Here is a 99,206-nt window from a genome sequence, read left to right on the forward strand (position 1 = left end):
CCCGCCCCCGTGATCATGGCCGTGCTGCGGCACAAGAGCCTGGCCACGTCGCAGAAGTACATCAAGGCCGTGGACACCAGGCGTCAGCAAGCGTGGATGGCTCGCGCCCACGAGGTCGCCGAGATGCCGAACGCCCAGGTCGTCGAGTTCCCCGCTCATCGCGAGAGGGGGGACGCGCCGAAGCAGGCTGTGGCCAGCTAGCTGGTGTTGGGCGGCCCCTCGCACGCCGTTGCCGGATCGTCCTCCGGGAGATCGGTCAGCGCGTTCAGGAGCTTGAACATCCCTGATGTCGGGGGCTGCCCAGCCCGCCAGCTGATCAGCATGTGGCCGTCGCGGTCGACCACCTTGATCGGCTGTGCCTGGTCCGCAGGGCCGAATTCCCACTTAATCCGGTCGACCACTGGGGGCCACTCTCCCTTCCCTCGGCGCGCGGCTGAGACCCCCTCGACCGAATGGCGCACGATTCTGCCGGTATTCGTCCTACGTTAGGTGCACTAAACAAGCAGTATCACATGTTTGTCGATACTCAGCGTGTGTTTTAGGGACACTCTCCGAGCGTGCGGATGACCGCCCTAGCTGCTCGTTTGTCACGACGGGACAACGCCCGGTAGTCCGTCAGTAATTCCTGCTCGTCCCGATCGGCTTCAGTCTCCAGGTCGATTCCGTCGTCGGCGGCCATCGCCTGTACGACGTCGTTGACCTCGACTTTGAGTACCTTCGCGATGGCCCGGATCATCTCCCATTTCGGCAACCGGTCGGGGCGCTCAGGTCGGAACAGATAGTTGAGCTGATGGAGAGCGATCCCCGCCTCTTCCGCAAGCTGCTCGCGAGACGCCCCTGGCCGAGCCTTGGTGAACAGTGCTTCGAGGTGTTCGGCGGGCATCACGAAATCCTTCGACTAGCGGTGGCGGCGCGGCCTATCGTCCCGCGATTCGGGACTAGGGCCGGTAGGCCGATCGGGTGGAACGGATCTTGTCAAGTTTATGTCCGGTTTGCTGCCGGACCCCCCGCCGTAACACCCGGTTGGCTCAGTTGTCGTCTCACGATGCCACCAAGATGGGCGCACGTCGTCTCACATTCGCTAGAAAAGTTGGATTTTTCGCAAACGGAGTGGCAACGTCGAAGACGCTCCGCTCGGCGCGAACGAACCTCGTATCTCACAGCGCACGCGCGGTCTACCTGCTTTTACGTGCCAGGGCGGAGCTATGGGACAGCGAAGGAAGGTGGTGGCAGTGCAGATCCCAGCTGACGAGGAAGCGTATCCGCTTGACGAAGTTTTACAACGGCTCAACATCACGAAGCCGACCTTCTATCGCTACAGGCGGCGTGGCTGGATTGCGACGTTCCAGCACGGCGGCAGGACCTACGTCAAGGAGTCCTGGATCAGGGACTACTTCGCCCGGCGGGCCGAGGAAGGCGCGAAGGCCCGCTCCAAGGCCGAGCGCGCCGAACGCTCGCGTAAAAGCGCCTGACGAGATCACCTGAACGTGGGGTGGCGCGGTCCTCCACCTCGACGGAGACGGCGCCGCCTTACTTCGACCGGCCGATCGAGGGAGGCGGGATGGGAGCCAGACTGATGTTCGACGTTCCGACAGGCAGGCACGCGCGGCTCAACCAGGTCGACCGCGGCGTGGTGGCGCTACGTCGCGCGGCATCGGCACTGCGTGCCGCGCCGAAACGCATGGCCGCGCTGGTAGCGGCCACGACCAGCCTGGGTTTCGCCCTTGGCTTCATGATCGCGGGAGTGCTGCTGTGACCGAAACCCAGGCCGACCAGGCCACGACCGATGCCGCTCAGGAGTCCGGCGAGGAGACCTTCGCGGCCATGATCGAGAACCCGGACGTGGACACGCCAGTGTTCAACGAGACGGTGTACGACCTGCGTGGTCAGCTGCCCTCCTTGGCCGCTCACGTCCCGCCGGCTGCGCCGGAAGAGGCCAGCGATCAGACCGCAGACGACAGCGGCGACGGTGATCAGGGCTGAGCGCGGCGCGCAACCGAACCCACGATTGCCCCGGCGGCTGCGGCCGACAGGTCCGGTCCGAGTTCTTCGCGTGCCGGGGCTGCTGGCTGCGGCTTCCGGAATCGCAACGCGAGGCCATCGTTACCTCAAACAAGCGCAACACCACCGCTCACTCGGTCGCGATGTACAACGCGCACGAGTGGTACCGGACCCATCCCCTCGGCGTTCGGGTCGGTGGTCAGTGATTGTCCAGGCCGAAGACGTACTACCACTTCACGTGTGATCACGGCGCCCAAGGCATCGCGCGGACCGGTCTCCTGTTGCCGCACAAGCATCCGCTGCTCAGTAAGAAGCTGGTCTGGCTGACCGACCTTGCCGTACCGGATCGCTGGAGCCTCGGACTCACGTCGAACTGGATCGCCTGTGATCGAACGCTGAATCGAGCGTCCGTCCAATCGACGGCCACGATCGTGCCGTGGCGGGGGTGGGCACTCCTGTACGACGTGCCCGAGCTGCTACTTGAGGTGCTGGAGGACAACTCACGCCCCGATCGCTGGTGGGTCTCGGAGACACCGCTCCGGATCAGCGACCTTTCTCCGACGGCCCAGCCTGGCGACCAACGGAGGGCGTCATGACCGCCGGGTTCCTGGACGTCCCGGTCATCCTCCCCGCCGATGCGCCCCACGAGGACTGGCTGTTCGCACGTACCTTCGGGCTCGGCGGGTCCGACGTGGCCGCTGCTTGCGGACTCAGCCCGTGGAAGACCCCGTTCCAGCTCTGGCTGGAGAAGACCAGACGGATCGAAGTCGAGTTCGACGAGGCGGCCACCGAACGGATGCACTGGGGCACGGTGCTCGAACCGGTCCTGATGCGGGAATGGGACGAGCGGCATCCCGAGTACGTGCTGACCGGCGGCGCGGGTGTCTACGCCGACCGCACGCACGCCTGGATGCTCGCGAACGTCGACGGCCTGGCGTGGGAGTTCTCCGGCGAGCTGGCCGGGATCGTCGAGGCGAAGACCGGTGGGCACCGCTCGGCGGCCGAGTGGGCCGACGATGGCGTGCCGATCCATTACGTGTGCCAGGTCCAGTGGTACATGCACCTGCTCGGCGCTCCCCGGACGTTCCTCGTCGCGCTGCTGGACACGAACACCTATCTCGAACGGATCGTCGAGCGAGACGACGATCTGATCGGGGACCTGATCGACGGCGCGATCGAGTTCTGGAGTCACGTTCAGCGCGACGAGCCGCCACCTGCCGACCCTTCGGAGAACACTCGGCGGGCGTTGTCGCGCTGGCCGTCTACTCCCGGAGAGACGGTCGACCTCGATCCGTTGTGGCACAAGCACCTCGCGCGCCGCCATGAGCTGAGCGAGCAGATCAAGCTGCTTGAGTCGGAGCGCACGGCCATCGACAACCGGCTGCGCGCCGAGATGGGCGAGGCCGAGGTCGCGCAGCTCGACGGCGCCAAGGTCGCCACTCACAAGGCTCCGGCAAAGCCGTCGCGGACCGTCGACTACGCGGCCTTCGCCGCCGAGGAACCCGACCTGTACAGCGCCTTCGTCACCGAGCGGCCACCGAGCCGCCGACTGACCTACCCCACGACAGCCAGGAGGGATCAGCAGTAGGTACCGCGAACACCAACGCCAAGGCCGCACTCGCCCAACGCAAGACCACGGTCGCGCAGGGAGGCGGCGGCGACATCCGGACCTTGATCGAGCGGCAGAAGCCGGAGATCGCCCGCGCCTTGCACGGCACCGCTTTGAATCCGGAGCGGTTCACGCGGGTCGCGTTGACCGTGATCAAGCAGAACAACGACCTGATGCGGTGTCGCCCCGAATCGCTCCTCGGCGCGCTCATGACCTCCGCGCAGCTCGGGCTCGAACCCGGCCCGCTCGGCGAGGCGTACTTGGTTCCTTACGGGGACCAGGTGACGTTCATCCCCGGTTACCGGGGACTGATCAAGCTCGCCTGGAACTCCGGCCAGTTGCGCAACATCTCCGCGCGTGTCGTGCACGAGGCCGACGAGTTCGAGTACTCCTACGGCCTGCACCCGGACCTCGTCCACCGTCCCGCGCGCGGCGACCGCGGGGGCATCACCGATGTCTACGCCGCCGCGACGCTCGTCGAGGGCGGCGCGGAGTTCGAGGTCCTGGACGTCGGCGCCGTCGAAGCCATCCGAGGCCGCTCCCGCGCGAGCAAACGGGGGCCGTGGGTCACCGACTGGGAGGCGATGGCCCGTAAGACGGCCGTTCGCCAGCTCGCCAAGTGGCTGCCGATGGCCACGGTCATGAACCGCGCGATCGCGGCCGAAGGCACGGTCCGGACCGACCTGGACGCCGACGCGCTCGACGACCTCACCGCCGACATGGACGGGGAGGTGATCGACCCCGAGCCCGCCGACGAACCCGGCCAGCTGGAGCCACCGCCCGACGAAGCCTCGACCGAGGAGCCGACCACCCCATGAAGCGCGCCACCGACACCATCCGGCTGATCACCACCGCCTTGCTTTGCATCAGCGCAGGAATCAGCCTCGCCCAGAACGTCCGGCAGCTCGTCCGCGAGGAAGCCGCCGCAGCGCAGGAAGAGGAACGCCCGTGACCGACACCGACACCCAGACCGAGCAGAAGGCCGAGCCGCGCGACTTCGCCGCGTTCCTGATGGAACACCGCCGGGGTAAGAGCCACACGGAGCTGTCCGAGGCGCTGCGCGATCTCGTTGTGGCTGTGGAGGAAACCCGTAAGGCCGGGACGCTCACGTACACGCTGAAGATCAAGCCGCAGGAGCGCACGCCCGGCGCGGTCATGGTTGCCGACCAGATCAAGTGCAGCCTGCCGGAACACGAGCGCTCCGAGTCGATCTTCTTCGCCACCGAGACCGGCGAACTCATCCGCAACGACCCGCGCCAGACCGCGCTGTTCACCGACTAGGAGACCTCGTGCCGAACACCAACGACCAGACCGCCGCCGTGGTCGCCGACATCCAGCGCCGCGCAGACGAGGCCACCCCGCCACAGCCGTTCGAGCTGGCGCCCGAGAAGTCCGTGGTCGTCCGCACGCTGCGCAACGACGAGCGCGTGGACACGACCGACCTCGAAAGCCTGCTCGACCAACCTCGGCGTCCGCGAGGCACCGCGCTGCTCACCGATCCGAGCGACTTCGCCGCCTACGTCGCCCGTCTGGCAACGACGTCGACGACCGTGTGGGCCGACCAGGACAACCTGAAGGTCACCGCCACCTTCAACGACCACGCCAACGGATTCAGCGCCGGATGGCGCGACCACCAAGCCGTGCTCAAGCTCAAGCACGACGAAGACTGGAAGGCATGGCTCCGGCGAGACGGCACGCTGATGGACCAGGAGGACTTCGCCGAGCACCTGGAAGACCGCGCGCACACCATCGTCAACCCGGACACCGCGACGATGCTGGAGATCGCGTTGACCTTCCAGACGCGGCGCAACGCCTCGTTCTCCCGTGGAGCGCGGCTGAACTCCGGCGATGTCCAGCTCGCGTGGAGCGAGGAGACCACCGCCAAGGCCGGAGCGAGCGGGCGGCTGGAGGTGCCCGCGGAATTCACCATCGCGGTCGCCCCGTTCTTCGGCCTGCCCGCGACCGAGGTCACCGCCCGGCTGCGCTGGCGCATCCGAGAAGGACAGCTCGGTATCGGCTACCGGCTCGACCGTCCGGATCTCGTCCACCGCAAGGCGTTCGCCGACGTTCGCCAGATGCTCGCCGACACGCTGGACGCTCCGGTTCTGCTGGGCTCCGCTCCCCACATCGAACCTGTCTACTGACCACCCACCAACGGGGAAAGGCCCGCTGTGCCCCGCATCCGCACGATCAAGCCGAGCTTCTTTCGGTCCGAGGACGTGGCGGCGCTGCCATTGCGTGCGCGCCTGACATGGATCGGTCTCTGGACGCATTGTGACGACCAGGGCCGCACCAAGGACAACGCGAGGCTGATCAAGGGCGACATCTGGCCACTGGACGACGTGTCGCTCGCCGACATCGAAGAGGACCTGGAAACGCTGGCCGCCCACGAGCGCATTGTGCGCTACACCGTGGGCGGTCGGCGCTACCTGGCGATCGTGAATTGGCACGACCACCAGAGCATCCAGAAGCCCACGCCTTCGAAGCTGCCACCCGTCGAAGAGGGCACACCGTTGCCTGTCCGGTCCTCGGCCATGAGGGCTACTGGAGACCTACCGGAGGAAACAGCCGGTTATCCCCAAACCGCAGGTACAGAGCCTCCACCACCACTACAGGAGGACTCCGGTAGCCCTACCACGGGGAAAGGAAAGGAAGGGAAGGGAAAGGAAGGGAGGGCGCGCGGGCGCGAGGCGGGCGGCGACGTCCCGCCGTCGCGATGCTCGGCGCACCGTCTCGACGAGAACCCGCCGCCGTGCCGAGCTTGCGCCGAAGCACGCGAGGCCCGGAAGCGCTGGGACACCGCCACCGCCGCACGCATCGCCGCCCGGCGCACCGACGACCAGCGGGCACGCGCCGCCGATCGAGCGCGAGCCATCGCGGCCTGTGGCATGTGCGACGACAACGGCTACGTCGAGACCGTCTTGTGCAACCACGACCCCGGCGCACGGGAACGCGCCGCACGCGGCATGGACCTCGTCCGCGCCGCGATGAAGTCCCGCACCGACACGACGACAGCCAAGGGTGATCACCTGTAGAAAGCACCACCCGAACCCGAGCACAGATCGGGCGGGCCAACCGCGACAAGGGCATCCGCGCCGAACGCGACGTCGCCCGGTTCCTTCGGCAGCACGGCTGGCCGGCTGCGGAGCGCAAGGTTGACAACGGCTGGCGCAGCGGCGACCGGACCAGCGCCGACCTCGGCGATGTCCGGGGAACTCCGCGCCTGGTCTGGCAGGTCAAGGCCCGCGCCGACCTGTCCACACTCGACGTCGCCGTGATCCTCGGCCAAACCACCGAGCAGGCCGTGGCCGCCGGAGCCGACTACGGCGTGCTGGTGCAGCGCCGCGATGGCAAGAGCGATCCCGGCGACTGGTGGGCGTGGCTGCCCGCCGGAGACCTCGCCGCGCTCATCGAGACAGCCCGCGACCCTGAGATCGTGCGGGCCGCCGATCCCCGTCACACGATGCCGGTCCGGCTGGAGCTGGCCGACCTGCTGCCGCTGCTGCACGCGGCCGGATACGGGGAACCGCAATGACCCACCGGCGGCCTCCGACGTCCTGGCCCGAACTCGTCTTCATCGCGATGTGCCTGCTGTGCCTCGTCGTCTTCGCGGTGCTCTGGGTGGTGCTCGGATAGTGGCCGAACGTACCTGTGTCACCGGCTGCGGACGCCCCACCCACGACATGCTGTGCGGCGGCTGCCTCGCCGAACTGCTCGGCGCTCTCCGCGAACTCGTCTCACGCGACGGCGAACGAGGTCTGATCGCCGAGCTGGGCATCACCCTGTCCCGGCAGCACACGATGGCCGCCAGCAGCGACGCCACCGCCGCCTCGGCCAGCATGCCGATGCCCTTCCACGAAGGAGCCAGCGAAATCAGCTGGGTCCTCGCCTCCACGATCTCGACCTGGGCGCGCGAGGTGCACGAGTGCAACCCGCACCTGCTCCCGCCGACCGGGTCCACCGCGGGCACGGTCCGATGGCTACTCGGACTGCCCGGACTGCTCGCACTGCACCCGGCCGCCGACGAGCTGCACGACGAGATCACTCACGTCGTCGCTCGGGTCCGCCGGGTCATCGACCGCCCACCCGACCGGATCTACGCCGGACCGTGTGACGCGCTGGTCGACGGCGAGAGGTGCCCCGATCACCTCTACGCGCGCCCCGGCCAGCGCCGGGTGCAGTGCGGCAGCTGCTCCACCGAACACGACGTCGAAGAGCGACGGACCTGGATGATCCAGTACGCAGTCGACCTCCGGGTCACCGCGCCCGTCGCGTTGGGCTGGGCGCGGCTACTCCTGGGGAAGACCATCCCGCGCGGCACCTGGGACTCCTGGGTGAGCCGAGGTCGGATCGTCCCGCACGGCACCAACGCGCGGGGCCGCCCGGTGTTCAGGTTCGGCGACGTCCGCGACCTCGCGCTCTCCCACGCCAGTAAGCCACGCCACACCGCGTGATCTTGCCTTGCCAACGCCCTGACCTGCGTGCAAGATCGGTGACATCACCGTCCGGAAATGTGGCTACAGCCCCGGACAACCATCCCGTAAGTCCCGTTCAACAGGCTCTCCAACCGCTGAAGCAGGGCCGGGATCTCGCCATACCGGATCTCCAGGTGAGGTCCATAGGTGATCACCGGGAGATGCACGTTCGCGCGACCCGAGTCGAGCGTGATCGCGCACGGGCCGACCGGACGATGCGAGCCCTCCCGGTACGTCCTCGTGGTCATGATCAGCTTCAACGAGACCACGAGACCGGGCAGCGCCTCCTCAGGGCAGGAGAAGCCGGTCGTCGGGAATGTGCTCAGGTCGGCGGCCTCGCCCCGATGCAGGTAGAAGCTCTCGCGACGGACCTCGACATGCCACGCGCCCGCCTCCGGCGGCATATCCAGGATCGCGCCCATCAGCCTCGCGCCTCGGATTCCACAGTCATGACGGCAAGCGTCTTGCCCTGGTTGTCCAGCAGCTCGACCCGGTACGGTCCGCCGGCTGCGGCGCCGATGTCCTCGCCACGGAGCTTGTCCGGCAGCTCGTAGTCAGGCGCGACAGGCTTACGGTGGCTTTCCGCCCAACGGTCGGCGGTCTCGTCGTAGGCATGGATCACGAGGGCCGTAGGGAAGCCGAACCTTTCGCCCGCCGCGTACCGACGCACGGTGCTCTCCGACAGCACGATCGTGCTACCCGACCAGGCCGCAGGCAGGTGCCCGTCTTGCACGAGCTGATGGACACGCGAGCGGCTGTGACCCAGGATCTCGGCGGCTTCGGGTACCGAAACCAGCCGGGGTATCGATGGGTCTCGTATCATCCGGGTGTCTCCCTGCCTTGTTGACGCCTTGCAGGAAGACACGATAGCCCCGGCCGCCACGCGACCGGGGCTGTCGCCTGTCACAGGATGTTCACCTCACTCACTCGTGGAAGTAGGGGTTCTTTCCCGCGCGCCCCCGGCCTGCCCGGATGTTCAGACAGTTCTGGCAGTCGATGGCATCGGACGTCTGCTCGGTCCATCCGTCCTGCGAACGTGCAGAGCACAGAGGGTTGACGGACCCGCTGCGGTAAGCAGCGTGCGTCCGCGCGCCCAGATGCGAAGCGATCCGGACGTTCGGCCCGGTCGGGTCGAGCCGCCTAACGCCGACCACCCGCTGCGTGGACGTCGACATGCCGTCCTCGAAAATCCCACGGTTGACCACGCCCAGAGCGGTGTCCTGAGCCTTCGCCGGATCGTCCACGGTCACGTGCACCGTGTGGCGAATTTCCTCGATCACGAGGACTTCGTACTTCACAACTTCTCCTACAGGGGAATGCGGATGGCCTCTTCGGCGGCGGAATTGAGCAGGTACGCGGGCAAGGTCTCCCTTCCCTCGGACAGCGCCCGGTAGATCCGGTGCCACCCGTCGATCGGGAACAAGCCGAAGTCCTCGCCGGATGGACTCCTCAGCGGCGCGATGATGAGTGGATCGCTGAGATCGGTCTTCGTCATCGCGTACTCGATGTCCACCTTGACCTCGATCAACTTGATCCGGCCTTCGGCTGCGGGCTTGAGCGTCAGGAACTGCTCCATCCCGGCCAGCGATGCGTGCTCGTGGAACGTCGCCACTGACTCGTGGACTTCCAACAGCTCCTGCGCGCGGTTGATGCACCACCGCCAGGCCGCGAAGTGGAACACCTGGCAGCCGCTGTGGACTGGCGAGTGCTTCACGGCAGATCACCCCAGCCGAACATCTCGCGCGTGGCCTGGTCGCACACGTACGGCATCGGCATGCCCTCGTGCATGTGGACCAGCGTCGGCTCGCCCCAGTGACCTTCGGACCACCGGAAGTAGCTGCCGTGCCACACCAGGCCGGGCGCAGCCGGGTGCGTCGGCTCCCGGACGTCGGTCACGTGGAAGTAGTTGCTGGATATACCGATCTGGACGATGTCGCCCACGTTCACCGACACGATCGCGAGCGTCTTATCCATCGGTGCCCGCCTCCTCGGCGAGCGGAAGGAGCGGTCCGCGGATGTTCTCGCGCAACGCTTCGTACATCGCGGTCGTGACGATCAGCATCGCCACGTCCACCGGGACACCGTGAATGTCCGCAGACTTCCTTACCGCGCGCTTGACCAGCCTTTCCCAGCGCCCGGCCTCGATCAGCATTGCGCACATCCCGCACGCCGACCAGTCGCCTCGGCTGAGGTGATCCGGCATGTGCGGCACGATGAAATCGTTCGTGGGCAACACCGCGACAGGCTTGTCACTGAAACAGAAGTCGCAGTGCCCGCGCCAGCCGTCGGGCGCTTCGATCGGTGCCGGTTCGTGGTCGGCAGTGAAATGAGCCGGGTGGACGTACCGGTCACCGGACGCGTCCGAGAACGTGTCCAGCGCGCGGCTGCATGTGCCGCAGATGATGGACTTCACGACCATCCCTCCTCATCTGCGATCTCGAACAGGAGTGCCAAGCGATCGCCCCGCCCGCTGTTGTGGTCGTCGACGAGATCCCCAACCGGAGTGTTCGCCAGTTCCACGACTTCGGGGTCCGAGTAGTCCACTCGGGACGCAGGATTTACCCGACGTACCGGTTCAGTCATGTCGTTCCTCTTCCTTGATCGCGGCGGAGAACGCCGCCGCGAGGGCCTGCAAGACGGGCTCCGCTTCGCGCCACTGCTCAGCAGTGCCCGCGTACTGGAGAAAGCCGCCGGAGAAGATCCGGACGAGATGGGTACGGCCGTCCGCGAAGACGACCGTCCCCTCAACCCGCACCGGGCGGCGGCACTTGCCGCTGGTCATTCGCCGACCTCCCACCAGTTCGCGTAGTGCGCGCCGTCGAAAGCCATGTGCAGGGCGGACAAACGATCGTCGAAGTCCTCGCGAGTCGCGATCGTGCCGCGCTCGAACTCCTCGAATACCTCCGCTGGCGGCTCGTACGCGCAGGTGCTGCACATGACCGGAACCGGAACCGGGTGGCGGGAGGCCGCCCGTTCGGCGGCCTCCCAAGTGCTGTGCTCCTCAGTCCAACCGCAGTAGCAAAATGCGGTCACCAAACGGCCGTCGGCCTCGACCTGCCGATAGCAACTCACTTGTCATCGCTCCGCGGAACGATGATGTGTCCTCGAATTTCCGCATCGACAGTGAGGACAACTGCCGCAATTCCGATGTAGTAGTCCTTGCGCTCTCGCGTGAGGTGCTCCCAACCGATTACGCCACCTCGCCCGTTCGCACAGTCGTTGCTGCCGTAGTAGGCAGCGCGGCCCACCTTGTCGGCCTCCTCCAAGGACAACTGCTCAATCGTCGTCGGCGACGACCAGTACGGCCTCGCCGGAAATGCCCGCTTGGGGTGCATGTTCCGGCCCATCCTGAGCTTCACTCGGGTGTCTCCCTTGCTGGAGTCCTGCCTTGTTGACCAACTCAGAATGCAAGTCTGCTTGGACTATCGTCCACCGTGTGTGATCTACTTCACATCTGGTGGACACTGGTCCAGCCTCAAGGGACATTTGTGGTGTCAACAAGGCAGCAACCCCAGGGAGACACCCAGTGGCACATGAGCTTGAACAGTTCGCCGATGGCAGTACCGCATTCGCTGCCGCCCGTGAGCCGGGCTGGCACCGGCTCGGCATCGTGGCCCCCGGTCCGATGACCGCACAGGAAGTGCTGGACCTCGCCCAGTTGTCCAACTGGAATATCCGGAAGTCGCTCGGCCTCACCGCAGTGGTGCCCGGTGAGAAGTGCCAGGAGTGCAACCGAAAGATCGGTGCCAAGCACACCTTGAAGTGCCCCGTTCCGCAGGAGCCGGACCGTGGTTCCGATGATCTGGTGGTGTCCGAAGAGGACACCGCACAGCTTCTCCCCGTGGATGGGTGGGTGAGCACCTACCGGACTACTCCCGTCACCGGGGAGCTACAGAACCTCGGCATCGTGTCCGGTGAATACCCGATCATTCAGCCGGAAGAGTTCGCCGAGTTCATGCAGACCATTGTGGACACCTCCGGTGCAGTTTTCGACACCGGAGGATCGCTCCGCAATGGTCGGGACATCTTCCTTACCATGCAACTTCCGCAGGCCGTGACCATCGGTGGTGTCGATGAGATCGGCCTGTTCATGGCCGGTTTCAACAACTACTCCGGACAGGGAAAGCTCAAGTGTGTCACCACCCCGGTCCGGGTGGTGTGTGCCAACACTGAAAGGGCTGCACTCCGGAACTTCCGCAGTGAGTACACCTTCCGGCACAGCAAGGGGCTACAGGGCCGGATCGCCGAAGCCCGTGAAGCCCTCAAGATCAATTTCGAGTGGACAGAGGTGTTCAAGGCCGAAGCCGAAAGCATGATCAACACCAAGATGTCGGCTGACACCTTCGGTGACCTGATCAAGGCCGTGTGGCCGGAAAAGTTCTCGAAGCCCCTGGATGACTGGAAAAAGCCCGAGCATGACCACTGGGACTCGCTCAATGGTCTGTTCAAGAATGCCGACACCCAGGAGAACATCCGGGGCACCGTGTGGGCCGGTTACAACTCCATCACCGAGTACCTGGACTGGGAGATCCCGATCCCCGGAGTCGGCACTGATGCCGCCGAACTGGCCAGGGCTGACCGTGCTTTCCTCGGTCAGTACAACAAGCTCAAGCACACCGCTTTTTCCAAGTCCCTCGACATCGTGGCCGCCAAGTGACCCACCGTGCCGCTCAGTGCCCCTCTGCCGAACAGGCAGGGGGGCACTGCCCTATCCCGGAACCTCTTGCCGCTGGTGTATTTCCGGCCGCTGAGTGCCCCGTACAGGGGTGTATCTCCGTCCCGCCGGTGTCCCCACCCCTGGTGTATTTCCGTTGCCCTGTAGGGCAGACAGGGGGCAAGGCATGCCGTACCGTGCCCCCGCACCGTGCGCCGTGCCCGGTTGTGGTGAGCCTGCCCCCGGTGGGGGCCGCTGTGCCGATCATGCACAGCAGGCCGCTACCCGCCGTCGGCTCGACCCTGCACAGCAGGGGTACCGCACAGCAGGACACCGGGCATTCCGTACCGCAGTGCTCACCCGTGACCCCGTGTGCAGGTGTGCCGATGGGTGCCCGCAGCATGAGGGCCGACCGTGTGGACAGCCGTCCACAGTGGCCGATCACTGGCCAGTCACCCGCCGATCGCTGGTCCGGCAAGGGCTCGACCCCAACCGGCCCGAGCATGGCCGGGGCTTGTGCCAGGCATGCCACAACCGGCACACCTCCCGGCACCCCGCCACCCGTGGAGGAGCTTGGTAGGCAGGAGCACGCCGGACGAGGCCGGGGCACCTGGTCCATGCCGGCACTTCCCGGCCGCGCCCGTCGACGACCCCAGGGGGTTACCCCTCCCCCCAGGGGCAAAAGCCGATCGTCAGCCAGGCCCGTCCGTGTGCCGACACATTTCCGACACCCGCCGTGCACGTCGACCGGGAGGTGGTAGCCGGTGGCCATCAACCCGACCGCCGACCAGACCGCCCCGGTGCTCATCGACGGGGTGACCCCGTCGGCCGAGATCCGGGAGGAGCTGGCCCGCAAGGGCATTCCCGTGCTGCTGGCGTTCAGCCGGGGGAAGGACTCGCTCGCCGCTTGGCTCGCCCTTCGGGACGCGGGCGTGGAGATCCGTCCGTTTCACCTGTACCTCGTGCCGGGTCTGGAGTTCGTGGACGAGTCTTTGGCGGACTACGAGAAGTTCTTCGGAACCACGATCCCGCAGCTTCCACACCCGAGCCTTTTCCGGTGGCTGAACAACCTCACGTTCCAAGTCCCGGAACGGCGATTGATCATCGAAGCCGCGCAGCTCCCCGAGCCGGACTACGTCGAGATCTCGCGGGTGCTGTGCAGCGAGTACTACGACCTCGACCCGGACATCACCTTCACCGCCGACGGCATCCGTGCCGCGGACTCGCCGAACCGTCGCACGGCGATGAAGGGCCACGGCCCCCTCCGGCCGCACGTGATGAAGGTGAGCCCGGTATGGGATTGGCGCATCCGGCACGTCCGGGCCGCGCTGGCTGACAACCGATGTCCACTGCCGGTCGACTACGAATTGTTCAACCGAACCTTCGACGGCCTGGACCTCCGGTTCCTGGCGCCGATCAAGGAGCGCTTTCCTCGGGACTACGAGCGCATCTTGGAGTGGTTCCCGCTGGCAGACCTGGAGCTGTTCCGTGCCGGACTCTAACGACGACCTGATGGCCCAGCTCGCCGGAGCAGCCGCCCCGATGGGCGGATCGAATGCTGATCTCCTGGCGCAGCTCAACGCGGACCCGGAGCCGGACCCACTGGCCGATGTCGAGTACACCGGCGATGTACCGGAGGACTCCCGTAGGGAGCTGACAGCCCTACAGCAAGGGTTCAGGGACCGCGCGAAGCGCGAAGCCGAAAGGTTCCGTCTCGCCACGGACTCCGAGTACTGGATCGCCGTGTGCTTCAAGACCCGAGAGGACAAAGAGAAGTTCCTCCGGAACGCGAAGCTGCTTCCCATCGGCGACAAGTACATGGACGGCTATGCCGTAGCCAAGGTGCTCGGCGTACCGATGGAAGACGACTAGAGGAAGGAGGAGAGCACACATGCGTCGTTCGCTCGTCAACGTCAGCGGAGCCATGATCCGTGGCGCGGCCCGTCGCCTCGGCATTCGCGCGGCGGGCGCGGCCGGTGGCCGCAGCTCCGGCACCTAGCCGCTAATGTTGGTGGTGAGGCCCACGTGCCCGCAGTGGACCTCACCACCGGCTATCCACGGACCATGTCGGCACCCATTTCCCTACGAATCTCTTCAATTAGAGCATTCCCAGCATTATGCATCGCGTCCGCCAAGGGTTTGGCTACTTCTTTGTATTGGGTATACCCCCTCCTAAGAGAGGCGATAAGTCTCTCGCCACTTGCTTCAAACTCGGTCAGAGCTCCCAGTACGTCATCACCGCCCAGGACGTAAAGAGGAGAATCTATCTCATCCAGACGGTTGAACAACTGCTCCAGTTCGTCGCACTTTATGGGTTCGCGGTAGACCTGATCATTCAGGTAGACCTCTGGCCGAGTATTTGGAATCGCGTGATCCACGCGGTTGATTATCGCGATGATCTCAAGGTAGATCGGCAATCGATGTTCATAGTGGAGCTTTTCTCGCTCTAGCCGCAAATCGTGCTCAAGCTCCGCCCGTTGACGGCGCCCGGCGTGGGCAGTCGTGAAAAGTGTAGTCAATGTTGCGCCAAGCATGGCGAGGACGCCACCTACTGACGTCGCTGCTAACTGGCTCCACCACGGCGAAGTTGACATACGGCTAATCCTAGGAAAGAAGGTGACCAGTGGGAGCACGTGGAGCCAAGCCGAAGCCGACCGCTCTCAAGGTGCTCCACGGCGACCGCCCCGACCGGATCAACCACGCTGAGCCGATCCCGCCCGAGAATGAGGTCACCGCGCCCGAGGAGCTGTCCGACGACGCCCGCGCCGTGTGGGACCGGCTCGCGCCCGGCTTGATCGCCGTCGGCGTGCTCACTGCGTGGGACGTCGACGCTTTCGTCATCGTGTGCGAGGCGCTGGCCCGGTACCGGCAGGCAACGAAGCTCGTGAACGGCTCTGCGCTGCTGGTGCAGGGGCCGAACGGCTTCGTGAAGAACCCCGCGCTGATTGTGCAGCGCGAGGCCGAGACGACGTTCGCGCAGTACGGCGCGAGGTTCGGGCTCACCCCGTCCGATCGTTCGCAGCTGAAGGTTGACGCCCCCGGTGCCGCCAAGGGGCCGAGCGCCGAGCGCCTCCTCTCGTAAGCCCCGGCTGCCGGAGTGCGGCTTCACCCTTGATGGGCGGACCTGCCGCAAGCGCGGCGATCACTTCTGCCGACCGCGCGCCGCGCATGCCGTCGCGTTCTGCTCCGAGCTGTGTGTCCACACGAAGGACAAGTGGGCTCGCCGGCCGTTTGAACTCGCGCCGTGGCAGCGCAAGGACATCATCGAGCCGCTGTTCGGCGAGGTCACGTGGGACCCCGATTGGGAGTCCTACGTCCGCCGGTACCAGATCGGCTGGATCGAGCTGGCGCGGAAGAACGGCAAGAGCGAACTGCTGGCGTTCATCGCGCTCTACCTCCTCGTCGGCGACGGCGTGGAGGGCGCGGAGATCTACGGCTGCGCGATGGACCGGGGCCAGGCCGCGAAAGTGTTCGATGTCGCGGCGCGCATGGTGAAGCTCTCCCCGGTCCTGTCGTCACGCCTGGTTGTGAAGGACCACATCAAGCGGATCATCGACGAACGCACCGGCAGCTACTACGAAGTCGTCGCGGCCGACGCGGCAGGAAACCTCGGACACAACCCGCACGGCGTCGTCTTCGACGAGGTGCTGACCCAGCGGGACGCCCGGCTGTGGGACGCCATGCGGACCGGTATGGGCACCCGCGCGCAGCCCATGATGATCGCCGCCACCACGGCCGGAGATGACCCGGCCAGCTTCGCCCGCTCCGAGCACGACGAGTGCGTCCGCATCCAGGACGACCCGGACCGCGCCCGGCACCGCTTCGCCTACGTCCGCAACGTCCCCGAAGACGCCGACCCCTGGGACGAAAAGAACTGGCCGCTGGCCAACCCCGCGTTGGGCGACTTCCTCTCGATCCGCTCGCTACGGCAGGAAGCTGCCGAGGCGAAGAACGACCCGAGCAAGGAAAACGCCTTCCGGCAGTACCGGCTCAATCAGTGGGTCCAGCAGGCTCACCGCTGGATGCCGATGCACCTGTACCGGCAGTGTGCCGGGACCGTCGCCCCGGCCCCGGACTGGTTGCGCGCCGAGCTGGCGGGCCGCCGGGCCTACGGCGGTCTCGACCTCGCGGCCAAGCTCGACATGACGGCGTGGTCGCTGCTCGTTCCTGACGGTCTCGACGGCAAGCCGTCGATGCTCTGGCGGTTCTGGCTGCCCGAATCCGCGGTGACGTTCCTCGATAGCCGGACCAACGGCCGCGTCTCCCAGTGGGCCGACGGCGGATGGATCACCGTCACGCCCGGCGACGTCATCGACTACGACGTCATCTACGCCGACATCGCCGCCGACTGCACCACGTTCAAGATCATGGCGGCCGGATACGACGAGTGGTCCGGCGAACCGGTCCGGCAGGCGATCCAGAAGAAGACCCGCCTCGACCTCGCGCCGATCCCGCAGACCTACCGGGGGCTCACGTTCGGCATGACCGAGCTGATGGCGCTCACGAAGTCGCGCGGCTGGAGCCATCACGCGAACCCCGTTTCGGCGTGGTGCTTCGACGCGGTCGAGGTCCGCCACCCGCCCGGAGACGCGGACCAAATTCGGCCGGACAAGCCCGACCGCCAGGCGGTTGGGAAACGCATCGACGCTGTGCCGACCGCCGCGATGGCGATCACCAGGTGGCGCGAGCTGGCGCAGAAGCACAATCGCTCGGGCCGGATGGTGGTCCGTTAGGACGGCAGGTCATCCAACGGGTCCTTGCCATTCTTTAGGTCATCGAACTGCTCAAGCGTCTTGTAGGCGAACGGCCTACGCCAAGAAAGAGGTGGCCTATGCCACGCAGCTCGGGCATACCTCACTTGCTCATTCGCCTGGGATGCTATTTCCGGCGGCGAACTCCGAGGGGTCCTATTTTCTAGGATCCCCAGTCCGCGTCGAAGGAACTCGGTCGTCACGTTCCAGCGCAGGAACTCAACATGGTAAGCGACGCCTAGCGAGCTATCTATAGTCGCACGGAGTGTCGAGGTCACCTTTTCTAAATCATCCTCGCTGTCGACTTCGCGAGCTAGAAGTATGGTCAAAAGCATATGTCGCTGAAAATCTCGGCGATTTCGAAAGCTCTCGACAATCCGATCCTTCCTAGCCTCCAGGCGCGGCTTGGCTGCGTACTCGATCAGCAGAGTGACAACGGCTGCGGTGATGGCACTGATCACCGCAGCCTGAACGGGCAAGGGCAACGACATTCCTCATATCTATCACGCTGGGGGTGGCAACCCTGGCGATCGGTGACGCACCGTCCCTGGTAGATCAGCAGTGGATCAATCGCCTCGTGCGCTGGCACAACAACGAGCTGCCGGAGCTGCGAAAGCTGCTCGACTACTACGAGGGCGCTCAGAAGCTCTCGTACATGCACCCCGAGCTGGTGGATACGCTCGATGAGCGGGTGCGCCAGGTGGTCATCAACTGGCCGCGTCTGGTCGTCGATGCGCTGGAGGAGCGGATCGACCTCCAGGGCTTCCGGCTCGGCGGGCAACCCGCCAACGACATCGAGCTGGACCACGTCGCCCAGTACAACGACCTGGACGCCGGGTATCAGCAGGCGCACGTCACCGCGATGGTGATGAAGCGGGCGTACGCGATCGTCGGCAGTAATCCCCGCGCCGCTGACGCGAAATACCCGCTGGTGACGATCGAGTCGCCGCTGGAAGTGCACGTCGAACTCGATCCGGCCACGCGCCGGGTGGTCGCCGCGATCAAGCGGTGGCACGACAAGCTTCCCGACGACCAGGTCCGCTACTACCTCACGCTTTACCTGCCGGACTACACCGTGACGTTCGTTGTCTCGCCGGAGCGCGGCGGATACGTCGAGGTCTCCCGTGACGACCACGGCCTCGGTGAGGTCCTGGTGGTGCCGATCGTGAACCGGCCGCAGCTGTGGGCGCCGCTGGGAACGTCCGAGCTGGCCGACGTGATCCCGTTGTCGGACGCGGCCTGCAAGGTCGCCACGGACATGATGATCAGCGCGGAATTTCACGCGATGCCGCGCCGCTGGGCGCTCGGGTTCGACGAGGACGACTTCACCGATAAGGACGGCAAGAAGGTCTCGGTCTGGCAAACCATCGCGGGCAAGATCTGGTCCACGTCGAAGACCAAGAAAGACGACGGTGCGGAAGTCGGTCAGTTTGCCGAAGCGGATCTCACCAACTTCCACAACACCCTCCGGGCGCTGGCGACCCAGGTGTCCACAGTGTCCGGGATGGCGCTCCACAACCTCGGCTACTCCAGCGACAACCCGGCCAGCGCCGATGGAATCCGTGCGGCTGAGGCCCGCCACGTCAAGCGCGCCGAGCGCCGCATTAAGGGCTTCGAAACCGCATGGGAACGGATCATGCGGCTCGTCCTGCTGGTGCGCGACGGCTCCGTGCCCGATTCCGCGCGGTGGATGGAAACGGTGTGGGCGGACGCGGCGACGCCGACGTTCGCGCAGAAGTCCGACGCCGTGGTGAAGCTCTACCAGGCCGACAAGCTGGTGCCGCGCCGGATGGCCCGCCGAACGCTGAACTTCACCCAGGCCCAGATCCTCGACATGGAACGCGAAGACCGCGAGGACGTCACCCGAGCCATGTACGACCCGGCCAGCGAGTACGGGGTCAAGCCGACGCCCGAGCCCCAGCCGGCAACCTCTGCCCGCGCTCCGGTTCCCGCGGGGGCCGGACCGCGATGACTACGGCCTTCGCTCCGACGCTGGGGATCGATCACCTCGACTCCACGCAAGCGATCGTCCGGCGAGAGGTCGAGCAGGTGCAGCGCGCGTGGCGCGGCCTGGACCCGGAGGGCCTGCGGCCCACCTTCGCCGCCAAGGTTGCCCCGGTGCTGGTCTCCGCGATCAGCACCGGGCAGATCAACGCTGCCGCACTGGCTGCCCCCTACGTCTCCGACGTCCTGGCCGACGAACCTACTGTCGCGCAACCGCCCGCTGTCATCCCGGCGGCGTTCGCCGGGGTGACGACGACCGGGCTGCCGCTGGCATCCCTGGCGGACCTGTTGTTCGTCCGGCTGCTCGCCGACATCGGCGCTGGCATGTCCACCGCCGACGCCCTGCTGAGCGGGCTGCGGCGGGCGCTGACCTATACGGCCACGGAGATCACCGACGCCGGGCGCACCGCGACCCACGTCCAGCTGATCGCCGACACCCGCGCGGCCGGATATGAACGCGTCGTCCGGCTCCCTGCGTGCGACCGCTGCATCATCCTGGCGGGACGGCTTTACCGGTACTCCCAAGGTTTCCGGCGGCATCCGCGGTGCGACTGCACGATGACTCCGGTGACCCGCGAACAGTGGCGCGAAGAGAATCTCGCCAACCATCCGCGTGCGCTGTTCGACGCGATGACTGAGCACGACCAGAACTCGAGATTCGGTGCCGGGAACGCCGCCGCCATTAGAGCCGGAGCTGATCTGTCCCAGGTCGTCAACGCACGCCGGGCCGCGATGCCCATAGCCGGGCGCTGGACCACCACCCAGGGCATCAGTTCGCGCGGACTCGCCGGAATCCGCATGGGCCAGCTACGCACGCAGCCCGGCCACCGCTACCGCATGTCCCAGTTCGCCCGTCCGACGGCGGGCCAGCTGATCGGCGACTTCTCCGGCGCGTCGCGCCCGGAGCTGATCGCAGCGCTACGCCGCTACGGCTATCTGCTGTGAGCCCGCGCCGCCAGGCGCACACCACCCCACCCATCCGGACAGGCGCACGCCACCGTCCGGAACTCCCGCACGGGAAGGAACACCCCCATGTCCGAGAACACCACCGACGCGCCCGCCGACGGCGGGAACACCGACACCACACAGCAGGAGAGCACCGAGCAGCAGCCGGAGCGGCCCGCCAGCGAGACCACGTCCGAGCAGGACGAGAAGGACTACCAGAAGCTCTACGAGCAGTCGGTAGCCCAGTCCCGCAAGTGGGAGTCCCGCGCCAAGGAGAACAGCGCCAAGGCGAAGAAGTGGGACGAGGCCGAGGAAGCCAACCGCACGGAGGCCGAGAAGCACGCGGCCCGAGCCGAGCAGGCCGAAGCCCGCGCCAAGGCCGCTCTGACCGCCGCCGTCAACGCGGAGATCCGGGCTGCCGCGCACGGCTGGGCCACGCCCGGCGACGCACCGCGCTACCTCGACGAGAAGGACCGCTACGTCGGCGACGACGGCGAGATCAACGTCAAGGCCATCGCCGCCGACGTCGCGGCCGTGCTCAAGGACCGCCCGCACCTCGCGGCGGCAACTGGTCGCCGCGGCCCGAGCCCCGATGCGGGCCAGGGCGCGCGAGGCGGCGTCTCGGTCGCTGACCAGATCAGCGAGGCCGAGCGCAAGGGCGACACCCGCGAGGCACTGCGGCTCAAGACTCAGCAGTTGCTCACGCAGAAGGCCCCGCGCTGACCTGTGGTCGTGGTGTTCGGCGTCGTAGCCGAACAGGAGACAACACATGCCCGGCATCACCGGCATGCTCAATACGTTCAACAGTCCCAACTACGTGGGCGAGCTGTTTGGGATCACGCCGACGGACACGCCGCTGCTGTCCTCGATTGGCGGCCTGACCGGCGGGCAGTCCACCGACTCCACGATCTTCACATGGCAGTCCTACGACCTGCGCGCCGCTGACGCCACCAGGCAGCGGTTGGAAGGGGCGGACGCTCCGGCGCCCGAAGCCCGGACGCGGACGAACAGCTTCAACGTCGTCGAGATCCACCAGGAAGCCCTGTCCATCAGCTACACCCGCGAGGCCGCAACCGGCCAGTTCGCCACGACCGGATCGGCCGTCCCCACTGCGGCGTCCGTGCCGGGCACCAACCCCGTCGGCGACGAGCTGGTGTGGCAGACCCAGCGGCACCTGGAGCAGATCGCCCGCGACATCGAGCTGAGCTTCATCACCGGAACGTTCGCTCAGCCGACGGACAACACTCAGCCCCGCAAGTCGCGCGGGCTGCTCCAGGCGATCCAGACCAACGTCATCACCAACGCCACGGCGAAGCCGCTGACGAAGGACATGGTGATCGACCTGCTTCAGACCACGTGGCAGAACGGCGGAATCACGGTCTCGGAAACCGCCACGCTGATCTGCAACGCCTTCCAGAAGCGGCAGCTCACCAAGGCGTTCATCGAGGATCGCGACTATCGCGAACAGACCCGCAACGTCGGCGGCGTCTCGCTCCAGACGATCGAGACCGACTTCGGGCGGCTCAACATCATGCTCAACCGCTACATGCCCGCCGACACGGTCGTGGTCGCGAGCCTGGACGAGCTTGCCCCGGTGTTCCTGCGCATCCCCGGCCGAGGGTTCCTGTTCACCGAGCCGCTGGCCAAGACCGGCGCCTCCGACCGGTTCCAGATCTACGGCGAAGTCGGCTTGCGCTACGGCAACGAACGCTCCCACGGCAAGATCACCGGCCTTACCACGGCCCCCGTGGCGGCGTGATCTGCATGGGCGGAACACCGAGCAAGGGCACCCCGGCCGACAAGCGGATCTCCGGGCGCGGCCAGAAACCCGGCCCGAAGAAGGGCAGCCACAACACCAAGAAGAAGGGCACGTCGTGAAGTTCACCTGTGAGCAGCACCCAGGGCTGATCGTGCACGACCTCGGCGTGACGTTCGTCGACGGCGAAGCCGAAGTCGACGTCAAGACCGCCGCAGCGCTGCGTACGCTCCCGGCCGAACTCGGCGTGCGCGAGGTAGGCAAGTCCGAGGGCCGACGGACGCAGCCGGAGTAGCCGGTGGTCGAACTGTTCACCGCCGCGACGCTGGCCGCGTTGTCCGGCCGCCCGGTCTCGTCCGAGACCGCCGCAGCGATCCATGCGTGGGTCCTGGCGGAGATCTCGTCCGAGATCGGGCCAATCTCGGACGCCCCGCCGGCTGGAGTCACGGCTGTGGCGCTGGAGCTGGGCAAGGCGGCCGTGCCGACACCCGGCGGCGCGACGTCGACCACCATCGGCCCGTACTCCGCGACCTACACGGCCAGCAGGACCTCCGGCGACGGGCTCACCCACGACCAGCGGGCGCGGCTGCGCAAGGCCGCCGGACGTGGGAAGGCGTTCAGCATCGGCACCGTCGTGCCCGTTCCACGGTTCGGCCCATGACGCCCGAGGGGCTGATCGGACAGCGGCTCACGATCTCCCGTCCGGCAGGAACCAACCGCTACGGCGACCCGCTGCCCGCCACTGAACACCCGCTCGACGACTGCGTGCTGGCTCCCGGCGGATCGAGCGAGACGACCGACCGTGCCGACCAGGTGGCCACTCAGATGACCGTCTACACAGGACTGCGCGCCGACGTGGCGGCAACCGACCGCGTGACGCTGCCCGACGGTACCCGGTGGCAGGTCGTCGGCACGCCCGAGCGTTATCCGAGCCCGTTCACAGCGGACCACGGGGTGTGCGTGATGAAGCTGGAAAGGATGACCGGCTGATGGCCGACGTCGAGTTCGTGCCCGACCACCGCGGCCTCGCGCAGCTATTGCGCGGAGCCGAGATGCACGACCTGATCATGGATCGAGCCCGAGGTGGCGCACAGTTCGCCGAAGCCATCGCACCGCGCCGGACCGGCGAGTATGCGGCCGGAATCCACGCCGAAGACGGAGGACTCGGCGGACGTCGGCGGGATCGGCCGGTCGGGCTTATCGTCGCGACCGCGCCGCACTCTGCGGCAGTGGAATGGGGCAACGACCACCAGAACCACCCGCACCACGTTCTCGCCCGGACGATCGACATCGTGGAGGCGGGCTGACGTGGGCATGGTGATGCCACCGTTCCCCGACGCCGAAACCGTGCTCCTGGCCCTGCTCGAACCGGTCGCTCCGACGGTGACCGCGACTCCGGCCGACCTGGCCCCACCACTGATTCGAGTGCAACGAGTCGGTGGCTCAGACGACGGCATCACCGACCACCCGCGTATGGAGATCGCCTGCTACGGCAAAGACCGCGCGCAGGCGTGGCAGCTCGCCGAGCAGGCCCGCCAACTCGTTCTCGGCAGCGTCCGAACCCGCATCGATGGCGTGCTCATCGACAACGCGCGCACAGATAACCCGCCCACGCAGGTTCCCTACGCGACCACCGAAGATATTCGACGAGTCGTGAGCTACTTCCGACTGGCATGGCGTCGGGCGGGCAGGCAACGTTAGTCGGAATCCTCTGATGGGTACCGAGGCGTGGCCGGAGCGGAGAGTGCGTCCGACTTATTGCCCAGCAGCACACTTGCTACGTACCGCGCAGTAGGAAGAGCTGGCTCGTCGGCCCCCACGGCGAACTCCATCTTTGATCCATGCTCAATACGAGCGGGCAACCCCTCCGGCTCTACTTTCAGCACGTAAACCGGGGGGTCCCCGCCGCGAACTGTGCGAACCAGATTGACACGGACAATGTCAACAGGTGAGCGGCCACGATTGTAAACGTCCACGAAGAAGAGCGTCCGCCGCGTTCCTACCTCGCTGGGGTGGCTCTTTGTGGTCCATCCCGTCGCAACACGAAGTTCCACCAAGAGCAATGGGCCAGATCGGCGGAAGGAATGGACGTTCCAGGCAAGCGACCCGATGGCCACGATTAGCGAAAGCCCGGAAACCGCGAGAGCCCACCATGCGACGCCCATTGAAGTCCTTTCCTGTCGACCCTGAGCAGGGTAACGCCCCAGCGTCAGCAGAGGAGAAGGTTCACTGATTGACCGCACCCACGACTACTACCTACGACCAGCTCAAGAAGAAGCAGAGCGACCTGATTCGTAAGGCGCTTGAAGGCTCCATCTTCATCGCTGACCACACGGCGGACCTGCCGACGGCGCTCACCTCCGGCGCAGACGGGAAGCTGCTCGCCCTGCCACCCGGATACGAAGACGTCGGCTGGGTCGACAAGGGCGACGGAGCGACCTGGAGCCGATCGGTCGACACCTCGGAGGTCGACTCCTGGGGCGCGGTCGAACCGACCCGGACCGACATCACGAAGCAGACCGACGGCTTGAAGTTCATCGCGCAGGAGACCAAACGCCGGACCCTGGAGCTGTACGAGGGCCTGAACCTCTCCGGCGTCACCCCGGACGCGACCACGGGCGAAGTGCGCTTCGATCGCCCGGCTCGCCCGAGCACGCGGTACTTCCGTGCCTTCGGGCTGTTCGTCGACGGCGTTGGCGCTGACGCGATCTACGTTGCGAAGCTCGCGCCCAAGGCCACGGTTACCGATACCGGCGACCAGAAGTGGTCTGACGGTGATGACCCGGTCGGCTACGACGTCACGCTGACCGCGAAGTACGACGACGACGCCAAGACCGCGATGCGTTTCTTCTTCGGCGGTCCCGGCTGGAAGGCACTGCTGGCGGACATGGGCTTCACCGCGGCCCCGCCCTCTGGCGGCTGACCGGCCCTCAGACGTGGCGCGGCGTTCACGGTCGGGGTGGCCGTGGCGCCGCGTCACCCCTTCGCACCCAGCAACCGAGGAGGCCCGCTATGCCGACCCTGCGCGCACCCGACGGCAGGCCCTACCAGACCAGCGACGACGCCGAGGTCACCAACCTGACGGTCGGCCACGGCTACACCCTCGATCCCGAGGACACCGACGACGCGGAGCAACCCCGCGCCCGGCCTCGTTCCCGGCGCACCACCCCGCCGGCAGTTCCCGAGCACGCCGAGTCCGACACCCCGACCGTTGCAGGAGAGATCACGCTCTGAGCAAGACCTACAAGTTCAACCGCTATGTAGCCGAAGCGAAGGCCGCGCCTTTCGTGCTGGAGCTGGACGACGACCAGCAGATCAGCATCACCGCGCCGGACGCCGACACCGTGATGGACATCGAGGAATCCGGTAGCTCGCGGCGCACGCTGGAGCTGCTGACCGGCGAACACGCCGAGCAGATCTACGAGCTGGTGCGCCACCAGCCCGCCAGCGTGCTCAACGGCCTGGTCGCCGACCTGGTGGACCACTTCGGCCTGTCGGCGGCCCCGCCGGGGGGTTCACGGGCCTCGTCGCGCTGATCGAGGACTACGGCGAGGCAATCGAGTACGACCTTCAAGCCGAACTCGGCCTGGATCTCCTCACCTTCTTCCGGGCCGGACGCCCGTGGCCCCAACTACTGCGGCTGGTCGAGCGACTGCCCGACCACAGCCACTACAAGGTCGCGATCCACGACGACGACGAACTGGCGCGGCGCATGCGCGAGATCGACGACGCCACCGGGCACCAACCGTCGACCCGCCGAACGGTCGACGCGCACATCTGGACGCCCGAACGCGCGATCCTCACCGACGTCGCGGACATCCTGCTGACCATCCGCTCGTCACTGGAGGCGCAGCGCACCGGCAAGCGGCAGACGACCACGCCGATGCCCCGGCCCCGGCTCGCACGGGATCGCATCGAGGCGGCGGCCAGCCAACAACGTCACCGGGACCGCGTTCGGATGATGCTCGGCAGGGGGTGATTCCCCCGTGGCGTACTCCGCTGGAACCGCCTACGTCCAGATCCTCCCGACACTGCGCGGGTTCGGCACCTCAGCGGAGACGCAGATCAGCTCCGCGCTCAGCGGGGTCGGCGGCCAGGCCGGGCAGCAGGTGGGACGGCAGCTCGGCGGCGGTGTGGACACCGGGCTGTCGGGCACGCTTCGCCGGCTGCGGAGCCGCTTCGACGAGCTGCGCGACTCCGGCTCGGATTCGATGTCGGCGCTCGCTCGCGGCACGGTGCCCGTGCTCGATCAGCTGGCGAAGGTCAGTCCGGTTCTCGGACGGGTTCGCGACGGCTTCACCTCGGGACAGGTCGCGGCGTCGGCGTTCTCCGGCGCGGCGGGCACCGTCGGCGGACGCCTCCGGACGATCTCGGACGCGACTGGACGCGTCGGTGCGGGCTTCGGCTCGATGGCCACGCTCAGCGAGTCCGCGCTGAGCCGGACCGGAGCGGCGATCAACCGTGGCCTGCTCGCACCCGTCCGAGGCGCGAGCACGATCCTCGCCGGATACGGCCTCACGGCCGGGACCGTGTTCACCGGGGCTGGCGTCGCCGCGATGGCGATGGGCGTGAAGTTCGCGGCCAGCCAGGAACAAGCCGAGATGGCGTTCACGACCATGCTCGGTAGCGCCCAGAAGGCGCACGCATTCGTTGCGCAGCTCCAGGACTTCGCGGCGCGAACGCCCTTCGATCTGCCGAGCGTCACCACGGGCGCTCAGCGGCTCATGGCGTTCGGGTTCGCCGCCGAGGATGTGCTGCCGACCTTGACCGCGATCGGCGACGCCGTGGCGGGCATGGGCGGATCAGCCGAGCAGATCAACCAAGTCGTGCTCGCGATCGGGCAGATGTCGGCCAAGGGCAAGGTCCAGGGCGACGAGATCTTGCAGCTCACCGAGGCCGGTATCCCGGCGCTGCGCATCCTCGCGAACTCCTACGGCACCACGACCGCCGCGATGCAGGAGATGATCTCCGACGGGCTGGTGCCCAGCTCCGAGGCGATCCCCAAGCTGATGGCGGGCATCGAGCAGGGGACGCGCGGCGCGGCCGGGCAGACCCAGGCGTTCGCCGGGATGATGGCGAATCAGGCCACGACCCTGACCGGGATCTGGTCGAACTTCACCGACAACGCCAACCGCGCGCTCGGGCAGCTCGTCAGCCCCGCCCTGCCGCTGATCAAGACCGCGCTCGGCCAGCTGACCACCGGGCTCGGTGCGCTGCCGGACCTGATCGCCCGCTTCCAGAATGCGGCCCGTCCGGTCGGCGCGGTCGTGGGCGCGACGTTCCGCGACATCTCCGCGTTCGTGACCGGCTCACTGGTCCCGTCGCTGCGCACCCTGGGGGCGGCGGTCCAGCCGGTCGCGGTGATCGTCGGTGGCGCACTGCTCGCCGCGCTGCGGGCGGCGGGCTCGCTGCTGCGGGAAGTGGTCGGGCCAGCGCTGGTCACGATGTCCGGGTGGCTGCGCCCGTTGATGCCGCTGATCGTCGGTGTCGCGGCGGCTTTCCTTGCCTGGTACGCCGTCGCCGCAGCCGTCGGCGCGGTCACCAAGGCGATCGAGCTGGTGCGCGGCGCGATCCTCGCCGTCCGGATCGCCTGGACGTTACTGAGCCTCGCGTTCACCGCCTCGCCGATCGGGCTGATCATCGCGCTCGTCGCGGGCCTGGTCGCCGGGATCATCTACGCCTGGAACAACTTCGAGGGCTTCCGCGCTGTCGTGCTGGCAGTCTGGTCCGCCATCCAGACCGCCGCACAGTGGGCCTACGAGAACGTCTTGCGCCCCGCGTTCGACGGCATCGTGACCGGAGCCCGCGCGGTCGGCGAATTCTTCACCTGGCTGTGGCAGGTTGCCATCGGCCCCGCGCTGCAAGCGATCGCCGGGACCGCGTTGTGGTTGTGGCAGAACGTTTTGTCGCCGGTCTTCTCGTTCATCGGCCTCGCCGCGCGGGTCCTCGCAGCGATCGTGATCACGATCCTGGTCACGCCCTTCGTGCTCGCCTTCCGCGCCCTGGCCGCCGTCGCGCAGTGGCTCTGGAGCACGGTCCTGCAACCGATCTTCGGCTTTATCGGCGACCTCGCGACGTGGCTCTACGCCGTCGTGATCAAGCCCGCCATCGACGGGATCGTGGCGTACTTCCGACTGTGGGCCGCGATCGGGATCTGGTTGTGGCAGAACGTCCTTCAGCCAACGCTCGGCGCCATCGGAGACTTCTTCGGCTGGCTGTGGCGCATCGCGATCAAGCCTGCCATTGACGGGATCGTCACGGCGATCCAGTGGCTCGGCTCGGCGGCGACGTGGCTGTGGACCAACGCCGTGCAGCCTGCCCTGAACGGCATCGGCACGGTGATCACGTGGCTGTGGCGGAACGTGGCGCTGCCGACCTTCGGGCTGCTGCGCGACGGGCTGAGCGCGCTCGGCTCCGCCTTCACGTGGGTGTACCAGAACGTGATCAAGCCAGCCTGGGACGCGCTGGGAACGGCGCTGCGCTGGGTGTACGACCATGCGATCTCGCCAGCCTTCGAGGCCACCAAGTCTGCGGTTCGCTCGGTCGGGCAAGCCTTCTCGTCTGCGGTCGACTGGATCAAGAACGTCTGGGACGGCATCAAGAAGATCGCCGCCGTACCAGCGAACTTCGTGATCAACGAGGTCTACAACCACGGCATCCGAGCAGTGTGGAACTGGGTCGCGGACTTCCTCGGCCTGGGCAAGCTGGCCGAAGCGAAGCCGATTGCCTTTGCTGGCGGCGGAATCCTGCCCGGCTACGCGCCCGGACGCGACATCGTCCCGGCGCTGCTCTCGCCCGGCGAGTCCGTGCTGACGCCGGAAGCCACGCGCATGGTCGGTGCTCGAAATGTGCTGGCGCTTAACGCCGCAGCATCGGGCCGTCCTGCGACCGTGGTGGGCGCTGGTGTTCCGCGGTTCGCGGGCGGCGGGGTTGTCGGCTCGCTGCTGTCCTTTGTGGAGGGCATTGGTGAGAACGTCGTCGACTTGTTCACCGACCCCGTGGCGTGGATCAAGGGGCACATCGGCTTCGGCGACTCCCCGTGGATCTCGATGCTCGCGAAGGCACCGGGCGAGCTGATCGGCAAGGCGGTCGACTGGCTGTGGGAGAAGATCAACCCGTTCTCCTCCGGCGGCGGCGTCGGCACCTCCGGCGGCGATCTCGACGGCTGGATCAAGGCGGCGATGGGATTCACCGCCGTACCGGCGAACTGGTACGGCCCGCTGCGCACACTGATCATGCGCGAGTCCGGCGGCAACCCGAGGGCGCACAACAACTGGGACAGCAACGCCCGACGCGGCGACCCGAGCCGAGGTCTCATGCAGACGATCGGCGCGACGTTCAACGCCTACCGGGACAAGCGCCTCTCGGCGGACATCTTCGACCCGATCGCGAACATCGTCGCCGGGATCAACTACATCAAGGCCCGGTACGGCTCGATCTTCAACGTGCAGCAGGCGGTCGGATCGACCCCGCGCGGCTACGACACCGGCGGCTGGCTCCCGCCCGGTATGTCCACTGTGTACAACGGCACCGGCAAGCCCGAAGCGGTGTTTACGGCCGAGCAGTTCGACCTGATCAGCCGCGCGGCCGACCGGCAGGACCAGCCGCACATCACCGTCTACGCCCGCACCGATGCCGACCCGGAACACATCGCGCACTCGGTGGACCGCCACCTCGCGCTCGGAGCCAGGTTGTAGGAGGTGGCGATGCCTGAAGGCGCGCACGTCTGGACGCTCGACTGGCTCACGATGCACCCCGACGGGGACGTGCGGGACTCGGCGGGCGTGCAGTGGATTTTGACGCAGGAGAAGGGGTTTTGGGGCTCACCGGGCACCAACGCGCAGTTCTCCTCCCGGCTCGCGCGCCACGGCGCCTACCGATCGCCGGGCTGGAAGAAGCAGCGCACCATCTCCCTGACCGGCCGTGCCTACGCCGACGACTACACCGTGCTGCGGCAGGCCGAGGCGAACCTGCTGGGCCTGCTGTCGGACCCAAGGTCACCGCGGACACTGACGTGCCTGTCCGAACTCGGCGCGCTGACGTGCGAAGTGTTCCTCGACGACGAAATCCTGTGCACACCACTGAAGGTTGTAAGCGAGCCAGGTTTCGAGTTCAGCCTCCAAGTCGTCGCGCCCGACCCGGCGAAGTACTCCGTCGAACAGCAGACGATGTCCTCAGGGCTGGCCCGCGATGCCCTTGACGGACTCGACTTCAGCCAGGCCGTTCAGCCCGACTCGAACCAGGGGCTGTTCTTCGGCATGGGCGCCGATGACGACGGTCTGAGCTTCGGCTCCTCGAACGCCACGGGGTTCATGCTCCTCACCAACCGGGGCAGCGCGCCAACCACACCCGTCTACACCTTGTACGGGCCGCTCACCAGGCCGATGCTCACGGCCGGGCCGTCGGCGATGCGGTACAACGGCACGCTCGCGGCAGGGGAGTTCGTAGTCATCGATCCCAACGCCCCCAGCGTCCTGCTCGGCGGCACGGCCGTGCGCCGCCAGCTGCTCAACCCGGCTCAGTTCGGCGGCTTCGCCATCCCGCCGGCCAGCCGAACCGGCGGCCCCGGCGTCCTGTCCGTCGGCCTCACCCACGGCGGACCAGCCACTGACACCGGCTACGTCACGGCGGTCTTCCGCTCCGCATGGTTCTGACCTCCTTCCCTTTGCACGAGAGGAAATCCAGCATGGGCGTGTACTCCGACGAACCCGACCCCCCGGTCTACTACCAGGCGGTCGAAGCATCCGACTGCGTGCGGTACACCGACGTGAGCCAGAGCCGATGGTTCATGGACAGGATCAATTACGCATTCGGCGGCCAAGCGTCCACCAACGTGCGACTCGCCGACGACGGCACGACGATCAGGTGGTTCGGCTACTACTGGCTGCGCCTGGGCGACTGGCTCTACAAGGGAAACACCGCGATCACCGACGAGGTGCTGCGCGCGTCCGGACTACGGCCGATCATGACGCAGTGGCCCGCGCCGCCGCCCCCAGCGGAGCCGGAGGCGTAGCCGATGGTTTCCCTTGGCGCGTCGGCGGTCTCGGCCGTCGACCCGTGGGCGGTCCAATCACGGATCGGGCTCACCGACGCCCGGCTCGCGCTCGCGTCCATGCTCATGCCGCGCCCGAACCTGAGCGTCATCGACTACCGCAGCGGCGTCATGGCCTCCGGCGACACCGCCGGAGTCGGCGGCAGCTCGCACATGGCGATGCGAGTCAAGCCCGCCAGCTCGGGCCTCGCGGTCACGGTCGAGATGGGCAACGCCGTCATCAACACCCCATCGATGGGCGCCTACATGTGCGCCCTCGACGCGGTGAAGTCGCTGACCCTCGCGGCGGCCAGCTCGACCACCAACCGCGTCGACCTGGTGATCGCCAGGGTGTACGACGACCTGAACCCGGCGATCGCGTCCGCGTCAGGTCAAAGGAAGTTCGCCATCGAGGTCTGGCAGGGCGACCCCGCGACGGGCACGCCGAGCGTTCCGGTTCCGACGCCGACCGAGGGATGGACCCCGCTCGCAGCCGTCACCGTGGCCAAGGGAGCGACCGCGCTCACCGCGGCCGACATCCGGGACCTACGCGGCCCCGGCCTCACCGCTCGCGGCGGCCTTCGCGCGCTGTATGGCGAGGACGCGAAGCCGACGTCTCCAGTCTTCAAGGAGGCAGGGGCCTATCCCGGCGAGCAAAGGTGGGTCCAGGCTCCGGGTTTCCAGCACCAGGCGTGGTACGGCGCGGGGTCTGACGCGTCGAACTCCGGTTGGCGTGGGGTCTTCAACTGCGTCCGCTACTACGCCGCCGCGCCACCAGGCGAGCAGATCTGGACCTCTGGATTCGGTGCAGCACGGGAAATCTGCCGCGTGAACATCAGCGATCCGGGTGTCCCATATTTCGTCTATCCAACCGGACGAGCCCTCCTCACGCTCTCCACGAACTCCGCAGCCGACCTGAGGATCAACGTCGGCTCGCTGAACGGGCCGGACGTCAACTGGACCCGCTTCCACTCCTACGGCGCGAGCGTCGACAAGGTGTTCGTGCCCAACGTTTCGCCTATGCACTACGGACCTCTGACGGGCGCACAAACGCTCGTGCTCAGTTGCGGAATGCGCGACAGCGGAAGCCAATACTCCGGCTTCGGATTCCGGGGCAACGACATCAACCAGAACGTGCTCAGCGCACTGGTGTTCCCCTCGACCGTTCAACCACCGGCGGTCTGATGGCCAACGAGTGGCGCGTCATGGTCGCGGAGACGACGACCGGCGTGCTGCTGGCCGACGTCACGCCCCGCGATCTTCCATCGTTCTCACGCAAGCTCACCGACCGGGGCCAGTGGACGGTCAACGTCGTACCGGACGATGCGGCGAACGCGTCCTTGGACTTCCACGCGCTCACCGACGCCGGGCGGTTCACCTGGCTGATCCTGTGCGGCTCGGTGGTAGCGCAGGCCGGACCGACGTTCAGCTACTCCTACGACGAGGGCACACGCACGCTGTCGGTCTCCGGCACCGGGATTGCCGGCCTGTTCGACCGGCGGGTCCTGCGGAACTCAGGCCCGTACACGACGATCGTGAACCCCAGCGAAGACGTGACGATCTCGAACCGGAGCCTGCGGGGGATCGCGCGGGAGGTCGTCGCCGTGAACCTCGCGCAGGCCGGGTACCAGCTGCCGATCGATCTGCCCGCACCGGAGACCGGCACTCATACGCGGACGTACTACGGCTACGACCTCGCGATGGTCTGGAGCCGCTTGCAAGACCTCTCCGGCGTGATCGACGGACCGGAGCTGGACTTCTGGCCCTACCTCGTGCCGGGCGAGAACCGGCTCCGCTGGCAGATGCTCATCGGAACCCCGCTGCTGGGCGACCAGCAGTCAGCGGCGGTCTGGGACTACACAGGCGCGCTCTCGGCCATCGACGTCGATGTCAACGGTGCGGCGTCACCCGCCTCCCGCGTGTGGGTCAAAGGCTCCGGCAGCGAACGGAGCATGCTCACCGGCTACGCCGAGGACCCGACGCTCATCGGCCTGGGGTTCCCGCCGACCGACTACGTCGACGGCGACCACACCTCGGTCACCGAGCCGGGCACCTTGCAGGGCTACGCCGCCGCGGACCTCGCGGCGTTCCGCACGCCGACCGAGACATGGAAGTGCTCCGTTCGGATCGACGGCGCGACCGGCGCGGGCATCGAGGTCTCGCCAGCCCTCGGCGGCTGGAGCCTCGGCGACGCCCCGACCTTCGGTGTGAGCGGCCATCCCTGGATACCCGACGGCCAGTACCGGCGGCGAATCCTCGGATTCAGCAGTAAGGACGAAGCCTCGGTGCAACTCGATCTCCAGCCGACACCGGCGGCCCTGTGATGCCCCAGCCACCCGGCAGCGGCACACTGGCCGACCAGATCCGCACGCTGGAAAGCCGGATCGACGAACTGAGCCGCACGAAGCCGACGCCCTCGGCCTGCGTGGTCCGACTCGGCGGCGACGCGAGCCTGCCCGCCGGAATCGACACGTTCGCCCAGACCGGATGGGTCGCCGCCTACGACCCGCTGTCCCAGTTCGTCGGCGGCTCGACCGGCAACCCCTCCTACATCCTCGTGGCCCGAGCCGGGTACTACCGCGTCCACTTCCACAGCGCGGTCACTGGCCCGAACGCGGTCGCCGGGGCAAAGGTCACGCCAAACCACGCGGGCAGCGTCGCTAACTCCCTGGCGACCGACAGCGGACAGATTCCCCAGCAGGGCTCCGACGGGGCCGTCCTCGACGCGCTGCGCTCGCGGGTCTACCTCAACGTCGGCGACAAGATCTACTGGTCGAACTGGTGCGCCGCCACCGCGACGCTGAAGACATCGCTGTTCGGCGTCCCAACCGAAATCGTGCTCCAGTACGTGAGTTCCCAGTGACGACAGGGGGACGCTGACGTGCTACCCCGGCCGCTGGTCACCGCGCTCACCATACTGATCAGCATCGCCTGGACGGGCAACGTCGTCGTCGGCTTCGTCTCGCCCGATCGACACGACCCGACCATCAACGCGATCTTCGCGATTGTCGTCGGGTCCATCTACGCCCTCGGCCACCGCAACACCGCCAAGACCAAGCGTGCCCGCCAACGGCTGGCCGAGCTGATCGCCGGAGACACCCAGGAACCCGCGCCTGACGAACAGGACAGCCCCGATGAGTGAGCTGTGGGCATACCTCACGGAATCCGCCGGATGGGCCGTGCTCGGGTTCGTCGTCGGATACCTCATCGGCCGTGCCGCCCGCGACGCCCACCGCGTCGCCACCGCCATCACCACGGAGGACACCGTGACCGAACAGCATCCGCCCACGCCTCGCCGGCGTGTGCCGACCGGGCAGTTCGTCCTCGGCGTCGTCGTGGTCCTGCTCGGTGTCCTCACCGTTGTGCAGGGCATCGCGACCAACAACGCCACGCGCCGGATCACTGAGTGCCAGACGGCGTACTCCAACGGGTTCGCTGATGCTCTCGACGCCAGGGCCAGCGCGTCGACCGACGCTCAGAACGCGCTCGACGAGCTGATGAAGACGCTCAGCCGCTACCTCGCCGACTCACCGGTCCCACCGGACAAGGTTCGCGCCGCCATCGGTGACTACCTCGCCAAGCGGGTGAAGGCCGAGACCGAGCGGCAGCAGCACCCCTATCCGCCACCCCCGCGTGACCTGTGCAAGTGAAGGAGAGGAACGGATGACCGAACCAGGATCGCCCGCCGACGAGCCGACGGCCGCCACCGCGGCCGAGGAATCGCACGAGGACATCACGAAGTTCGTCGGCGACGAAGCCGATGCCCCGGAAGACACCGGACGACCAGCAGACAAGGACGGTGACGCCTGATTGGCGTGGCGCCTCGCCAACGCGCTCGTAGATCTGCGCAACGAAGTGAACACCCGCTGGCCGAATCGCGATCGAGCCAGCGACGGCACGATCGGCGACGCCGCGCACGCGAGCCGATCCAGCGACCACAACCCCTGGGTCAAGGACGCGGCGGGCGTCGGCGTCGTCCGCGCGGTCGACATCGACGTGGACGGCATCGACTCCGGCTGGCTCGCCGAGTACCTGCGCCAGCGCGGCCGCAACGGCGACAGTCGGCTGACCGGCGGCGGGTACGTGATCCTCAACCGCCGGATCACGAACAACGACTTCTCCGGCTGGCACGCCTACACCGGTAGCAACCCGCACACCAGCCACGTCCACGTGTCGTTCTCCCGAACGCGTTACGACGACCGCGGGTCGTGGGGAATCGCTGGAGGCGGGCCGGGACCGACACCGCCGTCCGGCCGACCGACGCTGAAGGCGGGCTCGATCGGCCAGGCAGTGACGGAACTCCAGGCGTTCCTCAACCGGGTCTACCCCGCGTACTCGAAGCTCGTTGTCGACGGAGTGTTCGGTGCGAAGACCACGGCCGTGGTGAAGGAGTTCCAGCGCCGGACCGGCCTCGCGGTCGACGGGATCGTGGGCGCACAGACCTGGGCGAAGCTGGGGTTCCGCTGATGGCCACCTCCACACCTCGGCCACGGCCGATTCTCGATTCGATCCGCAGCGGAGCATGGAAGACCATTGTCGGCACGCTCGTGGCGGCGGCCGTGTCCTTCGGTCTGCTCAACGGCCAGCAGGCGACGCTGCTCGACAACATCGTCGCCGCGCTTGCCACGCTGATCACCCTGGTGACCTCGTTCGTCGCGCAGCTGCACGTCCTCGGTCGATCGGAGCCGAAGGTGACGCCCGTGGCGGACCCTCGCGACAACACTGGCAGCCCGCTCGTACCAGCGCTGGTCCCGCCAGACCCAGAACCGTAGGTCTCGGCCTTTCCACGGCTGGGCTCCAGCCGGCCAGGCCATCCCACGCCAAGGCCCCCGCCTGTCCGAACCGGACGGGCGGGGGCCTCTTTGTCGTGTCAACTGGCATTCGCGAGCGGCGAAGGCAGGAAGTGGACGGTCACCTCCTTGCCGATCAGGGAGTCCAGCACATCGCGTGCCGCCCTTGTCGACAGCACCAGCAGCATGACGGTGTCACCGTTCTGCACTCGTTCAAGCAGTGCGCGCCATCCTGGCGTGAGCTTGCCGCCCTGGCCGACGTCGGTGATCACGTGCGTGCAGCCGTACCAGCGCAGCCACCACCCCAACTCTTCCAGCACGCCAGCGGGGGTCTTCGGCGGAACCTTCGCGTAGCCATAGGTCGTCATTCCAACCCCACGGAGGCCGGGCCTACCGGCAAGCCTTTTCCTTCGCGATATTGCTGGTAGGCGTCGAACACCTCCTGCGGCACTCGTCCGCCCATCTCGAACCCGTTCTTCTCGCCCCAAGCGCGAGCCATGTCGCGGTAACGCTTCTTCGCTGCCTCGATCTTCACCGGCCCGTTCCGGATACTCCGAAACCAGCGCGGGTCGAACGACTCGACCTTCGGTGCCGGAGCGGACGCCGCCGGAACCGACCGGGCACCGCGCTTGGCTCGCGTCCGGCCCACGATCTTCTGCTTCCCGAGCCGACGAGCGGAGTCGAGGTACGGCTGGATGGCTGCCCGAAGCTCCTCGGCGTGCTCGCTAGTGAGGTCGCTTCGCAGCGCTTCGCCGTCGAAGCCCCACAGGATCGTCTCGTCTGCGGCCTGAGTGCGGTCGAGGTCATCGACGATCAGGGTTTGCGTGATCTCTGCCATCGGAAGTTCCCCCTACGCGGCACGAGCGGCCAGTGACTTACCTGTTCCGCGACTTGCGATTTTTCGCACCTGTTGACGCTCCGACTGAGCCTCTCGCGCTAGCTGCGCCAGGAACCGGCGTACCACCGTCCGCGGAATGGCGAGACCTTGCCGGAGGTAGCCGTCCACGTACGCGTACTCCCTGAGGCCGACACGCTCAAGTGTGACCCGATCAAAGAAGTCCACGGCGTCCGAATGACAGCGTGAACACTGCAAACGTTCAGTCAGGCAACCGACATGCGAGCCCTCTTGCTGCAAGATGTACCCGTCGTGGGTGGGGTCCCAGTTGTGCCCGCGAGCGCGGCACTTCAGGACCTGTTTCGGCACGCTTCTCAGGTAGTCGAGAACTTCACGATCGAGCCCTTTCAGGTAGCTGGCAGTCATACCCAGCGCGCCTCCCCTTGCGAAAGATTGTCACCTACTAGCACGACAGTGCACCTTGGCGTAGGAGTAAGGCAACTGCATCGAGACAAAACATCCCACCTATTGCGCACTGTTCACCCATATGCACCAAGGCCCCGGAACCGTTCAGACGGTTCCGGGGCCTTGGGGTGGTTGAGTGTCGAAGCAGCGTTCGCTAGGCGTAGGCCAACTCGTCGAATTCTCGCGCCTGCACACCTGAATGGAACGCTGCAAGCTCGGTCTCAGTGAACACCAGTTCGGCTGCGCCCCTAACCGCCCCCGTCTTCCTGAAGACGTAGTCACCGTCTGGCCGGCGAACCACAGTCACGATCCGCTCGCCACTCAGCCCGGCACGAATCTCGGCCTGATAGTGATCGAACTCCGCGGCCGTGAAGATGAGCCTGGTGTCATCGGGGGCGCCGAAGGTCTTCTTGTCGTCGCGTAGCTCGACCCGGTCGCCCTGACGGGCTACTCGCACGCAGTCCTTGTCCGGATTGCTGGCGGTGGCCTTACGGAAGTCGGCTTCGCGAAATGGCAGCGAGGTGGGGGTGTTCATCGTGGATCTCTCCTAGTTGGGGTGTGGCGGGGAAGCCTTAGATCGACTCGCGAAGTCATCGGCAATGTCCTGCAAGAACTCCCTGGTCTCCTCGAACTTCAGTGCCGCGTTCGACAGCCGAGCCCACGCAGCCTCGTAGGCGCGCAGGGCTTTCCGGTCGTCGAGATAGCGGATCTCAGCTTCACCCTCGACGTAGGCCAGTTCGAGCGGCCCGGCCGCGCCCGGCGAAGGGACGCGGATGAGCGCGAACGGTGCCGAGATTGGCGACCGTCGTCCGGCTGGCTGCTCGAACGGCATCACCTGAGGGTGCACGTGCGGCCGATTGGACTGCTCGATCAGGTACTCGATCTGCTCACGCATCACATCCGTGCCACCCCATACTCGGCGCACGCAGGATTCGGATAGAACGAACTGAAGTACGGGCGGCTCGTCCTTGTCGAGGATGTCTTGCCTCGCCAGCCGTGCAGCGATGCGGTCTTCCAGCGTGATGTCGTTGAACTCTGGCTCGTCGGCGTGCATCGCACGGACGTACCGCTCGGCCTGCAAGAGACCTGGGACGACCTCAAGTTCGACGGCACGTAGCTGATCAGCGTGCTTCTCCAGGTCGACGCGGAGCCGGATGTCCTCGGAGTAGGCACGGTTGTGGCCGGTCGTCCAGAACCCTCGCTTGTGGCTGTCGCGGCGTAGCTCGCGAAGCGCCTCCTTGTAACCCTCGTCCGTGAAACCGAGCTTGTCCGCGAGCAGAACAAGGTCGCCGGGAGAGATGTTGCTGCCGCCTTGAATCAAGCTGTTCATCCGGGCGGGACTGGTCTCTATCAGGCGCGCAGCCTCAGCTTGCGAGACGTTCGCCGTCTCGATCATGTGGGCGATCTCGCGCCCGAGCAGCATCTTGCGAGCCGTACGAACTGTGGCTGACATCGACATGGCCTCTCCATGGAGCTTGAAGAGCGACGTTCGCGGATAGGCCGGTCCCTCCCTTCAGGGGAGAGGGTATCGCCCAACGCCACTCGAATGGACGGGTGCTCAAGGCTTGAATTTCAAGCTTACGTAGTTCAAGATACGAAACCACGAGTTCAGAACACTCTAACTGGAATCGGTCACCCAGCCTACGTGAGAGGTCGTCATGCCCGTATCCGCGATCACAGCCCCCACGTCTCCCACCAGGCGGGAGGTGTCGTGCACTGACGGACTACGACGGGCGAGGCACGTGAGCACCTACCTCGGCAGTGGTTACGTCGTCCTGCTTGCTCCGCCCGCCGAAGCGGCGTTGCTGATCCCCGCCGCTGCTCGCGAGCTAGCCAAGAACCTCGTCGCACAAGCCGACGAGGCCGAAGCCAGCCAGAAGACGCCGGGAAGCGCGGTCCGTCTTCAGCACCCGTAGGCCCGCTCAACCTTCCCGCGTCCCCCGGCGTGAGGGTTGAGCTTCCGGAGTCGGGCGGCGCGGCGTCGAGCCTGGCGCGGATTCAGCAGGGAGTCCAAGGATCCGCCCGCCGCCCGCACTCACTAATGAGGTGAATTCGATGCCCGCGCAGAAGCACCAACTGTTGGTCGCTTGGTTCCGTTGCCGCCAAGACGGGCTCGAACACGCCGTCGAAGATGGAGTGGCCGGACGTGCCATGCGGGACAAAATCGGCGAATTCGAAGCTCTTTGCGGACACCGCGTTCTTCCGACGTCGATCACCGTTGGACCAGGCGCAAAATGCCTTCACTGTCGCGTCTTCCTTCGTGCGCGCACAGAACTCACCGACTTCAACACACGAATGAAGGGGCCACGATTGGGTCGGCGGCGCCGACACTTCCTTCGCTGGATCCCTTTCTCGCGATCCCCTCGGGTTCAGCCCTCCCCGCCGGTTGAACCCGAGGCCTGTCGTGACGGCCCCGGCGTGTCCCCTCGCCGCCGCCGGGGTCGTCACCCTCCAAGAGCGGCGGATGAATGAACTCCCCGACGGTGCGGAATGGGCATGGCCGGGCAAGCTTCATCCTGAAGTGCTCCACCGCGTTACAAGTCCTCGTACCGAATGGCTTCGCTCTCATGGTCGATATATCACGTTGGCGGCATGCGGGATAGTGTGCGCCTTGCGCGCGCCACCTCCAAATGCGAAATACTGCGAAAAATGTTGGCCGCCAGAAAAATCGGTCACTCCGCAGTCATTGCCAAAACGGATTCCTCGGCGAGTTCCATCCCCCAAATCGCCACGCCGCACCCACAACAGCGGCTGGTTCGGCGACTGAAGTACCAGATGGACATCTATACGCGTCCAACCTGGTGTCGTCGTGAACTTTGGGAACCTCAACGAAAGGAGGCATACCCGCACTCTCGGTCAGCGGATCGACCCTACGCGCGACCCGAGAGGTGGTACCGGAGGCGGAAGGCTCCTACTTCAATTGGTATTTCCACGACAAGAGGAGAAAGCTAATGGAACAGATCAATGACCCCTTGGTTCTCGCGGTCGAGCAACTGTCCGTCGTGCGCGGACGTATGGACGCCGTCCACTCCGACGGCGCGCAGGACGCTGGCGGCGACGGTCATGGCAGCAGCGGCGGCGACGGTCTGAACATCCCCGAATCCTCCTGAGTCAGGACGAATATGGATCATCACCTTGTCCAATCGCTTGAAAAAGCGCTGGGCTGGGTTGACGCGAGCGAACTCGGCAACGGGTTCGCTCGCGGCACCCTGCCTGATCACGAACTGTGCTCGCGGCTGCTGACGCCGACTCGGCTTCTAGACGTTGTGATGCGGCGAAGCCTCGAACCACCGCAGTTTCGCGTGTTCGCACGCGGCAACGAGCTGCATCCCGATGCGTACCTCAACCGGCAAGTTACCCGTCGCGGGCAATCGCTTCCGATGGTCAACATGGATCGTCTCGGCCAGCTCTTGGCCTCGGGCTGTACGACTGTCCTGGATGCCTTGGACGCCGCCGATCCCACGATGGAGGTCGCTTGCCGCGCGTTGCAGTGGTGGTCGAAGGAAGTCGTTCAGGTCAATACCTACCTCACCACGGCAACTGCCCCAGGGTTTTCTCTTCACTGGGATGACCATGACGTCATAGTCGTTCAGCTGGCGGGCGAAAAGTCCTGGGAGGTCAGGGGGCTATCGCGCGTTGCACCGATGTACCGCGACGCTGCCCCGAACACTGAGCCGAGCAAGGAGGTCGTCTGGGCTGGAACCATGCGGACTGGGGACGTCATGCACATCCCGCGTGGCTATTGGCATCAAGCAACCCGCGGCGACCAGCAAGCCGAGGGCTACAGCCTGCACGTCACGTTCGGGTTCGTTAAACGGACTGGCGTCGACTGGTTGAGCTGGGTCGCCGATCGGAGCCGCGAGCGAGAACCATTCCGCCATGATCTCGATCGCTGGAGCGGCGACCGCGGGTTGGCCGAGGAGCAGCGTCGGTTGGCCACCGAGGTTCTACGGTTAGTCGCCGACTATCCCGTAGCCGACTACCTGGCTGCACGTGAGCGGGAGCGAACACCTCCAAGGCAGGTGGCGACAGGCGGAGTATTCGGGCCACCCAAGGCAGTCGTATGTGTCGCGAGCTTCCCTCCGCACGTCGCCCAGCGCGACGACGTCATCGAGGTCTACGCGTGCGAGAAGCGATTCGCCTTTGCTGCCAAGGCCGGGCCAGCGTTGGCCATGCTTCTATCTGGCCATCCAGTCGAACTCGCGGAGGTGAACAGAGCTACCGGTATCGACGCGGAAGCGCTGGCCGCCACCCTGATCAAGGAGGGCGTGTGTGCCGAGTTGACAGAGGCGTTGTCCTCGGGCTGCACCGGTCTGGTCCCAGCCGTGCGCTCATAGAACAAGCAGTCGCTCTGGGCGTACACGGCATCGACACCGCATACAACTACCGGGGCTTCACGTCTCATCGCACCCTGGCGCGGGTAGGCGCTGGCTTGCTCGAAGAATTCACCATCTCCACAAAGGTGGGCTACTTTCCGCTGGACGGATCCAAATGTCATGCGGAGCATTCGCTCGATCCCCTTCGTCTGTGGGAGGCCGTGGAGCGGTCGGCGGATGAGCTGTGCCGTGTTCCGGACCTGGTGTTCCTTCACAATCCTGAGGTCACCTTGGCTCAACTCGGCTTCGACAGCGGCCGGGACCGGTTGCTGGCGGGATGTGCAGTCCTGGACGAAGCAGTCGCATCCGGGATGTGCGGAGCGTGGGGAATCGCCACCTGGGATCCACGACCGGTTCTCGCGGCAATCGAACACAGCGTGCCCGGCATCCAGCCGGGCGCGCTGCTCGTCCGGGCGGGGCTGTCCGTGGGCGCTCCGATCCTGACGGCTGCCGAGTCGCTGAGCCAACTTTTGGAGATTCCACCTCAACGGCGCTGGGGGATGAGTCCCTTCGGCGGAACTACGGCTGACCCGGCCTGGAACAGGGTCGACCTGAATGCTTTCCTGGCCGCCGAGGAGGAAGTTTCCACAGCGCAAGCGGCGTTTCGCCTCGCATACGAACTGCCTGATGTCGCGCGAGTTGCGGTGGGCACGAGCAGTTCGACGCACCTCCGGGATCTGTGCGCAGCAGTCGAGTTGGGCGTAGACCCGGAGGCGACTCGACGCTACCGGGACCTGATCGGATTGGCGGCCTAATCCCGAAGGCTGGCTACGAGCTTGCGCGCATGGCCTTCGACCTGTTTCCGCAGTGCATCAGGTATCGAGTCGTTCAAGATCTTCGCTACTGAGAACAGCGCCATCAACAGACCTGACCGGCCGGTCAGGTCTGTTTGGCGTTCCAGCCAAACCTTGTCCGCGAGCGCTGGGACGGTGAGCGAGGCGGCCCACAAGTTGGCGGCGTCGAGCCCTCGGGGAGCAAGCCCGTGATCTTCCCAGTCGAGGATCCAGAACTCAGGCGCAGTGAGGTTTGACCAGTTGAGATCCGCATGGGCAGGAACCCATGCGTCAGATGGCAAGGACGTGTCAACTTCACCGGGGAAGGCGCGCTCGATCTCCCGCGCGAGCAGGGCTTGCGTCATCGCCTCGGTATCCGGAGTGGCAACACGAGTCGTGTGCTGCTGCGCCAGCGCGTCCAGCGACTCGTTGAACGCGGACCACCAGCTGCCCGACAACGACAGATCGTCTTGCAGGGGGCCGCGCTGGATGGGGGTCGCCGTCACAAGCTCGACTTCGTCCGCACGCCAGATCGTGTCATCGTCCTGGTCGTGCCAGCTCACCGAGCCACGCCACGCCGGCTTCGCGACTCCGCTCAGCAAACCGGCGGCCTCGGTGCCGTTCGCCGTCTGTCCTTGTGCGGCGGCCTTGGCCAGAGGACGGGCCTCGACCCGCACCCAAGTCTCTCGGTCGCTCCGTGCGCCGACGGTCCTGCGCTTCCTCACTGCGGTCTCGCGGTCGAGCCGAACCCCCAGCAATCCCTCGACGTGCTCAAGGACGCCATCCACGGGCTGTTTCCTCAGATCCCTGCGGGGGTTCGCTGTTGCTCTCGGAGACGCAGCCGTCATACCCGAAGCGTAGCGGTGATCACAGCGCGCCGATGGACCACTACCTCGGTACGTTGACGTTGGAACCCCCGACGCCACCCTCCCCCTCGTAGCGTCGGGGGTTCCTCTATCCGTGGGCAGAACATGGGCACAGAGCCGATCCGCCCTGGTCGTCTAGTGACACATTATTACAACCTGGTGAGACAACCTGTATACTGATTGAGCAGGTCAAGAGCATGTACACAGCAAAACACCAGGTCAGCACGTGGCGAATCCTTACAAGGAGGCCTTCACGGACTTCCGCCTGCCCTCACCGAGATCTGTGATCGTTTCGTTACCGATTCAGGCGCACGATCCCGCCGTTTTCGCCCTCAAGAGAAGTGAGCGGAAAACAGGGATCCGCAGGGCCTGACATCGATGTCACGGCACCCAAGTCCCGGGGTGGGGGGAGAACGGTCATGCTCGCGGAGTCGCGGGGCCTGTCGATGGAGGCCGAGCAGCTGTACCGGGCCTTGCTCGACGGACGCCCGACGAAGCCGGGTGCCGCGTTGACCGAGCTGGAAGGATTCGGCCTGGTCCGGGCTGGTGCGGGCGGGGTCGAGGTGTGCCCGCCGCGTGCCGCGTTGTCGGCGTTCGCCGCGCAGCACGAGGCCGCCGCCGTCCGCGCGCGGGAAGCGGCCGAAGTACTCGGCGCCGCGTACTCGCTGCGGACCGGACGGGACGCGGATTTCGTCGAGGTGCTGCGTAGCCGCGACGAGGTGATCGCCACGTTCGAGGCGATGCAGACCCAGGCCGCCGTGGACATCGTGGCGCTGGACCCGGGTTCGTACATGAGCCCGAAGCCGGAAGTGAGCGAAGTCCAGCCGGGCTCGATGGCGCGCGGCATCGCGTACCGCGTCGTCTACGACTCGTCGTTGCTCCAGGACGACGACGGCTTCAACCAGGTGCAGTCGAGTATCGCCCTCGGTGAGCAGGCCAGGGTGTTCCCCAGGCTGCCGCTGAAGCTGGTGATCGCCGACAGCAAGCGAGCCCTGATCGCCGTGCCGAACTCCGACGCCGGGGACGTGCTGGCGTTGCTGATCCACCCGTCGATGCTGCTGAGCGCGCTGATGGAGTTGTTCGAGTCGTTCTGGCGGATGGCGGTGCCGGTCCGCGCCGGCGGACCCGGCGACGCGGCGGCGGCCCAGGAGCCGACGCTCGCGACCCGCCGGCTCCTCGCCCTGCTCAGTGGCGGTCTGACCGACGAGGCGATCGCCCGCGAACTCGGGATCAGCGAACGCACGGTACTCCGGCGGATCAGCCGTCTGCAGCAACTCCTGGGCGCGCAGACCCGGTTTCAGCTGGGCGCGCAGGCGTCGCGTCAGGGCTGGCTCTGAGCCGGCACGTCCGAAGTGGACTCGTCCGGTGGCCGGGTGCCGAGCAAGTGGTGTGCCCGCAGGGCCATCTGGATCTCCAGACGTTCGGCCGGATCCGCGAGGCGATCGCCGAACAGGTCGCTCAGCTGACTGACGCGGTAGCGCACGGTCTGCGGGTGGATGCCGAGATCCTGTGCGATGTCCAGCGTGCTGCCCTTGTGCTCCAGCCAGCTCAGCAGCGTTTCGCCGAGCCGGACCTGTTGTTTCACCGTCAGGTCGGCGAACGGCGCGAGCGCCTTGTTCGACACCTCGTCGAGCAGGAACCGGTCGAGCAGCAGCCAATGCGTGGACAGATGGTCCGAAGTCCGGAGCACCGCGCGGTCTTCGATCACCCCGCGGCCCGCCAGGTCGAGTGTGCGCCGGGCCCAGCGCAGTGAGGTCGCCGCGTCGGCCGGGTGGACCCGTGGCCCGATCGCGGCGCGCCAGCCCGGCAGCCTGCCGTCGAGGTCGCGCAGATCGCGGCGGGGATTCGGCGTGAGCAGGCAGGGTTCGGTGCCTTCGAGATCGAGCAGGACGTCGTCGGGGACACGCGGTGCCGGGATCTGGTGCTGTTCGTCGCGCGGATCCAGTGCGACGACGCAGATCCACTCCGGCATCTCCCACTGCGCGGCCTTCGCCATCGTCGCGATGGTCGCGGGAGACGACGGGGGAGTGGCGAGCAGCAGTTCGAGCAGCCGGCGTCGCCGCCGTTCCAGGGTGCCGGTCGCGGACGCCTGCGACAGCGTGTAGCCCTCCACCGAATGGGACGAGATCTCGTCCACGTAAGCGAAAATGGCTTCCGCGCCGATGCAGAGGACGGCCGGGGAAAGGCGGTGGGCCTGTCCGAGCTTCGCCACGTAACGCAGGGCCGCCCGGCCACCCGCGCGGTAGGCCGCCTGCAGGGTGTTCAGGCTTCCGCCGTCGCGATGCACCCGCTTGCCGACCTCGACGAACAGCTTCACCCAATTGTCCGGTGGCGCCTTGAGATCCCCGATGCTGTCGAGGCAGCTGAGCACCGCCTGCTCGATCGCCAGCACGATGATCTTGCCGAACTCGCCGTCCAGCGGTTTGGCGTATTCGGGGACGGCCTCCTGGATCTCCTCCAGGATCCGCCGCGCGATCGGATCCGCGTGCGGCCGGAATCTGCGCGCCACCTCGGCGGGCAGGGAGCACCAGAGCCGCTGCGCCTGGCCCGCCGCTCTGGGCCGGCCGACCAGGTCGTGTTCCGAGTTCGTGGCCGTTCGAGTCATGGCTGTACCCCTTGCCGCACACCGTCGGACGCGCACGACATGTACTCACATCGAGACGGAAGTTGGCAACCGTCCCACTCGCGTTCGAGTGAGGTCCTGTCGCGGCGTTATCAACGACGACTTCGGAAGTTGTCACTTCGGCACGAGTTCCGTGCGGAGGCTTTTGTGACGGAGGCCGTCTTTCGGTGAGTATCGAAAGACGCGAATTCCGGCGCGTCATGACAAAGCGGGGAGTGGGCGTTGATCGAACGGAGCGAACCCGGTTAACCTCGGCCGCCGGAAACGCGGACACCGTTTCCGGAAGGAGTTCGCGGAAATGGTCCAGCGGACGACATCGGCGGTTCCGACGCTGGTCATGGTCGCGCTCGGGGCGTTCGTCACCACCCTCGACAACACGATCGTCGCGGCGGGCGCGCCGTCGATCGCCCGCGATCTCGCCCTCGACCTGCCCGCCCTGCAATGGGTGAGCATCGGGTACATGCTGCCGTTCGCCGGGTTGCTCCCGGTGGCGGGAACGCTGGTGGACCGGTGGGGGCAGGTCGCGACCCTGCGGGCCGGGCTGCTCGCGTTCGGCGCCGGCGCGGCCGCCGGGGGGCTGGCCGCGTCGGCGTGGCTCGTCATCTCCGCCCGCGTGGTGCAGGGCGCCGCGGCCGCTTTCCTGGTTCCCGCCCTGCTCAGCCTGCTGCGGACCAACCTCGACGCGCGAAGACGGGCTTTCGGCGCGACGGTGTGGACGGCCTGCCTCGCGGTCGCGCTGGCACTGGGCCCGACGCTGGGCGGGGTGCTGAGCGAATACCTGGGCTGGGGCTGGATCTTCTTCGTCAATCTCCCGTTCGTGGCCGCGATGCTGGCCTTGCTGCCGAAGGTCACCACGGCAGGTCGTGATCCGACGGCGGGGCGGCCCGCGGTGGTCTCGATGCTGGTGGTGACCGCCGCGATGGTCCTGGTCACCGCCGCCGTGGTCGAACTGGGCGAGGGCGGCCTGCAGGCACCCGCGGTGCTGGGCGCGCTGGGAACCGGCTTCGGGATCTGGTTCGTGTTCAGGGAAAGACACGCGCGCGAGCGGCTGGTGCCCCCGGATCTGACCGGACAGCGGGTCTTCACCGGCGCGCTCACCGTGCAGTTGCTGTGGGGACTGGGGGTCTCGGGGATCTTCTTCTTCACTCCGTTGCTGCACCAGGAATCCCTCGGTCTCAGCCCGGTGCTGGCCGGATTGCCGCTGGTCGTGGTGGCCGTCGCCGTCGTCGTCGCGACCCCGCTGGTGCCGTGGGCGGTCCCGCGCTTCGGTCCACATCGGACGGTCGCGGCGGGGCTGGCCGCGGTGGCCGCCGGACTGCTGGCGGTCGCCGTGGTCAACCACGTCCCGGAGGTACTGCCGAGAATCCCCGGGCTCGTGTTGATCGGGGCCGGATCGGCCTTGACGACGCCGCTGACCTCGCACGCGCTGGAAATCGTGGCGGAGCGGCACGCGGGGACCGCGTCCGGCCTGCTCACCGCGTCCCGCGAACTGTCGAGCGCGCTGGGCGTCGCGCTGATCGGGACCGTGCTGGCGGTGGTGCGCACGGCGAACCTCGGTCAAGGCGATGCGTCCGCTTTGGCCTCCGGCTACACGGCGGGATTGCTGACGGCGGCGGGGTTGGAACTCCTCGGCGCGTTCCTCGCGCTCAGGTTGCTGAGCACCCGGGCGGGCGAAAGTCCGTCCCGAGGTGACAACCACGGAGACCCGTTTCTCTCGCCCCGGTGAGCATGTCCGCACCGGCGTCAGCGTTTCGTCCTCCTTTCATTGACACTCTTCCCGGCTGATCCATACAGTTCCGGCAGAAAAGAACGGCCTTCCGGAATTGAATCCGATTGTGGCAACGGTGCCATTCCGGTCGAATTCACCTGCTCCCGCTCACGTCATCAACGAGGGGCTATGGAAACCATTTCCGAAACGGTCGTCACCGCCTCCGGGCCGGAGGCCGCCGGCGACGGCGAGTCGTTCGCGACCCTGCTCGAATACTGGGCCCGGCGGCTCGGCGACGAGATCGCCGTGACCTATCTCGACCACCGCACCGGTACGGACGGCCGCGCGATCACGCTGTCGTGGCGCGAACTCGACGACCGGGCCGGCGCTGTCGCCGCGCGCCTGGCCGACTTCGCCGGTCCGGGTGAGCGCGCCGCGATCCTGGCGCCGCAGTCCGCCGACTACGTCGTCGCGTTCCTCGGCGCGATCCGGGCCGGGCTGGTCGCCGTGCCGTTGTTCGCCCCGGACCTCCCCGGGCACGCGGGCAGGCTGGCCGCCGTGCTCGCCGACTGCGCGCCGAGAGTCGTGCTCACGACCGCCGACGGGATCGACGGCGTCACCGGTTTCCTCTCCACGACGGATATCGAGCGGCCCGCCGTGCTCGCCGTCGACACCCCATCTCCGGTCGCGGCCGGTGAGCGTTCCTGGCCGCGACCGGAACCGGACGGGCTGGCGTACCTGCAGTACACGTCCGGTTCGACGCGGACCCCGGCAGGCGTCATGCTGACGCACCGCAACGCGCTCACCAACGCCCGCCAGGCCTGCGACTCCTACGGCGTCGAAACCGGGACGACGTCCACGGTCAGCTGGTTGCCGCTGTTCCACGACATGGGCCTGATCCTCGGTATCGGCGCGCCGATGGTCGCCGGAGCGTCCTCGGTCCTGATGGACCCGCTCGCGTTCCTCGCACGTCCGTCACGATGGCTGCGCGCGCTTTCGGCCAGCCCGGGCGCGATCAGCGCGGCACCCAACTTCGCCTACGCCTACAGCGCTTCCCGCGTGACCGAGGACGAGAAGAGCTACCTCGAACTGAGCCGGGTCGTTTCGCTGATCAACGGAAGCGAGCCGGTGCTGCCCGCGACCATCGCGAAGTTCCACGGCACCTTCGCCGAATGCGGGCTGCGTCCCGAAGTCCACCGGTCGTCCTACGGTCTGGCCGAGGCCACGGTGCTCGTCTCGGTCACCGACGCGGCCAAGCCGCCGCGAGAGGTCACGTTCGACCGCGACCGGCTCGCCGCCGGGGTCGCGATCCCCGCCGGTCCCGGTGCCGCGGCGACCACGCTCGTCTCCTGTGGACGTCCGGCGGGCCAGCGGGTCCGCATCGCCGATCCGGCCACCGGCGCGCTCACCGAACCGGGCAAGGTGGGCGAGATCCGGGTCAGCGGCCCGAACATCGGCGTCGGCTACTGGGGGCGGCCCGACGCCTCGTCCACCGTCTTCGGGCTGCCGCCGATCGATCCGGAGTCCGGTGAGGGCTGGCTGGCGACCGGCGACCTCGGCGTGCTCTACGACGGCGAACTGTTCATGACCGGCCGGATCAAGGACCTCGTCATCGTCGACGGCCGCAACCACTACCCACAGGACATCGAACAGACCGTGGAGGGGCATCCGGCGGTCCGGCCGCATTCGGCGGCCGCTTTCGCGATCGCGCACGAAGACGGCGAGGCGGCGGTCGTGGTGCTGGAACAGGCCAAGGGGATCGAGGCCGACGTCGTCACGGCCACGGCCGAGATCCGGGTCGCGGTGTCGTCCGCGCACGGTCTGCGCCTGCACGACGTCGTCTTCCTCGCGCCGGGCGAAGTACCACGTACGTCCAGCGGCAAGATCAGCCGCGCGCTCTGCCGGAAGTCCTATTCGGACGGTGCGCTGACGGTTCGGCGGCTCGGGTGAGCGCGGCGATCCGTGCCTGGCTGATCGCCCGGGTGGCGGAGCGGACCGGATTGCCCGCCGGCCACGTGGATCCGGACCGTCCGCTGCACGAAAGCGGGCTGTCCTCGCGGGAGTCGATGGCCTTGGCCGCGGACCTGGGCCGGTACCTCGGACGGCCGCTGCCGCCGACCCTGGTGTGGCAGTACCCGACGATCACCGCCCTCGCCGGACGACTGTCCACAGAGGAGCAGGAATTCGTCGCGAGCGTGGAAGCCCGCGAAGAGGAGCCGATCGCGATCGTCGGCGTCGGATGCCGCCTGCCGGGTGGGAACGAGTCCCCGGAGCGGTTCTGGCGGTTCCTGGACGGCGGCGGCGACGGTATCCGCGGCGTCCCGGAAGACCGTTGGGAGACCTTCGCCGCCGAGCGCGACCTCGACTGGCTGCCCGGGCGCGGCGGGTTCCTCGGCGACATCGCCGGCTTCGACGCCGAGTTCTTCGGCATCGTGCCGGGAGAGGCCGAGACGATGGACCCCCAGCAGCGGATGCTGCTCGAAGTCACGTGGGCGGCGCTCGAACACGCCGGCCTCCCGCCGTCCACCCTGCGGGGCAGCCGGACCGGCGTGTTCGTCGGCCTCTCGGCGGGGGAGTACGGCCATCTGACGATGACCGATCCCACGGCGGTCGACGTCTGGTCCGCGACCGGGGCCGCCACCAGCATCGCCGCCAACCGGCTTTCGTACCTGTTCGACCTGCGCGGCCCCAGTCTCACCCTGGACACCGCCTGTTCGTCGTCGCTGGTGGCGGTGCACCAGGCGGTACAGAGCCTGCGCCGCGGCGAATGCGGGACGGCGCTCGCCGCCGGGGTCAACCTGCTGCTGTCGCCCGCCGTCACCGCCACCTTCCAACGCGCCGGTGTGCTCGCCGTCGACGGCCACTGCAAACCGTTCGACGCCGGTGCCGACGGGATTGCGCGCGGCGAGGGCTGCGGCGTCGTCGTGTTGAAGCCGTTGAAGGCCGCCCGCCGTGCCGGTGACCGCGTGCTCGCCGTGATCCGCGGCAGCTCGGTGAACTCCGACGGCCGGTCCAACGGTCTCGTCGCCCCCAGCCCCGACGCGCAGGTCGCGCTGTTGCGTGACGCCTACGCGGCGGCGGGTGTCGAACCGTCCTCTGTGGACTACGTCGAGGCGCACGGGACCGGGACGGCGCTGGGTGACCCGATCGAGGCCGGCGCGCTCGGTGAGGTGCTCGGAGAGGGGCGGGAGCCCGGTCGTCCACTGCTGATCGGTTCGGTCAAGAGCAATCTGGGCCATCTCGAAGGAGCGGCCGGGGTCGCCGGGCTGATCAAGGTCGTCCTGGCGATGGTGCACCGGCGCCTGCCCCCGAGCCTGCACTACCGCGAACCCAGTCCCCACATCGATTTCCCCGGTCTGGGCCTGCGGGTCGTCGACACCGGGACGGACTGGCCGCGCTACTCCGGTGTCGCGCGTGCCGGGATCTCCGCGTTCGGATTCGGCGGCACCAACGCCCACGTGGTGCTCGAAGAGTGGCCCGCGGCGTCGTTTCCCGCCCGGGGAAAGGACGTCGGAGGACCGCAGGTGTTCGCGCTGTCGGCGCGCTCGTCCGAAGTGCTCCGCACCCGGGCCGCCGACCTGGCCGACTGGCTCGAAGACCCGGCTCACAGTGTGGTGCCGTTGGACGTCGTCGCCGCGACGCTGGCGCGCGGCCGGGATCACCTGCCGGTCCGCGGCGCGGTGGTCGCCGAGGACCGGGACCGCGCCGCCACCGCGCTACGCGAGCTCGCCGCCGGACGCGTCGGCGGCGACGTCGTCGCCGGTGAGACCGGGCCCGCACCCGAGGTCGTGTTCGTCTTCTCCGGCTACGGCTCCCAATGGCCCGGGATGGGCCGCCTGCTGCTGCGCACCGAATCCGCGTTCCGCGCCGAGGTCGAGGCGCTCGACCCGGTGTTCCGCGCCGAAGCCGGCTTCTCGCTGCTCGAGGTCTTCTCCGGCGAGCGCGACCTGCCGGATCTCGGGACGACGCAACTCGCGCTGTTCGGTATGCAACTCGCTCTCGCCGGGTTGTGGCGGGCGCACGGCGTCGTTCCGGCGGCGGTGCTCGGCCATTCGATGGGTGAGGTCGCGGCCGCCGTCGTCGCCGGGGCGCTCGATGTCGCCGGCGGCCTGCGGGTGATGGCGACTCGGGCCCGGCTGCTCGCGGAGGTCGACGCGACCGGTGACGGCGCGATGGCCGTGGTCGAACTCTCCCCGGCCGAACTGGCGGATCTGGAAGCGGAATTCCCGGGGATCACCGTCGCGGTCTACGCGTCGCCGGTGCAGTGCACGGTCAGCGGCGGCGCGGACCAGGTCGAAGCGCTGGTCTCGCACGTCGAAAGCCTCGGCAGGCTGGCCAGGCGGCTGCCTGTCCGGGGTGCCGGGCACTCCGAAGCCGTCGACGCCGTCCTCGGCCGGTTCCGTGCCGACCTCGACGGCCTTTCCCCGAAGACCGCCGAAATTCCTTGCTACAGCAGCGTTCTCGACGATCCACAGCGGACACCGGCGTTCGATGTCGACTACTGGGCGGCCAATCTGCGCCGTCCGGTGCGGTTCAGCCAGGCGCTGACCGCGGCACAGGCGGACGGGTACGGCGTGTTCGTCGAGATCTCGCCCCATCCGGTGGCGCTGGCCGCCATCGAGCAGAGCACCCGGGCGCTCGCGCTGCCGTCGGCGAGCCGCAAGATCGACGAGCGGACCGCGTTCCTCGCCACACTCGCCCGGCTGCACATCCTCGGGCTGCCCGGAGTGCTCGACGCGCGCGGCCCCCGGCCGGTACCGGTCGAACTGCCCGGCCCGCGCTGGCGGCACGAACGGTTCTGGCCGCGACGCCAGGCACCCCGGTCCGGGGGCACGCATCCGTTGCTGGGTGTGCACATCGAGCAGCCGACCGGCGGAGGGCACCTCTGGCGGGCGGACGTCGGGACCGCGGGACTGCCGTGGCTGGCCGATCACGCGGCGATGGGCGTCCCGCTGTTCCCCGCCGCCGGGTGCCTCGAACTGGCGCTCGCGGCGGCCAAGGCGGTTCTGCGGCCCGGCGGCGGGCAGCTGCGCGTCGGCGGCCTCGAACTGCACCGCGTACTCCCGCTCGCCGCGCACACCGAGGTCACCACCAGCCTGAGCACCGGTTCTGCGCAAGGACAGGTGGACGTCTACGCCCGCTCCGCCCACGGCGGCTGGATCCGGCACGCCACCGCTCGCGTCCGCGACGGGGACACCCCGCTGGTGCCGTTCGGCGCGACCGGCGGGGACACCCGCCCGGTCGACCTCTACCGGGTCCTGGCCGGGATGGGACAGACCTACGGCCCGGCTTTCCGTGGGTTGCACGGGGTGCTGGCCTCACCCGGGCGCGCCTCGGCGTCGATCACGATGCCGGCCGATCACCCGGCGTACGTCCTGCATCCGGTGATCGCCGACGCCTGCCTGCACGCGCTGGCGGCGGCCACCGGGGACGCGCTCGGCGAGACGGACGGCGCGTTCCTGCCGCTGACGCTCGGCGAGGTCGTGCTGGCCGGGGATCCGCGTCGCGGTGTCCGGGTCGACGCCGTCCTCGACTCACTCGACCCGGCGGGAGACGGCCTGGTCGGCAGCGTCCAGCTGGTCGACGCCGCCGACGCCGTCCTGGTCGAGTTCCGCGAGGTCTACTGCCGCCGGTTCCAGCGTTCGGCGTTGCCGGTCCCGATGGAGGACCTGCTGTTCGAGACCGTCTGGACGCAGGCGGACCTGCCCGCCGCCGGACCGCGGGCGCACAGCTGGGTCGTGCTGTACGACGCCGAGCACCAAGGAGCGCCGTGGCTGACGGCGTTGGGCGACCGGCTCACCGAGACCGGCGACGAGCTGGCGACGGTGCCGCTCGGCGACCGGGTGGAGCTCGCGAAACTCTTGCGATCCCGTGAAGTGACGGGCGTGCTCGTGTGCACCGCGACGGCCGACGAGCCGGACCCGATGCGGGCCGGGCGGACGGTCGCCACGCTTGCCGGCGTCGTCGCCGAGCTGGCCGAGGCGGCGTCTGTGCCACGGTTGTGGCTGCTCAGCGCGGGCGCGTCGGCCGTCGAACCCGGCGAGACCGGCGACCCCGACCAGGCCTGGCCGCGTGGGCTGATCCGGGTCCTCGCGTTCGAACATCCCGAACTGCGGGCGAGTCAGGTCGACTTCGACGCCGAGCCGGATCCGGCCCGGCTGTGGGTCGACCGGCTGGTGGCGGAGATCCGCGCGGACGCCCCGGACGACGAAATCGCCTGGCGTGAAGGGATCCGCTACACGCGGCGGCTCGCCCGTCCGCAACTCGGCGAACGCGGCCACGAAACCGTTGTGCGCGAAGGCGCTTACGTGATCACCGGTGGCCTTGGCGGTCTCGGGCTGGTCGCGGCGGAGTGGCTGGCCGGGCGCGGTGCGACGCGGCTGGTGCTCTCCGGCCGTCGTGGCGCGGGCCCGGATACCGAACCCGCACTGGTGGCTCTGCGTGAACTGGGTGCCGACGTCCGGATCGTGACGGGCGACATCGCCGGGCCGGGTACGGCCGAGGCGCTGGTCGCGGCGGCCACCGAAGACGGGATGCCGTTGCGTGGCGTGCTGCACGCGGCCGGTGTCCTGTCCGACGGCGCCGCCATCACCGTCGACACCGACGCGGTCGACACCGTCTGGCGGGCGAAGGCGTTGGGCGCGTGGCGGTTGCACGAGGCGACCGCCGGCCACGACCTCGACTGGTGGCTGACGTATTCGTCCGCGGCCGCGTTGTTCGGCTCACCCGGCCAGGCCGCTTACGCCACCGCGAACGCCTGGGTGGACGCGCTCGTCGCCTCGCGCCGGGCGAGCGGTCTGCCCGCGGCCACCATCGCGTGGGGTGCCTGGGGCGAGGCCGGAGCGGCCGTCGGCAGCCGGAACCCGGTGCTCGAACCGCTCGGCACCGAAGAGGCGCTGGCGGCACTGGACGCCGTGCTGTCGCGTGACCGCGGGTCGACCGGGATCGCCCGCGTCGACGCCGGGACCGTATTGGCGCTGTTCCCTCGTCTGGCCGAACGTCCGTTCTTCGAAGTCCTGGTACCGCGCGAGGAACCGGATCCCGCATCGTCGGCTTGGGACGGATTGGACGCACTCCGGGCGGTCCTGCCCGAAGCCGCGCGCGAGATGCTGGCCGATTACCTGGCCGGGCTCGTCGCCGGGATGATCGGCCTCGCCGCGGACGAGGTCGACCGGCACCGGCCGCTCACCCAGATCGGCCTCGACTCGCTCGCCGCGATGCGGGCACGAGGCGTCGTGGAACGTGATTTCGGCCTGGCACTCCCGGTTCCGTTGCTGCTGCGTGGCGCCAGCCTCGCCGAACTCGCCGACCACCTCGCCGACCAGGCCGGTTTCGGCGGGGAAACCACCCGGACCCCGCGGCCGGACGTCGTGGTCGGGCCGCGCGATCCGGCCGAACGCTGGGTCGCCCGGCACTGGCAGGCCGAACTGGGCGGTGCGGATCCGGGTGTCCACGACGACTTCTTCGATGCCGGTGGCGACACCGAAGGCGCGGAACGGCTGCGGTCGGCGTTCGCCGGTCAGCTCGGCGCCGTCCCGGACGTCGACCGGCTCTTCGCGACGCCGACGATCGCCGCGATGGCCGACCTGCTGCGCGCCGAGATCGAGGGACGCGGGAGCTGTCCGGTCCGGCCGTTGCGCGAGGGCGGCGTCGATCCGGTGTTCCTGTTCCACCCGGCGGGCGGCCCGACGAGCGTCTACGACGGACTCGTCCGGCTCCTCCCGGAGGGCAGGCCGGTCTACGGGCTCGAACGGATCGACGAAGAGGACACCGTCGAAGGCAAGGCCGACTGCTACCTCGAACTGATCCGGGAGATCCAGCCGCAGGGGCCGTACCGGCTGGGCGGCTGGTCGTTCGGCGGCTGCCTCGCCTACGAGACCGCGCGAAGGCTGACCGCGGCGGGGGAGCGGGTCGACCTCGTGTTCATGATCGACAGCATTCTTCCCCTGCCCTCGGACGGGACACCGGTGGGCGAGATCCTGCTGGACCGGTTCGACCGGTTCGCCGAGCATGTCGAGCAGACCTACGGCGTGCCGCTGGACATCCCGCGCGAGGACCTCGTCCGGCTCGGCGAGGACGAGCAGATCCGGCTGGTGATCAGCAGGCTGGCCGCGCAGGTGCCCGGAATGGGCCAGGGTGTCCTTCGGCATCAGTACGAGTCCTATGTGGACGCACGGGTGGCCGAACGGTACACCCCGGAACCGTACGACGGACCGGTGCTGCTGATGCGAGCGCAGGAGCCGCATCCGCTGACCACCACCCTCGACCCGCGGTACCTGCGCACCGACGACGCCCTCGGCTGGGACGCCTACTGCGGCGCCCTGGACGTCGTGCGGGTTCCGGGTGACCACCTGTCGATGATCGATCCGCCGCATGTCGAGGTGGTCGCCGCAGCGCTCGCGGACCGGCTCGCGGCAAGCGGGGAAAGGGTGACGCGGACATGACCCTCGAAGACATCCCGCTGGACCCGACGACCGCGTTCCGGATCGCGGATCTCGCCGCCCGCCAGGACGAGGCCGTCCGGATCGCGGAGAAACGGGCCGTCGACCGCCAGCACGCCAAGGGCAAGCTGACCGCTCGCGAACGCATCGACCTGTTGCTGGACCCGGGTTCCTTCGTCGAACTCGACCAGTTCGCCCGGCACCGCTGCACCGAATTCGGGATGGACGCCAACCGGCCTTACGGCGACGGCGTCGTGACCGGGCACGGCACCGTCGACGGCAGGCAGATCTGCGTGTTCTCGCAGGACTTCACCGTGTTCGGCGGCAGCATGGGGGAGGTCTTCGGCGAGAAGGTCCTCAAGGTGATGGACCTGGCGATGACGCTGGGCTGCCCGGTGGTCGGCATCAACGATTCCGGCGGCGCCCGGATCCAGGAAGGCGTCGTCTCGCTGGCGTACTACGCCGAACTCGGCAGGCGCAACGCCCTCGCTTCCGGCGTCATCCCGCAGATCTCGCTGATCATGGGGCCGTGCGCGGGTGGCGCGGTCTACTCGCCGGCGATCACCGACTTCACCGTGATGGTCGACGAGATCGCGCATATGTTCGTCACCGGGCCGGACGTCGTGCACGCCGTCAGCGGCGAGCGGGTCACCGCCCAGCAACTCGGCGGTGCGGCGATCAACAGCGAAGTCTCCGGGAACGCCCATCACCGCGCCGTCGACGAACAGGACGCCATCGACTGGGTGCGGACCCTGCTCGGCTACCTGCCGTCCAACAACCTGGACGCCGCACCGGAGTACGCCGACGACACCGATCCGGAGCTCACCGCCGCCGACCTCGAACTGGACCGGCTGGTGCCCGACTCGCTGAACCAGGCCTACGACATGACCGAGGTGATCGCCCACCTCGTCGACGACGGCGATTTCACCGAGGTGCACAGCGCGTTCGCGCCCAACATGATCTGCGCGTTCGGCCGGGTCCAGGGCCGCACGGTCGGTGTCGTGGCCAACCAGCCACGGCACCAGGCGGGCGTGATCGACATCGACGCCTCGGAGAAGGCCGCGCGGTTCGTGCGGTTCTGCGACGCCTTCAACATCCCGCTGCTCACGCTCGCCGACGTCCCCGGCTATCTGCCCGGCGCGGCACAGGAACGGCACGGGATCATCCGGCGCGGCGCCAAACTGATCTACGCCTACTCCGAAGCGACCGTGCCGAAGGTGACCGTCGTGACGCGCAAGGCCTACGGCGGCGGCTACGCGGTGATGGGATCGAAGCATCTCGGCGCGGACGTCAACATGGCCTGGCCCACCGCGGAGATCGCGGTGATGGGCGCGGAAGGCGCGGTGCGGGTGCTGCACCGGCGCGAACTGGCCGCGCTGCCCCCGGAACAACGGGTCGCGGAGCGAAGACGGCTCACCGAGGCCTACCGCAAACGGCATTCGAATCCCTACCTCGCCGCCGAACGCGGCTACGTCGACCAGGTCATCGCGCCGTCGCAGACCCGCCTGCAGGTGGCGCGGGCCCTGCGCGCGCTGCGCACCAAACGGCAGACCCTCCCGGCCAAGAAGCACGGAAACATCCCTTTGTGACCAAGGAGAAGTGATGAACCGAACGCGGCGCTGGGGCCTGCTGGTGCTGTCCATGGCCGCCCTGCTCGGGACGAGTCTGACGTCGGTCCCGGCGGCCGCGGTGACGCCGACCGCCGACAACGGCGCGAAAGTGGTCGAGGAGACCTGGCTGGACGCGCGCACGGTCGACCTCAAGATCAACTCGCCCGCCCTCGGCACCACCGGCATGGTCCGCCTGCTGGTCCCGGCAGGCTGGGCGGCGCAGCCCACGCGGACCTGGCCGACGCTGTACCTGCTGCACGGCTGCTGCGAACCGGTGGACTACCGGTCGTGGGACCAGTTCACCGACGTCAAGGCGTTCACCGCGAACAAGGACGCGCTCGTCGTCATGCCGACCGGCGGTCCGGCGGGCATGTACACGAAATGGTGGAACTTCGGTCTCAAGAGCACTCCGGACTGGGACACCTTCCACACCTTGGAGGTGCGGCAGCTCGTGGAGCGCGGATACCGGGCGGGCACCAAACGCGCGATCGCCGGGCTGTCGATCGGCGGGTACGGCGCGCTCGCGTACGCCTTCAAGCACAAGGGGATGTTCGGCGCGGCGGCGTCCTACAGCGGTGTGCCCAACACGCTCTACCCGGGAATTCCCCTGTTCATCCAAGGGATCCTGGCCCGCGCGGGCATCTTCAACTACCTCGAACTCTGGGGCGACAGCTGGGGGATGTGGCCGCTCTGGTCGGCGAACAACCCGTACGACCACGTCGACGACCTGCGCGGTACCGCGCTCTACATCTCCTGCGGTAACGGGAAGACCGGTCCGCTCGACCCGCCAGGGCAGTCCGACATCCTCGAACCGTCCGCGCTTTCGGCGTCGACGAGTTTCACGGACCGCCTGAAGACCAAGGGAATCCCGGTGACCACCGACTACTACGGCGTCGGCACCCACAGCTGGCCCTACTGGCAACGGGCGCTGCGCAACTCCTGGCCGGTCCTCGCCAGTGCCCTCGCACTCCCCGCCTGATCCGATTCCCTTTCCCCGATGGAGGTTCCGGTGAAACCTGCCCGATTACTCTGCGCGACCCTGGCCCTTTGCGCGGCTTCGCTGGGCGTCGTCACGGCGACGTCGTCAGCCGCAGCCGAGCCGTCGGCCGCGGCCGTGGGACTGCCCGGTCCCTTCGACGATTCGTTCTACAAGGCGCCGTCGCCGCTGCCTGCCGGGAACCCCGGCGACGTCATCCGGTGGCGGCCGGCGGTGCCGCTGATGAACATCGCGAACGCGGACGCCTGGCAGGTCATGTACCTGTCGACCAACGCGCTCGGCAATCGCAACGCGGTCACCGGCACCATCTTCACGCCGAAGGGGGTCGACCTCGGGAAGGCACCGATCGTCGGCTTCGCCGTCGGCACGCAGGGCCCGGCGTTCAAATGCACACCGTCCAAGGCGATCCAGCGCGGCACACTGTACGACCAGCCCGCGATCAACGACTCGATCTCGAGCGGCTACGCGGTCGCCGTCACCGACTACGAGGGCTACTCGGCGACGACGGTGCCCACCTACATCACCGGTCGGTCGATGGGACCCGCCGTCCTCGACTCCGTCCGGGCCGCGCAGAACTTCTCGCCCGCGAAGCTGTCCAAGAGCGCCAAGGTGATCGTCCAGGGCTACTCGCAGGGCGGCGGCGGCGCGATGTGGGCGGGGGAGAAGCAGCCCACCTACGCACCCGAGTTGAACCTGGTCGGCGTCGTCGCGGGCGGTGTCCCGGCCGACCTGACCGAGGTGGCCAAGGGACTCGACGGCTACATCGGCTTCGGATTCCTGGCCTTCGCCGCCGTCGGCCTCGACGCCGCGTACCCGGACCTGAAGCTGGACTCGTACCTCAACGAAACCGGCCGTAAGGAACTGGGCGACGCCAAGAAGAACGCGTGCGTCGCCGAACTGCTACTGAACTACCCGTTCAAGAAGATCAGCGACTACACGACGTCCAACCCGCTGAACACGCCGCAATGGCAGGCCCGGCTGGCACAGAACAAACTGGGCGCGAACCCGCCGCGGGTCCCGGTGTTCCAGTACCACGCGACGACGGACGAGATCGTCAACACCCCGCAGGCGGAGGCCCTGCACAAGGCGTACTGCGCCGCCGGAGTCCGTGAGCAGTGGAAGACCTACATCGCCGAACACGCGACCGGCATCGTCGCGGGGAACGCCGATTCGCACCAGTGGATCGTGAAGCGTTTCGCCGGCGAACCGGCCCCCACCAACTGCTGACCCCCGCGCATTTAGTCCTCTACTTGCGAACTGCTCGAAGACCGATGCGCAAGTAGAGGACTAAATGCGGCCGGTGATGAGTTCGGCGAAGCGCTCAGGGCTGACGTTCCCGCCGCTGATGATCACGCCTACCCGACCCGAAGCGGGAACCGCGCCGCTGAGCAGCGCGGCGAGACCGGTCGCCCCGCTCGGCTCGATGACGAGCTTGAGGCGTTCGAACGCGAACCGCATCGCGTCCCTGACCTGATCGTCGGTGACCAGCGCGATGTCGTCGACGAGCTTCCGGTTGATCGAAAAGGTCAACTCGCCGGGGATCGCGGCGGCCTGCCCGTCGGCGATCGTCCGCGGCACCGGGATGGAGACGCGTTCGCCCGTCTCCAGTGAGCGTTTGGTGTCGTCGCCCGCTTCGGGTTCGACACCTACGACGCGGATGCCGGGCTGCACGGCCTTCGCGGCGGTCGAGCTGCCGGCGATGAGACCGCCGCCACCGACCGGGAGGACCAGGGTGTCCAGTGAGCCCGACTCCTCCAGCAGTTCCAGCGCCGCGGTGCCCTGGCCGGCGATCACGTGCGGGTGCTCGTACGGCGGGATCAGCGCGAGACCTCGTTCGGCCGCCAGTGCCTCGCCGATCGCGACGCGGTCGCCGGTGTACCGGTCGTAGGTGACGATCTCGGCGCCGTAGCCCGCGGTGGCGTCCTTTTTGGACTGCGGGGTGTCCTCCGGGATCAGGATGACCGCGCTGCTCCCGAGTTCCCGCGCGGCGAGCGCGACGGCCTGCGCGTGGTTGCCCGAGGAGTAGGCCGCGATGCCCTTGGCCAGCTGCTCCGGCGAGAGCCGCGAGGCGGCGTTGTAGGCGCCGCGGAACTTGAAGGCGCCGACGCGCTGGAGGTTCTCGCATTTGATCAGGACCTCGGCGCCGACGAGGTCGTCGAGGGTGCGGGAACGCACGACCGGGGTCCGGTGGGCGACACCGGCCAGGCGGGCGGCGGCGTCACGGATGTCGTCGATGGTCACGGGGGCGGTCATGATGCTCCTTGATCACGGATGTCGGCGAGATAGTTGTAAGCGGAGGCGCGGGAGATCCCGATGCGGGCCGCGACCTGGGGGACGGCACGCCGCATGGCGAAGACGCCTCGCGCGTGCAAGCTGCGGAACAGGTCGAGACGTTCTTCGCGGCTGAGCGCGGCCCAGGGTTTGTTCAGGCGGAGTTGGTGTTCGTCGACGATCGAGTCCACGACGGCGTCGACGTCGTCGGCGAAGGTGGTGGTCGGCGTTTCGGCGGCGGTGCCGACGTCGGCGAGTTCGCCGACCAGGGTCCGCAGTTGCCCCAGCGCGGTGACGTCGAGGTTCACGCACAGGGCGCCGAACACCGAGCCGTCGCTGTCGCGCAGCAGCATGGTGGAGGATTTCACCAGCTTCCCGGATGCCGTCCGGGTGACGTAGTTCAGCTGGTCTTCGGCCTCGTCACCGCGGGCGAGCAGGCCCATGCCGATCTCGCTCATCGACCCGCCCACGCTGCGATCGGTGACCGATCCGGCGATCGCCACCACCGACTTCTCCGGGCGGCGGAAGTCGTGCACGACGACCTCGCAGAACGAGCCGAGGGTGGCCGCGATGCCGTCGGCGACCGGGGCGAGCGCGGCGAGGATCGTGTCCTGCTCAGACATCGCGCACTCGGGCCAGGGCTTCGACCTCGACGGCGCCGCCGTAGGGCAGCGACGCCACGCCGACGCAGGTGCGGGCCGGCCGGGGCTCGGCGAAGAACTCCTCGTAGACGCGGTTGAGGCCGTCGCGGTCGACGATGTCGATCAGGTAGACGACGACCTTCACCACGTCGGTCCGGTCCGCGCCCACCGACCGCAGCGCGGTGTCGAGGTTGGCGAACGCCTGCGGGCATTCGGTGTCGAATCCTCCCGGGACCAGTTCGCCGGTCTCGGTCACGCCGAGGCGTCCGGACACGGTGACGAGGTCGCCACTGCGGAAGGCGGGGGGATACGGATGCTCGTTGGTCACGAGACCAACTGTATAAGCATTGGACGAAAAGTCCAGGCCGACGAGAAGTGATCCACCGCTCACTCAGCGAGAAAGGAATTGATATACCGTATACAGCTAGAGAGGGGGTCTCGATGACCACACTGCAGTTCGACGACGGCCGCATCGTCGCGCCGCCGAGTATGGCCGACCTGGCCACCCAGGCGCTGCGCGCGATGATCCTTTCCGGCGAGCTCCCGCCCGGTACGCGGTTGGTCGAGGCGAAACTCACCGAACGCCTCGGGGTGTCCCGTCCGCCGCTGCGCGAAGCGTTGCAGGTCCTGGCTTTCGAGGGGCTCGTGGTGCCGCATCCGCGGCGTGGCGTCATCGTCCGTCCCCTCACTCGCCATGACGTCTACGAGATCGTCACCCTGCGCGAAGAACTCGAAGCCTTCGCCGTCCGGATCGGGATCCCGGTCCGCTCGCCGGAGCGGCTGCAGGCCTGCCGGGACGCGCTGGCCGCCTTCGAGCAGGCCGGCCGCGACGGCGACGAAGGCGTCTTCACTCAGCGCAAGTACGAATTCCACCAGTCGATCGTCGCGCTGGCCGGGCACGAGCGGGTCACCGAGGCGTATCGCGCACTCTCGCTGCAGATGCAGCTCTGCATGGCGCTCAACCGGAGTGCCCGCCGCGACGGCGAGTCTTTGCTGCAGAACGTCGAGCGCCACCGGGAACTGCTCACGATCATCGAGGGCGGCGACCCCGAGGCGGTACTGAAGGCCCTGGCCGACCACGGGCACGCCAGCTTCCTCGACGCGATCGTCGACCAGCTCGACGGTGGCACTCCCGACTCCGAACGCTGGCTGGCCGAACGCCGCGCCCACTAGATGTCGTTCGTGGCGGTCGTGGTTATCGAGTAAGGCGGAGGTGGCCGGTCGGGCTCGTGAGCGATAAGGGTCGTTCTATTGAGCAGAAAGGCGAAGGTGGCGTGTTCTGTCGGTCGCCCGCACGCCGGCCTCGGGTGTTGCGAAAGCCACTTTCGCAACGTTGAAGGTTGCGAAAGTGGCTTTCGCAACACCCGGGACTCCGCCGCCCACGAGGACCACAAGACCCGCGTTGAAGGGGCCTTTCCCTCACTGTACGAGCGAAAAGTCCCCTTCGCTCCGCTGAGCACCGGTCCGTGAAGGCCTCCTTGAGGGACCCAGAGTCCCTCAAGGAGTCCTTCACGGACTCGGCACCCGACACGACACCTTTGCCTTACCCCTCAATAACCCTCTTTGTCACTCATGACCCCTGCTGCCCCGGATCGCTACTCGCGGCCGACGGTACCTGTCAGCCCCAGCCCGGCAGGATGAACAGCAGCCAGGTGGTGATCGGGGCGATCGCGCACATGCTGAAGCCCCAGATCATCAAGCCCCGGAACACCTTGTCGTTCTGGCCCGAGGGGGCGTTGGCCACGACGAGCGCGCCGCTGGTCGAGAACGGTGACGAGTCGACGACCGACGACGAGATCGCCAGCGCGATGATCATGCTGACCGCGCCGACCTCGCCCGCCAGCAGGAACGGCACCGCCAGCGGGATGAGCGCGCCGAGGATCCCCGTCGTCGACGCGAACGCCGAAACCACCGCGCCGATCGCGCAGATCAGGATCGCGGCGAGCAGCGGCGAACCGATCTGGGTGACCAGGTTGCCGAGCCAGTCGATCGTGCCGACCCGCTCCATCAGCGACACGAAGGTGACGATTCCGCAGATCAGCAGCACGGTCGGCCAGGCGACCTGGCCGACGGCCGCCTTCGCCGAACCCGGCGAGACCAGCGACAGCACGGTCGCCACGGTGAGCGCCGTGAAGCCGACGTCGAGCTTGAACACCAGCGCGCCGACCGCGAGCGCGGCCAGGCCGATGAGGGTGAATACGTGGTCGCGGTTGAGGGGAAGGGATTCTTCGGGTTCGTCGTCGGTCCCTCCGGCGGGCGGCGTGGGCTCGGGGGCGCCGGTGGTCTCGGGGCCGGTGCCGCCGGTCATCGTGGCGCCGGCCGACGAACCGCTCAGGGCGAGCGCGGTCGCGGGCTGGGCCGTCACGGCGACGACGCCGGGGCTGGCGGCCGACGTACGGCGGATCAGTTCTCGGCCGCCGAAAAGGAAGAACACGATGACGGACAGCAGAAGGTTGAAGACGAAGGAAGACGCGAACAGCAGTCCGGGATTGCTCGGCAGATTGTCCCGCGCCACCACGCCGTTGACGATGCTGCCGAAGATGCTGATGGGGGAGAAGCCGCCCGCGCTGGCGCCGTTGATGATCAGCAGGCCCATCAGCATCGGGTTGATGGTGTAGCGGCGCGCGAAACCCATCCCGATGGGGGCGATGATCGCCACCGCCGCCGGGACCACCGCGCCGACCGCGGTCAGCGTCGCGGTGACCACGAACATCACCCAGGGGATCAGGGCGATCCTGCCGCCGACGGCGCGGACCACCAGATGGACGAGCCGGTCGACGGTGCCGTTGCCCTTGGCTATCGCGAAAAGCAGCGTCACCCCGACCAGGATGACGAAGAGATCCCCGGGGAAGCCCGAGACGATGTCGTCGGTGCTCTCCCCGGCGAACGCCGTTCCGATCACGAACGCGGCGACGAACGCCAGCGCTCCCATATGGACCGGGAGCACGGTCGCGATCAGGAAGACCAGGGCGAGCGCCACGACGGTGACGAGTTGTATGGACATCTGAATCCTCTGCGGTCGGCGCTGACACGTTCAGGGACTTGAAGTTGTGGCCTGTACCCCCTCGACGAGGTTCGGTACACGGTATACCTTTCATGGAGCGAGACCAAGGTTTCGCTCTGTGGAACCTTTGAGAGCCCAGCGTGGAGGCGCATATGACATACGCAGCCGGTCGTCACTTCCTGCAGATCCCGGGACCGACGAACGTCCCCGACGTGGTGCTCCGGGCGATGTCGGCGGCCACCATCGACCACCGCGGTCCCGAGTTCCAGGAGCTGGGGAAGCAGCTGCTGAACGACATCAAGCCCGTCTTCGGCACCACGAACCCCGTGGTCATCTACCCCGCGACCGGCACCGGCGCGTGGGAGGCGGCCCTGACGAACACCCTCAGCCCGGGCGACACCGTCCTCTCCTTCGAGACCGGCCACTTCGCCACGCTCTGGCAGGAGATGGCGCGCGGTCTCGGACTGCACGTCGACTTCGTGCCGGGGGACTGGCGGCACGGTGCGAACCCCGAGGTCGTCGCCGAAAAACTCGCCGCCGACACCGCCCACCGGATCAAGGCCGTCTGCGTGGTCCACAACGAGACGTCCACCGGCGTCACCAGCCGGATCCCGGAGATCCGCGCCGCGATCGACTCGGCGGGGCACCCCGCGTTGCTGCTGGTCGACACGATCTCGTCGCTGGGCTCGATCGACTACCGGCACGACGAGTGGGGCGTCGACGTCACCGTCGCCGGCTCGCAGAAAGGCCTCATGCTCCCGCCCGGCATGAGTTTCAACGCCATCAGCGACAAGGCCCTCAACGCCGCCAAGACCGCGTGCCTGCCGAAGGTCTTCTGGGACTGGGGCCCGATGCTCACCGCCAACGAGCGCGGATTCTTCCCGTACACCCCCAGCACCAACCTCATGTACGGCTTGCGGGAAGCCTTGCGGCTGCTTTACGAGGAGGGCTTGGAGAACGTCTTCGCGCGCCACGCGCGCCATGCCGCCGCCACCCGCGCCGCGGTGCGCGGCTGGGGGCTCGAGGTCCTCTGCCAGGACGAACGCGAGCATTCCGGCGCGCTGACCGCGGTCCTGGTTCCGGAAGGGATCGACGCCGACAAGGTCCGCGCCGTCATCCTCGACCGGTTCGACATGTCCTTGGGCGCGGGCCTGGGCAAACTCGCCGGGAAGATCTTCCGGATCGGGCATCTCGGTGCCTTCAACGACCTCACGCTCGCCGGCACCCTCGCCGGTGTCCAAATGGGACTCACCCTCGCCGGAGTCCCCGCCGATCCACGTGGTCTGCAGGATGCCTTGGAGCACTTGCAGAACGACTAGGCCGGACCGCCGCGAGAGGAGCCGATCGATGACCGCCGAACTGACCCGACCCACCCACCAGGGGATCGCCACCGACCCGCTCGAAGACGCGTTGCGCGCGCGGATCAAGGGGGAAGTCGCCTTCGACGACTACACCCGCCACCTGTTCTCCCGCGACGCGAGCATGTACTCGATCACGCCGCGGGGCGTGGTGTTCCCCCGCGATCACGACGATGCCGCCGCCGCCGTCGCCACCGCGGCGGAGTTCGGAGTCCCGGTCGTGCCGCGCGGGGCGGGCACCAGCCTGGCCGGGCAGACCGTCGGGCCAGGCCTGGTCCTCGACCTGTCCCGGCATATGAACCGGATCATCGACCTCGATCCGGTCGCCCGCACCGCCGTCGTCGAACCCGGTGTCGTGCAGGACCAGCTCAACAAGGCGGCGGCCGAGCACGGGCTGATGTTCGGTCCGGACACCTCCACCAGCAACCGCGCCACCATCGGCGGGATGGTCGGCAACAACTCGGCCGGGTCCGGGTCGCTGACGTTCGGGATGACCATCGACCACATCCGCGCGCTGGACGTCGTGCTGGCCGATGGCTCCAGTGCCCGGCTGGAGCCGGTGAGCGAAGCCGAACGCGAACGTCGAGCGAGCGCCGACACGCTCGAAGGCCGTATCTACCGCGAACTTCCCGAACTGGTCACCGCGCACGAGGACGCGATCGCCAAAGGCATGCCGGTCTTCTGGCGCCGTGCCTGCGGCTACCGCCTCGACCGGCTTTCGGGTTACGGCGACGAGAATCCCTTCGACCTGGCCAAATTCGTCGTCGGCGCGGAGGGCACGCTCGTACTGGCCACCCGCATCGAAGTCGACCTCGTGCCCAAACCGAAGAAGACCGTTTACGCGGTCGGGCATTTCGAGACCACGCACGACGCGATCTCGGCGACGCTCGACGCGCTCAGCCGCGGGCCTCACCAGGTCGAACTGATGGACAAGACGATCCTCGACCTGTCCAGGGAAAAGATCGAATACGCGGACCTCGGCAACTATCTCGTCGGGGACCCGGCCGCGCTGCTGTTCGTGTCCTTCTCCGGCGACGACGAGGCCGAACTGGTCACGAAGGTCGACGAGGTCGCCGCGCTGTGGGAGCGCAACGGGCACGGCTATCACACGCTCAAGCTCGTCACGGCCGCCCAGCAAGTGGCGCTGCTCAAGGTGCGCAAGTCCAGTCTCGGGCTGCTGATGGCCGCCGGTGAAGGCACCAAACGGCCACTGGCGTTCATCGAGGACACCGCCGTCGCGCCCGAGCATCTCGCCGAATACACCCAGCGGTTCAAGGAGGTCCTCGACGAACACCGCCTCGAAGCCGGGTTCTACGGGCACTGTTCGGTCGGCTGCCTGCACATCCGGCCGTTCGTCGACCTCACCGACCCCGAGCAGGTCGACACGATGCGCGTGGTCGCGGAGAAGATCAAGGACCTCGTCGCCGAGTACGGCGGTGTCAACTCGTCCGAACACGGCGACGGCCTGGCCCGTTCGGAGTTCAACCGCGAGATCTTCGGTGACGAACTGTACGAAGCCATGCGTCAGGTCAAGAAGCTCTTCGATCCCGCGGGCACGATGAACCCCGGCAAGATCGTCGACGCGCCGCCCATGACCGAAAACCTGCGCGACCGCGACGCCCTGCCGCCGGCCCCGCCGCTGCGGACCATGCTGTCGTTCGAGGTCATCGGCGGAGGCGGGATGCGAGACGCCGCCGACCGCTGTATGAACATCGGGCTCTGCCGCAAGACCACCGGCGGCGTGATGTGCCCGTCCTACCAGGTCACCTTGCAGGAAGAGCATTCCACCCGCGGCCGCGCCAACGCCTTGGTCAAGGCCCTGTCCGAGCCGGATCCGAAGGCCGCGCTCGGCGGGGAACGCCTGCACGAGATCCTCGACCTTTGCCTGATGTGCAAGGCATGCAAGAGCGAATGCCCGATGAGCGTCGACATGGCCTCGCTCAAGGCGGAAACCCTGCACCAGCACCACGAGGAACACGGCACGCCGCTGCGATCGCGGATCTTCGGGTCCATCCGGTTCCTCAACCGGCTGGGATCGGCCACCGCCCCACTGTCCAATGTGCCCGGTCGGATCGGGGTGGTGCGCAGGCTCATGGAGCGCACCGTGGGGATCAAGGCCGAACGCCCGCTGCCGAAGTTCGTCCGGGACAACCTGGTGCGCTGGAACCGGCGGCGGACCTCGGCGCCGGGAAGCGCGGGCACGGTCAACTGGCTGGCCGACTCGTTCACCACCTTCACCGAACCGCAGATCGGCAAGGCGGCGATCGAACTGCTCGAAAGCGCGGGCTGGGCGGTGGAACTCGCCTCGGGTGGCTGCTGCGGACGGTCGAGCCTGTCCAAGGGGCTGCTCGACGACGCCAAGAAGAAGGCGACCGGCCTGGTCACCTCGCTGGCCCACGGCACCGAACCGGGATCGCCGATCGTCGGCTGCGAGCCGTCGTGCGTGTTCACCTTGCGCGACGAGACCTTGGCGCTGCTGCCCGACGTGCCGGAGGCCAAGGAGGTCAAGGAACGTGTCCGCCAAGTCGAGGAGCTGCTCGTCGAAGCCATCGACGACGGGAGGCTGAAGCTGCCCGGACGGTCCTGGCTCAGCGGACGGCGCGTGATCTTCCACGGCCACTGTCACCAGAAGGCGGAGGTCGGCACGGCCGCGACGATGGCGCTCCTGCGCCGTATTCCCGGCCTGGAGGTCGCGGAGATCGACTCCGGATGCTGCGGGATGGCGGGGTCGTTCGGCTTCGAGGCCGAACACTACGAGACGTCGATGGCCGTCGGCCGGGACAGGCTCTTTCCGGCGCTGGAGAAGGAATCGGCGGAGACGCTGGTCGCCGCCACCGGGGTCTCCTGCCGTCAGCAGATCTTCCACGGGGCCGGCCGGACCGCCTGGCATCCGCTGGAACTGGTCCGCGAGGCACTCGCCGGCGCCAGGGAACGGAGCTGACCGGCATGCGCCTGATTCGCTTCGCCACCAAGGGATACGACCGGACGGGCTGCGTCGAGTCCACCGTCGACGGTGACATGGTCCGCGTCTACGACCCGGTGACCGGTCCCGGCGCCGTCGTCGGCCCGCTCGACGGCGTCCGGCTGCTCGCGCCGTGCGATCCACGCACCATCGTCTGCGTCGGCAGTAACTACGCCTGCCAGCTCAAGGAAAAGGACCGTCCCTGGCCCGAGCGGCCGCAGCTGTTCCTCAAGGCACCCAACGCCGTCATCGGGCCGGGACAGCCGATCCTGCGCCCGCCGGAGGTCGAACGCCTGGAGTACGAGGGCGAACTGGCCGTCGTCATCGGCAGGACCGCGCGGAACCTCACCCTCGACAACGCCGAAGACCACATCCTCGGCTACACCTGCGCCAACGACGTCACGGCGCACGACTGGCGGGCCGACGGGCAATGGGCGCGCGCCAAGAGCGCCGACACGTTCTGCCCGCTCGGACCATGGATCACCACCGACATCGAGAGCGGAGACCTCAAGGTGGCCACCCGGATCCACGAGCGGACCGTCCAGCGGTCCACCACCGGCGAGATGATCTTCGGCGTGGCCGAGATCCTCGCCTGGGTGACCCGCTGGTTCACCCTGCGTCCCGGCGACGTCGTCCTCACCGGCAGCCCCGCGGGCGTCGGGCCGATGGAACCGGGGGACGAGGTCACCGTCGCCATCGAGGGCATCGGTGAACTGACCAACCCCGTCCACCCGAGAGAGTGAACGCCTTGTTACGGGCGTCGAGCCGGTGGCGTTAACGGAGTTCACTCGAACGAGCGACCGCTGTTTCATGATCATCAAATGGCGGTGAAAGGCCTTGCCGGGAGATCGGCGGGCAGGACAACCTCCTCGGCGTGCGGTCCCCTGTCCGCGCATCCCCAGTTGAGAGGTTGCACAGCATGAGCGACTCCCGGAGCACCACCCGCCGTTGGACGAAGCGCGGTCTGGCCGCCGGTCTGCTGACAGTGCCGATGCTCGCCGTCTTCGGCGGTTCGGCCTCCGCCGCCGAACTCACGCCGATCGCCGAATACCTCGACAGCACCATCGCCGGGCTTTCGTCGTCTCTGGTCACGGCTCTCGCCGCCCTTCTCGGCGTGGGCTGACCCCGCTTCCGCGTGTCATGAAAGGGTCTTTCAAGACGAATAACGTCTTGAAAGACCCTTTCATGACATCTCAGAGCACCTCGAAGTTCGCCATCATCGCCATGTCCTCGTGTTCGGCGTTGTGGCAATGGAAGACGTACCGGCCGCGGTAGCCGTCGAAGCGCGCGATGACCTCGACCGACTCTCCCGGACTCAGGTCCACGGTGTCCTTGATCCCGCCGTCGAACGGCCCCGGTCCGCGGCTTCCGCGGGACAGGACGCGGAAGCCCACCAGATGCAGATGCACGGGATGGTGGACGTCGGCGACGAACCGCCAGATCTCCGTGTCCCCCAGCCGGGGGCTCGCCGACATCAGGTCCGGTGAGAACGGTTCGCCGCCGATCACCCAGCCTTCGCGGCCGTGGACTTTGCCGGCGCGGAAGGAGAATTCGCGCACGGTCGTCGCCTGGTCCCGGGTGAGTGGCGCGATTTCGCCGAGCCTGGCGGGGATCCGGCTTTCGTCCGCCGCCCGGCGGGTGACGACGAACCGCATGACCTGCGCGGTCGAGCCGGTCCCGAGGCGGTTCACCAGCGTGACCTCGGTGCCGACCGGATACCGGCCGAAGTCGACGACGAGGTCGTACCGTTCCGCCGGCGCGATCGGCAGATGGCCGTGCTCGCGCGGTGTTTCGAGCAGCCCTTGATCACTGCCGATCTGCACGAATCCGCCTCCGCCGGGTGGCGGCGGATCCCACGCGAGGTCGTAGCGCCGGGCGTTGGATCCGTTGAGGACGCGGAGGCGGTACTTGACGGCCGCCACCTCGTGGACCGGCCACGGTGCGCCGTTCACGAGGATGACGTCGCCGAAAACACCCTCCACGAAAGCACTTTCGACTCCCGGTGTCGTCCTCAACGTCCGGTCGAGCGACGGGTAGGCGAAGGCACCGTGTTCGTCGAAGGCGCGGTCGGCGATCATCAGTGGAATCTCGCGTTCGCCTGCCGGGAGTCCCAGTGCGTCCTCCTCGTCGTCACGGACCAGGTGGAAGCCGGCCAAGCCCCGGTACACGGCGGGACCGGTGAAATCCATGCGGTGGTCGTGGTACCACAGGGTCGCGGCCCGTTGCCGGAACGGGAAGACGTAGTCGCGTTCCCCGTTCGTGATCCGGGCGCGGGAGTCGACCATGCCGTGGCCCGCGTGCCCGGCGTCCCAGCCGGACACCGGGAGGACCAGGTCGGTCGGGTAGCCGTCGGACTCGGCGGGGATGTGCCCGCCGTGCAGATGGACCACGGTCGGCACGGGAAGTTCGTTGCGGTGGCGCACGACCGTCGTCCGGTCCCGTCGCGATTCGATGGTCGGCCCCGGGAAGATCCCGTCATAGCCCCAGATCGGCGTCCGGACACCGGGAATGATCTCCGCCGTGGACGCCCGCTGGGTGATCGTGTAGTGATCGGCGGCGTCTCTCCTTTGCGGACGGAGGACCGGCGGGATCGGAAGCGGCACCCGGAACGGCTCCGGCAGCGGGAGCCCGGAGCGCAGCAACTCGCCGGTGCCCGGAGCGCCCTGCGCGATCAGCCGGGGCGCGGCGAGCCCGCCCGCGAGCAGGACGCCGGCGCCTCCGGCGAGCCCGAGGAACGTCCTCCGGGTAAGGCGGCGGCTCATCGGCCCGCCCGCCACGTCTGCGGACGCCAGACGGCGATGGTCGTCAGCACCATCCCGACGACGAGTGCGACGCCGAGCGGGATGTGCAGGTCGAGCGCGCCGTCCACGCCGGCGAAGTACTGCGCGGTCTCGCCCGCCGCGATGGCCAGGCTCGCCCAGAGCAGCCAGCGCGGTCCGCGGACCAGCAGGAGCACCAGCGCCGCCAAGACCTGCGCGTAGGCCAGGAAGGACACGGCGTCGGCGCCCCAGCGGTGCAGCCAGAGCATGTCGTAGTCGCCGCCCAGATAGCCGCCGGCGAACACCGGCTGGCCGATGATCGCGACGGCGTGGGCGCTCACGAGCACCCGGTTCACCGCCAGCGTCACGCCGGCCTTCCGGCTCCGGGTTGTCACGGTTTCACTCACGGATCGAACGTAAGAGCGGACGCCTTATGCTGTCCAAGACAAGATGGGTTATCTGTTCATAACAGGTGAGGTATCAGTAGTGGATCTTCTGGCGCTCCGGTACTTCCAGACGGTCGCCCGGCTCGAGCACGTCGGCCGCGCCGCCGAGAAACTGCGTGTCGCACAGCCCTCGCTCAGCCGGACCCTCGCGCGACTGGAAGCCGACCTCGGCGTCCCGCTGTTCGATCGGCACGGGCGCCGGATCCGGCTCAACCGGTTCGGTGCCGCTTTCCTCCGCCGGGTCGACCGGGTGCTGGCCGAACTCGACGACGCCCGCCAGGAACTCGACGACGCCGCCGGGCTGGAACGCGGCGTCGTCACCGTCGCGGCCGAGAGCCTGCTGGCGATCACGGAACCGCTCCGCGGCTTCGTCCCGGACCATCCGCTGGTGGACGTCCGGCTGTCCCAGGCCTCCGCGACCGGGATGGTGGAGAAGCTGCTGTCCGGCGACGTCGACCTGTGCGTGACCTCGCAACCCTTACCCGGCAACGACATCCGGAGTCGCGTCCTGCTCGACGAACGGGTGATGCTCTGCGTGCCGTCGGGTCATCGGCTCGCCGGGAAGGGCCGCGTCGAACTCGCCGACCTGGAGGGTGAGCCGTTTCTGACCACCCGGCCCGGCTACTGGCAACGATCGCTCGCGGATCACCTTTTCGCGAAGGCCGGACTCGACCTCCACATCGTCTGCGAGGGTGACGAAGCCGGAGCGCTCTTCCAGCTCATCGATTCGGGTCTCGGTATCGCGTTCGTGCCCTCGCTCGGGCAACGCGCGGACATCGGTATGAGCGTGGTGTGGCTCGAAGTCGACGATCCGGAGTGCCGCCGCGTGCTCAGCGTGGCCTGGCGTGAGGACACTTATCTTTCCGCCGCGGCCCAGCGATTCCGCGACCACATCGTCGAGCATTTCCGGACCTACGCCGAAGCCGGACCCCGGTCGCGTCGACCAGGACCCGGCTTCGGGGGGACCACTACTGGTTGAGGGTCACACCGTAGGCGCTCAGGGCTTCGCCGATCGGCTGGAAGTAGGAGGTCCCGCTTCCCTTGCCGGAGGTGATGCCCAGGCCGACACTGCCGGCGAACAGGCAGCCGCCCGAGTCACCGGGGTTGACCAGCGCGCTGGTCTGGATCAGCTGGTACACCGAGCCTTCGGAGTAGTTGACCGTCACGTTCAGCCGCTGCACCGAACCCGAGGTGAGGCGGGTGGTGCTGCCGCTCTTGCTGATCCGCTGCCCGACGGTGGCGGCACCGGAGGAGGCGATCCGCTGGGTGGAGCCGTTCCACAGGGTGACCGCGCCGGGGCCGCTGCCACTGGTGTTGCGGATCAGGCCGTAGTCGTTGGTCGGGAAGCTCGCGCCCTGCGACGGCCCGACGTTCCACTGCGAGACCGCGCGCGTGCAGTGCCCGGCGTCGAGGATGTAGTTCTGGCCACCGCGGTTGGTGTTGAAGCCGACCGAGCAGCGGGTGCCGCCGCCGGTGATGGCCTCACCGTTGTAGATCGCGGTGTGCATCTCGCCGGTGGTCCGCTCCACCCGGACGCGGTCGCCGAGCGACTCGGCGGCCTTGATCAGGGCTTCGGCGCCCTTGGCCGCGTCGGACACGGTCAGCACGATCTGGTTCGACTTCGGGTCGACGCCGATCGACGTATGCGTCACCGTGGGCAGCGCCTGCAGGGCGTCCTGCGCGCTCGCCAGCGCCGCGCTGGAGTGCTTGACCAGCCGGGCCTGGGCGCCGGTCGCGGTGACCTGGTCGGCGGCGGCCTGGTCGAGCACGTTCACCACCGGTTTGGCGGCGTCGTCGAGGTAGCCGTCCGCGGCACGGGAGCCGAGGGAGGCGGTGACCTTCTCCACCGTCTCGATGCTGGCCTTCTGTGTCCGCAGCAACTCGACCGCCGCCGCTTCGCTGATCCCGGCCTCCGAGGCGAGGGAGGTGACGGCCTCGTTCTGGACGGTGGGGGAGTAGCCCTCGATGGTCGTGGCGGTGGCCGTCGACGGGGCGAGGAAGCCGATGACCGCGGCGGCGGCCACGAGTGTGGTGGCGGTGCGAGCGAGTAGAGGATGGCCCGGGGACGTTGTGCGCATACCGGTGGCTCACTTTCGCGAGGAAGATCCAGCGCGAGGGATGGCCGCACTGGACACAGTGGGGTAGCCGGGCACGGCGTGGTGACCGGCACCGGTGATCCGGTGCCGATCAGGGTGTTCCACGCCACCGGGTGCAGATACCGACTTTCGTTGGACAGGAAGAAAGATAGGTATCGTCCCGTTCGGCCTACCGGGGTATTCGCGCACAGCAAACGGCTTCCGGAAGCGATCCTGTTCACACGACTGGTCTAAACGACCACTTGCGGAGTCGATCTCGGCCGCGTCCGACGTGAGATCACGGATCGGGATACCGGGGTCCCCTAGGCCTCCGAGAATATGCCGCCGAACGCCAAGCGGGCGAAGCGTTCCCCGATGAGCCGGTGGGTGGCCGCGTCCGGGTGGAGTTCGTCGGGCAGCGGCAATTCGGCGTTGTCCTGCTCGCCGTAGAGATCGAGGCCGTCGAGGTAGCCCAGATTCGGGTCGCCCGCCGAGCGTTCCTTGACGATACGGGCGAGTTCGCCGCGGATTTTGGTCAGCGTCAGTTTGCCCGCCGCGGTTTCCGCCGGGTCACCGGTGGCCGTGAACCGCAGCTTTCCTTCTCGCAGAGCGCCGGTGTCGAAGGAGCACGGCCCCGGCGTGTGCTCGTGAATGGGGCAGTAAAGGGCGGAAACGACCAGCAGTGGCGTGGTCGGATGCCCATCCCTGACGGTGTCGAGGAAACCGTGGACGGCCGGGCCGAACGCGCGCAGCCGCATCGCGTCGGAGTTGACGAGGTTGATGCCGATCTTGACGCTGATCAGATCCGCCGGGGTGTCCCGCATGGCGCGCGCGGTGAACGGGTCGAGCAGCGCGCTGCCGCCGAAACCCAGGTTGATCAGGTCCACGCCGCCCAGTTTCGCGGCCAGTGCGGGCCAGATCCCGGTCGGGGTGACGGCGTTGGAGCCGTGGCTGATGGAACTGCCGTGGTGCAGCCAGGTTCGCCGTCCGCTGGACCGTACACTGTGGACGGTCGCGTCGGTGCGCAGGGCGACCAGCAGGGTGGTTTCGCCGTGTGGCAGCCAGATCTCGACGTCCTTCTCGTCCTCGGGCAGGCCGGGGAACCGCAACGTCCGCACCGGACCCGGCTGGGATCGAGCGGTACCGGTGGCCATGTCGATGGTCAAGACGTCACCGTCGGGCGCGCTGGCCTGTCCGGCGAGCCGGCCGTCGACGAGGAGTTCGTACACGCCATCGGGCCGTCGTGGCAGTCCGACGTAGTCCCGTTTGGTGGCGATGACGTCCAGTTCGACGACCGTGGCGCGGGTGCGGAAGGCCAGTCGAACGCCGGAAGGCTGCGATTCCGCCATGGCCAGCTGGCCGTCGGGGATCTGCAGGCGCGCCCGGGCGGGCAGCCGGTGGGGGAGCAGGCCGCGATCGGTCTGTTCCAGTTCCAGGGCACCGCGGACGAGGTCGGCGGTGAGGGGTGTGGTGAGCATTTCTTCGGTCATTTCCTTCGTGGCCAAGTGCGAAGCAGGACGTCGAGCGCGTCGAGGATCTCGGTCCAGCTTTCCTGTGAATCGGGGGAGCTGTGGCTGAAGCCGCCGGCGGACTCCAGGCCGACGTAGCCGCTGAAGACGCTGCCCAGCAGCCGTACGGCGTGCGTTCGATGGGGTTCGGCCAGGTCGTAGCCGCGCAGGATCGCCTGCATCAGCTGGGCATGCCGGACTCCGGCGCTGCCGGCCGCCGTCTCCGGAGCGAGGCGGAAGCGTGCGGCTTCGAAGCGGCCGGGATGCTCCAGGGCGTAGTCGCGGTGGACGTTCGCCAAGGCGATCAAGGCGTCCTTGCCCGCCAGGCCCGCCACCGCGGTGGCGGCCAGGTCGGCGAGTTCCGCCAGGGCCAGCAGGGCGATCTCGGTCTTCAGCTCGTGGGCGTTCTTCACGTGCGAGTAGAGGCTCGCCGTCTTGACGCCGCAGCGTTTCGCGAGCTCTGTCGGGGTGACGTGTTCGAAGCCGAGCTCGTCGGCCATCTCCGCCCCCGCCCGGACCACGCGTTCCGTGGTCAGTCCTGCCCGTGCCATGTCCGTCCTTCCGGTCGGCGACGACGTTACCATAGTCCATTCTGTATTTGCCTAATGCTTTTAGGAAGTGACGTAAACCTGGGTTCGGTAGCACCGGCCGTCCTGGAAGCTGGGTGCGGTCAGAACGGAGGTGGCGCGGTGAACACAGTGGATCCGGCCCGGGCCCGGCACGACCGCATCGAGCGGTGGCGGGGAGACCGGCTCCTGCTCGTCGGCGCGATCGTGGCCTCGGCCGTCACCCTGGTCTGCGGTTTCCTGACCGGGCGCGGATTCGGCGTGATCGTCGAGCAGTTCCGGACGATGGCGATCGACAGCGTCTTCGACGACCGCGGAGACGGCAGGTCGCTGATCGAGGGCGTCTGGGGAACCTTCGGCCTGCTCGGCTGCATCGCCTCCGGCAGCCTCGCCGGTGTCGCCGTGCGGCGTTATCAGGGACGGCCGGCTTTGCCGGCGTTCCCGGCGGTGCTGGCCCTCGCGGCGACCACGGTCGGCATCTGGGACTCGTCACGCGGATGGCTTCCGCCGCTCGCCGTCGGCGTCGCCGTCGACCCGGTCTTCCACAAGGACGAGAAGTGGGGGTTCTGGGGATGGCTGATGTACTACGCCGACTGGTGGGTGCCCGCGTTCCTGCTGGTCCTGACGGTGTTGGCGGTGTCGCACGCCGTCGGGGCCACCCGCCGGTCCGCCGAGATGGTCCGGACCCGGGATCGGCTCTTGCGGTCCGGATCGCGCGTGCCCGCCGAGATCGTCGATGTGAAACTGCGCCTGGGAGGGGACGAATCGGGAACCCGTGTCGTCGGCGCGACCGTCACCGTGTCGTTCGTCGACTCCTCGGGCGTCCGGCACTGGACGACCCGTCGCACCAAGGACACCACGATCGCGACCGCCGAAGTGCTGTTCGACCCGGCGTCGCCCGCCGACGACAAGAAGATCTTCGTGGCGCTCCGGCGCCTGCCCGCCCTCAGTGACTGGCTGCCCGCCGACTGAAACCGCCCCGAGAGACTGGAGTCACCGCCATGACGGCCGCTCGTTACGGACCCGTCGCCCTCTTCCGCGGCTTTCTCGCCGGAGCCGTGATCGGGACGACGCTGTGCGCCTTCATCGTCTCGATCATCATCGAGACCGTCCCGCTTTTGCTTGCCAGTCTGAGCCTTCCGGTCGTCTACGGCGTCTTTTTCTTCCTCGCCGGAATGCCGCGACGCGCTCGCGAAGCGGCGATCGTCCCGCTGGTCGCGCTCGCGAAGATCGAGAGCGTTCGAGCCGGCGGCACCGAAACCGGCGACGTCCCGGTCGACCTCGACCTCACCGTCGCCCCCGACGGCGCGGCGACCTTCCGCACGAAGATCACCCACAGCGTCAACCTGGTCGACCTCTCGGAGTACCGGACGGGTCGCGTCCTGGTCATCGAGTACCCGCCGGACCGCCCGTGGAAGGCGAAGGTCGTGCAGCGCCCGTCGCCGGATTGGGAACGCCGGGTGGCCGACGCCATCATCGAATCCGCTCCCGAGTCCAGCCCGGCGCAAGAGCCGTCTGAAGGCTGCGCGTACGGCGCCCTCACGCTTCTCGGGCTACTGCTCGGCGCGGCCGCCGTCCTGCTGGCGTTCCGGGTGGAACTGTTCGGGACGGAAGTCCGCGTCGGCTCCGAGGAGCCTTCGACGTCCAGCACGACCACGTCCTCGTCGGGCTCCGCGACGGTCACCGTCGACCGGTCGTTGCTGGACGAGGGGGAGTTGCGCCGGGCCATCGACGCCCTGGCGGGGGCCGCGGACGTTTCGCAGGTGATCACCGTGGTCGTCGAGGAGCGGAAGTTGACCGTGGTCTTCGCGCCGAGTGAGGCCCAGGTACCGCGGTTCGACCTTCGCGCCATGGCCGTCGACCGCGTCCCGGCTCTCGTGCGGAGGGCTACGAGCACTCTTCGCGTCGGGGTGCCGCAAACCTGGCAGGTGACCGGGGTTCCTTTCGGGACCGATGTTTCCCTGCGGGTGGTCGTGAGTGGACCGGAGGGAAGCGGGGCGGTGGTGGACGGCCAGTGACGCGTGTGGTCGTGCCGGGACGGCAGGTCCGTGAAGGCCTCCTTGAGGGACCCAGAGTCCCTCAAGGAGGCCTTCACGGACTTCGGACCGACGAAGATGTCCAGCGCGCTTAAGTGTCCGTCCCCTTGCCCTGCGCTGAACACTCACCACGGCCGCTGGACTTCCCCTCCCGTCACCGGTAAACCAGAAACCCGTGACTTCCGTGAAACGCCGCCTCGCCGGTGTCCTCGCCGTCCTGCTGCTCACGATGGCGGGGGTCGCCGCGCCGGCGGCGGCCGCCACGAACCTCAGCGTGCTCAGCTTCAACATCTGGATGCGCGGCTCGCACGGCGGGATCGGCGCGGTGGTGGACCAGATCCGCGCTTCGGGCGCGAACGTGGTCGCGTTGTCGGAGACCGGCGGCGGCGCCACCGAGGCGATCGCCGACGCGCTGGGCTGGCAGCACACCGAACCCGGCTGGGACATCGACGTGATCAGCGCGCTGCCGATCCAGCAGACCGACTGGAAGTCGTGGAACGACACGGGCGCGAAGGCCATCACGGCGAAGATCGCCGGTGTCTGGGTCTACGCGATCCATCTCGACTACACGAAGTACGGCCCGTACAACGCCTGCTTCGACAAGGACAGCGTGAGCACGATCCTCGCCGACGAGACGAACCGCCGTCGTCAGGCCGAGCAGATCGCGGAGTGGACGGGCAGCAGCCCCGGTATCGTCGCCGGTGACTTGAACAGCCCGTCCCACCAGGACTGGACCGCGGCCGCCAAGGCGAAGCACTGCGGCTACGAAGTGGCCTGGCCGACGACCAAGGCGTTCACCGCGCGCGGTTTCACCGACTCGTACCGCAAGGCGCGGCCCGACCCCGTCGCCGACCCGGGCAACACCTGGTCCCCGGTGGAGAAGGACAACCAGGGCAGGCCGGAGCCCCAGGACCGGATCGACTTCGTCTTCTACCGCGGCGGCTCGATCACGCCGACCGGCAGCCGCACCTTCGGCGGCGGGACCGGCTGGCCGTCGGACCACCTGGCCGTGCTCAGCTCCTTCACGGTTTCCTGACCAGGGGCGGGATCTCGCGTCCTCCCTCAGGTCTCGACGAGTTCGGCGAAGTCATCGGGCACGGTCAGGCACCGTGCTTTCCGGGCGCGGCGCTGCCGGAGTACTCACCGAGATCGGACACCAGTTTGGTCAGCTCGGCGTCGTTGTCGTAGCGGCGCTGGTGCAGTTCGGCGATCTTCGCGGCCATCTCCGGGTCCGGGTCGTCGGTGATGTCGAAGGACGCGAACTTGTCGACCAACGGCAGTCCGACGCGGTCGGTGTTCCGGTGCGCGGGGTGGATGAGGTATTCCCAGTAGCCGTCGAGATCCTCGATCATGAAGACGGCGCCCCATTCGTACTCGCCGCCGAAGTCGCGGCCGACGACGAAGGATTTCACCGAGGGGATGACGCGGCCCTGATTGCGGAGGCTTTCCAGGGCCTCCGCGATCTGCTCGGGCGAGGCGTCGGCCCGGAGGGTGAATCGGTTGCCGTGGTAGATCATCGTGCTTCCTTTCGGTTGTTTCGGGAGAGAAGTGCGGCGAGCGCCGCCCCCGCTCCCATGGCGATGCCGGTCCAGGTGAAGGTGCCGGCGATACCGATGGTCTGGACGAGTGGCTGGACGACGAGCGGCGAGAGGAACTGGCCGAGGAAGATCCCGGTGACCAGGCCGCTGAGCACCCGGCCCCGACGCGCGGGGTCGGCGGACTCGGCCAGCCGCAGGTTCAGGTTGGGGACGACGAAGCCGACACCGAAGCCGCCGACGAGCAGTCCGGCCACGACCTGGGCGACCGTTTCCGCCGTGCCGACCAGCAGCCAGCCCACGCCGAGGAGCGCGACGCTGAGGGTGGTGATCGAGGTGGGGCTCAGACGTGCGCGCAGCCGGGGGAAGGCGAGCGCGCCGGCGACGCTGGTCAGCGTGCTTCCGGCGACCACCGCGCCGATGACGGCGGGCCCGCTTCCGAAGCCCTCCAACAAGAACGGCAACTGGGTCGGCGCCATGTAGAACACCAGTGTCGCCAGGAGCGCCAGGACGTAGATGACGATGACGCGTCCGGAAAGGTGGGTCCGCCGGTCGTCGCGCACCATGGCCGGGCTGCTCCGGCGCGGTTCTTTCACCGAGGCGAACGCGAAGACGGCCACGATCGCCGACGCCGAGTAGATCCAGAACGGCGCCTGCCAGTTCATCGCGGCCAGCAGACCGGCCAGCGGCAGGAAGACGACGCCGCCCAGACTCGCCGACGCCTGCTGCAGCCCGAGGAACGAAGCGCGTTCGGGTCCGTCGAACCAGTCGGTGATCAGCGTGCTGACCGCCGTCATGATCGCGCCGACGGCGAGCCCGAGTCCGGCGCGGGTGGCGAGCAGCAGGTAGAGGTCGTCGACGAAGAAGCCCGCGGTGCCGGCGACGGCGTAGAGCACGAGGCCGGTCAGCAGCAGGGGACGGCGTCCGACGCGATCGGCGACGATCCCGGACAGCGGCGCGCTGATCGCGATCGCGAGCGAGGTCACGGTCAGCGCCAGCCGCACGAGGAGCCCGGAGCCGGACGTACCGGCGAAGACCTCGCGCATCGCGGGCAGGCTGGGTGCGATGATCGCCGCGGCCATGATGGTCAACGTCGCGGCGCCCAGCACGGTGCCGCGGGCCGGGCGCGTCGGCGTCAGGGCGTCTGCTCGGTTCGTCACGCCACCAACCTCGCAGCGGCACCCCCTGCTTCGCGTCGGTGAAAATCGCCTATGTTCGCGGTATGCCGACGCCGCTGGTGGGCCGGGCCACCGAGGTCAGCGCCCTTGACGAGGTGCTCGCCGCCGCCAGGAAGGGCGACGGCGGCGCGCTGGTGCTCCACGGCGAGCCGGGCATCGGCAAAAGCAGCCTGCTGGACCACGCGCGCCGCAACGCCGACGACTTCTGGGTGATGGAGGCGTCCGGTTCGGAGTTCGAGACCGAACTCCCGTTCGCCGCTCTGCACCAGCTGTGCGTGCCGGTGCTCGGGCACCTCGGCGAGCTGTCCACGGCGCACAGGGAGGCCCTGGAGATCGCGTTCGGGCTGGCGACCGGGACACCGGATCTCTTCCGGATCGGCCTCGCGACCCTGGACCTGCTGTCGTGCGCGACCAGGAGAAGCCCGCTGTTGTGCGTGATCGACGACGCCCACTGGCTGGACGACGCGTCGTCGAAGGCGCTGACCTTCCTCGCCCGCCGGATCGGGTCCGAGCCGGTCGCGATGGTGTTCGCGGCGCGTACCGGTGGGGGACTCGACGAGTTGCCGGGTCTGGTGGTCGAAGGGCTGCGAGACGTCGACGCGCGCGCATTGCTGGCGGACGGCGTTTCCCTGATCGACCCGCGTGTGCGGGACCGTGTGCTCGCCGAGGCACGCGGGAATCCGCTGGCCTTGCTCGAACTCCCCAAGTCCGGCGGGTTCGCCCTGCCCGACACGTCGTCGGTTCCGAGCCGGATCGAGCGCAGCTTCCAGGAACGGTCGGCGGGACTGCCCGCCGGCGCGCGGCTGCTGCTCACCGTCGCGAGTGCCGAGCCGACCGGCGATCCCGGCTTGCTGTGGTCCGCCGCGCGGAACCTGGGCGACGATGTGGTGGCGAGCGCGGAAGCCGCGGAGGCGTCCGGCCTGATCGACTTCTCGACCCGGGTGCGCTTCTGCCACCCGCTCGCGCGTTCGGCCGTCTACCGGGCCGCGCCCGACGGCGAACGCCGCCGAGCCCATCGCGCGCTGGCGGCCGTGACCGATCCCGGCGTCGATCCGGACCGGCGCGTCTGGCATCTCGCGCAGGCGGGTACCGGACCGGACGACGAGCTCGCCGCCGAGCTGGCCCGGTCGGCGTCCCGTGCCCAGGCGCGTGGTGGCGTCGCGGCGGCAGCGGCGTTCCTGGAGCGGGCGGCGGCGCTGTCGCTGGATTCCGGCCCGCGGACGGAACACGCTCTCGCGGCGGCGCGCGCGAAACTCGACGCGGGCGCCACGGACGCCGCGGCCGATCTGCTCACCAGTGTGGAGACCGGTTCCCAGGACGACCTCACGCTGGCGAAGATCGACCTGCTGCGCGGGCGGATCGCCTTCGCGCGGCACACCGACGACAACGGCGCTGTCTTCATGCTCCGTGCGGCGCACCGACTCGCCGAGCTGGATCCGGAGTGGTCCAGGGAATGCTTTCTCGACGCACTGGAGGCGAGCCTTCTCGTCGGACGGGCGAGCGGGGTGATGGACATGGTGGTGGACCAGGCGAGTTCGGCCCCACCCGCGCCGCGTCCGCCGGACATGCTCGACGCGCTGATCCGGCTGACCGCCGAGGGCCACCGGACGGCGGCTCCTTTGCTGCGACGAATTCTGGCGGACCGTCCGATGTGGACTCGGCGGCCCGCGCTGGCCACCATGCTCACGGCCGAGCTCTGGGATGTGGAGGCCCACGCGGGAATCGTCGAGTGGCTGATGGAGACCGGACGGGAAACCGGTTCGCCGCACACACTCCGGCTCGGGCTCGCCCAGGTGGCCACCGCCGCCGTGCTCACCGGCGACCTCGGGAAGGCGATGTCCGCCATCGCCGAAGAAGAGGCGATCTCGGACGCGCTCGGCGTCCCGACGCTGCGCTATCCCCGGCTGCACCTGACCGCGATGCGGGGTCGCCGGAAGGAAGGCCTCGAAGTACTCGAGTCGGCGTCGGCACTCGCGACCGCCCGGGGAATCGGCCAGCTGATCGCCAACGTCCATTGGGCGGCGGCCGTGCTGCACAACGGACTGGCCGACTATCCGCCCGCGCTGGCCGCGGCGCGGCAGGCGACCGGACCGGGCGACCTGTTCCTCGCCGGGGTCGCGCTACCCGAACTGGTCGAAGCCGCGATCCGGTGCGATGAGCGGGATTCCGCCGTCTCGGCGTTGGAAGCCTTGACCGAGCGCACGGCTTCCAGCGGTACGGCGTGGGGTCTCGGTGTCACCGCATACGCGCGAGCGCTGGTCACTGGCGCCGAGGCCGACTACCGGGAGGCCATCGAGCGGCTCGCCGAGAGTCCGGTGATCCCGTATCGCGCCAGGGCTCATCTGCTCTACGGGGAGTGGCTGCGCCGCGAAGGCCGGCGTCGCGACGCCCGCGAGCATCTGCGCGCGGCCCACGAACTGCTGTCCGGAGCGGGAATGGAGGCCTTCGCCCGGCGCGCGGCGGACGAACTGCGCGCCACCGGCGAGGTCGCCCGCGGCCGTACCGCGCCCGGCCACGACGAGCTCACGATGCAGGAGGTGCACATCGCGCGGCTCGTCGCCACCGGCGCGACGTCGAAGGAGGTCGCCGCGCGGCTTTTCCTCAGTCCGCGCACGGTGGACGCCCACCTGCGCAACATCTTCCGCAAACTCGGCATCACCTCGCGCAGGCAGCTGAGGGACCTGCCGGATCCGGAGATCATCGGTGCCGGCGGGGTTCGGCGGCCGCACTGGTAGAAATGTCCGATGCGGGATTTCTTCAAAGGTTTCCGGATGTTCGGGCAAGGCCTGGGCATCCTGCTGCGGTCGCCGAAGCTGCTGCTGATCGGGGCGCTGCCCGCGGTGCTGACCACCCTGCTGTTGCTCGGCGGTGTGGTCGCGCTCGCGTTCTGGGTCGATGACCTGTCCGCGCTGATCACCCCGTTCGCGGACGACTGGGAGACGGGCCTGCGGACGGCGGTGCGCGTGGCGGCCGGGGTCGCGGTGTTCGCGGTGGCCCTGACGATCGCCATGATCGGGTTCACGGCGATCACCCTCGCCGTCGGCGGACCGTTCTACGAGCACATCGCGGAGAAGGTCGAGGACGACCTCGGCGGTGTTCCCGGCGCGGTCGACCTGTCGGGCTGGCGGTTGCTGGTGATGGGGCTGCGGGACGGTCTGCTCCTGGTCCTGCGTTCGCTGATGTTCACGATCCCGCTCCTGATCGCGGGGTTCGTCCCGGTGGTGGGGCAGACCGTCGTGCCGGTGCTGCTGGCGCTGGTCACGGCGTGGTTCCTGGCGCTGGAACTGATCGCCGTGCCGTTCTACCGGCGTGGCATGGACTTGAAGCAGCGTCGGCGGCTGCTGCGCAACCATCGCGCTTTCGCCCTCGGACTGGGCCTTCCGGTGTCACTGCTGTGCCTGATCCCGTTCGCCGCGCTGATCGTGATGCCGGTCGGGTTCGTCGGCGGTGTCCTGGTCGCCAGGGAGGTCCTCGCGCAAGACGCGGTCGATCAGCCGATCCGAGTCGCCTGAGCCGGTTGACCGGCTGTGCAGGGTTCGTGTCCCGGTGTGTACTCAAGGCTGGTCTTGGCGCGCCTCACCGACGAAGATGACCACGTCGGTGACGAGAGGGAGCGCACGGCATGGTCAAGGTGCACGGCAAGGCGGAGGCCGAGCGGATCCGCGACGAGCTGCGGGAGCAGCGGCGGCCGTCCGGGCCCGTCGGCAAGGCCGAAGAGGTCGAGAAGCCGTCGGGTGAGGGTGCGGCGGCCATCGTCGCCGACGGTGCGGACCGCATCGAGCTCGACTACACCGAGATCGCGGAGGCCCTGAAGGCGCTGGACGAACGTCAGCGTGTGCTGGAGGCGCATCTGGCCGACGCCCGCGAGCTGGGGGCGCCACTGGCCGACGGCAAGGGCCCCGTCTCCGTCCCGATGCGCCGGTCGTTCGCCCGGCGGGGCGGGGCGGAGGAAGGCGGGGTGCAGGTCGCGCTCGAGTCCTACCTGGCCGAACTCGCCGCGTTCCGTGCCGCGATCGGGCTGGTCGCCGAGCAGCACGGCCGCACCGACGAGGCCGCCGCCTCCACCGTCGACGCCGTGGCGAGGGGGAACGATGAGCGGTGAGTACTACACCGACAAGCATCCGCTGAGCGCCCGGGCGCGGGCCAAGCAGCGGAAGGTGATCCGCCGTCGCAAGGCCAACCTGAAGGAAGGCGCGCTCGGGAAGATCAACTGGGAGTGCTACGAGCACCGCCAGCTGTGGGACATGATCAAATCCGCGCAGCCGCCGAAACTGGGGGAGCAGGCGCATCGCTGGGGCGAGCTGGCCAAGGGCGTCGACACGGCGACCGCGGAGGTCCGCGCGATCGTGCAGAAGCTGCTGCTGTCCTGGCACGGCCCGTCGTCGGCGCAGGCCGCCGAGTCCGCGCATCGCCTCACCACCTGGGCCAGTGAAGCCGCACAGACCTCCCGGCACATCGGCGACGGCCTCGACGCCTACACCTCGGCGATCACCGAAGCCCGGCGCAAGATGCCGGAGCCGGTGCACTACACCGCCGAGCGCTGGTTCCAGCAGGGATACGCGGTGAAGGCGCTCGACGGCCCCAACGGGGCGTACATGATGGACGACCTCCTCGACGACAAGCTCCCGACCAAACGGGAGGCGGACCGCGCCAAGGCCGAAGCCGTCCGGGTGATGGACCAGTACGAAGAGGCCAGCCAAGGCGTCCGCCACGGGCTGCCGCCGATGTTCGAAGCCGCCCCGAAGGCGGCCGAAATCCAGGCACCGCCCGCGTTGCCGCCGGTCGCGCCGCCCGTCACACCCGTACCGCCTCGTCCGGTGCCGTCGCCGGTACCGCCCCGGCCGGTCCCCGTGCCGTCGCCGGGTGACTCCGGATCGGACGTCGAGAGTCCCGACGACAGTACGTACGCGGCCTCGTCCGGAGTCGTGGATCTTCCGTCCGGAGGCACGACCGGTATCGGCGGGCCGGGGCAAGGCTCGGGATACGGCCCCGGCGCGTCCGTACCCGGTGGCGGTCTCTCCGTCGAAGACGCCGCCAGGAGCGGACGCGCCGCCGGCGGAGGGTTCGTGGGTGGTGCCGGCAGTCCGGTCTCGGGCGGTGTCGGCCAGGGCACCGCGGGCGTCCGGGGAGGCACCGGGGGAGCCGGATTCGGCATGTACCCGCCGATGTCCGGCTCGCAGCGCGAAGAGGACAAGGAACACCGCGACCGCTACGGCAGCGGATTCGACCTCCTCGACGATCTTCCGCCCGCCTATCCGCCGGTGTTCGGCGAATGAGCGGCTACCGCGCCGAACCGGAGCAACTGCGGGTACTCGCGCGGCGGCTCGAAGACGTCGCGGGCGATTTGATCGACGCCGCCCGGGTGACCGACGGCTTCGCCACGCTCGATCTGGGATCGCCGGGAATCGCGACGGCACTCGACGGGCTGATCCGTCCTTGGACGGATTCCATCGTCGCCACACACGACGAAGTCGCCTCCGCCGCGGCCGGGATCTTCACCGCGGCGAAGTCGTACGAGAGCACCGACGACGACGCTGTTCGGACGCTGAAGCGTGCGGACGGAGGCTCGTGATGCCCGAGTTCAGAGGGCTCGGCTTCAACCCGGTTCCGGGTGACGCGAACGCCGTCGAAGACGTCGTCCGCCGGTGTTCGTTCGCGGCCGCGAAACTCGACGCGGCGGCGGACGCCAGGGTCGAAGTGCCGCCCGAATGGGAGGGTGACGCCGCCGGAACCGTCGCCGCCCGCGCCGCCGCGGCGAGGACGGCGCTCGAACCCGCGCCGGCCGTGCTGCGTGCCACGGCGGAGATCCTCTCCGGGTGGGCGGGCACCCTCGTCGCCGGAGTGCGACGGGCGGAGCAGCTCGACCGGCGCGCCGTGACCCTGCGGCGCGCGGTCCTCGACGCCACGGACGCCGTCGAGATCGCGGAGACGGCCGTGCAGTTCGCCACCGGCGCGTCGGCGTCCACCGCAGAAGCCGATCTCGCGACGGCGAAGGCACGCCACGAGGAAGTGAAGCGCGAGCTCGACGCTGTCCTGGAGCAGGCTCGCGCGCTGGAGACAGGTCACCGGGCCGAAGCGTCGCGCGTCGAGGACAGGCTGAGGGCGCTGGGCGAACCCAGCGCTGCCATGGGCAAAGCGCCGGACGGGGTCGCGCAGTTCGGGGAAGTCACCCAAGGGATGGACCGATTTTCCCTGCTGGGCAAGGAACTCGCCGCGTCCCTGGCCCGCGCACCCGGGCCCGCGGTCACGCCGTCGTCCGGTGCGGTCGGCGCCTTCGCCGCGGCCGTCTCCCTGGGTGGCCGGTGAAACTCACCGCGGTTCCGGGAATCACCCCGGTCTCCTTGGCCTCGGTCGAACGGACGACGGCCGAGCTGCACACGCTGCTGATCCGGCTCCGTGGTCCGGACGCCGAACGCGATCTGGGGCTGGAGACGGCCGCGATCCAGGCCGCCGAACGTGCGCACGAGCACCGCGCGGGCCTGCTGGCGGTCGTCGAACACCGGGACGCCGACCCGGCGTTGCTGCTCGCCGGATCCGTACCGGTCGAGCGGCCGCTCGGTGTCGAGGCGGCCGCCGAGCTGAGCTGGTTCGCCGCCGACACCACGCCGGGGATCCGCGAGGTCAGCACGGCGACGACCGCGCTCGGCTACCCGGTGGTGATCGTCGAACGGATCGCCGTCGACGGGCCGGGCGCGCAGCTTCAGGCCGTCGTCCTCGACCCGGAACGGCCGCGGGTCGCGGTGTTCACCCTGCATTCGCCCGGTGGCCGGGGCTGGCTGGACGTCGCCGCGCTCGCGGGCGCGCTCGTCGCGGGAGTGGATCTCAGTGAGCCAGCGCGCGTTCCCTGAACTCACGCGGCGTCTCCCCGACGGCCTTCCGGAACGTGCGCGAGAAGTGGGCCGCGCTGGTGAAACCGCAGTCCCTGGCGATCTCGGCGATCCCGCGCGCGGCCTTCGCCGGATCCGCCAACAGGGTTTTCGCCCGCTCGACCCGCAATCCCTTGATCCGCTCGGAAATGCCCTGGCCGTCATCGAACAGCTGGTAGAGCCGTCGCCGCGAGATGTACAGGGCTTCGGCCACCTGATCGGCGCCCAGCGAGGGATCGGCGAGATGTTCGCGCATGTACCGGACGGCCTCGCGACGGCGGGTCGCGAGTGCGTCGGCGCGGTCGAGTTCGGCCCGCAGCACGCTGCGCAGCACCAGTTCCGAGAGTCCTCGCAGGTGATGGGCGAGGCCGTGCGGATCGAGCGACGGGCTGACCGCGAGGACGTGCGCGATCGCGCTGGAGAACAACGCGCGCAGTGGCGCGTCGACGTCGACGGGGCGGAACATCAGCGGCCGCAACTCGGTGAAGGACAAGGAGAGTTCCGCCGCCGGAAGCGTCAGCATGACGACGCCGCGCCTGCCCGGAGCCTCACCGTCGTGCCCGCCGACCGGCAGGACATGCAGGACACAGCCCGCGAAACCGAGTTTCGCGCCCTCCTCCGCGACCGCCCGCGGCACCGTGCAGCGCAGGAGGAGCTGGATGCCGTCCGGACCGGACTTCCGGTCTCCGAGGATGGCCGCGCGGGCGGCCGCGGCGCCGGAGGCACGGACGATGAGCTGTCCGGTCGCGACTTCGGGTTCGGTCATGGGCACCGTTCGCGGATTCGTCGGGATCTGGAGTTCATCTTCACCGTTCGATCGGTATCGTGCCCGCCGGGGCCACGACCTAGGGGAGGAAGGGCCATGGCGCGGCGTTCGGGGAGTTCGGCGGGCATCGTCCTGTCACATCTGGAATTCGACCTCCTGTGGGCGGACCTCGGGAACGGTGAGCTGCCTTATCCGCTCGAAGTGGCTTCGCACGGCGAAACCATGGACGAACGGGACGAACTGGGCGAGCGTGTCTTCGCGGACCTGGCCGAGGCCGGATTCACCAGCGGCGAGGACATCGATCCCGCCGTCGAGGACCTGTTCGTCCTTTTGGGCTCACCCGCGCTGTCGGTGGACGCGCTGGTGCTCGGCGAACAGCCGTGGCGGATGCTCGCCGCGGTCCGGGGCGCCCACGGCGTGCTGGCCGTCCTCGACGAGAAGGACCTGGTCCTCGAACCGTTGCGTGCGGCTGATCTGGTCGTCACCGTCGGCCGGATGCTCGGCGACGGCGTGCCCGGACCGGGTGACCAGATCCGCTTGCCGCGGGCCGCTTTCTCGGCGGCTATGGCCGGCTTCGCAAGGGCCGGCTACGACGGTTTCGAGCGCGCACTGGCCGAAGCCGGCATCACCGGGCGAACCGTGCGGCCGTTGGCGACGATGGTGACGTCGGCCCGCTACGGCGCCGGCCAGCTCGCGGTGAACGGCGTGCGCGGCCGGACCCCGGTACTCAGCTGGTTCGACACCGAGGCCGGCCGCTACGCCGTCACCCACGAGAACGTCGGCGGCGAGCCGTGGGTGATGGTCACCCCGGCCGACGCCGGATGGCTCGCCGAGCGGCTCAAACCGATGATCGACGACGTCACCTGATCAGGAACGCCAGGCGGGTAAGGCGAAATCGTCGGCGATACCGTCCACAACGGACTCGCCGGCGTCGAGCGCGAGGACGGTGGCCGCCGCGGCCAGCCGGAGCACGAGCGCGGAAAGGTCGCTCGCGCGCGAGGTGAGCGCGGCCCGGTCGAACCGCAGCCCCACCGGCTTCCCGTACAGATCGACCGTCACGGTGACGCCGTCGCTACTGGCCTCACCGGTGACAGCGGCCAGCCGACCGCGGTAGTCGGTGTCCGGGGCCTCGGCGTCTTCCAGCAGTTGCTCGACACCGCGCTCGTCGATCACTGCACCCTCCAAGTGTCCGGGGTCGTCTCCTCGACCGCTTCGGCCAGCTCCGCGCTCGTCCCGAGCCCCAACGAGTCCGCGTCGTCCAGGTCGAGCCGGCGGCTCGCCTGAGCGGCCGCCCGGTCGACGAGACCGAGGATCCGCCTGGAGAGTTCCTCCGGGCCGAGCCGCAGCGCGGACTCCTCGATCCGCAGATCCCGCAGCGCACCACCGGCTTCGACCTCGACCGTGAGCACGCGGTCGCGTGCTTTCCCGGTACTCACGGGCGCACCCCGCCGTAGAAGGTGGAGCTGGACAGCGTATGCGTGTTGCGGCGCACGGAGTCGCCCGAGTTGCCCTCGATCATCGTCACCTTGTTGCCTTCCACCTTCTCCACGATCCCGATGTGGGTGCTCGTCGACGGGCTCTGCGGCCCGGTCCCGAACAGCAGGACGTCACCGGGTTTGGCCTGTTTCAACGAGTTCTTGCCGTACGCCTTGTCGTGCTGCTGCCCCCAGCGGTAGACGTCGCCGGTGAAGGGCAGGATCGGGATCTTGACCCCGGCCTTGCGCCACATCGCGGTGGCGAACGAGGCACACCACGGCGCCGTCGGGCCGTACGGGTTCCGGTTGCTGCCGGGCGGGTTCTCGCGGGTCCCGAGTTCCTTGCGTGCCGCGGAGACGACCTTCTGACCGCGGGAGGTCGCCTTGCTCGGGCTCGTCCCACCCGGCTTGCCGTGACCGGAACCGTCGGGCTTGTCGGCGACCTTCCGGTCGGCGACGCCGTCGTGACGGAGTTCCTTGCGCAGGGCTCGAAGCCGTTTCGCGGCGTCGCCGAGTTCGTCGTTGACCTTCCGCAAGGTCGCGGCCGACTGCTTGGTGTAGCGCGGCGCGAGATCGGCGGCCGCGGCGATCGCGGTGGCCATCGCGGCCCGCGAGCCCACCCCGGCGGCGTCGTCGAGGAGCTTCTTGGCCTTGCCGATGTACTCGTCGGCGAGCCGCTGGACGGCGGTGTGCCCGCTGTCCACAGTGGACGTGACCCGGGCGACGACCCGCTCGGCGTCGGTGCTCGCGTCGGCGGTGGTCCGGATGTCCTTGCGCAGCCGCATGGTCGTGCGCTCGAACTCGTCGGACGCCTTGCCGTCCCAATGGCTCAGGACGACGTCGGTCTCCTTCTTGTGCAGGTCGTGCTGGTCGTGCAGGGTTTTCGAGACCTGGTGCAGGGCGAACTGGACGCGGGCGGCGTCCTCGGCCTTGCCCGCGAGCTTGTTGCGGTGCGCCAGGATGTCCGCGGCGAAGTGCCGGGCGGTGGCCAGGGTGTCCATCGAAGTCTCCAACGCTGTCAGGCGAGCTGGTTCAGGCGTGCGGCGGCCGAGGCGTCGCGGTCGTGGTAGGCCTTCCCGGCCTTGGCGGCGGCGTCCGCGAGCCTGTCGGCGGACGTACCGACCGCCTTGACCTGGCTTTGGAGAGCTGCGCCGAAGTCGCCGAGCGCGTCGGCGAACCCGGACTCCTTGCCGATCTTGCCGAAGCTGTCGTCGGCGATCGACCGGACGTCCTTGACCTGGTTCGCCGAAGCGGAGGTGAGGGCGTCGCCGACCCGCCGGGTGCGTCGCACGAAGCCGTTCAGGATCTGCCCGTCGACCCGGATCTGCCCGAGGCCGCCGCCTGAAGGGTTTTTGCCGGGGTGTTTCCGCACGGCCTCGGCCGCCTTGCGCGCGGCGGGCAGGTGACGTTCGTAGGCGCCGTTGGTGTAGGTCGACCACGGCGTCCAAGACTTGCCGTCGCCGGAGATCTTGTTGGCGGCCTTGGCGTTCGTGGCGGCGTCGAACAGTTCGGCGTTCGAGTCGAGGCCGAACTGCCTGCGCCGTTCCGGCCCCATCGCGCCCAGCATGTTGATCTGCCAGAGCCCGTAGGAGTTGTCGGGCGGGGTGGCGTTGTGGGCCCGGGTGTTCCCGCCGGACTCGGCGAGCGCGACCGCCACCGCCGTGGTCAGCCCGTCGCCGCGAAAGCCGGCGTCGTAGGCGTGCCGGGCGATCTGTTCCGGGGTCAGCTTGGTCATGGAACGAGCTTGACCGCCTGTGCACGCCGGAGGGAACCGGCGTTGCACGCGTGGACACGTGCGTTGCACAGGCGGTCAGGACACGGCGGTGGCGCCGGTTCGCGATGGCCACAACGGAACGTTGCGAAAGCCACTTTCGCAACCTTCACCGTTGCGAAAGTGGCTTTCGCAACCGCGGCCCCACGGGCCGAGCAGTACTAGCTCACCGGCTCGATCCAGATGTTGCGGAACTTCGGGTTCTCGCCCGGGTCACCGTGATCCTGGAGGCGGATCGCCCCCGGGCCCGCGTTCTCCGGGTTGCTGTCGCCCGTGCCGCCGTCGATGGCCACGTCGTTGTGGACCACGACGCCGTTCCACACCACCGTCACCCGGGCGTTGTCGGTCTTGTTCCCGGCACCGTCGAAACGGGCCGCGCGGAAGGTGATGTCGTAGGTCTGCCACGTTCCCGGCGCCGCCGCCATGTTCCGGTCTGGTGCCTTCTTCAGGTAGATCGCACCGGCCTCGTTGTTGGCGAGCGTTGTGTCGCCGAACGATTCCAGCACCTGGAGTTCGTAGCGTTCCTGGAGGTAGACGCCGCTGTTGCCCCTGGCCTGGCCGGTCACCTCCGGCGGGTAGTTCGGCTCGTTCCACTCGACGTGCATCCGGAAGTCGCCGAACTGCTGCTTCGTCCGGATGTCACCGCCGTTCGACTCCATCGCCCCGCCGGCCACCGGCCAGGTCGCGGCGCCGCCCGCCCGTTTCTCCCAGGCGTTCAGGTTCGTGCCGTTGAACAACTGGATCCGCTGGGCAGCCGTGACGGTGAGGCTGTCGAGGTTGACGTTGCCCGCGTCGCCGGTGTCGTAGCGGTAGGAGATCGTGTTCGCCCCGGCCTTGAGGTTGAGCGTCTCCGGTTGGGAGTTCCAGGTGTCCCAGTTGCCGGTGCTCGCGAGCCTGACTTGTTTGACCTTGGCCCCGTTGACGTACACGGTCACCGATTTGGTCCCGGGCGCCGGATCCGGGCCGTTCGAGTACCGCAGGGCCGCGTTGTAGGCCCCGGCGGTCGGCGCGTTCACCGTGAACGTCGTCGAGGCGCCCTGGTTCCAGTACCCGTCGACGAATCCGGTGCCCGCGTAACCCGCGTGGTTGGTGTTGGTCGCGGCGCCACCGGCCAGCGTGGCCCGCTCCGCCTCGTAGGTCGTGCTCGCGGCCGGGCCGCCGACCAGGGAGTTCAGCGTGTACCACGCTTCGGTGCTCCACAGCGCCGCGCCGGACTCCGACGCGAACGGCCGCGGTGACCGCACGTGCACCACGTGCCCGGCCTTCAGCCCCGCCACCTGCAGCGTGACCTTCTTGCGGTCGGGGGACAGGCTCGCGGAGGTGACGGACAGGGTCTGCTCGTCGACCTTCGGCCCGCCGTACGCCGCGGTGGGCTGGTAGCGCCACTGCTGGGCCTGGTACTTCGCCGCCAGGTTCTGCGCGGTCTCGGCCGACAGCGGCTGTGTGTACTCGAGTTCGAACCCGCCCGCGACCGCCCGCATCGCGCGGATGTCGAAGGCGTTCGTGCCGTTCGGCGTCACCTTCTGGAGACCGTAGGCGAGCTTGCCGGGCTGACCCCAGTTGCCGCCGCCGTCGATCCCGCCGGTGTAGATCGCGCCGTCCGGACCGAGGCTGATCCGGCTGACGCCCGACTCGAGTCCTTGCGTGAGACGGAAGACAGCGCCCTGGTACTCGCCGTTGACCTTCTCCAGGAAGGCCCGCTGCAGGCCGCCGTAGGTCACGTCGCCGTACACCATCTGCCCGGCGAAGGGGCCCTGCGACAGCATGACCATGTTGCTCGGCGAGTTCGCGATCTCGTTGTGCGGCAACCACAACACGGGCGCCGTCACCGGCTTCGAGTCGAACGGGCCCGGGGGATTGGTGTAGTGGTTGAAGAAGCGGTCCTGCTTGACCCGCACCAGCTTGTTCGCGGGGAGCCAGCCGCCCTGGTTGTCGGTGACGAAGACGTCGCCTTCCGGTCCCCACCCGATGCCGTGCGGTGTGCGGAGCCCTCCGGCGATGTAGGAAACCTGGCCGGTGGCCTTGTTCACCTTGATCGTGGTGCCGCGGTTCGGCGCGGGCTGCGGATCGGTCGTCGCGCCGCCGTAGTTGATGGAGACGGAAAGGTTGGCGTAGAAGAACCCGTCCTTGTACAGCAGGCCGAACGCGAACTCGTGGAAGTTGCCGCCGAACGGCCAGGTGGCGACCGTGCGGTAGTCGTCGGTCACACCGTCGCCGTTGGTGTCGTTCAGTTCGACGAGCCGCGTCTTCTCGGAGACGTACAGCTTGCCGTCGACGTACTTGACGCCCATCGGTTCCTTCAACCCGCTGGCGACGCGTTTCGTCCGGACCTTGGTCGGGTCGGTGTTGCCGGAGACGTTGCTCAGCAGGTGGACCTCGCCGAGCACCTTGTCCGAACCGCCCCAGGTGGCGATGGCGAGCCGCCCATCGGGCAGCCAGTCCATCCCGGTGACCTGCGGCTGGAACCCGTCGGGTCGCAGGTTCGTCAGCGTGAAGCCGGGGTGGACGGCGTTCAGCGGCAGTCCGTCACCCGGCGAATCGGCGGCGCCCTCGCATTCCTTGCGTCCCGGCGACGTCACCCGGACGACGTCGGCGTCGGTGCTGAGCACCGAAGTGGGCACGAGCGCGAAATCGGCCGCGCCCGGTGGCCGCCATTCGAGGGTGACCTGCTGATCGGCGGTGTTGTCGAAGTGGTCGATCCGCAACGCGTGATACCCGGTGCCCAGCTGGACCGAACCGGTCGCCGGTGTCCCCGAATGCAGGCCGTCGTGGTTGATCACCCGCTGGCCGTCGATGAGCAGCCGGGACCCGTCGTCGCTGGTGAGCCGGAACTCGTACTGGCCGGCGGTGGCGATGTTGATGTTCCCGATGACTTCGGAGACGAACTGCTCGTTGAGCCCGAAGTCGGCCGTGGAGGTCCAGTTGATCGTCGGCATCAGCTTGTCGACGTTGGGAGTCTGGCCGGACTTGATCACGCAGAGCTTGTCGATCGCGCGCTGGAGGTCGTACGTGCGGAGCGTGACTCCGGGTTGCTGGGGCGGGATGGCCGCTTCGGCCGGGGCTGTTACCAACCCGGTCAGGCCCGTGACCAGCGCCAATGAGGCGACGATGGACCGGTTGAAGCGCCTTCGGACAGACGGAAGCATCGTTGCTCCTCGAGGTCGGCGGCGGAGCACCTCTGTGACGTCCGCTGAACCTAAGAGGACTTTCGTCCGGCGTCAACGAAAGTATGTACAACTCGGACGAAAGTTAGCCCTAATGGTCGCGCCGCACCGTTTGCGCCATTCAGGTGGGAACTCGCCTGAGACGCGACGGTGGCCGCGGCCGGGACGACAGAGCCGGTATGGATCGTTCCGGGGGTTCGCCGCTGATCCCGCATCAACTGCCCGCCGTGACCGCCACCTTCATCGGGCGGGAGGCGGAACTGGCCAAGCTCAGCTCTTTCGCGGACCGGGGGAGGGACGGGCAGCCGATCGCGGTCGCGATCGTCGCGGGAGCGCCGGGCGTGGGAAAGACGGCGTTGGCCGTGCAGTGGGCGCATCGGCAGCGAGAGCGGTTCCCGCACGGCGATCTCTACTGCGATCTCCACGGTTACGCTCCGGGCCCGCCGACCACGCCCCATGAGGCCCTCGCCGGGTTTCTGACCGCTCTCGAAGTGCCGGGGAAGATGATCCCGCGCAGCCTCGAAGCGAAGTCGGCGCTGTTCCGGTCCCTCGTGAACGATCGACGGTTCGTCATCGTCCTCGACAACGTCACCTCCCCGGACGAGGTCCGCGCCCTGTTGCCCAGTACGTCCGGTTGCTTCGTGATGGTGACCAGCCGCAGCAGTCTTTCGGGTCTCGTCGTCCGCAACGGCGCGCACCGGATCACCCTGGACATGCTGACCCCGGCGGAATCGGAAGCCCTGCTGCGCAAGGTGATCGGGCCGGAACGCGCGGACGCCGAACCTGGCGCGATCGCCGAACTGGCCGGCCTGTGCGGACATCTGCCGCTCGCGTTGCGGATCGCGGCCGAACGCGTGGCCGCCCATCCCTACCTGCGGCTCGCCGACCTGCTCGGCGAACTCACGTCGGAGGCGCGGACGCTGGACGCGCTCGAAACGGGCGACGACGAGATGTCCGCGCTGCGGCCCGTTTTCTCGTGGTCGTACCGGGCTCTCGATCCCGAGACCGCCCGCGTCTTCCGGGTTCTCGGCCTGCATCCCGGGCCGACCATCAGCGTGGCCGCCGCGACGGTGCTGACCGGATCCCCGCCGTCGGATGTCCGGCGCAGGCTCGACAATCTGACCGGCGGCTGCCTCCTGTTCGAAGTCGATCGCGATCGGTTCCGGTTCCACGATCTGTTGCGCGTCTACGCGAAGGAGTGCGTCGACGCCGAGGAAACGCCCGACGAACGGGAAAACGCGCCCAAGCGGCTGCTGGAGTGGTACCTGGCCTGTGCCGATTCCGCGGATCGCGTGCTCACCCCGATGCGCAGGCGTACTCCGCTCGGTGTCACCGTCGAGCGGTCCGACCTGCTCGAATTCAGCAGCTACGGCGACGCTCTCGGCTGGTGTGAGGCCGAACAGGCCACTCTGGTCGCGTCGGTGCACGCCGCGCTGGCCGCGGACTGGCCGGAGATCGCGTGCCGGCTGCCGCTCGCTTTGTGGGCGTTCTTCACCCTGCGTAAGCCGTGGGCGGAGTGGATCGCGACCTACAAGGCGGGTGTGGAGGCCGCCCGGCGTTGCGCCGACCCGTTCAGCGAAGCCTCGCTGCTCGCCGGGCTGGGCATCGCCCACCGGGATCTGTGCCGGTTCGAGGAAGCGTTGAGGTACTTGGGATCCGCGCTCGCCATCCGGCGCCGGATCGGCGACGCCTGGGGACAGGGGCAGGCCTTGATCAGCCTTGGCATCGCCTATCACGAACAGCGGGAATTCGTCGAAGCCCTCGACTACCACGGGGAGGCGCTGGCGGTCTTCCAGGAACTCGACGACGAATGGGGGGTCGCGCAGACCCTGCACTTCCTCGGGCTGACCAACCACGAACTCGGCCGGTTCGACAAGGCCTACGAGAACCTGCAGGAGGCCTTGGACATCCGGCATCGGATCGGCTATCGGTACGGCGAGGCGGAAACGCTGGTCGGTCTCGCGCTCGTGTTCCAGAAGATCGACCGGAGCGGGGAGTCCCACGGGCATCTCGATCGCGCGCTCGAGATCCGCCGTGAGATGGGGGATCGCTACGGCGAAGCAGCGGCTCTGGATCATCTCGGCCAGCTCTGGGAGGCGACGGGCGAAGCCGGTCCGGCGCGGGAGTGCTGGGGCGATGCCTTGAAGATCTTCAACGAGCTGGGGGCGCCCAGGGCCGCCGACGTCTACGCCCGTCTCCAGCGGATCTAGCCAGGGGTGGTGTTGCGAAAGCCACTTTCACAACACTGAAGGTTGCGAAAGTGGCTTTCGCAACCGCTCCGTAGCGTGCCCGTCCGCCGCGGATCTAGGTCTTCCGTGCCCAGGCGACCAGCCCTCTTTTGGTGAGGGACAGGGGAACCGCCACCTCGCGCGCGAGCCGGCGCGCGGTTCGCTCCGGAAGACCTCTGCCTCGCAGATGCAGCGCGACCGCGGCGTGGTCGGGAAGCGTGACGAGCGGGGCGTCCCAGACGCGGACGGCGTCGACCTCGAACACCTTGCCCAGCAGGGTTTCCGCGACCTCCGCGTCGAAGCTCGACGGGCGTCCCCACCGCGGGAGTGCCCACGCCAGTTCGGGGTCGTTCCAGCGGCTGGACGCCGATACGGCGAGGAGGCCGCCGGGGGCGAGCACCCGGCTCACTTCGGTGAGCGCCTCGATCGGGTCGGGCACGTGATGCAGCATCCACAACGCCGCGGCGCCGTCGAAGATCCCGTCGCGGAAGGGGAGACCGGCGACATCCGCCTGCACCGCGAACCCCGGCGCGTGGGAGACGTGCGACGAGAGGTCCGCGACCACCGTCGGCACGTTCCGGCGCATGAGCAAACGTGAGAGCGCTCCGGTGCCCCCGCCGACGTCCAGTACGAGTGAGCAGCCTTCGAGACGGCGAGCGATCTCCGGATGGACGTCGCCGCATGAGGAGAACCACGCCGTCGAAAGGACATTGGCCGCGAAACGTCCGGGATCGGTCTCGTAGTCGACGGGTACGGCCTCGTTCGCGGGCGTCGGCATCCAGGCACTCCTCCCGCCCACGGCCTTCCAGGGTAAGGACCGGGAGAAGCCGCCCGCGTCGTCTGCTCGGTTAGAGTGCGAAGGGAGCGAGGGAGGGCGATGACGACGGGATCGGGTGAGTCCCGGCTGCGGTCGGCCGTTCTCGCGCAGGCATGGGAGGCCCTCCCCGGTGTCGAGGTCCTGTCGTCGGCCGACGGCGGACCGCTGACGCGGACGATCAAGAAGATCATCGACCCTCTGGTGATCCGCACGGCGGCGCGTCCCCGGCTGGGGCGACCCGTGCTCGACGCGGCCGCCGCGGCGGAAGTGACGGAACTGCTCCTCGCGGACGCGCCCCGATTGCGCGCGACGGCCGCGTGGTTCACCCATCTCAAACGTCAGCGCCGGGCCTTGCGGATCACCGCGGGCAACGTCCAGGACGTGTGCTTTCCGCTGGCCTACGAGCTGGCGACGGGCTTCGGCACACCAGGGCCGGAGGCGCCGGCGACGGCTGCCGCGGCGTTGCGGGACCTGCACGGCGAGGGCGGCACCACCGGCGTCGATCAGCTGACCGGCTACCTGGCGGATCCCCGGATCTCGGCGGATCTGACCTCGGAACTTCAGCGCCGCTGGCACGCCGAGTCCGCCGAACCCGTGACCGAGGACGACGTCGCGTTGCTGCGGGCCTTCGTCGATGGTCTTTCCGACGCCGCCTGGCGAGACCTCGCCGCTTCGGCCGCCGGGCACGCTTTCGGCCTCGCCTTGCGGCAACCGGGCGGTGCCGCCACCCTGACCACCGCGATCGACAAGATCTCCGGTGTGCCCGTGCCGGATCTCGGCCTCCAGCGTGGAGACCGCACTTCCGTCCCACCGCTGAACCGGCGGGACGAGACCGGCGCCGAACTCCTCGAACGCAGCGTAGAACGACGAGTCCGGGCCACCCTGCGCAGGCTGCCCGCCGCCGAGCGCGATTCGGTCGCCGACCTCGTCGACGACGAACTAGCCCGCGTCGCCGCCGGATTCGGTCTCGGCCTGCCCGCCCTCGCCGCCTGTTTCGCACTCGGCGTCGCGGTCGCCCCCGCGCTCCGGCCGCTCGACGCCGCCGTCGCCCGAAGTCTCAAGGGATAGGG

At 68.3% G+C, this 99,206-nt stretch carries 107 protein-coding genes and 1 pseudogene (1 of these 108 running past the window's edge); 72 read left to right on the forward strand and 36 right to left on the reverse strand.

All coding sequences use genetic code 11. The features are described from left to right. Positions 1-201, forward strand: partial view of a tyrosine-type recombinase/integrase gene (locus tag H5J31_RS04970; RefSeq protein ID WP_181771249.1) — the final stretch only. The gene continues 1,023 nt to the left of window position 1, outside the view; only the last 201 of its 1,224 coding nucleotides appear in the window; its start codon lies beyond the left edge, outside the window; the stop codon is at positions 199-201. On the opposite strand, the gene H5J31_RS04975 is transcribed toward H5J31_RS04970, so the two are convergent. Beyond that, positions 198-401: a hypothetical protein gene (locus tag H5J31_RS04975; protein ID WP_181771250.1), complete on the reverse strand. Its 204-nt coding sequence runs from the start codon at positions 399-401 to the stop codon at positions 198-200. The genes H5J31_RS04970 and H5J31_RS04975 overlap by 4 nt on opposite strands. Positions 402-538: 137 nt before the next feature. Then, on the reverse strand, positions 539-883 hold the full coding sequence (locus H5J31_RS04980) for a hypothetical protein (protein WP_181771251.1): 345 nt from the start codon (positions 881-883) through the stop codon (positions 539-541). A 343-nt stretch (positions 884-1,226) separates the two neighbouring features. Between H5J31_RS04980 and H5J31_RS04985 the strand changes: the two genes are divergently transcribed. The 12 genes and pseudogenes from H5J31_RS04985 (at position 1,227) to H5J31_RS05040 (ending at position 8,064) form a co-directional block, all read left to right on the forward strand. Then, the gene (locus H5J31_RS04985; RefSeq protein ID WP_181771252.1) at positions 1,227-1,472 is read left to right on the forward strand and encodes a helix-turn-helix domain-containing protein; all 246 of its coding nucleotides are present in this window, start codon (positions 1,227-1,229) and stop codon (positions 1,470-1,472) included. Between the two features lie 89 nt (positions 1,473-1,561). After that, positions 1,562-1,756 (forward strand): hypothetical protein, encoded by a 195-nt coding sequence (locus H5J31_RS04990; protein ID WP_181771253.1) that lies wholly within the window; start codon positions 1,562-1,564, stop codon positions 1,754-1,756. Next, positions 1,753-1,983 (forward strand): hypothetical protein, encoded by a 231-nt coding sequence (locus tag H5J31_RS04995; protein ID WP_181771254.1) that lies wholly within the window; start codon positions 1,753-1,755, stop codon positions 1,981-1,983. The genes H5J31_RS04990 and H5J31_RS04995 overlap by 4 nt, the downstream gene beginning before the upstream one ends. Positions 1,984-2,207: 224 nt before the next feature. Next, positions 2,208-2,597 (forward strand): hypothetical protein, encoded by a 390-nt coding sequence (locus tag H5J31_RS05000; protein WP_181771255.1) that lies wholly within the window; start codon positions 2,208-2,210, stop codon positions 2,595-2,597. Continuing rightward, entirely contained in the window at positions 2,594-3,589 is a 996-nt protein-coding gene (locus tag H5J31_RS05005; protein ID WP_181771256.1) for a YqaJ viral recombinase family nuclease, read from the forward strand. Before H5J31_RS05000 ends, H5J31_RS05005 begins: the two co-directional genes overlap by 4 nt. Positions 3,590-3,612: 23 nt before the next feature. Further along, positions 3,613-4,428 (forward strand): annotated as a pseudogene (locus H5J31_RS05010) (recombinase RecT); the annotation flags it as partial. Next, complete coding sequence (locus tag H5J31_RS05015; RefSeq protein WP_181771257.1) at positions 4,425-4,562, forward strand: hypothetical protein; 138 nt, start codon at positions 4,425-4,427, stop codon at positions 4,560-4,562. The pseudogene H5J31_RS05010 and the gene H5J31_RS05015, both read left to right, overlap by 4 nt. Further along, a complete protein-coding gene (locus tag H5J31_RS05020; protein ID WP_181771258.1) occupies positions 4,559-4,891 on the forward strand; it encodes a hypothetical protein in 333 nt (110 codons plus the stop codon). The genes H5J31_RS05015 and H5J31_RS05020 overlap by 4 nt, the downstream gene beginning before the upstream one ends. 8 nt (positions 4,892-4,899) lie before the next feature. Continuing rightward, positions 4,900-5,754: a YfdQ family protein gene (locus tag H5J31_RS05025; RefSeq protein ID WP_181771259.1), complete on the forward strand. Its 855-nt coding sequence runs from the start codon at positions 4,900-4,902 to the stop codon at positions 5,752-5,754. 27 nt (positions 5,755-5,781) lie between these two features. Further along, positions 5,782-6,645, forward strand: a complete 864-nt coding sequence (locus tag H5J31_RS05030) for a hypothetical protein (RefSeq protein ID WP_181771260.1) — start codon at positions 5,782-5,784, stop codon at positions 6,643-6,645. Between the two features lie 239 nt (positions 6,646-6,884). Then, positions 6,885-7,145, forward strand: coding sequence for a hypothetical protein (locus H5J31_RS05035; RefSeq protein ID WP_181771261.1), 261 nt, complete (start codon positions 6,885-6,887; stop codon positions 7,143-7,145). A gap of 100 nt (positions 7,146-7,245) precedes the next feature. Beyond that, on the forward strand, positions 7,246-8,064 hold the full coding sequence (locus tag H5J31_RS05040; protein WP_181771262.1) for a hypothetical protein: 819 nt from the start codon (positions 7,246-7,248) through the stop codon (positions 8,062-8,064). 44 nt (positions 8,065-8,108) lie between these two features. Here the strand turns inward: H5J31_RS05040 and H5J31_RS05045 are convergent, their stop codons facing one another. From H5J31_RS05045 to H5J31_RS05085, 9 genes are all read right to left on the reverse strand, one after another. Then, the gene (locus tag H5J31_RS05045; RefSeq protein ID WP_181771263.1) at positions 8,109-8,507 is read right to left on the reverse strand and encodes a hypothetical protein; all 399 of its coding nucleotides are present in this window, start codon (positions 8,505-8,507) and stop codon (positions 8,109-8,111) included. Beyond that, positions 8,507-8,908, reverse strand: coding sequence for a helix-turn-helix domain-containing protein (locus tag H5J31_RS05050; RefSeq protein ID WP_181771264.1), 402 nt, complete (start codon positions 8,906-8,908; stop codon positions 8,507-8,509). Before H5J31_RS05050 ends, H5J31_RS05045 begins: the two co-directional genes overlap by 1 nt. Positions 8,909-9,008: 100 nt before the next feature. After that, positions 9,009-9,383, reverse strand: a complete 375-nt coding sequence (locus H5J31_RS05055) for a hypothetical protein (protein ID WP_181771265.1) — start codon at positions 9,381-9,383, stop codon at positions 9,009-9,011. A gap of 8 nt (positions 9,384-9,391) precedes the next feature. Beyond that, complete coding sequence (locus H5J31_RS05060; RefSeq protein WP_181771266.1) at positions 9,392-9,799, reverse strand: hypothetical protein; 408 nt, start codon at positions 9,797-9,799, stop codon at positions 9,392-9,394. Then, positions 9,796-10,059: a hypothetical protein gene (locus H5J31_RS05065; RefSeq protein WP_181771267.1), complete on the reverse strand. Its 264-nt coding sequence runs from the start codon at positions 10,057-10,059 to the stop codon at positions 9,796-9,798. Before H5J31_RS05065 ends, H5J31_RS05060 begins: the two co-directional genes overlap by 4 nt. Next, positions 10,052-10,498 (reverse strand): hypothetical protein, encoded by a 447-nt coding sequence (locus H5J31_RS05070; protein ID WP_181771268.1) that lies wholly within the window; start codon positions 10,496-10,498, stop codon positions 10,052-10,054. Before H5J31_RS05070 ends, H5J31_RS05065 begins: the two co-directional genes overlap by 8 nt. Before the next feature lie 162 nt (positions 10,499-10,660). Then, a complete protein-coding gene (locus tag H5J31_RS05075; protein WP_181771269.1) occupies positions 10,661-10,867 on the reverse strand; it encodes a hypothetical protein in 207 nt (68 codons plus the stop codon). Further along, positions 10,864-11,022, reverse strand: a complete 159-nt coding sequence (locus H5J31_RS05080; protein ID WP_181771270.1) for a hypothetical protein — start codon at positions 11,020-11,022, stop codon at positions 10,864-10,866. The genes H5J31_RS05075 and H5J31_RS05080 overlap by 4 nt, the downstream gene beginning before the upstream one ends. 131 nt (positions 11,023-11,153) lie before the next feature. Further along, entirely contained in the window at positions 11,154-11,444 is a 291-nt protein-coding gene (locus H5J31_RS05085) for a hypothetical protein (protein ID WP_181771271.1), read from the reverse strand. A gap of 167 nt (positions 11,445-11,611) precedes the next feature. Here H5J31_RS05085 and H5J31_RS05090 point away from each other — a divergent pair, with 167 nt between their 5' ends. From H5J31_RS05090 to H5J31_RS05100, 3 genes are all read left to right on the forward strand, one after another. Next, positions 11,612-12,742, forward strand: a complete 1,131-nt coding sequence (locus tag H5J31_RS05090) for a DUF932 domain-containing protein (protein ID WP_181771272.1) — start codon at positions 11,612-11,614, stop codon at positions 12,740-12,742. Between the two features lie 761 nt (positions 12,743-13,503). Continuing rightward, complete coding sequence (locus H5J31_RS05095; protein WP_207897467.1) at positions 13,504-14,241, forward strand: adenine nucleotide alpha hydrolase family protein; 738 nt, start codon at positions 13,504-13,506, stop codon at positions 14,239-14,241. A gap of 10 nt (positions 14,242-14,251) precedes the next feature. Then, complete coding sequence (locus H5J31_RS05100) at positions 14,252-14,611, forward strand: hypothetical protein (protein ID WP_181771273.1); 360 nt, start codon at positions 14,252-14,254, stop codon at positions 14,609-14,611. A 179-nt stretch (positions 14,612-14,790) separates the two neighbouring features. On the opposite strand, the gene H5J31_RS05105 is transcribed toward H5J31_RS05100, so the two are convergent. Further along, positions 14,791-15,333, reverse strand: a complete 543-nt coding sequence (locus tag H5J31_RS05105; RefSeq protein ID WP_181771274.1) for a hypothetical protein — start codon at positions 15,331-15,333, stop codon at positions 14,791-14,793. Positions 15,334-15,362: 29 nt separating this feature from the next. Between H5J31_RS05105 and H5J31_RS05110 the strand changes: the two genes are divergently transcribed. The 26 genes from H5J31_RS05110 (at position 15,363) to H5J31_RS05235 (ending at position 35,998) form a co-directional block, all read left to right on the forward strand. Continuing rightward, complete coding sequence (locus H5J31_RS05110; protein WP_181771275.1) at positions 15,363-15,821, forward strand: phage terminase small subunit P27 family; 459 nt, start codon at positions 15,363-15,365, stop codon at positions 15,819-15,821. Further along, the gene (locus H5J31_RS05115; protein ID WP_181771276.1) at positions 15,781-17,472 is read left to right on the forward strand and encodes a terminase large subunit; all 1,692 of its coding nucleotides are present in this window, start codon (positions 15,781-15,783) and stop codon (positions 17,470-17,472) included. Before H5J31_RS05110 ends, H5J31_RS05115 begins: the two co-directional genes overlap by 41 nt. Positions 17,473-18,004: 532 nt before the next feature. Then, the gene (locus H5J31_RS05120; RefSeq protein WP_328701380.1) at positions 18,005-19,462 is read left to right on the forward strand and encodes a phage portal protein; all 1,458 of its coding nucleotides are present in this window, start codon (positions 18,005-18,007) and stop codon (positions 19,460-19,462) included. Then, on the forward strand, positions 19,459-20,439 hold the full coding sequence (locus H5J31_RS05125; protein ID WP_181771277.1) for a VG15 protein: 981 nt from the start codon (positions 19,459-19,461) through the stop codon (positions 20,437-20,439). The genes H5J31_RS05120 and H5J31_RS05125 overlap by 4 nt, the downstream gene beginning before the upstream one ends. Before the next feature lie 87 nt (positions 20,440-20,526). Beyond that, positions 20,527-21,162, forward strand: a complete 636-nt coding sequence (locus H5J31_RS05130) for a hypothetical protein (RefSeq protein ID WP_181771278.1) — start codon at positions 20,527-20,529, stop codon at positions 21,160-21,162. Positions 21,163-21,208: 46 nt separating this feature from the next. Then, positions 21,209-22,198, forward strand: coding sequence for an SU10 major capsid protein (locus H5J31_RS05135; RefSeq protein ID WP_181771279.1), 990 nt, complete (start codon positions 21,209-21,211; stop codon positions 22,196-22,198). Positions 22,199-22,313: 115 nt separating this feature from the next. Continuing rightward, positions 22,314-22,490 (forward strand): hypothetical protein, encoded by a 177-nt coding sequence (locus H5J31_RS05140; protein WP_181771280.1) that lies wholly within the window; start codon positions 22,314-22,316, stop codon positions 22,488-22,490. 3 nt (positions 22,491-22,493) lie between these two features. After that, positions 22,494-22,856, forward strand: a complete 363-nt coding sequence (locus H5J31_RS05145; RefSeq protein WP_181771281.1) for a hypothetical protein — start codon at positions 22,494-22,496, stop codon at positions 22,854-22,856. Then, positions 22,853-23,185, forward strand: a complete 333-nt coding sequence (locus H5J31_RS05150) for a hypothetical protein (protein WP_181771282.1) — start codon at positions 22,853-22,855, stop codon at positions 23,183-23,185. The genes H5J31_RS05145 and H5J31_RS05150 overlap by 4 nt, the downstream gene beginning before the upstream one ends. Then, positions 23,185-23,502: a hypothetical protein gene (locus H5J31_RS05155; RefSeq protein ID WP_181771283.1), complete on the forward strand. Its 318-nt coding sequence runs from the start codon at positions 23,185-23,187 to the stop codon at positions 23,500-23,502. Before H5J31_RS05150 ends, H5J31_RS05155 begins: the two co-directional genes overlap by 1 nt. Positions 23,503-23,509: 7 nt before the next feature. Beyond that, complete coding sequence (locus tag H5J31_RS05160) at positions 23,510-23,896, forward strand: phage tail termination protein (protein WP_456237047.1); 387 nt, start codon at positions 23,510-23,512, stop codon at positions 23,894-23,896. Between the two features lie 532 nt (positions 23,897-24,428). Further along, positions 24,429-25,118, forward strand: a complete 690-nt coding sequence (locus H5J31_RS05165; protein WP_181771285.1) for a phage tail tube protein — start codon at positions 24,429-24,431, stop codon at positions 25,116-25,118. An 89-nt stretch (positions 25,119-25,207) separates the two neighbouring features. Continuing rightward, positions 25,208-25,429 carry a hypothetical protein gene (locus tag H5J31_RS05170; RefSeq protein ID WP_181771286.1) on the forward strand — a complete coding sequence of 74 codons (222 nt, stop codon included), beginning with the start codon at positions 25,208-25,210 and terminating at the stop codon, positions 25,427-25,429. A 53-nt stretch (positions 25,430-25,482) separates the two neighbouring features. Continuing rightward, positions 25,483-25,731: a hypothetical protein gene (locus H5J31_RS05175; RefSeq protein WP_181771287.1), complete on the forward strand. Its 249-nt coding sequence runs from the start codon at positions 25,483-25,485 to the stop codon at positions 25,729-25,731. Between the two features lie 176 nt (positions 25,732-25,907). Further along, positions 25,908-26,174, forward strand: a complete 267-nt coding sequence (locus tag H5J31_RS05180) for a hypothetical protein (RefSeq protein WP_181771288.1) — start codon at positions 25,908-25,910, stop codon at positions 26,172-26,174. Positions 26,175-26,181: 7 nt separating this feature from the next. Continuing rightward, entirely contained in the window at positions 26,182-29,892 is a 3,711-nt protein-coding gene (locus H5J31_RS05185; RefSeq protein WP_181771289.1) for a tape measure protein, read from the forward strand. 9 nt (positions 29,893-29,901) lie between these two features. After that, on the forward strand, positions 29,902-30,849 hold the full coding sequence (locus H5J31_RS05190) for a phage tail family protein (protein ID WP_181771290.1): 948 nt from the start codon (positions 29,902-29,904) through the stop codon (positions 30,847-30,849). 32 nt (positions 30,850-30,881) lie between these two features. Continuing rightward, a complete protein-coding gene (locus H5J31_RS05195) occupies positions 30,882-31,208 on the forward strand; it encodes a hypothetical protein (protein WP_181771291.1) in 327 nt (108 codons plus the stop codon). 3 nt (positions 31,209-31,211) lie between these two features. After that, complete coding sequence (locus H5J31_RS05200) at positions 31,212-32,411, forward strand: hypothetical protein (protein ID WP_181771292.1); 1,200 nt, start codon at positions 31,212-31,214, stop codon at positions 32,409-32,411. Continuing rightward, positions 32,411-33,550 (forward strand): hypothetical protein, encoded by a 1,140-nt coding sequence (locus H5J31_RS05205; RefSeq protein ID WP_181771293.1) that lies wholly within the window; start codon positions 32,411-32,413, stop codon positions 33,548-33,550. The genes H5J31_RS05200 and H5J31_RS05205 overlap by 1 nt, the downstream gene beginning before the upstream one ends. Next, positions 33,550-34,089, forward strand: a complete 540-nt coding sequence (locus tag H5J31_RS05210; protein WP_181771294.1) for a hypothetical protein — start codon at positions 33,550-33,552, stop codon at positions 34,087-34,089. The genes H5J31_RS05205 and H5J31_RS05210 overlap by 1 nt, the downstream gene beginning before the upstream one ends. 18 nt (positions 34,090-34,107) lie before the next feature. Further along, complete coding sequence (locus H5J31_RS05215) at positions 34,108-34,368, forward strand: hypothetical protein (RefSeq protein WP_181771295.1); 261 nt, start codon at positions 34,108-34,110, stop codon at positions 34,366-34,368. Continuing rightward, a complete protein-coding gene (locus H5J31_RS05220) occupies positions 34,361-34,876 on the forward strand; it encodes a hypothetical protein (protein WP_181771296.1) in 516 nt (171 codons plus the stop codon). The genes H5J31_RS05215 and H5J31_RS05220 overlap by 8 nt, the downstream gene beginning before the upstream one ends. 13 nt (positions 34,877-34,889) lie before the next feature. Continuing rightward, a complete protein-coding gene (locus H5J31_RS05225) occupies positions 34,890-35,036 on the forward strand; it encodes a hypothetical protein (RefSeq protein ID WP_181771297.1) in 147 nt (48 codons plus the stop codon). After that, the gene (locus H5J31_RS05230; protein ID WP_181771298.1) at positions 35,037-35,693 is read left to right on the forward strand and encodes a peptidoglycan-binding domain-containing protein; all 657 of its coding nucleotides are present in this window, start codon (positions 35,037-35,039) and stop codon (positions 35,691-35,693) included. It abuts the gene before it with no gap. Beyond that, positions 35,693-35,998 carry a hypothetical protein gene (locus H5J31_RS05235; RefSeq protein WP_181771299.1) on the forward strand — a complete coding sequence of 102 codons (306 nt, stop codon included), beginning with the start codon at positions 35,693-35,695 and terminating at the stop codon, positions 35,996-35,998. The genes H5J31_RS05230 and H5J31_RS05235 overlap by 1 nt, the downstream gene beginning before the upstream one ends. Positions 35,999-36,096: 98 nt before the next feature. Here the strand turns inward: H5J31_RS05235 and H5J31_RS05240 are convergent, their stop codons facing one another. From H5J31_RS05240 to H5J31_RS05255, 4 genes are all read right to left on the reverse strand, one after another. Beyond that, on the reverse strand, positions 36,097-36,384 hold the full coding sequence (locus tag H5J31_RS05240) for a recombinase family protein (protein WP_181771300.1): 288 nt from the start codon (positions 36,382-36,384) through the stop codon (positions 36,097-36,099). After that, a complete protein-coding gene (locus H5J31_RS05245) occupies positions 36,381-36,854 on the reverse strand; it encodes a histone-like nucleoid-structuring protein Lsr2 (RefSeq protein ID WP_181771301.1) in 474 nt (157 codons plus the stop codon). The genes H5J31_RS05240 and H5J31_RS05245 overlap by 4 nt, the downstream gene beginning before the upstream one ends. A gap of 616 nt (positions 36,855-37,470) precedes the next feature. Beyond that, positions 37,471-37,851: a DUF397 domain-containing protein gene (locus H5J31_RS05250; RefSeq protein ID WP_181771302.1), complete on the reverse strand. Its 381-nt coding sequence runs from the start codon at positions 37,849-37,851 to the stop codon at positions 37,471-37,473. Positions 37,852-37,863: 12 nt separating this feature from the next. Next, positions 37,864-38,775, reverse strand: a complete 912-nt coding sequence (locus tag H5J31_RS05255) for a helix-turn-helix domain-containing protein (protein ID WP_236004707.1) — start codon at positions 38,773-38,775, stop codon at positions 37,864-37,866. Positions 38,776-39,058: 283 nt separating this feature from the next. Between H5J31_RS05255 and H5J31_RS05260 the strand changes: the two genes are divergently transcribed. From H5J31_RS05260 to H5J31_RS05275, 4 genes are all read left to right on the forward strand, one after another. Next, positions 39,059-39,232: a hypothetical protein gene (locus tag H5J31_RS05260; protein WP_181771303.1), complete on the forward strand. Its 174-nt coding sequence runs from the start codon at positions 39,059-39,061 to the stop codon at positions 39,230-39,232. Positions 39,233-40,267: 1,035 nt separating this feature from the next. Beyond that, positions 40,268-40,426, forward strand: a complete 159-nt coding sequence (locus H5J31_RS05265) for a hypothetical protein (protein ID WP_181771304.1) — start codon at positions 40,268-40,270, stop codon at positions 40,424-40,426. 12 nt (positions 40,427-40,438) lie between these two features. Then, complete coding sequence (locus tag H5J31_RS05270; protein ID WP_181771305.1) at positions 40,439-41,653, forward strand: JmjC domain-containing protein; 1,215 nt, start codon at positions 40,439-40,441, stop codon at positions 41,651-41,653. Beyond that, positions 41,587-42,447: an aldo/keto reductase gene (locus H5J31_RS05275; protein WP_181771306.1), complete on the forward strand. Its 861-nt coding sequence runs from the start codon at positions 41,587-41,589 to the stop codon at positions 42,445-42,447. Before H5J31_RS05270 ends, H5J31_RS05275 begins: the two co-directional genes overlap by 67 nt. Here the strand turns inward: H5J31_RS05275 and H5J31_RS05280 are convergent. Beyond that, entirely contained in the window at positions 42,444-43,253 is an 810-nt protein-coding gene (locus H5J31_RS05280; RefSeq protein WP_207897469.1) for a hypothetical protein, read from the reverse strand. The two genes, H5J31_RS05275 and H5J31_RS05280, sit on opposite strands and share 4 nt — an antisense overlap. A 497-nt stretch (positions 43,254-43,750) precedes the next feature. Here H5J31_RS05280 and H5J31_RS05285 point away from each other — a divergent pair, with 497 nt between their 5' ends. After that, positions 43,751-44,668: a helix-turn-helix domain-containing protein gene (locus H5J31_RS05285; RefSeq protein ID WP_181771308.1), complete on the forward strand. Its 918-nt coding sequence runs from the start codon at positions 43,751-43,753 to the stop codon at positions 44,666-44,668. Here the strand turns inward: H5J31_RS05285 and H5J31_RS05290 are convergent. After that, positions 44,653-45,936 (reverse strand): helix-turn-helix domain-containing protein, encoded by a 1,284-nt coding sequence (locus H5J31_RS05290; protein ID WP_181771309.1) that lies wholly within the window; start codon positions 45,934-45,936, stop codon positions 44,653-44,655. The two genes, H5J31_RS05285 and H5J31_RS05290, sit on opposite strands and share 16 nt — an antisense overlap. A 316-nt stretch (positions 45,937-46,252) precedes the next feature. Between H5J31_RS05290 and H5J31_RS05295 the strand changes: the two genes are divergently transcribed. From H5J31_RS05295 to H5J31_RS05320, 6 genes are all read left to right on the forward strand, one after another. Further along, entirely contained in the window at positions 46,253-47,680 is a 1,428-nt protein-coding gene (locus tag H5J31_RS05295; RefSeq protein ID WP_181771310.1) for an MFS transporter, read from the forward strand. Between the two features lie 171 nt (positions 47,681-47,851). Beyond that, the gene (locus H5J31_RS05300) at positions 47,852-49,612 is read left to right on the forward strand and encodes a fatty acyl-AMP ligase (protein WP_181771311.1); all 1,761 of its coding nucleotides are present in this window, start codon (positions 47,852-47,854) and stop codon (positions 49,610-49,612) included. Further along, the gene (locus H5J31_RS05305; RefSeq protein ID WP_181771312.1) at positions 49,609-56,106 is read left to right on the forward strand and encodes a type I polyketide synthase; all 6,498 of its coding nucleotides are present in this window, start codon (positions 49,609-49,611) and stop codon (positions 56,104-56,106) included. The genes H5J31_RS05300 and H5J31_RS05305 overlap by 4 nt, the downstream gene beginning before the upstream one ends. Then, the gene (locus tag H5J31_RS05310; RefSeq protein ID WP_181771313.1) at positions 56,103-57,692 is read left to right on the forward strand and encodes an acyl-CoA carboxylase subunit beta; all 1,590 of its coding nucleotides are present in this window, start codon (positions 56,103-56,105) and stop codon (positions 57,690-57,692) included. Before H5J31_RS05305 ends, H5J31_RS05310 begins: the two co-directional genes overlap by 4 nt. Positions 57,693-57,705: 13 nt before the next feature. Further along, positions 57,706-58,692, forward strand: coding sequence for an alpha/beta hydrolase (locus H5J31_RS05315; protein ID WP_181771314.1), 987 nt, complete (start codon positions 57,706-57,708; stop codon positions 58,690-58,692). Between the two features lie 18 nt (positions 58,693-58,710). Continuing rightward, a complete protein-coding gene (locus tag H5J31_RS05320) occupies positions 58,711-59,937 on the forward strand; it encodes a lipase family protein (protein WP_181771315.1) in 1,227 nt (408 codons plus the stop codon). Between the two features lie 60 nt (positions 59,938-59,997). Here H5J31_RS05320 and H5J31_RS05325 read toward each other — a convergent pair whose 3' ends face one another. The 3 genes from H5J31_RS05325 to H5J31_RS05335 are packed head-to-tail and all read right to left on the reverse strand — an operon-like array spanning position 59,998 to position 61,950. Next, positions 59,998-60,963, reverse strand: coding sequence for a pyridoxal-phosphate dependent enzyme (locus tag H5J31_RS05325; RefSeq protein ID WP_181771316.1), 966 nt, complete (start codon positions 60,961-60,963; stop codon positions 59,998-60,000). Next, positions 60,960-61,604, reverse strand: coding sequence for a helix-turn-helix transcriptional regulator (locus H5J31_RS05330; protein WP_181771317.1), 645 nt, complete (start codon positions 61,602-61,604; stop codon positions 60,960-60,962). The genes H5J31_RS05325 and H5J31_RS05330 overlap by 4 nt, the downstream gene beginning before the upstream one ends. Next, positions 61,597-61,950: a RidA family protein gene (locus H5J31_RS05335; RefSeq protein ID WP_181771318.1), complete on the reverse strand. Its 354-nt coding sequence runs from the start codon at positions 61,948-61,950 to the stop codon at positions 61,597-61,599. Before H5J31_RS05335 ends, H5J31_RS05330 begins: the two co-directional genes overlap by 8 nt. Positions 61,951-62,063: 113 nt before the next feature. Between H5J31_RS05335 and H5J31_RS05340 the strand changes: the two genes are divergently transcribed. Further along, the gene (locus H5J31_RS05340) at positions 62,064-62,795 is read left to right on the forward strand and encodes a GntR family transcriptional regulator (RefSeq protein ID WP_181771319.1); all 732 of its coding nucleotides are present in this window, start codon (positions 62,064-62,066) and stop codon (positions 62,793-62,795) included. Between the two features lie 445 nt (positions 62,796-63,240). Here the strand turns inward: H5J31_RS05340 and H5J31_RS05345 are convergent, their stop codons facing one another. Beyond that, a complete protein-coding gene (locus tag H5J31_RS05345; protein WP_181771320.1) occupies positions 63,241-64,626 on the reverse strand; it encodes an SLC13 family permease in 1,386 nt (461 codons plus the stop codon). A gap of 152 nt (positions 64,627-64,778) precedes the next feature. Here H5J31_RS05345 and H5J31_RS05350 point away from each other — a divergent pair, with 152 nt between their 5' ends. The 4 genes from H5J31_RS05350 to H5J31_RS05365 all read left to right on the forward strand — a co-directional run bounded on the left by H5J31_RS05350 (position 64,779) and on the right by H5J31_RS05365 (position 70,069). Next, on the forward strand, positions 64,779-65,945 hold the full coding sequence (locus H5J31_RS05350) for a pyridoxal-phosphate-dependent aminotransferase family protein (protein ID WP_181771321.1): 1,167 nt from the start codon (positions 64,779-64,781) through the stop codon (positions 65,943-65,945). Between the two features lie 28 nt (positions 65,946-65,973). Next, positions 65,974-68,925: an FAD-binding and (Fe-S)-binding domain-containing protein gene (locus tag H5J31_RS05355; protein ID WP_181771322.1), complete on the forward strand. Its 2,952-nt coding sequence runs from the start codon at positions 65,974-65,976 to the stop codon at positions 68,923-68,925. A 5-nt stretch (positions 68,926-68,930) separates the two neighbouring features. Beyond that, positions 68,931-69,689: a fumarylacetoacetate hydrolase family protein gene (locus H5J31_RS05360; RefSeq protein WP_181771323.1), complete on the forward strand. Its 759-nt coding sequence runs from the start codon at positions 68,931-68,933 to the stop codon at positions 69,687-69,689. Positions 69,690-69,865: 176 nt separating this feature from the next. After that, positions 69,866-70,069: a hypothetical protein gene (locus H5J31_RS05365; protein ID WP_181771358.1), complete on the forward strand. Its 204-nt coding sequence runs from the start codon at positions 69,866-69,868 to the stop codon at positions 70,067-70,069. 70 nt (positions 70,070-70,139) lie between these two features. On the opposite strand, the gene H5J31_RS05370 is transcribed toward H5J31_RS05365, so the two are convergent. Beyond that, entirely contained in the window at positions 70,140-71,708 is a 1,569-nt protein-coding gene (locus H5J31_RS05370) for a multicopper oxidase family protein (protein WP_181771324.1), read from the reverse strand. Then, positions 71,705-72,112 (reverse strand): hypothetical protein, encoded by a 408-nt coding sequence (locus tag H5J31_RS05375; protein WP_181771325.1) that lies wholly within the window; start codon positions 72,110-72,112, stop codon positions 71,705-71,707. Before H5J31_RS05375 ends, H5J31_RS05370 begins: the two co-directional genes overlap by 4 nt. A gap of 79 nt (positions 72,113-72,191) precedes the next feature. Here H5J31_RS05375 and H5J31_RS05380 point away from each other — a divergent pair, with 79 nt between their 5' ends. Further along, a complete protein-coding gene (locus H5J31_RS05380; protein ID WP_181771326.1) occupies positions 72,192-73,130 on the forward strand; it encodes a LysR family transcriptional regulator in 939 nt (312 codons plus the stop codon). Here the strand turns inward: H5J31_RS05380 and H5J31_RS05385 are convergent. The 3 genes from H5J31_RS05385 to H5J31_RS05395 all read right to left on the reverse strand — a co-directional run bounded on the left by H5J31_RS05385 (position 73,120) and on the right by H5J31_RS05395 (position 76,285). After that, positions 73,120-74,229: a S1 family peptidase gene (locus tag H5J31_RS05385; RefSeq protein ID WP_207897471.1), complete on the reverse strand. Its 1,110-nt coding sequence runs from the start codon at positions 74,227-74,229 to the stop codon at positions 73,120-73,122. The genes H5J31_RS05380 and H5J31_RS05385 overlap by 11 nt on opposite strands. Before the next feature lie 320 nt (positions 74,230-74,549). Beyond that, a complete protein-coding gene (locus H5J31_RS05390) occupies positions 74,550-75,704 on the reverse strand; it encodes a GDSL-type esterase/lipase family protein (RefSeq protein ID WP_181771327.1) in 1,155 nt (384 codons plus the stop codon). 8 nt (positions 75,705-75,712) lie between these two features. Then, on the reverse strand, positions 75,713-76,285 hold the full coding sequence (locus H5J31_RS05395; RefSeq protein ID WP_181771328.1) for a TetR/AcrR family transcriptional regulator: 573 nt from the start codon (positions 76,283-76,285) through the stop codon (positions 75,713-75,715). Between the two features lie 138 nt (positions 76,286-76,423). Between H5J31_RS05395 and H5J31_RS05400 the strand changes: the two genes are divergently transcribed. From H5J31_RS05400 to H5J31_RS05410, 3 genes are all read left to right on the forward strand, one after another. Next, complete coding sequence (locus H5J31_RS05400) at positions 76,424-77,272, forward strand: hypothetical protein (RefSeq protein ID WP_181771329.1); 849 nt, start codon at positions 76,424-76,426, stop codon at positions 77,270-77,272. A gap of 29 nt (positions 77,273-77,301) precedes the next feature. Continuing rightward, positions 77,302-78,318: a hypothetical protein gene (locus H5J31_RS05405; RefSeq protein WP_181771330.1), complete on the forward strand. Its 1,017-nt coding sequence runs from the start codon at positions 77,302-77,304 to the stop codon at positions 78,316-78,318. 193 nt (positions 78,319-78,511) lie between these two features. Beyond that, complete coding sequence (locus H5J31_RS05410; RefSeq protein ID WP_181771331.1) at positions 78,512-79,372, forward strand: endonuclease/exonuclease/phosphatase family protein; 861 nt, start codon at positions 78,512-78,514, stop codon at positions 79,370-79,372. A 64-nt stretch (positions 79,373-79,436) separates the two neighbouring features. Here H5J31_RS05410 and H5J31_RS05415 read toward each other — a convergent pair whose 3' ends face one another. Next, complete coding sequence (locus tag H5J31_RS05415) at positions 79,437-79,853, reverse strand: Dabb family protein (RefSeq protein WP_181771332.1); 417 nt, start codon at positions 79,851-79,853, stop codon at positions 79,437-79,439. After that, positions 79,850-81,031 carry an MFS transporter gene (locus tag H5J31_RS05420; protein ID WP_328701386.1) on the reverse strand — a complete coding sequence of 394 codons (1,182 nt, stop codon included), beginning with the start codon at positions 81,029-81,031 and terminating at the stop codon, positions 79,850-79,852. Before H5J31_RS05420 ends, H5J31_RS05415 begins: the two co-directional genes overlap by 4 nt. A gap of 62 nt (positions 81,032-81,093) precedes the next feature. Here H5J31_RS05420 and H5J31_RS05425 point away from each other — a divergent pair, with 62 nt between their 5' ends. From H5J31_RS05425 to H5J31_RS05455, 7 genes are all read left to right on the forward strand, one after another. Then, positions 81,094-83,784, forward strand: a complete 2,691-nt coding sequence (locus tag H5J31_RS05425; protein WP_181771333.1) for an AAA family ATPase — start codon at positions 81,094-81,096, stop codon at positions 83,782-83,784. Positions 83,785-83,793: 9 nt separating this feature from the next. After that, positions 83,794-84,561: an EI24 domain-containing protein gene (locus tag H5J31_RS05430; protein WP_181771334.1), complete on the forward strand. Its 768-nt coding sequence runs from the start codon at positions 83,794-83,796 to the stop codon at positions 84,559-84,561. A 110-nt stretch (positions 84,562-84,671) separates the two neighbouring features. Continuing rightward, complete coding sequence (locus H5J31_RS05435) at positions 84,672-85,151, forward strand: hypothetical protein (protein WP_181771335.1); 480 nt, start codon at positions 84,672-84,674, stop codon at positions 85,149-85,151. Continuing rightward, positions 85,141-86,325 (forward strand): PPE domain-containing protein, encoded by a 1,185-nt coding sequence (locus H5J31_RS05440; protein ID WP_181771336.1) that lies wholly within the window; start codon positions 85,141-85,143, stop codon positions 86,323-86,325. Before H5J31_RS05435 ends, H5J31_RS05440 begins: the two co-directional genes overlap by 11 nt. Next, positions 86,322-86,621, forward strand: a complete 300-nt coding sequence (locus H5J31_RS05445) for a type VII secretion target (RefSeq protein ID WP_181771337.1) — start codon at positions 86,322-86,324, stop codon at positions 86,619-86,621. The genes H5J31_RS05440 and H5J31_RS05445 overlap by 4 nt, the downstream gene beginning before the upstream one ends. Next, the gene (locus H5J31_RS05450; protein WP_181771338.1) at positions 86,621-87,355 is read left to right on the forward strand and encodes a hypothetical protein; all 735 of its coding nucleotides are present in this window, start codon (positions 86,621-86,623) and stop codon (positions 87,353-87,355) included. Before H5J31_RS05445 ends, H5J31_RS05450 begins: the two co-directional genes overlap by 1 nt. Next, complete coding sequence (locus tag H5J31_RS05455; RefSeq protein ID WP_181771339.1) at positions 87,352-87,897, forward strand: hypothetical protein; 546 nt, start codon at positions 87,352-87,354, stop codon at positions 87,895-87,897. Before H5J31_RS05450 ends, H5J31_RS05455 begins: the two co-directional genes overlap by 4 nt. Here the strand turns inward: H5J31_RS05455 and H5J31_RS05460 are convergent. Beyond that, on the reverse strand, positions 87,872-88,681 hold the full coding sequence (locus tag H5J31_RS05460) for a helix-turn-helix transcriptional regulator (RefSeq protein ID WP_181771340.1): 810 nt from the start codon (positions 88,679-88,681) through the stop codon (positions 87,872-87,874). The genes H5J31_RS05455 and H5J31_RS05460 overlap by 26 nt on opposite strands. Before the next feature lie 96 nt (positions 88,682-88,777). Here H5J31_RS05460 and H5J31_RS05465 point away from each other — a divergent pair, with 96 nt between their 5' ends. Next, on the forward strand, positions 88,778-89,548 hold the full coding sequence (locus tag H5J31_RS05465; RefSeq protein ID WP_181771341.1) for an ESX secretion-associated protein EspG: 771 nt from the start codon (positions 88,778-88,780) through the stop codon (positions 89,546-89,548). Here the strand turns inward: H5J31_RS05465 and H5J31_RS05470 are convergent, their stop codons facing one another. The 5 genes from H5J31_RS05470 to H5J31_RS05490 form a co-directional block, all read right to left on the reverse strand. Next, the gene (locus tag H5J31_RS05470) at positions 89,549-89,854 is read right to left on the reverse strand and encodes a hypothetical protein (protein ID WP_181771342.1); all 306 of its coding nucleotides are present in this window, start codon (positions 89,852-89,854) and stop codon (positions 89,549-89,551) included. After that, positions 89,851-90,117 carry a YbaB/EbfC family DNA-binding protein gene (locus H5J31_RS05475; RefSeq protein ID WP_181771343.1) on the reverse strand — a complete coding sequence of 89 codons (267 nt, stop codon included), beginning with the start codon at positions 90,115-90,117 and terminating at the stop codon, positions 89,851-89,853. Before H5J31_RS05475 ends, H5J31_RS05470 begins: the two co-directional genes overlap by 4 nt. Continuing rightward, entirely contained in the window at positions 90,114-91,157 is a 1,044-nt protein-coding gene (locus H5J31_RS05480; RefSeq protein ID WP_181771344.1) for a CHAP domain-containing protein, read from the reverse strand. The genes H5J31_RS05475 and H5J31_RS05480 overlap by 4 nt, the downstream gene beginning before the upstream one ends. 17 nt (positions 91,158-91,174) lie before the next feature. After that, positions 91,175-91,891, reverse strand: a complete 717-nt coding sequence (locus H5J31_RS05485) for a transglycosylase SLT domain-containing protein (protein WP_181771345.1) — start codon at positions 91,889-91,891, stop codon at positions 91,175-91,177. 197 nt (positions 91,892-92,088) lie between these two features. Then, positions 92,089-95,073: a family 16 glycoside hydrolase gene (locus H5J31_RS05490; protein WP_181771346.1), complete on the reverse strand. Its 2,985-nt coding sequence runs from the start codon at positions 95,071-95,073 to the stop codon at positions 92,089-92,091. Positions 95,074-95,270: 197 nt separating this feature from the next. On the opposite strand from H5J31_RS05490, the gene H5J31_RS05495 reads away from it, so the two are divergent. Then, entirely contained in the window at positions 95,271-97,301 is a 2,031-nt protein-coding gene (locus tag H5J31_RS05495) for an ATP-binding protein (protein WP_181771347.1), read from the forward strand. Between the two features lie 94 nt (positions 97,302-97,395). Here the strand turns inward: H5J31_RS05495 and H5J31_RS05500 are convergent, their stop codons facing one another. Next, a complete protein-coding gene (locus H5J31_RS05500) occupies positions 97,396-98,097 on the reverse strand; it encodes a class I SAM-dependent methyltransferase (protein WP_181771348.1) in 702 nt (233 codons plus the stop codon). 99 nt (positions 98,098-98,196) lie between these two features. Between H5J31_RS05500 and H5J31_RS05505 the strand changes: the two genes are divergently transcribed. Continuing rightward, entirely contained in the window at positions 98,197-99,204 is a 1,008-nt protein-coding gene (locus H5J31_RS05505) for a hypothetical protein (protein ID WP_236004709.1), read from the forward strand. Positions 99,205-99,206 lie beyond the last annotated feature (2 nt).

It is taken from the genome of Amycolatopsis pittospori, from assembly GCF_013870525.1.
Classification (GTDB): Bacteria; Actinomycetota; Actinomycetes; order Mycobacteriales; family Pseudonocardiaceae; genus Amycolatopsis; species Amycolatopsis pittospori.

Bases quoted from the DNA above. Each gene is read 5' to 3' on its own strand.
- H5J31_RS05050 (WP_181771264.1), bottom strand. From the start codon at position 8,908: ATGATACGAGACCCATCGATACCCCGGCTGGTTTCGGTACCCGAAGCC.
- H5J31_RS05310 (WP_181771313.1), top strand. From the start codon at position 56,103: ATGACCCTCGAAGACATCCCGCTGGACCCGACGACCGCGTTCCGGATC.
- H5J31_RS05325 (WP_181771316.1), bottom strand. From the start codon at position 60,963: ATGACCGCCCCCGTGACCATCGACGACATCCGTGACGCCGCCGCCCGC.
- H5J31_RS05235 (WP_181771299.1), top strand. From the start codon at position 35,693: ATGGCCACCTCCACACCTCGGCCACGGCCGATTCTCGATTCGATCCGC.
- H5J31_RS05170 (WP_181771286.1), top strand. From the start codon at position 25,208: ATGCCGACCCTGCGCGCACCCGACGGCAGGCCCTACCAGACCAGCGAC.
- H5J31_RS05500 (WP_181771348.1), bottom strand. From the start codon at position 98,097: ATGCCGACGCCCGCGAACGAGGCCGTACCCGTCGACTACGAGACCGAT.
- H5J31_RS05205 (WP_181771293.1), top strand. From the start codon at position 32,411: ATGGCCAACGAGTGGCGCGTCATGGTCGCGGAGACGACGACCGGCGTG.
- H5J31_RS05210 (WP_181771294.1), top strand. From the start codon at position 33,550: ATGCCCCAGCCACCCGGCAGCGGCACACTGGCCGACCAGATCCGCACG.
- H5J31_RS05265 (WP_181771304.1), top strand. From the start codon at position 40,268: ATGGAACAGATCAATGACCCCTTGGTTCTCGCGGTCGAGCAACTGTCC.
- H5J31_RS05320 (WP_181771315.1), top strand. From the start codon at position 58,711: ATGGAGGTTCCGGTGAAACCTGCCCGATTACTCTGCGCGACCCTGGCC.
- H5J31_RS05350 (WP_181771321.1), top strand. From the start codon at position 64,779: ATGACATACGCAGCCGGTCGTCACTTCCTGCAGATCCCGGGACCGACG.
- H5J31_RS05425 (WP_181771333.1), top strand. From the start codon at position 81,094: ATGCCGACGCCGCTGGTGGGCCGGGCCACCGAGGTCAGCGCCCTTGAC.
- H5J31_RS05330 (WP_181771317.1), bottom strand. From the start codon at position 61,604: ATGTCTGAGCAGGACACGATCCTCGCCGCGCTCGCCCCGGTCGCCGAC.
- H5J31_RS04990 (WP_181771253.1), top strand. From the start codon at position 1,562: ATGGGAGCCAGACTGATGTTCGACGTTCCGACAGGCAGGCACGCGCGG.
- H5J31_RS05100 (WP_181771273.1), top strand. From the start codon at position 14,252: ATGGCCCAGCTCGCCGGAGCAGCCGCCCCGATGGGCGGATCGAATGCT.
- H5J31_RS05075 (WP_181771269.1), bottom strand. From the start codon at position 10,867: ATGACCAGCGGCAAGTGCCGCCGCCCGGTGCGGGTTGAGGGGACGGTC.
- H5J31_RS05360 (WP_181771323.1), top strand. From the start codon at position 68,931: ATGCGCCTGATTCGCTTCGCCACCAAGGGATACGACCGGACGGGCTGC.
- H5J31_RS05245 (WP_181771301.1), bottom strand. From the start codon at position 36,854: ATGGCAGAGATCACGCAAACCCTGATCGTCGATGACCTCGACCGCACT.
- H5J31_RS05460 (WP_181771340.1), bottom strand. From the start codon at position 88,681: ATGACCGAACCCGAAGTCGCGACCGGACAGCTCATCGTCCGTGCCTCC.
- H5J31_RS05435 (WP_181771335.1), top strand. From the start codon at position 84,672: ATGGTCAAGGTGCACGGCAAGGCGGAGGCCGAGCGGATCCGCGACGAG.
- H5J31_RS05365 (WP_181771358.1), top strand. From the start codon at position 69,866: ATGAGCGACTCCCGGAGCACCACCCGCCGTTGGACGAAGCGCGGTCTG.
- H5J31_RS05440 (WP_181771336.1), top strand. From the start codon at position 85,141: ATGAGCGGTGAGTACTACACCGACAAGCATCCGCTGAGCGCCCGGGCG.
- H5J31_RS05490 (WP_181771346.1), bottom strand. From the start codon at position 95,073: ATGCTTCCGTCTGTCCGAAGGCGCTTCAACCGGTCCATCGTCGCCTCA.
- H5J31_RS05405 (WP_181771330.1), top strand. From the start codon at position 77,302: ATGACGGCCGCTCGTTACGGACCCGTCGCCCTCTTCCGCGGCTTTCTC.
- H5J31_RS05080 (WP_181771270.1), bottom strand. From the start codon at position 11,022: ATGTGCAGCACCTGCGCGTACGAGCCGCCAGCGGAGGTATTCGAGGAG.
- H5J31_RS05415 (WP_181771332.1), bottom strand. From the start codon at position 79,853: ATGATCTACCACGGCAACCGATTCACCCTCCGGGCCGACGCCTCGCCC.
- H5J31_RS05065 (WP_181771267.1), bottom strand. From the start codon at position 10,059: ATGGATAAGACGCTCGCGATCGTGTCGGTGAACGTGGGCGACATCGTC.
- H5J31_RS05290 (WP_181771309.1), bottom strand. From the start codon at position 45,936: ATGACTCGAACGGCCACGAACTCGGAACACGACCTGGTCGGCCGGCCC.
- H5J31_RS05150 (WP_181771282.1), top strand. From the start codon at position 22,853: ATGACGCCCGAGGGGCTGATCGGACAGCGGCTCACGATCTCCCGTCCG.
- H5J31_RS05220 (WP_181771296.1), top strand. From the start codon at position 34,361: ATGAGTGAGCTGTGGGCATACCTCACGGAATCCGCCGGATGGGCCGTG.
- H5J31_RS05005 (WP_181771256.1), top strand. From the start codon at position 2,594: ATGACCGCCGGGTTCCTGGACGTCCCGGTCATCCTCCCCGCCGATGCG.
- H5J31_RS05190 (WP_181771290.1), top strand. From the start codon at position 29,902: ATGCCTGAAGGCGCGCACGTCTGGACGCTCGACTGGCTCACGATGCAC.
- H5J31_RS05295 (WP_181771310.1), top strand. From the start codon at position 46,253: ATGGTCCAGCGGACGACATCGGCGGTTCCGACGCTGGTCATGGTCGCG.
- H5J31_RS05495 (WP_181771347.1), top strand. From the start codon at position 95,271: ATGGATCGTTCCGGGGGTTCGCCGCTGATCCCGCATCAACTGCCCGCC.
- H5J31_RS05240 (WP_181771300.1), bottom strand. From the start codon at position 36,384: ATGACGACCTATGGCTACGCGAAGGTTCCGCCGAAGACCCCCGCTGGC.
- H5J31_RS05395 (WP_181771328.1), bottom strand. From the start codon at position 76,285: ATGGCACGGGCAGGACTGACCACGGAACGCGTGGTCCGGGCGGGGGCG.
- H5J31_RS05430 (WP_181771334.1), top strand. From the start codon at position 83,794: ATGCGGGATTTCTTCAAAGGTTTCCGGATGTTCGGGCAAGGCCTGGGC.
- H5J31_RS05300 (WP_181771311.1), top strand. From the start codon at position 47,852: ATGGAAACCATTTCCGAAACGGTCGTCACCGCCTCCGGGCCGGAGGCC.
- H5J31_RS05505 (WP_236004709.1), top strand. From the start codon at position 98,197: ATGACGACGGGATCGGGTGAGTCCCGGCTGCGGTCGGCCGTTCTCGCG.
- H5J31_RS05270 (WP_181771305.1), top strand. From the start codon at position 40,439: ATGGATCATCACCTTGTCCAATCGCTTGAAAAAGCGCTGGGCTGGGTT.
- H5J31_RS05465 (WP_181771341.1), top strand. From the start codon at position 88,778: ATGGCGCGGCGTTCGGGGAGTTCGGCGGGCATCGTCCTGTCACATCTG.
- H5J31_RS05255 (WP_236004707.1), bottom strand. From the start codon at position 38,775: ATGTCGATGTCAGCCACAGTTCGTACGGCTCGCAAGATGCTGCTCGGG.
- H5J31_RS05160 (WP_456237047.1), top strand. From the start codon at position 23,510: ATGGTGATGCCACCGTTCCCCGACGCCGAAACCGTGCTCCTGGCCCTG.
- H5J31_RS05450 (WP_181771338.1), top strand. From the start codon at position 86,621: ATGCCCGAGTTCAGAGGGCTCGGCTTCAACCCGGTTCCGGGTGACGCG.
- H5J31_RS05015 (WP_181771257.1), top strand. From the start codon at position 4,425: ATGAAGCGCGCCACCGACACCATCCGGCTGATCACCACCGCCTTGCTT.
- H5J31_RS05225 (WP_181771297.1), top strand. From the start codon at position 34,890: ATGACCGAACCAGGATCGCCCGCCGACGAGCCGACGGCCGCCACCGCG.
- H5J31_RS05045 (WP_181771263.1), bottom strand. From the start codon at position 8,507: ATGGGCGCGATCCTGGATATGCCGCCGGAGGCGGGCGCGTGGCATGTC.
- H5J31_RS04980 (WP_181771251.1), bottom strand. From the start codon at position 883: ATGCCCGCCGAACACCTCGAAGCACTGTTCACCAAGGCTCGGCCAGGG.
- H5J31_RS05200 (WP_181771292.1), top strand. From the start codon at position 31,212: ATGGTTTCCCTTGGCGCGTCGGCGGTCTCGGCCGTCGACCCGTGGGCG.
- H5J31_RS05125 (WP_181771277.1), top strand. From the start codon at position 19,459: ATGACTACGGCCTTCGCTCCGACGCTGGGGATCGATCACCTCGACTCC.
- H5J31_RS05370 (WP_181771324.1), bottom strand. From the start codon at position 71,708: ATGAGCCGCCGCCTTACCCGGAGGACGTTCCTCGGGCTCGCCGGAGGC.
- H5J31_RS05445 (WP_181771337.1), top strand. From the start codon at position 86,322: ATGAGCGGCTACCGCGCCGAACCGGAGCAACTGCGGGTACTCGCGCGG.
- H5J31_RS05285 (WP_181771308.1), top strand. From the start codon at position 43,751: ATGCTCGCGGAGTCGCGGGGCCTGTCGATGGAGGCCGAGCAGCTGTAC.
- H5J31_RS05135 (WP_181771279.1), top strand. From the start codon at position 21,209: ATGCCCGGCATCACCGGCATGCTCAATACGTTCAACAGTCCCAACTAC.
- H5J31_RS05385 (WP_207897471.1), bottom strand. From the start codon at position 74,229: ATGCGCACAACGTCCCCGGGCCATCCTCTACTCGCTCGCACCGCCACC.
- H5J31_RS05345 (WP_181771320.1), bottom strand. From the start codon at position 64,626: ATGTCCATACAACTCGTCACCGTCGTGGCGCTCGCCCTGGTCTTCCTG.
- H5J31_RS05355 (WP_181771322.1), top strand. From the start codon at position 65,974: ATGACCGCCGAACTGACCCGACCCACCCACCAGGGGATCGCCACCGAC.
- H5J31_RS05485 (WP_181771345.1), bottom strand. From the start codon at position 91,891: ATGACCAAGCTGACCCCGGAACAGATCGCCCGGCACGCCTACGACGCC.
- H5J31_RS05105 (WP_181771274.1), bottom strand. From the start codon at position 15,333: ATGTCAACTTCGCCGTGGTGGAGCCAGTTAGCAGCGACGTCAGTAGGT.
- H5J31_RS05155 (WP_181771283.1), top strand. From the start codon at position 23,185: ATGGCCGACGTCGAGTTCGTGCCCGACCACCGCGGCCTCGCGCAGCTA.
- H5J31_RS05180 (WP_181771288.1), top strand. From the start codon at position 25,908: ATGCGCGAGATCGACGACGCCACCGGGCACCAACCGTCGACCCGCCGA.
- H5J31_RS05390 (WP_181771327.1), bottom strand. From the start codon at position 75,704: ATGCTCACCACACCCCTCACCGCCGACCTCGTCCGCGGTGCCCTGGAA.
- H5J31_RS05250 (WP_181771302.1), bottom strand. From the start codon at position 37,851: ATGAACACCCCCACCTCGCTGCCATTTCGCGAAGCCGACTTCCGTAAG.
- H5J31_RS05480 (WP_181771344.1), bottom strand. From the start codon at position 91,157: ATGGACACCCTGGCCACCGCCCGGCACTTCGCCGCGGACATCCTGGCG.
- H5J31_RS05315 (WP_181771314.1), top strand. From the start codon at position 57,706: ATGAACCGAACGCGGCGCTGGGGCCTGCTGGTGCTGTCCATGGCCGCC.
- H5J31_RS05130 (WP_181771278.1), top strand. From the start codon at position 20,527: ATGTCCGAGAACACCACCGACGCGCCCGCCGACGGCGGGAACACCGAC.
- H5J31_RS05195 (WP_181771291.1), top strand. From the start codon at position 30,882: ATGGGCGTGTACTCCGACGAACCCGACCCCCCGGTCTACTACCAGGCG.
- H5J31_RS05340 (WP_181771319.1), top strand. From the start codon at position 62,064: ATGACCACACTGCAGTTCGACGACGGCCGCATCGTCGCGCCGCCGAGT.